Origin of the sequence: Butyrivibrio sp. WCD3002, assembly GCF_000424265.1 — a bacterium.
Taxonomy (GTDB): Bacteria; Bacillota; Clostridia; order Lachnospirales; family Lachnospiraceae; genus Butyrivibrio.
Map to the genome: position 1 here is coordinate 1 of NZ_AUJO01000014.1, position 115,343 is coordinate 115,343.

A 115,343-nucleotide genomic window follows, 5' to 3' on the forward strand; every position below is an offset into this window, starting at 1 on the left:
ACTGACGGACACTCTTAGTTCATATCCGCTTGCTAAATAATCCTCATGAGCCATATATCTGTCAAGGCCGTAGCCGCGCAGCGGTGCTTTGCAGCCTTGACAGATATATGGCTCATGATAAAAAGGTAATCAAGCGGATATGAACTTAGGCCTGGCATAGATGCCCGGCTACAACATAAATTCAGAGGCTTGCCGTAGGCAAGGCTTCCATTTCAGACAAGTTTACGCAGCATTACGCTTTTCACGAAATTAAAATAAAGCCGTAATCCTAGATGTATACTGGGATTGCGGCTTTTTAGGTGTCAAAGATGGAATTTTTACATATACCGCTTAACATTTCAACCTAAAACCGCAAAAAAAACGCCAAAGCTGATAACTTTTGTCAACTTTGGCAATTTTTTAACATAATTTATATTTTTCTTGTTAGTTTTTTTCGTTTGTTCTATTATTCTTTAATTTGCGCCGAGAATCCTCTTGGCGTTTTCAATTCTCTCCGCAGAAGGCGCCTCAACTCCCTGAAGCTGATAGGGGATCCCAAGTTCTTCCCACTTAAACTGTCCAAGAGAATGATAAGGAAGGACATCTATCCTTTTTACATTGCTGAGTGTATCCAAGAATTCTCTTGTCTTCTTTAGATATTCATCATTATCCGTGATTCCCGGAACAAGCACATGTCTTATCCAAACAGGCTTATCTATTTCCGATAAATATCTAAGGCAGTCCTTGATATTCTCATTTGGCTTACCTGTAAGCTTAATATGCTCATCATTATCGATATGCTTGATATCCACCAGCAAGAGATCCGTATCTTTCATAAGCGCATTGAACTCTGAAAAGAAAGGTTCTTCTCTGGTAAAGGGCTCAGCTGCAGTGTCGATGCAGGTATTTATTCCGCGCTCCTTTGCCTTTGAAAAAAGCTCCCTGAGGAAATCCATCTGAAGAAGCGGCTCTCCGCCGCTGACTGTTATGCCGCCCTCATCACCCCAGTAGCTCTTATACCTCTCAGCCTTATCAAGAAGCTCATCAGCTGTCCTAAGATCATTTGACTCAGGATTCCAGGTGTCGGCATTATGGCAATACTTACATCTAAGGTTACAGCCCTTTAAAAATATGATAAAACGGACCCCCGGTCCGTCTACCGAACCGAAGGTCTCTATTGAATGAATTCTTCCCTGAAGCATTATTTTTTCCAATCTTCAATCTGATCACTGAGCCACTTGGCAAACTTATCAACTCCCTCGCCTGTCTTAGCACAGATAGGGATGATCTCAGCCTTGGGATTTCTCATGTGGATATACTCCTTGCACTTCTCAAGATCAAAGTCAAAATAAGGAGCAACATCAATCTTATTGATAAGAACAACGTCGCAGATGCTGAACATAAGTGGATACTTAAGGGGCTTATCATGTCCCTCCGGAACGGAAAGGATCATTGCATTCTTTGAAGCACCTGTATCAAATTCAGCAGGGCAAACAAGGTTTCCTACGTTCTCAAGAATTGCAAGCTCAACGTCACCCTCTACAAGTGCATCAAGACCCTGTCTTGTCATATCAGCATCAAGGTGGCACATTCCGCCTGTGTGGAGCTGAATAGCCTTAACACCGGTCTCAGCAATCTTCTGTGCATCAACATCTGAATCGATATCTGCTTCCATTACGCCTATCTTGTATTTATCCTTAAGCTCTGCGATAGTAGCCTTAAGTGTTGTTGTTTTTCCTGATCCGGGAGATGACATAAGGTTCAGAAGGAAAATCCCCTTATCCTTAAGCTCGCCTCTAAGAAGCTCTGCTCTCTCATCATTACTCTCAAATACACTTCTTTTTAATTCAATAACTCTGGTACTCATAAATTTCCTTTCTTAACTAAAACAAAAACTAAAGCACAAAAACATTACTTATCTTTTTTCTTCTTGCTCTTTTCCTTTACCTTTTCCTTTGACTTGTCTTTTACCTTTTCCTTTACTGCATCCTTTGCCTTATCAACAAACTTTTCTTTCTTCTTTTCGGCAGCTGAAACAGCTTCATCGATTATCTCCTGATCATCAGCTCTCATGATATTTACAATAGTCTCATGATCCTCTATGAAGGAAGGACTGATATCATCCTCATCGTCAAAGCCCCTCTTAACAGCAGGAAGTCTGTATTTTCTCTCATACAGATCTACAGCGATCTCAAATTCCTTGTTCTTTTCAGCCTTAAGGTGTTCAAGATACTCGTGAGTATCAAACATTCCTTCGCTTACTTCAAGGATGCATACTGCGATATTGCTACAGTGGTCTGCTATACGCTCAAAATCGGTACCGAGATCCGAGAGGATAAAGCCCATATCTATGGTGCACTTTCCCTTGCGAAGTCTTCTGACATGGCGTCTCTTGACCTCCATGTTGATTCCGTCTATTACTTCTTCAAGAGGCTCTACAGACTGTGCCAGCTTAAGATCCTGATTCGCAAAGGACTGGAATGAAAGCTCTACTATTTCTCTTACCGCACTTGAGAAGGTCTTAAGCTCTTCCTTAGCTTTACTTGAGAACTTCTCGTTCTTCTCGTTCATTACGCGGGCTGTCTGTGCAATATTCAATGCATGATCACTGATACGCTCAAAATCCGTGATGCAGTGAAGGATGATTGAAAGGGTTCTTGAATCCTTCTCCGCAAGATGGTGGTTGTTGATCTGCATAAGGTAGGTACCCAGCTGATCCTCATATCTGTCAACCTTCTCCTCGATACGTCTTACTTCATCAGCAACCTCTGGATTATACTCATCAATCAGAGATGTGGCCTTTTCAAGACCTTCCCTTGAGAATTCAGCCATATCCATAGCAACCTGTCTTGACTGCTCAAGAGCAAAGGGCGGGTTTGTAAGGAAACGCTCGTCCAGCTTGGTGATATTCTGCATATCCTGCTGCTCTTCACGCTCTTTTTCATCAATAGGAATAGTCCTTAATGCCATCTGAACAAGGAGTCCCGAGAAAGGAAGCATAAGAGGCGTAGCCACAAGGTTAATAAGTGTATGAATAGAAGCTATGCCTACCATTCCTGCCTGACTGCTCATAAATGCAAAATTCACAAAGGAATGTATTGTGTAGAAAATGATCATAAAGGAAACAGCTTTTATTACGTTGAAATAAAGGTGCATAAGAGCTGTTCTCTTACCGTTTTTATTTGCTCCAAGTGATGAAAGAATTGCTGTTATACAGGTTCCAACCTCGGCACCAACTACTACGGGAAGTGCAACACTGTAGGTGATGCTTACCGACGCAGACAAAGCCTGCATTACACCGATGGTTCCTGCAGAGCTCTGAATTACCATTGTAAAGAGCACACCTACCAGGAAGCCGATAACAGGATTGCTGAAGGTCATGATGATTGTCTGGAAGCTTTCGCTGCTGCGGAGAGGATATACAGCCTCAGACATCATACTCATTCCAAACATCAATACTGAAAATCCGATAAGTATAAGACCGATGTTGTTCTTTTTATCATTCTTGGAAAACATGTAAAGAACAATACCGATAAGTGCAAGAAATGGTGTAAATGACGTGGGTTTTAATAAATTGATTATGAAATTGTCACTGCTGATAGCATTTAATGAAAGCAGCCATGCAGTAAAGGTGGTACCAAGGTTAGCACCAAGAATAACATTTACCGCTTCCTTTAAAGTCATGATTCCTGAATTAACAAGACCGACAACCATTACGGTTGACGCAGATGATGACTGTACAAGAGCAGTTACTCCAACGCCGAAAAGATAAGCTATGATCGGGTGACTGGTTACTTTACTGAGAACCGTCTCCAGCTTACCGCCGGCAGTCTTGGTAAGACCACCGCTCATTACATTCATTCCATACAGAAATAGCGCAAGTCCTCCGATAAGGCCTGCAATTAACGAAAAGATTTCTTTTGAATCCATCCATACCTCCTAATGTCTCAGGTACTACGTAATAATTTATCCCTCTCTATCATAAGTATCGTAACTGAAATAAACCTAAATATCAACTGCAAGATATAGACAAGATATAACTTCTTGTGGACAAACTCAGAAATAATCCGCAAAAAATCTTAATTTTTTAGAATTCTATCGCCATCTTTACATACTTTCCAAAGTGCATTTCCTGCGCAGGTATGCGCGTTCCGTCGTGATATTCATCACCATAAATATTCTCTTCAATATCAGCCTCTCCGGCTTTTACCATGCCCAGTTTCTCGCAAAGATGGATTGAGACTGTATTCTCGGCTTTTACAAAGGCAAGGACTCTTTCAAACTGAAGGATATCTCTTCCATAATCCAAAATCGCCTTACAAACCTCGTAGGCGTACCCCTTTCTCTGATAAGCAGTTCCTATTAAAAATCCGATCTCTATATCATCGAAGCCGTTTCTGACGCTGTATCCGGCACGTCCAATGATCTCCCCGGTCTCCTTAAGAACCACGGTCCAGGTTCCAAACCCCATAAGACCATAAACCTTTTCTATGTAATCTCTTTGATATTTTTTCTCATCTTCGGGATCTGCAAACAACCCTTCCATGTATCTGGTCATCTCGGGATCTGCATACAGCTCATAAAAAACATCCACATCTTCAACAGTGGTTTCCCTGATAAGGCATCTGTCTGTTGTAAGGATATCCCACGGTAGATGTGCATAGCGCTGATAGGCCTTTATAAAGGAATCCATCCCCACTTCCTCTATTTCCGTAAAAACGTACTTAATACCTTCAAAGCGCTCATCGGTATTGCCCTCATAGCTAATACCTACAACATATCCTCCGCCTGATATCAGGTCCACTGCAAACTCTGATGAATCGGTAAGAAAAAGCACATCTTCCGGCTTTTCTTCTGCAGTATCACTCAATAGAGAAATCACAAGATTCTCCTTACTGCAGGCCATATTATTCGGGTATACAGCTCTGCTGCCGATTCCTTCAGTCTTTATATATGAAGCGGTCTCAAGAATCCTTGAAACAAACCCTTCATCCTTATCGTTCTTTATGCAAAAAATGATTTCTTTAAGCATTGTAACGCCTTTTTATCTGTATTTTTATTCTACTAATTATTGTATAATTAATCCCGGGTTTGTTCCATGAAAACCCTATATCATTTACATTAAAAAATCGTTTTCATTAAGGAGAAAAATATGTCTGAAAACAAAAATCCTATCGTTACAATTACAATGAAGGGCGGCGATGTAATCAAGGCTGAGCTTTATCCCGAAATCGCACCTAACACTGTAAACAACTTCATTTCACTTATCAATCACAATTTCTATGACGGTGTTATTTTCCACCGTGTTATCAAGGGCTTCATGCTTCAGGGCGGCGATCCCGAAGGCACAGGAATGGGTGGCCCGGGCTACGAGATAAAGGGCGAGTTCTCACAGAACGGCTTTAAGAATGATCTTCTTCACACAGAGGGCGTACTTTCAATGGCACGCACACAGATTCCTGATTCCGCAGGTTCACAGTTCTTTATCATGCATAAAAATGCACCTCACCTTGATGGCGCTTATGCTGCTTTCGGTAAGGTCATCGAAGGTATGGACGTTGTTAATAAGATTGCTGAGACAAAAACAGACTGGAATGATCGTCCCTTAGAGGATCAGGTTATGGAAAAGGTTACTGTTGAAACATTTGGCGTAGATTATCCGGAACCGGAGACAGTGTAATATCAAAAAGTCCTATAAAAGGGAGGAAGCCAAGGAAACTCGTGTTTCCTTGGCTTATTATGAAAAAGTTATTATAATTGGTATTGCCTTTCTTCATCTGACATCTTTAGTATAGCGAAAATAAATGTCTAAGATATGATTTGAAGTAAATAGTCTTTAAACGTTTTATGAACAAAAAATGAACGTATGTATTAGGGAATCATTATATTAATGACCTTGTTCTCATTCCTGATATCCACATGAGTATGGTTACCGCCAAACTCTCCATCCCTTGTCCAGGAAATGCTTTCCTTAGAATCAAACTCAATATGCTTCGTCTTAAAGCAATACATAAGCTCTGTATTAATATCCCTGTTAATAAATGCTGCAAGAAGATTACTCATATCCAGCATATTATCAGGAAGCTTTACCAGAGTGACCTCAAAAACTCCGTCATCCATGGTAACATTCTTACCGGTTATATCCTTAAATCCTCCCACAGATCTGGAATTTGTTACCATTCCAAATACAAAATCGTCCTCAATAACTCCTTCATCGGTAGTAACCTTCATATGGTAAGAACTTATCTCAGAAAGCCTTTTTGCGCCTTCAAGAATATATGCCATGTGTCCTAAAATATTCTTAACATCCTGCCTTGTCTGGTATGAAACATCCGTAAAAAGTCCAAAAGCTGCTATGTAAACGAAGGTTTCATCATTCATGATTCCTATATCGCAGGCATATTCGTTACCGTTTACGATTGTTTTTGCCGCTTCATGCATCTGGGACGGAATTCCAAGGCTTACCGCAAAATCATTTGTGGAGCCTGCAGGAACATAGCCTATGGGAGTCTTTCTTTTTGACTTCCACATTCCGCTCACAATCTCATCAAGGGTACCGTCACCGCCACTGCACGCTATGATATCATAGCTGTCATCATATTCCATGACTGCTGTCGTTCCATCTCCCCGCTCCTTAGTGGGATAAACCGTAATATCATATCCGCCTCTGGCAAAAACATCAATTATATCAATAAGATTGCTTCGAATACGCTCCTTACCAGCCTTCGGATTGTAAATGAAAAGCATTTTTTTCTTATTCATACCGTACCTCATTAAAAAAATGACCCATCTAATCTCATTATATGAAATCAGATGGGTTAATTCCATTATAAAAACAAAATCCGTTATGAAAGCTGAAGCTCTCCCAAAAGAAAGCTCTCCATTCCCTTAACAGCGTCCTCTTCATCCTGTCCGTCAGCTATTACAGTAACCTCTTCACCACTGTTAAGACTAAGAGTCATCATGCCCATAATACTCTTGGCATTAACCTTCTTAGACTGAGCCTCGATATGAACAGTACTGTCATAACGGCTTGCAAGCTGAACCAGCTCTGCAACCGGACGAGCTTCAAGGCCACCCGGAAGCTTGATTTCGATAGATTTTGATATCATAATTTTCCTCCTCAAACTTAGTAAATTAACCTCTTAGCTTCTCTGCCAATTCGCTAAGCTTTCTCAACCTGTGATTTACTCCTGATTTTCCAACAGGTGGATCAAGGTACTTCCCAAGTTCCAATAATGTTGCATCGGGATACTGAAGCCTGGCCTCTGCCATATCCCTTAAGCTCTCCGGAAGATTTTCAAATCCGTAATGATCCCGGAGATATAAAATATCTGTCGTCTGTCTTGATGCAGCGTTAACCGTCTTGGTAATGTTAGCTGTCTCACAGTTAACTCTTCTGTTAATGGCGCCTCGCATTTCCTTGACGATGCGCTCATTCTCCATATTCATCAGACTGACAGGTGCTTCCATAACATTAAGAAGATCTACAATTGATGTACTCTCCTTGATGTACACAACGTAATACTTCTTGCGCTGTATAATCTTTGCCTCGATATCGAAGCTTTCTATCATCTCCCTGATCTCCTCAGCAAGCTTCATGCTGCCACAGGAAAACTCCAGATGATAAGATTTGCTGGGATCGCTTATAGAGCCTATACACAAAAAGGAATCACGTAAAAACGCTCTTTTACAGCAGGCTTTCATTATAAGCTGGTGACTTACGCCAGAATTCTCATCTCTGAGACTGCCATCATCGTTATAGTAGTGTATTCCCTTAAGTAGCGCTATTGGTTTCTCGGAACCATTGAGAACAAGCCGATAAACCTTGCCTCCGATTATTTCCTTACTCCCATCTACAAGCGTACCAGTGTCTATATTAAATGCTTTTTTTAATAATGTAAAGAACTTTCTAATCGCCCTCTCGGAGTCATCAGCCAGAAAAACCCTGTATTCATCGTTGGTTTTTCGTTCAACATACCCTGCATTAATTAGTATTGCAGCTATCTCTGCCAGCTGACAATGACGCCCCGGAGCAACCTGTTTTTCAAGTTCATTTTTCACATCACCGGAAAATGACATATATATTACCTTGCGTGCTTAAGATCCCTGTGATATTTCTTAATACCAAACTCATTTCTGTCCTTAAGCTTTTCATAAATCTCATTCGCTATTGTTACTGATCTGTGCTGGCCACCGGTACAACCGATTGCCACTACGAGCTGGTACTTACCCTCATTAATATAGCCCGGAACCAAAAATTCAAGCATGTCCGTCAGCTTATCCAGAAACTGTCCGCACTCCGGAAAGCTCTTCACATAATCCTGAACCTCTTTATCATTGCCGGTAAGATGCTTTAATTCTTCTATATAAAACGGATTTGGCAAAAATCTCACGTCAAAAACAAGATCCGCATCCGAAGGAATACCATGCTTAAAACCAAAGGAAAGAATTGTAACCATAAGATTATTGTGCTTCTCGTTAGCCACAAAAATCTTATCCATCTCTACCTTAAATTCGCGGGTAAGAAGCTGCGAGGTATCAATGATATAATCCGCCAGTGAACGAATCTTTGACAACAGCTCTCTTTCCTTTGTAATACCGTCCTCAATTCTTCCATCAGGTGAAAGGGGATGACGTCTTCTGGATTCCTTATATCTCTTTACAAGGACAGCATCCGAACATTCAAGGAAAAGAATCTCGACATTAAGGCCTCTTTTTCTGGCCTCCTCAATGATCCTTGGTGCATCCTCAAAGCGCTGTCCGGAGCGCACATCAAAGCCAAGGGCAACCTTGGTTATTTCACTGTCAGGTACAGATATAAGCTCTATAAATTTCTCAAACAGACTCGGCGGAAGATTATCAACGCAATAAAATCCATCATCTTCAAGCATATGAATTGCAGTAGATTTTCCACCACCGCTCATACCGGTCACGATTACGATTCTCATCCTTAAAACTCTCCCAGTCTGATAACCTCCGGATCAAGCATCACTCCGGAATTTTCAAATACCTTTTTCTGTACATCTTTAATAAGTTTATCGACATCCTCTGACGTCGCTTTACCTTTATTTACAACAAAACCGCAATGCTTTTCGGAAACCTGCGCATCTCCAACACTGTACCCCCGAAGACCGGCTTCCTCAATAAGCTTACCTGCAAAATTTCCCTCAGGCCTTTTAAAGGTAGATCCTGCACTTGGAAACTCCAGCGGCTGCTTATCACGCCTTCTGCCCATCAGCTCGTTCATGGTGCTCTCTATCTGATCCTTATTGCCCTTTGACAGCTCTATCTCAGCACCAAGAATTACGCAGGGTCTGTTCTTGAATGCACTGCTTCGATAGCCAAATTCCGCCTCTTCACCTGTAAATACCCTGACGGTCCCGTCAGGCTCCATAATGGAGACTTTTTGTACAACCTGCTTCATTTCTCCGCCATAAGCACCTGCATTCATTATCAGTGCTCCGCCGATAGTTCCGGGGATTCCATGAGCAAACTCAAAGCCTGTAAGGCAATTATCCTTTGCCATATTGGCAACAGCTGAATTAAAAGCTGCTGAACCAGCAGACACATGTGTATCATCAAGAAGTCTGATCTCTGAAAACTCACCGCCAAGAGAAACTATAACGCCTCTAAAGCCTTTGTCAGAAACAAGGAGATTACTTCCGTTTCCAATCACATAGAAGTCCTTGAAAAACTCCATATTATGCTCTGAAAACAGCTTAAGAAGCGAAGACAGCTCACCTTGACTATTAATTCTCACAAAATAATCGGCAGGCCCACCGATCCTGAAGGTGGTGTGCCTGCTCAAATCTTCATTTTCTATTATGCATTTATCCGAAATTATTCGGGATAATTCTTCTGATAATTCTGATCTCATTTTACTGTATTGAATCCAAAACCAGCTTAGCTGCTCCAAATAATCCTGCATCATTTCCAAGCTTTGCAAGAGCAAACTTTGTTCTCTTTGCGCCGTGGAAAACATACTTCTCAAAGGAAGGACGAACCAGATCAAAGAGGATATCTCCTGCCTTGGATACTCCACCGCCAAATACGATGATCTCAGGGTTAATGGTTGAAGCGATCATGGCAAGACCCTTTCCAAGATAATCACCATAGCGTGTAATTGCTACGTTAGCAAGCTTATCTCCGTTCTTGGCAGCATCGAAAATGTCCTTACATACGAAGTCCTTACCGCGAAGAACACATTCTTCATCACTCTCTTCAAGAACTCTGTTCATGAGAAGAACTGCTCCGGTAGCACTTGCATACTGCTCAAGGCATCCGTGATTACCGCAGCCACACCGTAAAGGCTCATCATCCTCAATATGAATATGTCCGATCTCACCGCCAGCACCTGTAGCACCGTTGAAAATCTTACCGTTGTGAATGATTCCGCCGCCTACGCCGGTACCAAGGGTAACCATGAGCATATCCTTGTAGCCCTGGCCACCGCCCATCCAGTACTCACCAAGAGCTGCAACGTTGGCGTCATTACCGCACTTAACAGGCATCTTTACAAGGTTATGAAGCTCATCCTTCATATTGAACTCGCTCCAGCCAAGGTTAACTGCCTTGAAAATTGTTCCATCATCACTGAAGGGACCGGGTGCGCCTGCACCGACACCTACTACCTGTGAATCCTTTATACCTCTGTCTTCCATCTTCTTGCGGATAGCTTCTGCAATATCTGGAAGAACGTATTCACCGTTGTTCTCTGTTCTTGTAGGAATCTCCCAAACCTCTATCTTGTGGCCGTCCATATCAAGAAGACCGATCTTAACGGTTGTTCCGCCTATATCTACTCCAAATACATATTTTTCTACAAGACTTGATGTGTTGTTTTCCATTTTGTTTTCCTCTGCTTTATTTAGTCGTCGTCTTCCTGCCCACGGGCAAGTGAATTCTGAACTCTGTTATAGAGCTCCTGTGCGGCATTGTAACCCATCATCTTCTGTCTGTGGTTAACTGCTGCCGATTCACAGATGATAGCCAGATTACGTCCGGGACGAATCGGGATTCTGTGGCAAACGATCTTGTTGCCAAGATACTCTGTGTATTCCTCTTCAAGACCGAGTCTGTCGTATTCCTTATCCTTATCCCAGTCTTCGAGTTTAATTACCAGATCGATATTCTGAGTATCGCGGACACTTGATACACCAAAAAGTGTCTTAACATCCACAATACCAATACCTCTAAGCTCAATGAAATGTCTCGTAATATCAGGTGCTGTACCGATAAGTGTTACATCACTGACCTTGCGGATCTCAACAACGTCATCCGAAACAAGTCTGTGTCCTCTCTTTATAAGCTCGAGAGCTGCCTCTGATTTACCGATTCCGCTCTCACCTGTAATAAGAAGACCCACACCATATACATCAACAAGAACGCCGTGGATTGAGATGCAGGGTGCAAGCTCTACATTAAGCCATCTGATAATCTCTGCCATAAATGATGAGGTGGATTTCTGGGTTACCATTATCGGTACCTGCTCCTCTATGGCTATTCTCACAAATAACGGATCCGGAACAAGACTTCTGCAGAAAACTACTGCCGGTATATCAAATGAAAGAAACTCTCTGTATACCCTCTCCTTGTCTGCATCCGGAATTGATTCCATATATGTGTATTCAACGAAACCGATAACCTGCAATCTTGTTGCTTCAAAATGCTCAAAGTATCCTGCGAGCTGAAGAGCAGGTCTGTTAATATCCGGCTGATGAATTCTGATTCTGGAGATATCTATCTCTTTTGTGAGATTTTCAAGCTCCATTTTCTTTACAACTGTTTTAAGCTTTACTGTTGCCATGTGTTACCCCCCTTGTTAAACAAAGACAGTTTACCATATTATCCCTGTTTGTGAAAGTAATTATAAATGTCGTTTGCGGCGTTTTCCGGTATCTCCGGAATGGATTTAAGCTCCTCTACCTCCGCATTTCTGATCTCGTCAATTGACTTAAAGTGTCTCATCAGAGCCTTGCGTCTTGCAGGTCCAACACCGGGAATATCATCAAGGGAGCTCTTTACCTGAGCCTTGGATCTTAAGGACCTGTGATATTCTATGGCAAATCTGTGGGCCTCATCCTGAATTCTGGTGATCAGCTTAAAGCCTTCAGAATGTCTGTCTATGGGAAGCTCTGTATTGTTGAAATAAAGGCCTCTTGTTCTATGATTATCGTCCTTTACCATTCCGCACACGGGAATGTTTATCCCAAGCTCATCAAGAACCCTGAGACATATATTTACCTGTCCGCGTCCGCCATCCATCAGAATCAGATCCGGAAATTTGGTAAAGCTTCCGTACTGCGCATCTATTTCCCTAAGCTCAAGTTCATGTCGTTCCTCAAGGCCGTGCATAAGTCTTCTTGTAAGGACCTCCTTCATGCAGGCATAATCATCGGGGCCTGTGACTGATTTTATTCTGAACTTACGATAGTCACTTCTCTTTGGCTTTCCCTTTTCATATACAACCATGGAACCTACGTTGGCAAAGCCACTGATATTGGAAATATCATAGGCCTCCATTCTTGTCAGTCCCTTGATTCCAAGAATACTCTCGATCTCCTTAACCGCTCCGATGGTTCTGCCCTCTTCACGCTTTAATCTCTCTTTATCCTTGGATAAAACCAGCTCCGCGTTCTGGGCAGCAAGTTCCATCAACTTTTCCTTCTGTCCGCGCTCCGGAACACTGATATAGACTCTGCTGCCCTTGCGGTCAGTGAGCCACTTCTCGATTATCTCCATGTCCTCTATGGGCTCCGGAAGCATTAGCTCTCTTGGAATAAACGGCGTTCCTGCATAGAACTGCTTCACAAAGTTAAGAAGAATCTCATCTCTGGGATTGCCTGAAATATGCGTCATATAAAAATGCTCGCGGCCTATAAGTCTTCCGTCGCGGACAAAGAATACCTGCACAACAGCATCATTTTCATCTGCTGCAATGGCAAGAATATCCTTATCTTCCATGGCTGCATCCGTCATCTTCTGCTTCTGGGCAACCTGCCTTACGCTGGCAAGAAGATCTCTGTAATAAGCGGCTCTTTCAAAATTCAGTTCCTCCGAAGCAGCCTCCATCTTATCGGATAAATCCTTCATGATAGGAGCATAATTACCGTCAAGGAAATTCAAGGCGCCAGCTATTCTCTGTCCATATTCTTCCTTGGATATTTTCCCGTCACAAGGGGCTGAGCACCTTCCCATATGATAATTAAGGCAGGGTCTGTCTACACCTATATCCCTTGGAAGAACCCTGTTGCAGGTCCTAAGACCATATATCTTGTTTATCAGCTCGATAGTATCCTTTACTGCCGCAGCACTGGTAAATGGTCCATAGTATCTGGACTTGTCCTTTTTCATTATTCTGGAAAAAAGAATTCTTGGGAAATCCTCGGATACCGTTACCTTTATATAAGGATATGTCTTATCATCCTTAAGCATGGTGTTATATCTGGGGCTGTTCTCCTTGATAAGATTGTTCTCAAGTACAAGGGCCTCAAGCTCAGAGTCTGTAACTATGTACTCAAACCTGGCTATCTGCGAAACCATTCTGTCTATCTGAGGTCCTCGACCCACAATCTTACGAAAATAAGACCTCACACGATTGTGGAGGTTAATAGCCTTACCGACATACATGATGGTATCATTCTCATCACGCATTATATAAACGCCCGGCTGATTAGGCAGCTTTTTTAATTCTTCCTGTACGTTAAATTTCTCTTCCATATAAAAATAATAGCATTAAGGCTGCCGCAATGCGACAGCCCTATATATAAGTTTACTTATTATCAAAATTGTCAGGCACATGTGAAAAACGTCCACCGCTTGGAGTAGCACTGTTCTCTGTAGGTGCGGAAGGGTTCTCCTGATAAGGATTCTGAAATGCAGTCTGCGGAACATCGGGTGTCCAATCAATCAGTGGTTCATCCTCTTTAGCATCCGAAGAATTATCACTCTGATCCTCATTATCTCCGACAGTCACCTCAAAGGTTGGAGCTGTTGTCTGAGTGCTTACTGCCTCAGCTGCTTTTCTCTCCTCCTTTGTGGGAATATTCTCGCCAACTGCTGCAGACTCAGGTCTTGTAGCATATATTCTTCCACGTTTTGCAGCCTCTGCTTCCTCATCGGTAGGTTCGGGAATATTCTCAACCTCCCTGTAAATCTTCATGAATTCCTTACCGGTGATAGTCTCCTTCTCAATAAGGAACTGAGCAATCTTATCCATGGAATCAAGGTGATCACGGATTATCTGCTTAGCCTTTTCATAGCATCCTGCAAGGAGCTCCTTAACCTCTTCATCAACAAGATATTCTGTCTGCTGGCTGCAGTTAAGAACTCTGTTTCCGTCAAGGTATCTGTTCTGAACAGATTCAAGCTGCATAAGTCCGAATCTTTCGCTCATACCAAACATTGTGATCATGCTGCGGGCCATTGAAGTTGCCTTCTCGATATCATTCTCCGCACCGGTTGTAACAGTATTGAAAATAACCTCCTCTGCAGCACGTCCGCCAAGGGTAACAATAATATCATCCAAAAGCTCGTCCTTAGTCTGAAGATATTTCTCATCCTCTGGCACCTGCATTACATAGCCAAGAGCTCCCATTGTTCTGGGAACAATAGTAATCTTCTGAACAGGCTCTGTATTCTTCTGAACCGCGCTGATAAGTGCATGTCCAACCTCGTGATAGGATACGATCTTTCTCTCCTCTTTACTGAGGATACGATCCTTCTTCTCTTTACCCACAAGCACCTGCTCAACAGCTTCCATAAGATCCTGCTGGCATACATATTCTCTGTGAGCCTTAACAGCATTGATAGCTGCTTCGTTTATCATATTGGCAAGGTCTGAACCAACCGCACCGCTTGTTGCAAGGGCGATTCCCTTAAGATCAACGGTCTCATCCATTTTTACATCCTTGGAATGAACCTTAAGAATCTCTTCACGTCCTTTGAGATCGGGCTTATCAACGATGATTCGTCTGTCAAAACGTCCGGGACGAAGCAGAGCCTTATCAAGTATCTCAGGTCTGTTGGTTGCGCCAAGAACCAGAACACCCTTGGATGAATCAAAACCGTCCATCTCTGAAAGAAGCTGGTTAAGAGTCTGCTCACGTTCTTCATTGCCACCGTACTTATTATCACGGCTTCTACCGATAGCATCTATCTCGTCTATGAAAATAATGCAGGGAGCATTTTTACTTGCCTCAGCAAAAAGCTCACGAACGCGGCTTGCTCCAACACCTACATACAGCTCTATGAAATCAGAACCAGCAAGAGAATAGAAAGGAACATGTGCTTCACCCGCTACTGCTTTTGCAAGAAGTGTTTTACCTGTTCCGGGAGGTCCCACAAGAAGGGCTCCTTTAGGAAGCTTAGCACCTATCTTTACATATCGTCCGGGGTTATGGAGAAAATCTACTACCTCAACCAGGGACTCCTTTGCTTCATCCTCGCCTGCTACATCCTTGAAGGTAACTCCCGTTTCACGCTGCATGTATACCTTTGCATTGTTCTTACCTATGCCAAGCGGTCCACCGCCCTTGGACATACGTCTGAACACAAAGGAAATGATCAGCCACATGAGAAGAATCGGAAGGATGTAATACATTACAAATGAAAGTATTGCTCCTGATGAATCCGGAACCTCGCTGCTGACTTCAATACCTGCATTTAAAAGTCTCTTTGTCAGAGTAGCATCATCCTCGGCCTTACCTGTGTAATATGTAAGAACTGTGGCAGACCCGTAAAAAGGATTAAACTTCAGCTCATTCTTTCCCACTTTGGGAATAATATTAATCCTGTCATTCTCGATTACAACACTCTCAACCTGTTCTTCCTTGATCATGTTGATGAATTCCGAGTAGGATATCTCCTTATTGCTGGTGGATGTCATAGCTCGCATGAAATATGTCATAAAGAGCATCGTCACAAGCGCTGCCACAACCAGAAGCAATATATTTTGTTTCCTGGGGCTGTTATCACCGCCGGAATTATTTTTGTTGTTTAAGTTATTATCCATCTACATTCCCCTTACTTTCAGAGTCGTTCTGTTCTATTATATTTATAACACGTATATAAATCAATTGTGCACATGCGAAATTCCTGTGTCCAAATCATAAAAAAAGTATAAACTTTTCTCTGAAAATTACCACTGTTTCATCTTTGTCGGACAACATTTTTTAATTATCACATTATTTTGTGAAATAATCACCCTTAATCTGCTGAATTTAACTACTAATTTGCGAATTAATCCTTCATATATATGCTATAATCTTTGTAAAGTTTTTTCAAAGAAAAAGATATATTTAAGGAGGATATGTTATATGGGTATTTTAAAAGCTGGTATAGGTGCCGCTGCAGGGGTTCTTGCAGATTCCTGGAGAGACTATTTCTATTGTGATGCGCTTCCCGCAGATACACTTGCTGTTAAGGGTCAGCGCCGCACAGGAAAGTCAAGCTCCAATAAAGGAAATGAAAACATCATTTCAAACGGTTCAATCATCGCTGTTGCTGATGGTCAGTGCATGATCCTTGTTGATCAGGGAAAGGTTACTGAAATCTGCGCTGAGCCCGGTGAATTCGTTTATGACACAAGCACAGAGCCTTCTCTTTTCTATGGAAGCCTCTCATCAAACATTGCAGAGACCTTTAAAAAGTTTGGTAAGCGCGTTGGCTTTGGCGGCGATACTGCTAATGATCAGAGAATCTACTATATAAATACAAAGGATATCATCGGCAACAAATACGGCACAGCTAATCCTGTTCCTTTCCGTGTTGTTGACAAGAACATCGGTCTTGATGTAGATATCGCTATCCGCTGCCACGGTGAGTACAGCTACAAGATAGTTGATCCTATTCTTTTCTACACAAATCTTTGCGGCAACTTCCAGGGTGAATACAAGCGTGATAACCTTGATTCACAGCTTAAGAGTGAGCTTCTTACAGCTCTTCAGCCCGCTTTTGCCAAGATCTCAGAGACAGGTGTACGCTACAGCGCACTTCCCGGACACACCACAGAGATCGCTGATGCCCTCAATGAAGTTCTTTCCTCAAAGTGGGGTGAGACCTATGGTATCAAGATTTCTACCTTTGGTATCAATTCCGTAAATGCTTCTGAAGAAGATGAAAAGATGATCAAGGAACTGCAGAAGAATGCAGTTTATACAAATCCCAACATGGCAGCCGCTACTCTTGTTGGTGCACAGGCACAGGCTATGCAGGATGCTGCTAAGAACACAGCAACAGGCCCTATGATGGCATTTGCAGGTATGAACATGGCTCAGCAGGCAGGCGGCGCTAATGCAGCCAATCTCTTCGCAATGGGTCAGCAGGCAGCTCCCGCTGCAGCTCCGGCTCCTCAGGCTGCTCCCGCTGCAGGATGGACCTGCTCCTGCGGAACTGTAAACACCGGTAACTTCTGCAGCAACTGCGGTTCACCCAAGCCCTCAACTGACTGGACCTGCTCCTGCGGAACAGTTAACAGCGGCAATTTCTGCTCAAACTGTGGATCACCCAGACCCCAGTAATTTATTACTCTGATTATTTAAGGATTTATTTATGGGATTAACCGAATATGAATGCCCCGCCTGTGGCGGGGCAATGGAATTTGATGCAAAAAGTCAGATGCTCTCCTGCCCTTTCTGTGACACAAGGATAAAGGTTGGCGATTACAAAGCACCTAGACAGGAAGAGCAGGACAAGGATGCCAAGGCTGACAGCAATGAATGGAACAAGGAAGAATTAAACGGAATGGTAGTATACTCATGCCAGTCCTGTGGTGGTGAGATCATTGCTTCTGAAACTGAAGGCTCCTTAACCTGTCCTTTTTGCAGTAATAATGTTGTAGTAAAAGAGAAGTTTTCCGGAGATCTTAGACCAAATTATGTAATTCCTTTTAAGACCACCAAAGAAGATGCAATGAAAGCTTATTCAGGCTATGTAAAGCATAAGCTTTTATTACCTAAAGCCTTTTTTGAGCAGAACCATATAGATAAGGTCAGAGGAATCTATATCCCTTACTGGATTTATAGCGGTAAGATAAAGGGAACCTATGACTTCACTGCAACAAATGTACGCTCATGGAGTGACGGAGATTACGAATATACCGAAACCTCATACTTCGATGTCCACAGAGAAGGTGATGAGAGCTTCAAAAACGTGCCTCACGATGCCTCAAAGGAAATGCCGGATGATCTTATGGAATCCATCGAACCCTTCGACTTTAATCAGGCGGTGGATTTTAACAGTGGTTATCTGGCCGGATTTTTGGCTAACAGATATGATATAGATGCCAAGGATACTGAAGCACACATACTTGAACGCATGGAAGATTCTGTGGAAAGTGATATTAAAGACACGGTTTCCGATTACAGCACAGCCACGGTAAAGGCCAAAACCAACAAGGTTGTGTCCATGTCTCACAAATACGCCCTGTATCCGGTATGGCTTCTTAACACAACCTGGAATAATAAGAATTTCCTTTTTGCCATGAATGGTCAGAGTGGAAAATTTGTCGGAGACTTGCCTGTAAGCAAAATAAAGGCTCTGATTCTTTTCCTATGCACATCTACCTGTGCCACTCTGCTTAACATAGCAATCTGGTTCCTTTTTTTCAGCAAATAATTAGTAGGACGTATAATAATGAAATATATTCGTAAACATAAGAAAAAATACATAATGCAGGCACTGCCTGTGCTGCTTGCCGCAATGGTACTATCATTATTCATTCCTGCCGTTGCAAAAGCTGATGCAAGCGGACTGGTGGAGCCTATCTACGCTACTGACGGTTCACTGTATCCTGTAGTAGATTACGCAGATCTTCTTACAGATGATGAGGAGCAGGCCCTGGCAGAAAGAATATATGGCATTCAGTCTACATATGAATCAGCTATTGTGCTTCTTACTGTCCCCTCCACAGACTACAGATCGCCAATGGAATATGCCGATGATTTCTATGACTACAATGGCTATGGAATCGGCGAAAGACATAATGGAATCATTTTTCTTCTGTCAATGGAGGACAGAAGCTGGCGATTTGAAACGACCGGCACAGCTATAGATGTATATACTGACTCTGATCAGGAATACATATTTGATGAGATAAAGGGCTATCTCTCTGAAAACAGGTATTATGAAGCCTATGATAAATTCATATCTCTCTGTGATGACGAGCTGCGATATGATTATGAATCAGGTATATTTACCCCCGGCAAATTCTTTATCTGCCTTGCAATTGCCATAGTATTTTCACTTCTTGTACTATTTTTCTTTGTGGGTCAGCTGATGACCGTTCAACCTGCAAAGGGTGCATCCAACTATGCAGACGGAGGGCTTCATCTCACAAGCAAACACGACAGATTTGTTCGTAAAACTCTTCACAAGACTAAGATTCAAAAAGACAGCGGCGGTTCATCCACTCATACCGGATCGTCGGGAACATCGCACGGAGGCAGCGGAGGTCATTTTTAATGGCCTCCTTTTTTCATAAAAACATAACCCTTTTTTAATAAATAGCCATCATAAAGTTGCTATACTTATTGTCAGGAGAGTAGGCCATGAGATTACGTGATTATTTGCACATAAACGTGTGGCTGCTGCCTATTATTTTAATACTCCTCCCCATAGCACTTACTTTTTTTGGCAGCTCATATCTGTCCACACCAAATGAGTATTACAATATCCAGCTTGATAGCGGCTGGTCTGTTAGTCATGGTGATTATCATTATGAGGACGTGCATCTTAAAAACTTTAATCTTGGTCAGACAAAAAAGGGCGATATTGTTACAATGACCAATGTTCTGCCGGATACGTCTGTTCCAGCAGCCGCCATAATGTTCAGAAGTATTTTATCCGCAGTCTCTGTAAGTATTAATGGAGAAAAAGTCTACGAATACGGTCAGGACTACGCCGATAGAAATCTTATACTTCCCAAGCACTACAATTACATTTCAATACCTGATAATGCTATAGGTAAAACAGTGGAAATATCTTTTTTTGTTACTGAAGACAACGCCTTTTCCGGCATCTCCCCTGTTTACTATGGAAATCTCTTTGAAATCGAGCGCAGCTATTTACAGAGTAAGCGCCTTGATCTCTTTATTGGGGTCTTTCTGTGCCTGTTCGGCTTTATGCTGCTTACTCTTTCATCCTATCTTTTCATGTATCACGGGCAGGATCTGTCTCTTATCTTCAGCTCTGTGATCTCATTAAATCTGGGATCTTATATCCTGTGCTATAATGACCTGTTTAATTTTATCGGTGATAATGATTTCTATTTCTGCGTAATGGAATATGTAACACTGTATTCCATTCCATTTTCAATCATCGTATTCCTTGTATCCACCCACCCCGAACTAAATACCAGACTGGCTAAGATTTTCATTTCCATAAATATACTGTTTCCTCTGATAACCCTGATTCTTCAGCTAATAAACGTGGTGCATATTAATTACTTTGTATCCATCTTGCATATTCTTGCAATTTTGGAGGCTGCGATTCTTCTTCCAAGGCTGGTAATGAATATCTTCAGACAGTATAGGACAAGAAAGGATTCTCCTGAGTACGCTGGAATGACATCTGATTCAATCCTTATTCTTGGTCTTGTAGTTTTCATCTTCTGCTGTGTAATAGATATAGCAAAATACAATTTTTTCAACGAATTTGGCGGAGGCGGAGTTGCATATACAAACATTACCTTTATGAACCTTGGAGCGCTGTGCTTTGTTATGAGCCTTTTCGTATTCTATTTCTATCACGGAATAGAACATATAAATGCTGCGTATGTAAAAGAGCATCTTGAGGGTCTTGCCTATACGGATCCTCTTACCGGTCTCATGAACCGCGCAAAATGTATGCAATATATGGCTACTGTTCGAGGAAACTATGCTCTTATCAGCATTGATATGGATAACTTAAAGCCCGTCAATGATACACTGGGCCATCTTGAGGGTGACAGAATGATCCGCTGCTTCGCGGATATATTAAAGCAGGCCTTTTACGGCTCAGCCCTTATTGGAAGAACCGGCGGCGACGAGTTCCTTGTTGCCATAGAGAATCCGGAGCCCGAAATCTGTGAAAAACTTATTGATAAGATGGAAACACTTATGGCTGTTTTCAACGATACCGATAAAAAAATAAAACTATCTGCATCCTGCGGATTTGCCTATAGCACGGAGCCTAAGCTCACAGATGCAAATTCTGTATTTATTTTGGCGGATACCCGCATGTACAGAATTAAAGAACAGCACCACGAAGACAAGCTTTCAAAATTCCTTGATGATATCATCTCCGGAAAGATCAGCCAGAAAGGAGGTGAAAGCAGCTTATGAGAAAACGTCTGCATTTCCTCATGATCGCCTTTTTCACATTCATTGTTCTGGTTGTAATCTGCTACTGTACCTTCAAGCCTAACAGCTCCAGGAAAATATATACTCTTGATGATGGATGGGATATTCAGCTGGGCACAAGCTACTATGAAAATGTGAATTTAAAGGATTTTATAAAAAATCCCGGTCGCCCCATTGGAAAAGGCGATCTGATCATAATGTCCAGAACTATTGATATAACAGAACCTATTGCTTTTCCCACCATACAATTTATGTCAAAATACAGTGCCTGGCGCTTAACCTGCAACAACGTACTGGTTCAGGGAGAATACACAAATTACATAGCTGCAGATAAATTTATCGGTATAAAATACAATAACGTAACTCTCCCAAAATTGAATGGTCCATATACGCTCAGCATCGAATTTTACGTTAACGAAGATGCCTCCTACAGTTATTTTGACATTCCAAAATATGGGGATTATGTATCAATAATGATTCATTACGTATTCGGTAATCTTCTGGGTCTTGGAACCGGAATTTTCCTCATTATATTTGGGCTTTCCTTTGGCGTGATAACACTGATTTTTTACAGGAGATTACCCGGAATCCTGTCACAGCTTTTTTCATCTCTGCTATTCATCGATGTTGGAGTGTGGATACTTTGCTATTTCAGGCTCACGGACCTCTTAGTCTCAACAAGTGGACATTCAACGGAGGTCGAGTTCTTTGCTTTGTATCTGCTTGTTCCTCTTATCTACATGATAATCGGATGCACCCAGCAGCACTACAAGAATTGGATTTTCATGGTAACCGCTGCCACAAGCACCATGATATGCCTGTTCTTTATGCTTATGCATTCGACAGGTATAGCCCATATAAACAGAACCTTCTCCTACTTCCAGGGCATATCTATGATATGTTTTCTTTTCCTGTGTGTAACCATAAGAAGGGATATAGCCCAAAAGAAGCTTGAGCCATCTGATAAAATACAGCTTTTAGGACTGGCAACCCTTGCTATTTCATTCCTGCTAAGTATGGTGCTCCATATAATCGAAATGGCCGGCATAATATATGGAAATGAACTCATTAAGGTGTTCATTCCCTTGGGCTGTCTTGCCTTTGTATTTGCAACACTTATCAACTATTTCATATATATATCAGAATCCTATGCAAGAAGGAAAGAGTACGAATCTCTTACTCATCTTGCCTATGCCGATGGCCTGACCGATCTTCCCAACAGATCACGCTTTGAAAAGTATATGGCAGACCTTGATAAAGGGAATGAGACCTACTGCATCATAAGTCTTGACCTGAACGGATTAAAAGAAATTAACGACAACGACGGACATGCCGCAGGCGATAAATACCTTAAGGAATTTGCAGACATCTTGCAGCAGTGCTTCGCTGACAAGGGCTTCATATCCCGCATCGGAGGCGACGAATTTGCTGCCATACTTACCAAAAACAATATTTACGACGTGGACACCATGATCACCAGACTAAAGGATGCTCTTGAGGTTAAGAATGTGTTATATCCGGAATATAGAAGAAGTGTTGCGACAGGATATGCATACAGCACGGAAATCCCTGACGGGGACTCCCATGCTGTTTATCTGCTTGCCGACAAGCGCATGTATAAGAATAAAAAGAAAATGCACGAAAAGCTTGGCATTAAAGCCAGAATCTAAATAAATCAAATATATAAAAGTTAATTGAGCAGGGCTTCGAGGTTGTTTTGAGCATCCTGGAGCCCTTCATCTATGGTCTTATTTCCTTTGATGATGTTCTCCATTTCAGTACCCAAAATCTTGTAAAAATCAGGCCACTCTTCCATAACCGGTCTGTAAACACCATTCTCAAGAGCCTCAAATACAGCCTCAAATGTAGGGTTTTCCTTTAATATCTTTTCATCCGTAAGGCAGGAATACCTGCATGGAACGCCGCCACTATCTATAGTTTGCATCTGAACATGCGGATCCATCAGATATTTAAGGAGCTCCAGTGATAGCTCTTTATTCGGTGCATTCTCGGGGATTCCAATGGTCCAGATACCGTATACATTGGCGTTGTATGCAACTGCGCTATCTGTAGTTTTACCTGTAAGCGCAATATAATCGGATGATGATCTGGCGGTTGGAGTATACCATCCGGGCCATCCTATAGCCATGGCCGCAGCACCGTTTGCAATAGCCATTATAAGATTATCTCTGCTCTCGGCCTTTCCGCTCTCTATCAGCTCCATATAGAATCTGAGAGCTTCTTTAAAGGTTTTCGTATTAACTGTAGGATTATTGTTTTCATCAACAACCCATCCACCATAGGACAAAAGAATCGGAAGGAAATCTACTACATAGTTGTTTGGTGAGTCGCCTCTGTACATAAAGCCCAGATTTCCGTACTGCTTTGCCTTGTCGCATACTTCCTTAATGGTCTTAAGAGAGGTCAGCTGGCTTCCATCGTAGCCTGCTTTTTGAACAACTCTCTTGTTATACAAAAGAACTGTTACATTTCCATAATAAGGAGCAAGATAAACATCGCCGTCGTGGTAACAGATTTCTTTAGTAGCTTCAATAATATCTGAGTCTAGCTCATATCCCTGCTCGCTAAGATTCGACAAAACTCCCTTTGATGTAAATTCTGCCATCCATGAGCCGTCTACCATGCACAGATCGTAGGCACCGGTCCCATTTGCAGCATCGTTTATCAATCCGGAGTGAAGCTCCTCCTCACCCAGCTCAACTATGTCACAGATAATTCTGTTTTCCTCCTCAAAGGGAATCAGACAGGATTCTATGGCATCAACATATATACCTGATCTGAGTGCCAGCGTTATATGGGTGGCTGTATCAGGATCTACTGTCAGGACTTGTTCCGGATTCTTTTGTATGCCGCAGGATACCAGCGACACAGTCATTATTAAGATCAGTATGACGGATGTAAACCTCTTTAGCTGTGATCTCATTCTCAGTCCTTTCCTTCATAAGAAAATCTATCCATCTTTCTTCTGACATCTTCCAAACATTCATCAATCTTATTCATAGGAATGTTACAAAAAACCTTGACCAGATATTCATCGAGCTGCTTTCCCGCTGCCAGTTTAAGCTCTGAAACCGCTGCAGCATAGGGAAGGGTTGCTCTGTATGAACGATTCATCGTTATTGCAGAATATGTATCCGCAACTGCTATGATCTTTGCACCAAGGGGTATCTGATTTCCTGTAAGCTGGTGATAACCCTTGCCGTCTATGCGCTCATGATGATAAAGAATATACTCCTTTACCTTGGGAAACCCCTCTATATCATCAAGTATCCCAACTCCTAGGTCGGGATGCTTTTTCATTATTTCCCACTGAGACTGACCAAGCTTACCTGAGTGTCCTACGATTTCCCTTGGAATCGCAAGTTTACCAATATCAAGAAGGAGTGATGCATAGTGAAGATCCCGCTGTCTAACCTTTAATCTGTAGCTGTAGGGCAAAAACTCATATATGGCCATACAAAGGTTATGTACATGTAGTGAATGTCCGTCAAGGTTCGGATCATCTGCTTCCAGTATTCCTATCAGTATTTCCATCAGCTGCAGGGAACGCTTCTTTTCAACAAATGCATTGTATGTTGAAACAATAGCGATCAGAAATGCAGCAAACATACAAAGAACCAGAAGATCAAAAACATTAGATTCCATTGAAATCATAGTCCGCCTCCCTGTCCTTCTACATTACTGAATCTGATCTGATTTTTACCTGCACGTTTTGACTCATAAAGAGCTTCGTCTGCCCTCTTATAAGCCTTATCTATATCGCGGTCTCCCGGCAAAATTTCTGCCACCCCAAAGGATGCATGTATGCCGTGAAGCTCGCCGATTTCCACGTGATTAAGAGAATCCAGCATACGCTGAAGCAGTTTTGTAACCTCTTCTCTGTTCGATGCACCGCGAATCATGACTATAAATTCATCGCCGCCAAGCCTTCCGGGAAAGCTCTGCTTTTCCTCAAGGACTTTTTCCTGAAATCTCCATTTTTCAGACATATCAATATCCAAAGTTTCTATAATAGTTGTTCCCGCCACCTGTATGGCTTTATCTCCCATCTGATGTCCAAGCTTATCATTTATCTGCTTGAACTCATCAAGGTCAAGGAGGCATATTGCAAGATATTCATCATGGGGATTATTAAGTACATTGCCTGCAAGGGAGAAAAATCTGCCTCTGTTAAGAAGAGATGTCAGGGCATCAAAGCTTGACTGTATCTCAAGTTCTCTTTGAATCTGGGTATTCTTCTGATAGGTTACAAACTGCTGCATCCTTGTTCTCTGGAATGCAAAGTGCAGGATAACGGCAAGTCCGGTGAAGGTTACCGCGTTGTAGATATCTTGCATTACTATTGATGCAGGCTTAACCATGTATGATGAATAGACAAAAACTGAAACCAGCACAGTTATTATCAGCAGCATATTAAGCATATTTGTAATAAAAGAAAATGAAACTACTACCAGCATGATCATAAACATGGTGGCTGCCATGTATGGCTGGCTGACGGAAAGCTGTATACTGTATACCATCCACAAAAGGATGCCTAAAAGAAGTTGCAGTTTTACAAACTTATGAGGATACTTTTTCTGAAACCATCTTGAAAAAGCAGATGTACAGATAGAAATAACACCATAGGTGATATAAAACTTAATTTCAACCTGGTTTACACTAAAAAGGTCAAGCAGCGAAAAACCGACGCATAACAAATTAACGATGATGAACCATAGACTGAGAATATTAATATGATTCCAGTTGGTATCATCGATCAGCTGCCTGCAATCTTCGAATGTAGCTTTATCGTATCCATAGTATTTCGTACTCTGTGCTGTCATTAAAAACCCTCATAAAAACAAACAGTACATCATACTAATACTCTATCAAACAAATCTATTAATTCTCTAAACAATAAAATAATTTTTTAGGAAAACTACAGCTATTTACTGGATTTGGACCACTTTTCCAACATCATAAATATCCGTTTTCTGATCGGGATATTTAATCTCAACATATTCTTTGAATTCTTTCGGGTCAGCACTGTTAAAAAGGAACATGTCATAGTGACCGGGAACTGCGAGACCTGGCTTAAGTGTTCCCACAAGGTCTGCTGCCTCCTGATAGGTCATATTTCCGATGCAGTCTTCCTTAAGTCTTCTTGCATCTCTTCCGTTTATGGGCACAAACATTGCATCAAAGGGGCCCTTTTCCCTGAGCTTTCCGTAAATACCTTCATAGAGGCAGGTATCTCCCAGATGGCAGAGCTTTTTCCCATTAAAGCTAACAATATAAATAAGATAAGGGTGCGTTCCATCCTCCCTGGTATCAAGGAACTCGTGGGCTGCAGGAATCGCTTCGATATGAACAGGTCCTTCATCCGCGCTAATGTTTTCATCCACGAAAATAAATCTGTCGGCGCTGATACCAAGGTCTCCCGGCAGATTATCCTTAAAGGCTATAGGTGCTACAAACTTAATTGAAGGATAAAGCTTTCCTATCTTTTTCCATGCCTCTCTGTCGATGTGATCCACATGATCATGGGTACCGAATATCAGACTCACATCTGACAGATCCTCTGCGTTTACGATATTCTCTACCTGTCTTCCATCCATATCTGAAAGAAACAGATCTATACCAAACTTATATCCTGTCTCTGTATCCCATACAAGAATTCCCTGCTGTCCTGTTCTCATGAAATTTACTGCCATAACCCTTACCTCCTGATGTTTACCCTTTAATTATTTGTGCTCCGAGGTTATTTTTTCTTTTTGTGACTCTTTTTATTACCCTGCTTATTTCCGGATTTTTTTGATGCCTTATTAGCCGGTTTCTTGGCTACACTATAGCCAAACTTACCAAGCTTTTTGCCGAGTTTAAAATATTCTCCGTGGGAGTATGCAACAAGATCTGCAGCTACCAGATCAAAGCGGCCCTTCTCGTCCAGATATTTTTCGTCCACTGTTACAGCCACAACCTCTGCCACAAACATGTCATGGCTTCCAAGCTCAAGAATCTGCTTTACTTTACATTCAATATTTACAGGGCTCTCTTCTATTCCGGGAGCACTTATCTTCTGTGACTTCTGAGGAGTAAGCTTCATCTCCTTAAATTTGTCGTAATCTCTTCCGGATCTTACGCCACACCAGTCAGTGGCTCTTGTAAGCTCAGTATTTGTCAGGTTTACAACAAACTCCCCTGTCTCTTTTATGATGTCGTAGGAATATCTTTCTTTTCTTACGGATATGGAGAGCATAGCCGGAGAACTGCATATATTTCCTGCCCATGCAACTGTTATGATGTTTGGTTTTTCACCCTCTCTGCCACAGCTAACCATAACTGCGGGAATGGGATAAAGCATATTTCCGGGCTGCCATACTTCTTTAGCCATTATTTCTGCTCCTTACTTTTTTATCTAATTTTATACAATATATAAGCCCCGGTAAAGGATTTATCAAAATCAATTACCGGGGCGGTCAGTTCATTTAAAGCTTGGTGGTCCACTTGGTGCAGTCGATTATCCGGGTAGCAAGATCCTCATAAAAATCAGGCTCGTGGCATACCATAAGTACTGTACCCTTGTATTCCTTAAGTGCTCTGTGGAGCTCCTCCTTCGCATCAACATCAAGATGGTTTGTAGGCTCGTCCAGTACCAGTATGTTGGACTCTCTGTTCATGAGCTTACAGAGTCTTACCTTTGCCTGCTCACCACCTGATAAAACCTTGCACTTACTCTCAATGTGTTTGGTGGTTAGACCGCACTTGGCAAGAGCTGAGCGGACCTCATACTGGGTAAAGGAAGGGAACTCATTCCATATTTCTTCAAGACATGTAGTCGTGGTATCAGGAGACATCTCCTGCTCGAAATAACCTATCTCTACATGCTCTCCCCTCTGTACCCAACCTGACAGAGAAGGGATCAAACCAAGAAGACTCTTTAAAAGTGTGGTTTTACCGATACCGTTGGCTCCTGTCAGTACAACAAAGGTATTTCTCTCAATCATCAGGTTAAGAGGGCTTGATAAAGGCTCCTCATATCCGATAACCAGATCCTTGGTCTCAAAAAGAACCTTACCGGGAGTTCTTGCTGTCTTAAAATAAAACTCCGGCTTTGGCTTTTCCTGTACCTTCTCGATAAGCTCCATGTTATCAAGCTTTTTCTGTCTTGCCATAGCCATGTTTCTTGTGGCAACTCGTGCCTTATTTCTCGCAACAAAGTCCTTAAGATCAGCAATCTCCTGCTGCTGTCTGTTATAAGCAGCCTCTCTTTGTGCTTTTTTCATCTCATAGACTTCCATGAACTTATCGTAGTCGCCCACATATCTCTCAAGGCTGTGGGTTGTACCATCCATGTGATAAATGATGTTCACTACGCTGTTGAGGAACGGAATGTCATGGGATATCAGAATAAAAGCATTCTCGTATTCCTGAAGGTATCTTGTAAGCCATACTATATGCTCAGCATCGAGGTAGTTGGTAGGCTCGTCCAAAAGAAGGATGTCAGGCTTTTCCAAAAGAAGCTTTGCAAGAAGTATCTTTGTACGCTGTCCTCCGGAAAGCTCCGTTACGTCCCTGTCAAGTCCAAGCTCAAGGAAACCAAGGGCTCTTGATACCTCATCAATCTTTGAATCTATAAGATAAAAATCGTGATTGGTCAAAAGATCCTGTATTGTGCCAAGCTCTTCCATCAGTGCTTCCAGCTGCTTCTCATCAGCTTCGCCCATGGCATCGCAGATCTCATTCATCCTGCGCTCCATCTCATAAAGGGGCTCATAGGCAGATGCAAGCACGTCCCTTATTGTCATGCCTTCCTTAAGAACTGCATGCTGATCAAGATAGCCTGCCTTCACATTTTTTGCCCACTCAATATTACCGGCATCAGGCATAAGCTTGCCTGTAATTATATTCATAAATGTGGACTTGCCTTCACCGTTTGCTCCAACAAGTCCAATGTGCTCTCCCTTAAGAAGTCTGAATGATACATCATCAAAAATAGCTCTGTCACCAAAACCATGGGTGAGATGCTCAACGTTCAAAATACTCATTATTATTCCTTCCAAAAATATCCCGGGTTAATAAGTTCTCTATATTCTAAATGATTTAATATCTTATGCAAAGTAGCTCCAAAGTCCGTAAACAGTAAGGAATACCAAAATCACAGGCAGTACCAGCTTAAAGTACCACTTAAGTGCAAGGCTCATCTTTATTCCAACGCCGCTGTTGACCTCTTCAATATAATTATCAAAGCCCCAGCCGTACTTACTGGTACAGAACAGGCAGCATATAAGTGATCCTATGGGCAACACCAGATTACTTACAAAGAAGTCCTCAAGATCCATTATGCAATTACCTGCCTTAAGAGGCTGGAAGTCGCTCCATAAGTTAAATCCAAGGGCACAGGGAATTGATCCCAAAGTAATAACAAGACCTGCAAAAGCTGCCGCCCTTCTTCTGTCATATCCAAAAAGATCGATGGAAAAGCTTACATCATTTTCAAATACACCAACCATAGTGGACAGTGCTGCAAAGTACATGAAAAGGAAAAACAGACTTCCGATTATTCTGCCGCCCTTCATTGATGCAAACACATTGGGAAGGGTAAGGAAAATAAGGCTTGGTCCCTTATCCGGTGCTACTCCGTATGCAAAGCATGCAGGAATAGTGATAAGGCCTGCCACAATTGCAACAAAGGTATCAAGACCTGCTACCAGCATAGCTTCGCCTACAAGACTTCGCTCCTTTTTAATATAGCTTCCGAAGATCTCCATGCCACCCATTCCAAGGCTCAGTGTGAAAAAGCTCTGGTTCAGGGCACCGTAAAGCACATTTCCGATGCCTACCTTTCTGACATTGTCCATGTTGGGCATCAGATAAAACTTAACTCCCTCTATGGAGCCGGGAAGCATCAGTGAATAGATGCCAAGTCCGATCATGATAAGGATCAGCATGATCATCATTATCTTTGTTATCTTTTCAACGCCCTTTTCAAGACCCATGGAAGTGATGAACACAGTTATCAGCATTGTGATTCCCATAAAGAAAATAAGTATTCTTGGGCTGCTCATCATCCTGCCATAGAGCTCTTCTATTTTTTCAGGACTCTGACCCTGGAAAGCTCCCATCAAAGCCAGCACAAAATATCTGAGTATCCATCCGGATACCACAGAATAAAACATAAGAAGAATATAATTTCCCGCGATGGCAAAGTATCCGTAAATATGCCACTTACTGCCTTTAGGCTCAAGCTTTTTAAATGCTGAAAGTACGCTGAGACGACTTGATCTTCCTATGGCGTACTCCATGGTCATTATCGGCACTCCAAGAATAAGTAAAAACAATACATAGACAAGTACAAACAGACCGCCGCCATTTTCTCCAACCATGTATGGGAATCGCCACACATTACCGATTCCTATTGCACATCCCGCGGAGAGCAGAATAAATCCCAATCTGCTTCCAATTGATTCTCTTTCTTTCATTGCTACACCCCAATTTGATACGCAAAAAAACACCGGCGGCTGAGATATTTCTTTCAGCACACCAGTGCAGTAATCCAACTGTATTATGGTACTTCATAAATCATGATTTATCAACAACCAAAGCACATTTTTATCACTTGGAACGTTCCTGTAATTCTCTGATAATATCTGCCTTTTTCCTGGTATCTGCGAACACGCTGTAGTAGTAGACTCCCGCAAGGATTATATAGGGAATGGTAAATGACCTGTAAAACTCAAACCAGCCCCTTGGAGTTACCTCATCGAATCTGCTTACTATCAAAATAAAAACTGCGACCAGCACACATGCCACAAGATACTGAATAACCATCATCGCAAGTGGACTTATATTATCAAAAAGTCCGTGCAGCGATAAGACAACAGAAGCTATGATGCAGGTAATAAACATTATCATCTCATTCCGGTTATTAGTCTGGCCTCCCGTCAATGAATTGATAATTGCTGCTGTCACTGAAACCATCGTATATGAAATGCAAATCATTAAAGCTAAATTAACAAGATACTTTTTCATTATGCCATTTTCCTCATTCTCTGAAGATACTCATCAAATCCCTTTTTATAACTCCTGTTAACACAGATTCTCTCACCGTTATCAAAGTAGGCGTAAACCTTCATGTTTAGATCAGGCTTTAGCTGTTTAATTTTATAAATATTTATAAGATTAGACTTTGATACCCTGACAAAGCCGTAGTTCCAAAGAAGTTCTTCACACTCGGCAAGAGTCTTCATAATGCGATAGACTCCGCTTCCTGTGTAAATAAATAGCTTTCTGTCCACATAGTCCAGATAATAGACCTCCTTTGGATCAATCAATATCTCCTCACCTTCGTCAAGATCATCATCCGCCGGTCTTCCTGAAAGAGAAAGTCTTTCTGAATTTACAATATCAATTATCTGCTTTATCTGCGGACGCATATTTGAGTAATACACGTCCACATGTTCATTTATTGTATTCTTATCTTCGAAAAGGTTAAGCTTCATACCATTTTTTATAATCCGGCATTTGCAAGGAAGGTATCAACATATTCCATGTATCCTGCAGGATCATCAATTACTCCTTCAATATGCTTGCTGTTTACATATGCAATACTCTTTACCTGGCTTCCTACATTTTCATATACTTCTTCAACCTTCTCTGGAAGGCATACTGTATCTTTTTCAGAAACAAAGACGAGTGTGGGAAGCTGATCATTAGCTACAACTATTATAGTATCGCCCTCATCCCAGTTAACACCATAGAAAAGTCTTGAGTAAAGCTTGCTTGTATCTGTGAGAAAAGATGTAACAAAGGATTCCATCTCCTTCGGGTCATCATCTGCAATTACGCTTCTTACCATGTATTCCATACCGGGAACGGGGCTGTCACAGATTACTGCATCTGCAGCTTCTTCTGTGCCGGGAGTTACATTTGATGCATAAATCGCGCTCACCTGAGCGCCCATTGTTGTTACTGCAATCTCTTTTCCTGAATATTCAGCATTAAAACCGTCAAGATCGTAGCCATAGGTTGCAAGCTGCTTAACTGAATTGCCCTGAGTATCATTACCTTTATTCTGGTAAAGCACGCTGTCAGAAACCAGCTTTGCCATTCCTATAGTTCCTACAACAATCAGTGCTACAACTGCTCCTAATGTGATTTTTCCCACCTTAACGATTATGTTCTTTTTCATTTGTATTTGCTCCTTTTCTTAAGATGTTTTTACCTTATCAGAAAAGGATCTCGCCTGTATTCAAATTTGCACAAGTTACATTTTGGGATGCATAAGTTGCAATTGACTTTAGTCATCCATAAAAAATACTAAATTAAAACGGACCTCGTGGCGCTCAATGTCCCTGTTGGTGTAACAGCACCTGTCAAAACCCATAAGCTTAAAGCCCTGCTTCCTGTAAAAGGTGATGGCTCTAACGTTACAGGACTGGGTCTCAAGCATGATGGCACGCCTTCCCTGCGCCTTTGCCTTTTCCTTTGCAAGATTCATAAGCTTTGTTCCAATGCCCTTACGATGCAGCTCATCTGCTACCCAGAGCTCCGTGATCAAAAGTCTGTTACTCCACTCCTCAGGACAAAACTCAATGCAGGCAAGGAGCTTCTTCTCGCCGTTTTCTTCTGCGACTATTCCAAAGGCCTCAGCCCCTTCCCAAAATTCCTGATAGAGTTTGTCAGGAAAATCATACTCCTCAGGTGTATGGGTAACCGGTGTATCAAACTTCTTTTTTACCATCTTGGCTGAGAATTCGTCGTCACTTTCCTCTATTTCCAGGTCATAATACTCCTCACTGGTATTTCTCATCATGATGGGAGTGCCCTGCCACTCTTCCTTTGGGAGACTTACTATTTCATATTCCATACTGTTTAAACCTCGTTGTCTTATATTTTTAATTATTTCTAAATTCTGCTGTTTATCTTAAGTGAAATCGAACAGACTCAGCTGTTTATATTTTTCCGGAAACTCATTCATATATGAAAAGCACTCATCCGGCTTGTACATCATATTGTTCCCTTCACAAACCCTTCTAAGGAGTGCGAATAATGCCTTTGAATTCGGACTTGGAACCTCATAGGCATTACCATAGGTACTGATGTATTTTTGCTTTAATCCCGGAAAATGCTTATCAAGAGCAGCATAATAATACTCTCTGTCACCCTCTCTTAGAGTTACTCCCATACCAAAATTGATGATGCCCTTAACCCCGGTCTGCGCGCAGGCATCAAGTATCTGTCCCACGTTTTCCTCCGTATCATTTATAAAAGGAAGAATGGGAGACAGCCATACTACTGTGGGAATCCCTCTTTTTTGCATCTCGGATAAAACTTCTATCCTTCTTTTGGTATTACATACATTGGGCTCAAGAATGCTGCAAAGCTCATCGTCATAAGTTGTAAGTGTTATCTGGACAACACACTTTGTTTTCCTGTTTATCTCATCAAGAAGATCGATATCTCTGAGAATTCTGTCTGACTTTGTCTGAATGGCAAGGCCAAATCCATATTGATGAATTATCTCCAGACACCTTCTTGTCAGTCCGAGCTCTTCCTCACAGTGCATATATGGATCAGACATTGAACCTGTTCCTATCATGCACTTTTTTCTCTTCGATTTAAGGGCAGCCTCCAGAAGCTGCGGTGCATTCTGTTTTGCCTCAATATCCTCAAAGGGATGCATAAACTGATAACACTTGCTTCTGCTGTCACAGTAAATGCATCCGTGAGTGCACCCTCTGTAGATATTCATTCCGCAACGACCGTCGCTTGTTATGAGTATTCCTTTTGCATCGACAAAATGCATACCATCACTCTTTCCTTATATACCAGCTGTAGCCGTAGAAAATCAGCTTCCTTTCCTGATCGCCAAAAACGGGCCTTAGAGACTCCAGCATCCAGCTTCTGGCCTCGTCTTCAGCTATCTCTCCGCCTTCAATTCTGGCATTAACATTGGACTGAATAAGCATGAAATTCACAAAGTCTTCAAGAGTAAACCCGTACTCCATCTCATACTCTGTCTGCTTTTCCATAATAAATCCGTCAATCAGATCCTGCTGACTCCACTTATTTTCTTTTCTTGGTGGTTTGGGAAACTTTTTTAGATACTCATCCTGATACCATGTTGTGTAATCACTGTTTCCTGCCATTTTGTCAGTGATACCAAAATCATAGATAACTATCAGAGCTTTATCGGAAACTACCTCTTTCATATTCTCCATGAACCGCTTTTCATCCACCCAGTTTATGCAGCCTGCTGCCGTAACGATGTCGTATTTTTCATCCGGCACCCTGGTCTCCTCAGCCTTTGCAACATAAAAGGAAAAAGCCTTATCACTGTAAATCTCTCTGCACACCTCTACCATCGAGTCAGCGATATCTGTACCGGTGACCTTGTTGCAAATAAGCTTAAGAGCTTTTGTGGAAAGCCCTGCGCCACAGCCCACATCAAGACCGTTTTCGAAATGATACGCTTCAGGAAGCTCTAAGTCCTCCAGCAATCTGCCCATTACGCTTTTGTGGAGCCAGGGCCTCTTCAAATACCCTTCCGCGATTCTTTTGGAATCAAAAGATTTGTTATTCATTTGTATTACCCCTTAACTTTTCTCTTTACCCCTACAAGAAAAATTACCCAGAACTTCATTATATTTGATTATTTCCTGCTCTGCAAAGCATATAGTAGGCAAAATATATTTGCATTTTAAAAAACCTTGCAAATTATTCAGGAATTCGGTATATTATTCACTAATAAAGACATAGGCGTCTGCTAGAATTAGTGGGCGCCTTTTTTAGATTTATTGGCTTTATTGTCTTTATTGGGAGGAGGGGTATCTTGAGACCTGTTATCGGTTTGATTCCGCTTTATGATGATGATAAAGAAAGCTACTGGATGCTTCCCGGCTATATGAAAGCTATAGAGGAAACCGGCGGCCTGCCAATCATGCTGCCACTTACCTCTGACGAGGATGAGCTTGATGAAGCATATAGTCTCTGTGATGGTCTGCTCTTTACAGGCGGTCACGATGTATCTCCCGATATATACGGCGAGATTCCGAAAAAGACCTGCGGCAAGCCCTGTATCACAAGGGACCGGATGGAGTGCTATCTTATAGATAAATGTCTTCGTGATGATAAACCGCTCCTTGGTATCTGCCGCGGAATTCAGCTCTTAAATGCACATCTTGGAGGTACTCTGTATCAGGATCTTCCTACTGAATATCAGTGCAAGGCAGAGCACCACATGACACCTCCCTATGACAGAAAAGCCCATGACGTAGAAGTTTTTGACAACACGCTTTTAGCAAAAATCATTGGCAGTGGAATCCACGAGGTAAACAGCTACCATCATCAGGCTATCAAAGAGCTGTCCCCGGAAGTCACTAAAATGGCCGTTTCAGAAGACGGACTTATTGAGGCAATCGCTGTGAATAACCACAGATTTGCAATAGGTGTGCAATGGCACCCGGAGTTTTCCTATTATAATAATGAGGAAAGCATGAAAATAGTAACAGCATTCGTTAATGAATGCAGAAAAGGAAGGAGTATATAGTTATGAAAAAAAGAATGTTGGCACTGGTAATGAGTTGTTTTATGGTAGCTGTTGCAGGCTGCGGTGGTTCAGGAGCCGGAACAGCAACTGATGGTGCTGCTCAGGATGATGCTGCTCAGGCAACCGAAGCAGAAGCTACAGGAACCACAGAGACTGCTGAAGCTTCATCCGACGCTTCAGGCAAGGTTTGGAAGATTGCTACAGATACTGCTTTCAAACCCTTTGAGTACACAGATGACAGCGGTAACTTCGTAGGAATCGATATGGATATTCTCGATGCCGTAGCTAAGGACCAGGGCTTTGAATACGAAGTACAGGTTCTCGGATGGGACGCATCAATCGCTGCATGTCAGGCAGGACAGGCTGATGGTATGATCGCAGGCGCATCTATCACAGATGAGAGAAAGGAATCAGGCTGGATCTTCTCAGACGGCTACTATGATGCAAACCAGAGCATGGCTGTAGAAGCATCTTCTGATATCACAGGCTTTGACGGTCTTGACGGAAAAGCTGTTGCTGTAAAGACTGGTTCCATGAGTGCTACATACGCAGAGAGCCTTGCTGATCAGTATGGCTTCACAATCACTTACTTTGAGGATTCACCCACCATGTATCAGGCTGTTGTAGGCGGACAGGTTGCAGCTGTATTTGATGATACACCGATCATGGCTGCTAACATCAAGGATACAGGCATCTCCATGAAGCTCGTTGATGGTACAGGTAACGATCCTGCAGCTTACGGTTTTGCAATCTTCAATGCAGACAACCAGGAGCTTGTTGATATGTTCAATAAGGGTCTTGCAAACATCAAGGCAAACGGTACCTATGACGAAATCCTTGCAAAATATCTCGGTGAATAAAAGGTTTGCTGTTTCAACAAATCATCCGGGCAGGTTCTCCTGCCCGGTTTTATGAGGAATTTATTCTATGGTTAAAATTATTTCAGTTTATGGAGGAATGCTTCTTGTAGCCCTCGGAAGAACTCTCCTGCTTGCTCTTTTAGGACTGTTCTTTGCATGTATAATCGGTATGATCTTCGGAATCATGGGTGTACTGAAAAACAGAGTCTGCAATGTAATCTCCCAGATTTTCGTCGACGTTATCCGCGGCGTACCGATGATCGTTCTTGCATTCTTTGTCTATTTTGGAATCCCGTATTTCTTTAATACGATAATCGGTGGTTTTTCCATAAGTCTTACTGCACTTCAGGCAGGTACCATCTGTCTTGCCCTTAACTGTGGTGCTTATATGGCAGAAATTGTCCGTGCAGGTATTCAGTCAGTTGATAAGGGTCAGATGGAAGCAGCCCGCTCCCTTGGCCTTACCTATGGAATGGCCATGAGAAAGGTCGTACTGCCTCAGGCTATCCGCACCATGATTCCTACATTCATCAATCAGTTTATTATCACCCTGAAGGATACATCCATCCTGTCCGTTATCGGTTTCCCGGAACTTGTTAACACAGCTAAAAATGTTCAGGCTAACACATTCATGTCCTTCCAGACATGGGCTATCGTTGGAATAATGTATCTGATTGTTATCACTATCCTTTCACGCAGTGCGAAGGTAGTTGAAAGGAGGCTTAGCGTTGGCAGATAAAGGCGAAATCAAAATTAAAGTAGAACATTTAAAGAAAAGCTTTGGTAATCTTGAGGTCCTTAAGGACATTTCAACAGAGATCACAAAGGGCGAAGTGGTATGCGTAATCGGACCCTCCGGTTCAGGTAAGTCCACCTTCCTTCGCTGCCTCAACAAGCTTGAAAAGGTCACTTCCGGCACAATTGTGATAGATGGAAATGACATTACTCAGAAGCAGGTGAACATTAACCGTGTCCGTGAAAACATCGGAATGGTGTTCCAGCACTTTAATCTTTTTAATAATCTGAACATAATGGACAACCTTACTCTTGCTCCCGTGCAGCTGAAAAAATGCTCAAAGGAGGAAGCAACAACAAGGGCTAAAAACATGCTCAAAAAGGTTGGACTTGAAGATAAATCCGAGAGCTATCCAAGCCAGCTCTCCGGCGGTCAGAAGCAGCGTGTTGCAATAGCAAGAGCACTTTGCATGCAGCCCGATATAATGCTTTTCGACGAGCCCACATCAGCTCTTGATCCTGAGATGGTCGGAGAAGTTCTGCAGGTTATGAAGGACCTTGCAGCAGACGGAATGACCATGGTTATCGTTACTCACGAGATGGGCTTTGCCAGAGAAGTCGCAGACAGAGTCATATTCATGGATGGAGGCTTCATCGTAGAAGAAGGCACTCCCCAGGAAGTTTTATTAAATCCAAAGGAGGAAAGAACCATCGATTTCCTGAACAAGGTTCTTTAAGATTGATCTATGAAAAATATTATTACAATCAGCAGACAATTTGGAGCAGGCGGAAGCACAATAGGTCAGGCAGTTGCCGACAGACTTGGCTACTATTACTGCGACAAGGATATGATTTTAAAGGCTGCTATGGAAAGCGGTTCTCTTTCACCTGACGAGGTTCGCTACTACGATGAGCGCGTTCCCAGAGAATGGGGCTTTGGACAGAGTCTTTTTGATTTCTATAACAAGCCTCTTGATGAAAGACTTTTTGTAGCACAAAGAGAAGCAATAAAAAAGGTTGCCGAAAAAGGCAACTGCGTAATTGTAGGACGTAATGCCAATATTATCCTTAAGGAGTTCGACAAGACTCTCCATGTATTTATCGCTGCTTCAGAGCGCTTCAGGCTTGAGCGCATGCAGAAAAAAATGCCCGATCTTTCTGAGGATAAGGTTCTTGAACACCTTCACTCAGTAGATAAGGCACGAAAAAAATACTGCAAGTACTACACTCATACCGAATTCGGTAATGCAGCTTATTATGATCTTTGCGTAAAAAGCTCATCACTCGGAATCGAAACAAGTGTAGACCTGATTTGCGATGCAGCTAATCGCTGATATTACTTTTAAATAAAATGCTTCATATAGCATCCTTACGGGGAACCCTGTAGTCCGGAATCCCAAGAATATTTGCAGCCTTTGTAAAGTATTCTTCTTCGATATATGGCCAGTCTACAGGGTTTCCTGTCTCTTTTTCCTGAAGAAGCATAGCTTTATTAATAAGCTCAGGGGTTACATCCTCCCCTGTTTTTAATATATGCTCATTATTGACTACAAACCATTTTCCTTTATCCATGAGCCCTTTTTCATAAAGGGCATCTATTACATAATCCACATCATAGGGCAAATTTAAAAACTCCGCTTCCCATGAGGGACCTTCCGGCTCATTCTCATCAAAACCATGTAATATGAGGCACTGCGCCATTCCGGCCGCACTTATAGCTATTCCTGTAGATCCGGTATTGAAATAGTGCTTTCCATTATGATGACATTCGCCCTGAATGTGCGTATGTCCTCCTACCATGTAATCTGCATCTATTCTTTCAAGCCACCTCTTAGCGGTGTCGTCGTGAAACAGAAGAAGCTCGCGATTGTTTTCCGGGGATCCGTGACAGCAGATAATATCAGGATATCCATCACATTTGTATCTGTAGCTGATTGGAAGTGACTCAAAGAAATCCAAATCCTCGTCTGTCAAAAGCTCATAGGTATAAAGAAGATTCCCGCTGGCAGAATTGTAAAGCCATAAGGGTGCATCCGACTCGCCGCGAAGAACCCTTCTCTGACCTAAAAGGTAGTCCTCGCGATTTCCGCGAATGGCTGTCACCTTGTATTTTTTCATAAGCTCGTATATATACTGCATGGTTTCAACAGTATCCGTGGTATCGGAAACATAGTCTCCCAACAGAATAAACTCTGTTATGCCTCTTTCTGTCATGTACTGTACTGCTGTTTTGAAAGCAGTATAGTTACTGTGTATATCTCCAATTACGCCAATCTGTTTTGTCATTTTGTCATCCTCAGGTCTAATATCATTTTATTGATTGCATAGCGATATTTTAACCTTATTCTGATTTTGCGGCAACAAGCAGCACCGTATCCTTCGTAAGCTCTAAATCCCGACTGCCTTGCGCCGTTCTAAATCTCTGCTTCTTTACGCTGCATATTTCTTCGATATTCTCCGGGGGATACTCCAAACTCTCCCTTGAAGGTTTTAAGGAAATGCTTTTCATTTTCATATCCAACCCTATGGGCAACATCGATTATCTTTTCATCTGTCTTTTCAAGTAGGTCTCTGGCTGCCTTTAGACGGATTTCTTTAAGGAACGTGACAAAATTCTGCCCCGTATACTGTTTAAAGGAGTATGAAAACAGCGTGTAGTTCATTGAAATGTAGTTCGACACAGTGGCCATATTCATATCTTCGCTATAGTGTTCCTTTATATAAGATATGGCCTGATTAATCTTGCGCTGCATAGGCTCTTCATCTTCTACCTGAAGAAGGCGCTTACTAAGCTCAATTAAAAATGTGATCACCTCATCCTCGTAATCAGAAATAGTGGCAAAGGCAAGTGGTAGCTCAAGAGCCCTGCTCTTTTCAATATCATCCTCTGACATAACCTGCTGATACACATCTCTGAGCTCCTGCATATCCTTTTTCATCTCTTCTATAAAAAGTTCCGGAGCAATACGTCCACGCCTTGTTTCATCAAACAGTGCTCCCCAGTTTTTTATAAGCTCCAAATGGTTTTCCGTTGAAAGCATCTGAATGCGCCTGGTTCTCTTGTTTTCCGATAAAAGCTCCTTGGAAAGCTCCTGGAGCTTTTCTGAAACAGAAGGCTTTGGTTCATCAACAGATATGGATTTTTCAATGCAAAAGGCTCTGCTTCTTGCTTCTACTGCCTCTGCAACGGCAAACTTCAATTCCTCGTCGCCCTGATGCAAGCGGCTTAAGCCGGCGCCAATGCTCTCGTATTCTTCAGGAAAAATCTTCGCCTGCTCTCCGGTAAGAAGGACGCCTGCAGCATTTGTCATTCCGGGAATCCTAATTAAGTCATTCTCGATCTGATCCAGTGATTCCTCTGCGAAAAAAGCGACTCCGTAGGCTTCCTCTCTAAGGAGCTTATCGTAGGAACCGCTGCCCTTTGCCTTTTCCTTCTCATTTATCTTCTCGTTAAGAGTTGTCAGTATCTCCTTAATTTTTTCTCTCTCGATGGGCTTTAACAGGTACTCAGTTGCACCGTTTCGCAGCATTTCAACTGCATAGGAAAAATCATCAAAGCCACTTATGGCAACTACGTAGGGCATGTATCCGAGACTCTTCAGATTGTGAACAAGCTCGACGCCATCCATTCTTGGCATACGGATATCGGTAAACATCACTTCTATGCGATGTGATCGCAGAATCTCAAGAGCAGCTTCCCCGTTGTTGGCTTCATATATTTCATTTATTTTTACGCCGCTTCTCTCCGCCATTGTCCTTATTCCCTGACGGATCAGCTTTTCATCCTCAACGATTAGTAATGATCTCATTTCTCTTTTCCTTTCTCTTTGGAAGGTGCATGATAGTCTTTGTGAACTTACCTTCCTCGGAGGCCACTGTAAGTCCGTACTCCCGGCCAAATTCCAGCATTATGCAATCAGCCACATTTTTTATTCCAACACCATGTCCCTTATGAGAAATCTCTTCTGTTTCAACTTCGCCCTTTAATCTCATCTGAAGACGTTCAAGGGCTTCCTTTGACATTCCCTGACCATTGTCCGAAAGCTCTATCCACACGTCGTTTTCATCCTCTACACCCTTGATGTATATGGTTGCATCCTCACCAAGATCTGAGATACCGTGAATAACTGAGTTTTCAACTATAGGCTGCAGTGACATCTTGGGAATCTTCTGACGGTACATATCATCAGGAAGATTTATTGCAAGGTTTATAGTAAAATCATTTCTGAAATTCATAAGCGCCAGATAATTTTCAATATATTCAAGCTCCTCACGCAAAGTAACAGTGCCGGATTCCCAGCGCATTGAATAGCGAAGCAGCTTTCCAAGAGATGTTATGGCATCTGAAATAGCATATTCCTCATTCATCTCTGCCAGCATCTTTATGGATTCAAGAACGTTGTAAATAAAGTGGGCGTTTATCTGGTTCTGAAGTGAACGTATTCCGGCATTTTTAGCCAGTATTTCACGCTGGACATTTTCCTCTGTCAGCTGTTCTATTCTGTCCAGCATTCGGTTGAACTGATGCGCCAGCTCGCCTACTTCATCAGTCCCCTCCACATCAGACCTGACAGAAAGATCGCCGTGACGAATCGCCCTCATATTTTCCACAACAGTGTACAATCTTCCAAGCATTCCTCTGACCATACCACTTACGGCAAAGGTCATGAATATTCCGATAATAACCAGCACTGCAAAAAATGCGTTACGCTGCATGCGAACTTCACTTACGATATCTGTAATATCCGTTACGCCCACGTAGGTTCCGCCCATTTTGGAAATCGGGATAGCGAAAAATACAATCTCCCTTCCTGCTATACTCTCTCGTTTAACACTGGGTTCCTTTTTTATAGCTCTGTTTAGCAAAAGGGATTCTGCTATGATCTCACTGTATGGTGAAGTATGGGTTCCAAAATAGATTTCTCCTCCATCTACCACAAAGAAGCTCCAGTCCCCGGAATCACTTTTGTCATCGTACATGGCAGGAAACATGGTACGCATTTCCGTAGCTGCTTCCACGTAGCCTATTGTGCCGTATGTAAAATCATTAATCGGTGTAACAAGTCCTAAAAGCGGAACATCGCCATTTTCCGTAAGACTTCCAAAGCTTGTATCGTAATATGAATAGTGCCAGCCGGTCACCGGATTCTCTTTACTCCAGGACATATTTTCCATTCGGGAGGCCTTATAAACTATAGGCATTATCTCCTGGATATAGTCATCCCTCGAATATACCCTGACCGTATACAGCACCGGATTATTTTCCACTGTCTGCGTAAGAAACGATCCTATTCCCTGTGAAAACTCCAAAAGCTCTCTCGTAGATAAAGTTTCGCCTGCCGCTGATGCTTCAAGCATGCCAAGTAATGCATCGTTATTTGAAAAAGAACGCTGCATCATATCTATCGCTTCAAGTCTTATGGAAATCGCCGAATCCAGCTCCCGCTGACGATAATACATGTCACTTTCTATCTGCTGCACAGAGCTTTGCTCTATCTGGTAAAACAGAACAAGCGAAAGTACCACCAAGGGAAAGAATACAAGAAGCAGTATTAAGATGGTAAATTTGGTATTTAGCCGAAGAGAATGAATCTTCTGCCAAAATTGTGCCTTCTTTTTTTCCATCACTCCACTCCCATGGTTACTTTGTTTTCGATCATCTTTTTGGTCTTTTCCTCCATGAGACGTTCATATCCATTGAGTAATCGTTCTTCTTTATAGTCCGCCAAAATACTGTCAAACTCCTTTTCACTTTCTGCAAGAAGAAGCTCCTTCAGGGTCTTTCCCCATAAGATATTCTGATGCCTCTCGATTCTGGAAAGGTCTGAGTTTTCCGGCATAGTCACATCATACTGACTTGTATATGTTGAGTAGGGATAGGTCCACTCCGTTGTCTGCTTCACAGGCTCTTCCAAAGGATAGGCCCATTTTTGCTGCACTACATTATCCATAAGCATCCAGAAGGTATCATCTCCGCCATAAACGGCATTGTATTTTCTTTTCTGGAATCTTCGCAATTCATCGGCTTCCTCATTCATGATGATGTGGCCGCTTTCATCCATTTCGTAGGCTTTTCCTTCCACGCCAAGGTAGATCAGCTTCTGTCCTTCCTCAGACAAAAGATAGGAAAAAAGCGAAATCGCAAGATCCGGATGTGAACAGCTTTTTGGTATCATGGAAATCATCCATCCCTTTAATCCCGCAAGGGGCAGTTGCGGATCGTCACCACTGCTGTTCCTTGGTCCATCCACAGCTATATAAACAGAATCGGGATCCTGAGAGTAGCGAAGTGCCTGCTGCTCTGCTATATCGGTCCTTTGGTAGATCATGCAAAAATAGCGCCCCTGCGCAACCTTCTCAGTGGTCTGAATTCTCTGATCAAGAAATACGTCAGAGGGCATGTATCCATCCTGACCCAGCTGTCTGAAAACCTTAAGCCATCTGATATATTCAGGATCCGTATTCCTGTCGTGATATTCACCGTCGACCTCATAGGGTATTGCAAGGAGACTCTGGAGATATTCATCAAAGGAATAACATCCACTCTCTGTAAAGGGAGTCCCGTCTATGGGTATAAGGGGGCCGTATTCTGTCGTTCCATAGGATCTCATTGCTCTTTCAACAGCGTCCCTAAAGCCTTCCGGCGTAGTCATATCAGGACATCCAAGCGCCTCATAGATATCTTTTCTAACCAGGAAGGTCAGATTGGCTGCCAGATTATCATGCTCCTTTGCTTCCTTTGCAGTTACTGTTGCATTGGGATAAGCATAAAGATCTCCATCCGTTGCTTCGTAGAATCTGCGGACCTCAGCCTTGGAATTCCGGAAAAAATCTGGCGCATATAATCTTGCCAGCTGATTTAAGGAATATACCTTTTGCTGATTTACAAGGCTTGCATAGTTACCGGAGGATGGCTCAACAGTAATAATATCCGGCAGATCATCCCCAAGAATAAGTGATTCAAGCATTTCCGAATTGCTTCCGACGGGAGTAATAAAGTGTATTGATATACCTGTATCCTCGGTAATCTTTTGCGATACCTGATCCGCTCCCCAGGTTTCTACAAACCAGGGAGAATCAATGTACCAGTTAAGTGTTACCACCTCCGTTACATTTTCACTTTTATATTCACGCCGAAAATGCCCCGCGGAAAATACCACGAGGCAAATCAGTGTCAGTAATGCTATGGCTAAAAATATATTTCGTTTTGCAAAATTTGATTTCATGTCACTCATTTTACTCATTCCGAGTTATTTGCACAAGCATTTTTATTCTTTTACTGCTCCGGCCGAAATACTACTGATGATATACCTTGAGAAGAAGGTAAATACCAGCATGATTGGTATAACGGATATAGCTACGGCCAGATAGGTTGCACCCTGATTCTGCTGAAGGTCTGTAGCGGAACGCAGAGTAGAAACCATTACAGGAAGCGTGAACTTCTCTGTTTTATTAAGGATGATCATCGGAAGAAGGTAACTGTTCCAGTTTCCGATGAAGGTCATAATACCCATTGTTGCAATACCGGGTGAGAGAATCGGGATTATGATCCTGTGGAATGTATAAAGCTCATTTGCACCATCAAGTCGTGCTGCTTCGATCAGTGTCTCGGGTACAGCTGACAAAGCATACTGTCTTAAGAAAAACACCGTTCCGGGAGATGCAATAGCTGGAAGTATAAGGGGCAAATAGGAATTTACCAGATGCAGCTTAGTACAAAGCTGGTAAAAACCAATGAGGGAAAGTTGTCCCGGAATCATCATAAAGATAAGAATCGCAGCAAACACGATCTTGTTGGTTTTAAATTTATAAAATGCAAGGCCATATGCAGCAAGTGCTGAAAAGTATGCGGTAAACAGCGTTGCAGGTACGGATACCAGAATACTGTTGAGAATACCTCTTGGGATATTAACAAACTTTATAAGCTGCACATAGTTTTCTACAAGATGTGAGCTGGGAATAAGTGAGAAAGCTCTCGAAATTTCCACACCGCTTCTTGTAGCATTTATGATCATCGCATAAAAGGGGAAGAAGCTTACTACCGCCAATAATCCGATGGCAAGATATAAGATGCATTTCATGATCTTGTCGTGAATAACATTGTTTTTGTACGTTCTCATTACTTTCTTCCTCCCTTCTTAGTATTTGTCTTATCCTTATCACGGAACAGATAAAGCTGAATCAGTGATACTGCAAGAATGATAAGGAACAGCATGTAAGCTACTGCAGATGCGTAACCTGTATTGATTGAACCTGCGGTAAATCCGAAACGATAGAGGTACATCATAACTGTCTGCACATTTCCGTAAGCACTTGATGAAGGCTGGATCATCAGGAACGGAAGGTCGAACATCTGAAGACCACCGATAAGTGATGTGATAGCCACGTACATCATAATGGGGCGAAGCAGAGGAAGTGTAATCTTAAAGAACACTGTCCAGCGTCCCGCACCGTCAATGGCTGCTGCCTCGAAGTAATCCTTAGGTATACCCTGAACACCAGCCATAAGCATGATGAAGGAGTTACCAAACCACATCCATGACTGAATTACTGCGATAACATAAGGAACCACGTGTCCGTTACCAATCCAGTCCACTGGGTTATAGGATGTACCAAAGAATCTTGCAATGTTACTGATAATTATGTTAAAGGATCCATAACGCCAATCCAGAAGTGTCTGAAACAAAAATGCTACGGATGTTGCCGCAATAAGGTTTGGCAGATAATACACGATTCTGAAGAATCCAAGACCCTTCATCTTGTACTTTACATCCGAGAAAACCATCATTAATAAAAATGCCAGTCCAAGCTGTAATACGATATTTACGCCCCAAATACGCACTGTATTAAGAAGGGCTTTCCAGAAAAATTTATCCTGAATAACACGAATATAGTTATTAAAACCGATAAAGTGAGCATCCCCCATTACCTTTAAATCCGTGAAGCTAAGATGCAGCGTTCTAAGTACGGGATAAACGCTGAAAATCAGGAAGATCACTGAAAAAGGCAATACAAAAAGATATCCCCAATTGTTATAGGAGCCAAGCCGTTTGTGCTTACGCATATTTACCTCCGAAAATCATTTCTTTGAAAAAGGGGCAGACATAATCTGCCCCGGGTAATTCACTAAAAGCTTATCTGTTGATGATCAGATCAGGATAGGTTGACTGTACTGTGTCATAGAAGTTGCTGATCGCATCTTCCTTATTCATCTCACCGGTCTTAATTGAACCGATTGCAGCACCCCATGCATCACCGATTACCTTGTCATACTGTGTAACCTTTGAGTAATCAATACCCTTTGCCTGGTCAAGCCAGAAAGAGTAAAGTGTCTGTCCGCCATAAACGTCATTAGCATCCTCTGCGTGCTTCTCAAGAGCTGAGATAAGTGATACTGTGTCGCCTTCAGATGTCTCAATCCACCAGTCAGCTGTCTCCTCGTTGAAGCATACAAACTTGATGAAGTCCCAAGCCTGCTCCTGACGCTTTGAAAGTGAAGAGATACCGATGAAGGTACCGCCGCCAAAGCCGTAAGAAGGTCCTGCGCAAACGCCCCACTTACCGGAGAGATCGCCTACGTTATCACGCATTGTGAGAACTCCCCATGAAGGAAGACCAAATGCAAATACAGAAGTCTTTTCAAGATCTGCTGTCTGCTCTGCGAATGCCTCTGCATCCCATACGTTTACAGAATCATCTGCATAGTTCTGAATATCTGCTGTAAGGATCGGAACCTCACCTGCCATTGCCTGATACCAGGGTGTAGACCACTGATTGCAATATGCTGTAAGGTCATTCTTGTAAAGGTCTACAACAAGATCCATATAATCAAGACGTCCCTGATCTACGTTCAGAGCACCGTCAACAACCCACGCTGAGTCACCGGAGAAATAGTTGATCTCTGAATCAGAAGCGAAGATTCTGTAGCCTGCATCCTTAAGTGTCTGTGCTGTCTCACGAATTGTGTCATAGTCTGCAAACTTTGCTCCGATTGTCTCAGGATCATCTGTTCCGAATACTTCCTGAGCGATATCACGACGATAGTAGATACCTGCAGGAGTGATCTGGTAAGAAACTGCTCTCTGAACGCCTTCCTTATCCTGTCCTACCTGCCATACATAATCTACGATCTGATCTGCATAATCCTGTGCTCCAAGATCATCAAGATTAGCGAAGAATCCATTATCATACATATCTCCAAGCATCTGAGGCTCACCTACGATGATGTCAGGCTCTGTCTCACCACCCATGATTGCTGTCTGAACCTTTGTGGGATAATCTTCAGGAGCATACACAACAACCTCTACGTCATTGCCTGTCTGCTGCTCATAGTACTCGCCAAAGGTTTCAAGATCCTTTGCAAGTGTCCAGATAACAAGCGCATCTCCGCTTGATGCTGCGCTTCCATCCTCTGCTGCTGCGCCGTCTGCCTGAGCTGCACTGCCGCTATCTGCGCTGTCACTGCTGCCGCAAGCTACAAGGCCAAGAGCCATTGTTCCTGCAAGAATACCTGCTAAAAGTTTTTTGCGTTTCATAAAAAAACATCCTCCCTTTAAATATGTTCTTTCACCTAGAAGCACCTGGCTTCATAACCGATGAAAAAACTATATTAAAAAAGAGGATGTGAAAAAATGGTGCAGTTTTCACTTTGGTGTCATTTTTTATATTCTTTCTTTATGCTTTTCTGGCTATAGCGGTAAACTCGCCCGGAAGCTTATCGTCCTCCCATGCGGGATGCTCATAAAAGCGCTCCAGTGTGAATCCGGCGTCAATTATGCCGTTAATAATCTCGCTTATCGTATACTTCCTGTACTTACACTTAGGAATCTGCCTGCGAATCTCCTCATCATAGAATCTGGCATGGGCCATCTCGCCTTCAAATACCTCCGAATAGAAATACCCGGGTGTGGGCTGACCGAATTTCAAAATATCAGCTATCTTGGTAAAGGGATGAAAATCACTACAAATGAGTTTTCCGCCAGGCTTAAGGAGGCCATGCATGATACTCATGAACTCATTAATATCATGAAAATAGTGAAGAATACCGCCTTCCATAAATACCACGTCAAAGTACCCTGCATACTTTTCCATATCTATCTTAAGGATGTCACACACCTCAAAATTTATTGAGACGCCTGCCTCATCTGCAGTTTCCATGGCATATTTTTTGTTATCCTCGGAAATATCGAATATGGTAACTTCGGATCCAAGAAGCGCCATCGGTATTGCTTTCTTTCCGCAGGAGCCGCAGATATTTGCTACTTTTACTCCATCAAAAGAATCAAAATAAGCGGCATGCTGCTTTAGCATTTTTCTTGGATCAGCCTTATCCTTTTCTGCTCTCTCAGCAGGCGTTCCTGCTGTTCTGACCCAGAAGTTATAGGCGTCAAACTCCCATGCTTTTTTGTGCTGCGTGCTGTAATCCTCAAGTGGTTCTTTGTCTGTCTGCATTCTTTTTCCCCTTTATCTTTTTTGTGATTTCAGATTTTCATACCGTTATTCCAGGCCCCATAAGCTTCACTAGTCAAATAAAAGGAGTCATGTATTTCTGCATAACTCCTTTTACCCTTAATTACAAAATCTTTTTACAAATTCCATCCAAAGCAGTTTTCTACCAGCTTTACCGTATCATCTACAGCCCTGCTATTATCCCGCTCTATCCAATTGAATTCACTCTTCTTAATGGAATTGTAAACATTCCTGTTAAGATTACATAAAGTTTCATTACAGTTTGCCTTGGCAGCTTCCGGATTTGTAACACTTTCTATATATTCCTTGAAATCCTGATGGTCCGGCCTGTTGCAATACTCATCAATCAGATTGACAGGTTCCCGAATCATGAACACTATCCTTGACGGATCAGTCAATTTTTTCGCCTGCTCCAATGTCAGATGACAATCGCAGATAATACGTCCATTTTGAGCTAACCTCATAAGATCCAAAATCACAAAATCCAGCTGCTCTCTTGTGTTATCAAGAAGCCATTTTTTGTACTCCTCAACACTTCTTCCGAAGAACTCATCTGCATCTCTGAAAACTTTGTTCATGTTGGGCTGATGCTCTTTATCTGAAATAGCCTGATGCTCAGGAAAACGCTCATCAATGTCATACACCGGTATGCCATATTTCTTTCCAAGTGCTCTTGAAGCAGTAGTTTTTCCTCCGCAAGGTGTACCTGTAATAAAATAAACGTTTCGTAAATACTCTTTTATTATATTGTCTTGAAATTCCATTTGTAATCTCCTTAAATTAAATAGTTTATTGTTCCTGATTACTAGGCACGAAACTATTTATTAAGGTTTCATGCCTATTAGAAATTTCGAAGCTTTAAAAACATAACCATATCGATATCCTCCAAAATAATTTACTTATTATCGACAGCAACATTGCAATTATAGCACTGTATTTTCTGAAATAATACCCACAAATCACATATTTACAGGTTTTTCCTATAAACATTTTGTATTAGGCATAATTTAATCCATCCAAAGCTTACTGCGCAGCTCCGTAAGTGTCGGTGCTTTTGAATCCTTCTCCGAGATTTGGTTTAAGTCATTTGTATCAATATCAATGGGCCAATTAATACCAAGCTCAGGAGCTAACGGACAAAGTGCAGTTCCCGGCATTCCGGGTGCCCATTCATTATCAAAGAAGTATAGGTATTCACTATCTTCCAAGGCCTGGAATCCGTTACATACACCCTGTGGTACAAATACCTGAACCCCGGGAGTGATATAAACAGTCTGAACTGCACCAAAGGTCTTACTGCCGGGTCTTGTGTCCACATATGCACCAAAAACAGAGCCATAAGCCACGGTAACAAGCTTGTTCATCGCTTCACCGTGAAGACCGCGAACAGCTCCCTTTTTTGTTCTTGTAAGGTTAATCTGCTTCCATCCGGTCACTGTTCTGGGAAGGACTTCCGAATGAATGCTGCTGCGAAACAGTTCGCGCACAGTACCGCGATCATCCGTAGCGCTTTTTACATTTATTATTTTCAATCCCTCTATACTGGAATCCATTGCCTCAAATGGCTCTATATGTGTACTCATAATCTTTTCGCTCCAATCTATAATATTTGAAATCGCCTTCCTCTTTGATAAACTCAAATCCCAGTTTATCAAGTATATGCTGACTTCTTACATTCTTTACTACAGTATCTGCGTTTACAGCCATCATGCCAAGCTCTTCAAATGCATACTTAATCGCCAGGCATTCGGCCTGAGTTCCATATCCCTTACCCTTAACTGCATCATTTTGCATATGAATGCTAAGAGTGCATTCCTTTTTATCCTGATCGATCTGCTTAAGCTGAACCTCGCCTATAGGCTTATCTTCAAGCATTATAGCAAACAATCTGCGAGACGGTTCCTGTTTGGAATCATAGTATCTGTCAACCGCTTCCTCCCTATAATTATACGGTTTAAACAGCGACATATCCATATATATGGAATCATCGTTTTCCCAGGATTTATATAGCTCATGACACAGTTCTTTTGTCATGATAGTTAAGCGTACTTTATCCAAATTATCTACTCCTGAAATATCCTTATACAATAGCCAAAATATGTCGCAGGAATCAGGCTCCATATCCTTATTCATAGCGCAGGGATCTGTGGCGCAATCCTTAATCTTAGTATTGAAGCCAAGACGCCTATAAAGCTGTACATTAAGTTCTTCTGTTTCGTCTACACCTATGGTTACTCCGGTGAAGCCTCTATCTGCCAGTTCTTTTACCGCCGTCTCAATCAGTGATGTTCCTATGCCCTGTCTGCGATAATTCTCCTGCACACGGAATGCACATAAGTAAGCTGTTTTACTGCCATCTGCAAAGTCCTTATCATCCAGATTCAGAAAGGCATACAGCTCACCAATTAGCTTTCCCTCATCCTCTGCTGTCCAAAAAATCGCATTTCCGGAATTTAAATTTTTATAGAAAAACCCAGCTGTTGGCGATGCCGAATTTACATCCTGATATCCCCATAAATCAAGCATTTCTGTGCCTGACGCTTTTCTGATTTTCATTCTCTGCCATCATTCTCCTGTAAATATTTTTTGCACATATCAAAATGCATTCCGGAGCAATTATTTTCCCTGGCAATAACCGCTTCAACTTCATGAACTTTGTACCACTTGAGATCATCAACCTCATCAGAATCAGCAAAGTCACTCTTATTTACATATGCAATAAAGCCTATCATGATAAGCTGCTTCGGCTCAAAATAATAGCTGGATACATATTGGCACTTTGTAACTGTCTGGCCTGTCTCCTCTTTTACCTCTCTGGACACTGCCTCCTCTATTGTCTCACCATTTACCATATATCCCGATACAACAGTCCACTTGTCCTTTGAAATATAATCCTGCTTAAGAAGAAGGATTTCATTAAGCTCATTCACCACCAGTACTTCAACTACAGGCAGTGGGTTGTTGCCATATATTCTCTTACAGGAGGGGCAAATTTTGCAGTCGTCATCCCCTAGTCTTATTTCATCAAGTTTATGTCCACATTCAGCACAATATTTATAAACCATATCTGATTCCCCATTTATTACTTCTAATCATACCCGATACCCTAAGGGCAAGGTCAACACAATATGCCCTAAGCCATACCTGTATACCCTAGTGAACAATATCAGCATAATATGCTTAAAGCTTTCTCCACATCCTCCTCGGAAAGACCATGCTCAGGATCAGTCATTACCTGATTTTTCGCGATTTTATCATTATGAAGTTCAAGGTCATCTATAACTAGCCATTTTTCTGTTTCAGGATGTTCTTTAAGCCACATCAAGATTTCATCCGCCTTAACCTTGCTGAATTTCTTAGTTCTTCTGATTTCTTCAGTAGTAAGATCCGGCGTCATTCCAGCAACTACCATTCCCTCTTTTTCCAAAAGCTCTGCAAGATAACCTGCCTCTGAACGCAGAGGTTTTAAATCTGTGTCAAACCAGAATCTCCATCCTGAATGCAGAATAATCTCTGCCTCAGCTTTTTTCACAAGCTTCGACAACAGCCTAACCTTTTCGGTATCTATGTATTTTCCGTCACTTATTTCTCTTTGATGATCAGCATTCCAGAAATTGGAATTAAGAACCCCATCAATATCTAAGAATATTACTTTCCCCATAGTACCCCCAACAAACTCCTTATTCCGCCCTACTCATAAAAGCCAGGATGTAATCATACTCTTTATTATATTAGAATTTATGGGGTGTTGAGAAGTTTCAAAGGTCATAATCATATTTTTTCCTAACTGATAACCACTTTCTTCATAAGAATTGATTTTAGCAACATTCTTATTCGCGTAATTCTCATCGTCCATCATCCCAAAGTGTTCCCAGATATACTCTTTTCGTGTCCTAATATTAAGGCATGTGAAATCAGGCCTCACTATACCTCTTTTCCCCAATTTGAGTGGAGATTCATATTTATATGGCACTCCATATTTCTCCAACATATTTGCGATAATTATTTCTGACTTTGATCTGACTCTTATCCCGCTATCTGAAAAGTATTCTGCCGAGCTATCATCAAATCCCATAGGTTCATATGGTTTTTCTTTCCATCGTTTTATATATTCCTCATCCGATGTTATAAGCGGCTTTACAAGCAGTTTTCTCTTATCACTTAAACCTTCATATATTGAACTGATATCATTTTCCTTAATACACTCAAGATACTTAGTTATCTCCTTGAGTTCTTTTTTTATCACTCTAGCCAGCTTTTTATCATAGTCTTTTTGAGCCAGCTTCCTCGCAATATCTCTATTTTTCTTAGGTATAAGCTCTCCGTTTGTATCCCCCGTCTTTTTTATCCAATAATACAAGGCATAGCTGTTTCTATCCTGCACTCTTAAATGGCCTTCCGGTGAACTGTTTATTGATGCTTCTCTATCCATAATCAGCTTTTCCAGCACTGCTTTCCTTCTACTGACTTTGCTTATCCATTCACTGTCATATTCAGTTCTCTGTTCTGTTTTATTATTTACTTCCTCCATTTTGTTTTGGTATCTCCTATTTCTAATACTAATTCATTCCTCACAATAATCCTTATTACAAGCGTTAACTATATTCCAATCTCAAGAAGTCCACTTGCCGGTTTCATCCTTTCTACACAACATATATAAGAGAACTCCTTAAGCAATATTTATATACCTATTTCTTCACACTCTTCGATGCCAGGTATATAAATTAAATATTTAGATATAACTTATATACTTTTCTATCTGCTTTTTCTAACTTTCTACTTCAAGTAATTCTTTGAGCACAGAAAAAAGTATATAAGAAATCAGTATATTTCTATCTTATATACCCGCTCTACTCCACCGCCTTGCAAATAGGTATATAAACCCTATAAGTATTTTTGTCTTATATACCAGCTTCACCCCACTATACCAGCTGTACCCCACCGCTTACAAAAAGGTATATAAATATATATGTTTGGAATATCTTAGCCACTTTATGATTAAAGCAACCATTCAAAAGAATTATTGAAAAGAAAACTCTCCTAAATCCATCGACTACTATACAGAATGATCAATAGATTGTAAAGAGCAAATCTACGTAAAAACGACGTCAAGGGCAAAGCAAAAAGCCCGCAAAGCCCGATAAACACAGGCCTTGCAGGCGATTACACATTATTCCATCTCAATTGTTCCCGGTGGCTTGGAGGTGAGATCGTACATTACTCTGTTGACTCCCTTAACCTCGTTAATGATTCTGTTCATTACTGTCTGCAGAATCTCCCATGGAATATTTGTAGCATCTGCTGTCATGAAGTCAGATGTGTTTACTGCACGGAGCGCTACTGCATAATCATAGGTTCTGAAATCTCCCATAACTCCAACGGAGCGCATATTTGTCAGTGCTGCAAAATACTGAGCAGGAAGCCATTCGGGATTCTTGCCGTTCTCTTCCTTGTAAGCAGCAGCTGCCTTGCCAATCTCCTCGCGGTAGATTGCATCTGCATCCTGAACGATGCGAACCTTCTCGGCTGTAACTTCGCCAATGATACGGATTCCAAGTCCCGGTCCGGGGAATGGCTGTCTGAATACCAGGTGCTCAGGAATACCAAGCTCAAGTCCTGATGCTCTTACCTCATCCTTAAACAGCATACGAAGAGGCTCAATGATCTCTTTAAAATCAACATAATCCGGAAGGCCGCCTACATTGTGGTGAGACTTGATAACTGCTCCTTCTCCGATTCCGCTCTCTACAACATCGGGGTAGATAGTACCCTGTACAAGGAAATCAACGGCTCCGATCTTCTTTGCCTCTTCCTCAAATACGCGGATAAACATCTCTCCGATGATCTTTCTCTTCTTCTCAGGCTCTTCAACACCCTTAAGTGCCTCATAGAATCTATCCTGAGCATTTACTCTTATAAAGTTAAGGTCGTATGCGCCGTTTGGTCCAAATACTGCCTCAACCTCGTCGCCTTCGTTCTTTCTAAGAAGACCGTGATCTACAAATACGCATGTAAGCTGCTTACCAATAGCCTTACTCATAAGTACGGCTGCAACTGATGAATCAACGCCACCTGAAAGAGCGCAAAGAGCGCGGCCGTCTCCAACCTTCTCTCTGATCTCGGCAATACTTCTCTCAACGAAATCTGACATCTTCCAGTCGCCTGTGCAGCCACAAACCTTATATACAAAGTTGCGGAGCATCTTTGTTCCTCTCTGAGAATGCATAACCTCAGGATGGAACTGGACTGCATATATCTTTCTGTCAGCGTTCTCCATAGCTGCCACAGGGCAGTTGGCTGTATAAGCTGATATCGCAAAGCCCTCGGGCGCTTTAGCTATATAATCTGTATGGCTCATCCAGGTTGAAACCACGAATTCACCCTTATCATTCTTCAAAACAGGAGCATCTGTGTCGACCATTCCATATCCATCAAGCAGAGTGGTCTCTCCGGCATCCTTCGTATCTATATCTGCAAAGAGAACTGAATCTGTCTTAAGGAAAGTCTCTGTCTTACCGTACTCACTTAAAGGCGCTGTCTTAACTTCGCCTCCGTTCAAAAATGCAGTAAGCTGTGCGCCGTAGCAGATTCCAAGAACCGGAATTCCCAGCTCATAAAGCTCCTTCTCACACAATACTGCCTGATCGCCGTACACGCTGTTGGGGCCACCTGTTAAAATGATGCCCTTGGGATTCATCTCTTTAAGCTTATCAAGCCCGATGTTATAGGGATGAATCTCGCAGTAAACGTTGCACTCACGAACACGTCTGGCTATCAGCTGCTTATACTGTCCGCCAAAGTCAAGAACTACAACCATTTCTCTTGCCATATTTTCTCTCTTTCTGATCTTTTTTCTGATGAATCATGTTCATGCTAAGTAAAGTCCACATCACACGCACAATATTTTCATCACACCACTAAACTAACATATATGTTGACCTTAAAAATTGCAAGTAAAACCATTATAAAATATACATTAACTAACCCATAAGCGATCAATTAACAGATTAGAAAATCAATTCAAATCAATCCGTTAAGCTCCTGATAAAGTCTCTTAGCGTAGCTGTCTGTCATACCACATACATAATCCGTAACCAGAAGAAGCCTTAGATAAAGCTTTTCTTCCTCAGATTTTCCTTCAGAGTAAATCTGATAAATCTTCTTATAGTTGTTAGAGATAAAAGAAATCATTCTCGAATCTATGGGGCTAAGCTTTGAATCTGTGTCAAAATGAATTGCCGCAGGAACCAGTCTGTCCAAAAGATACGTCAGTATCTGATCTGCACTTACCTCTATCTTCAAAATTGGCTCTGAATTAAAGGCATACTTAACAGCTATATCGCCAAGGGCATCAACAATATGCTTTCCTTCGGCAATATGCTCTTTATTATCCGGTCTATCTCCCGAATTATCTCCGCCGTCATTGCTGTTACCAGCATCTTCTTGTGTCTTACTTCCATAGACTTTACCGCATCCTTCCAGCAGTTCGCTTCCAAAGGAACCATCCATAATACTCTTATAGTTTGCAGCAAAACCATCTGTAGCAAGATAAATGAGTTTACCCTGAACAGCAACTACCCAGTTTGAAACAGCGTACTCGCCGGGATCACTTACGCCAAGCTCGATACCTTTTCCATATCTGTATTTAAGTGAATCAAGGAGCTGTCTGTAAATTTTATCGGACTGATCCTCAAAGCATCTGCTCTCAAGCTCACGTACCAGCAGGTCAAAGCTAATGAGTCCCTTCTTATATGCATCCTCTATGTCGGCAGTTCTGTATGCAATATCATCTGCCGCCTCAAGAATAAATGTAAGGGGATGTCTTCGCCCGTTCAATCCGCAGGATTCCTGAATATCCTTAAAAAGCTCCCTGTCTGCATAGTAATATCCCATCTTGTGACAGCATATATCGGGACTCTTCTTATTAACCTCAAGGGATGATACAGGATATTTAATGATTGTAGCAAGCAGTGCCTTTGTCAGGTTCATGCCATGCTCATCCACAAGATAATGAAGCTTTGATACCACGCGAAGAGCCTGGGTATTACCTTCAAAATTGTAAAAATCGCCCTTCATCTGCGGGTTCAATATCTCTGTTACCGGCTTACCGGAAAACTGTTGCTCCGCCAGATTGTTCTTAAACCATTCTCTGATAACGGTCTCACCAAAATGTCCAAAGGGCGGATTACCTATATCATGAAGTAATCCTGCGCACTGCAAAATATCACAGATATCCTGCTGATATGAGGGCAGAAAGCTCTCATCCTTAATATCTGTCAGAATCCTTCTTGCAATATTTTGTCCAAGGGACTTGCAAAAGGAGGAAACCTCCAAAGAATGAGTCAGTCTGGTCCTTACAAAGTCGGACTGATCAAGCGGAAAAACCTGTGTCTTATCCTGAAGGCGTCTAAAGGACGCACTGCCGATTATTCTGTGATAATCCTTTTCAAATTCACTGCGAAGATCATTGGAGCCTTCTCTTTTTTTGATAGTTCTCACTCTGTCTTCGCAAAGCAATTTACTCCATTCCAAATCTCTATCCCCTTAAATGAATCTTCTGATGGTAAGAATTGTTCTGTAGGTTGCGTTTTCATATTTTATTCCGGTACGGGCGGTACTTGCATGTACGATACGTCCACCGCCCAGGTAAATAGCCACATGACCGCCATAGTAGATAACATCTCCGGGCTGTGCATTCTCATAGGACACGGCCTTTCCATAGGCTGCCTGAGCATAGGATGATCTGGGCACACTTATTCCGAAGGCCTGGTAAACTGCATATACAAACCCCGAACAATCCGCACCGTTGGTAAGACTTGTTCCACCAGCCACATAAGGATTGCCTACAAACTTACAAGCATAGTTTGCTATACTCTGTCCGGTTGCAGAGCCTGTAGGCGCTGTAGCCTCCGCACTCTTTGATGAACTGTTATCTGATGCATTTCCTGCAGATGCAGAATCTGTATCTGTATCATCGTCATCTTCATCATCCTCATCTGTATTTGCCTGGGCAAGAGCCTCTTCCGCTGCCTTTTTGCTGGCTTCCTCAGCAGCCTTCTTCTTTGCTGCCTCCTCAGCCTCCTTAGATGCCGCTTCTTCTGCGGCCTTCTTGGTCTTCTTTACTTCGGCTTCCTTTGAGTCAATCTTTGCCTGCAATTCCTTTATCTCAGATGTCTGTTTCTGAAGCTGCGCTGAATATACAGCCGCATCCTGCTTTGCCTTAGCAAGCTGCACGTCAAAGTTGGCATATTTTTTCTTGTAATTTGCTATAACTGTCTCTGTGTATTTCTGTTCTTCTTCTAACTCATACTTGGAGGTTTCAAGCTCGGATTTAGCCTCTGCCAGCTGATCCCCATATTCCTCGGCAGCATTTTTGGCAGCCACGTATTCACCAAGCTTTGTTCTGTCATACTCATACAAAGACTCAACATACTCTGCTTTATTCAGGAGATCATCAAAGCTCTGGGCCTGTAAAAGAAGTTCTGCGTAGGTAAGCTCACCCTTCTCATACATGTAGCGTATGCGCTTTTTCATAACTTCATACAGTTCTTCCTCAAGAGCCTTGGCTTCATCATACTCAGCCTGAGTCTGAACTATTTTCTCTTCTGTATCCGCAATATCAGCCTGAATAAGATCAATACTTGTAAGAAGTCCTACAAGCTCTTCATTGGCAGCGTCAAGCTCTGCCTGAATTTCTGCCTGTTCGCCCTCTATTGCACTAATATTCTGATTTGCGCTGTTAAGACCGCTCTGGCTGGTCCTTTTTTCTGATTCCAGCGCATCCTGCTTTTTCTCCAGCTCCTTCTGCTGCGCCTCAAGTTCCTTTTGCTGCTTTTTAAGCTCTTCACTGGAAGTAGCAAAAGCCGGCGCACCTGAATTTAAAAGCATTGCCGCAGCAAGTACAGTACATATATATCTGTTAAAAGATTTCACTTTAAATCTTCGCATATTTCCCCATTATTTAAAGCGGACAAATAATCCGCAAAATATCCAACAAAATTTTCTATTTAATTATAACATGATTAAGCTGTCAGCTTTTATCCTTATACATATTTCAAAAAAAATTCACATGAATACAAAAAGAAAAACTGTTGTCTCCTGTCAAGGAAGCAACAGTCATAAGATTCTTAAAAATTATAACTCGCAGTTACCAACTGTACGAGGGAAGGACTCAACATCACGGATGTTGCCCATACCTGTAAGGTACATTACGCAGCGCTCAAAGCCAAGACCGAAGCCTGCGTGACGAACTGAACCGTAGCGACGAAGATCAAGATAGAACTGATAATCTTCCTTTTTAAGTCCAAGCTCATCCATTCTCTTCTCAAGAGTCTCAAGATCATCCTCTCTCTGGCTACCACCAACGATCTCACCGATACCGGGTACAAGACAATCAGCTGCTGCAACAGTCTTGCCGTCCTCATTCAGCTTCATGTAGAAGGCTTTGATTTCCTTCGGATAGTCAGTTACGAATACAGGCTTTTTAAATACCTTCTCTGTGAGGAATCTCTCATGCTCAGTCTGAAGATCTGAGCCCCACTCAACCTTATAATCAAACTCATCGTTATGCTCTTTAAGAATCTCAATAGCCTCTGTATATGTGATACGACCAAACTCGCTGTTTGCAACGTTCTTAAGACGCTCGATAAGCCCCTTATCAACGAAGGAGTTAAAGAACTCCATCTCGGCAGGTGCGTTCTCAAGTACATAGTTTATAACGTACTTAAGCATTGCCTCAGCGCAATCACAGTCATCCTTAAGATCTGCGAAGCACATTTCAGGCTCGATCATCCAGAACTCAGCTGCATGACGGGTTGTGTTTGAATTCTCAGCACGGAATGTAGGTCCGAATGTATAAACATTCTTAAATGCAAAAGCATAGGTCTCAACATTGAGCTGACCAGAAACTGTAAGGTTAACAGGCTTACCAAAGAAATCCTTTGTATAATCTACTTCGCCTTCCTCATTCTTGGGAACATTGTTAAGATCCAGTGTTGTTACCTGGAACATCTCGCCTGCGCCTTCACAGTCACTTCCTGTAATAAGGGGAGTGTGAACATATACAAAACCTCTCTCCTGGAAGAATGAGTGAATCGCATAAGCAGCCAGTGATCTTACTCTGAAAACAGCCTCAAATGTGTTTGTTCTTGCACGGAGATGAGGAAGTGTTCTCAAATACTCAAGTGAGTGACGCTTAGGCTGAAGGGGATAATCGGGAGTTGAAGGTCCCTCAATCTCTATTCCTGTAGCCTGCATCTCGAATGGCTGCTTGGCATCTGGAGTCATTACAATCTTACCTGTAGCAATGATTGCGGCACCAACATTAAGCTTACTAACCTCTGCGAAATTATTAAGCTCATCAGAATATACCACCTGAAGAGGTGAAAAATATGTACCGTCATTCAAAACAATAAAGCCAATTGTCTTAGAATCACGAATGTTGCGGATCCATCCGCCTACTGTTACTTCTTTGTCTGCGTACTTATCCGGCTCTCTAAAAAGCTCTCTGATATCTGTCAGTTCCATAATATGCCTCCATATTTAAACATTAGTTGTTCAAAAATTATTCTCCATCCTCGGAAGCATCTGTAGCTTCCTCAGTGCTCTCCTCTGCTGCTGTCTCCTCTGTAGCCTCTGCATTGTCATCATCAGAAGGCTCAACAACATTTGCATTTGCAGCAAGGAACTCAATAACCTTCTTACTGAGAAGACTTTCTCTTATATTCTCTACATCAATGGTCTCTTTGTATGCATCAAGACTATCAACCTTATCAGAATCAGCAGCGCTTGCATTTGCATTTTCCATATCAGATGTAAGCTTCTCATTAAGCTCTTCCTCTGTAACCTCAATGCCTTCCTGAGCTGCTATAGCACCAAGCATGATGTACTGCTTTGCAAGCTTAAGTGCCTGCTCTGCTTTATAATCCTCAGCCTCTCCTGTATAGCCTTCCTGTGACATAAGCACCTGAAGTACTGAATCAGCTGTCATTGACTGTCCGTAGCTTGCAGCATAGTACTGAGCAACCTGCTCCATCTGATCTGAATAAAGACCTGTAAATCTGTCGAGCATAGCCTGGGGCGGATTCTCAAACATGCATCCGTTAGTAGCTGCCTCAAGTGCCTCATTCTGAACTGAGGTCTCATAGGATGATTGCTTATCCTCCATGAGCTTTTCCTTTATATAATTACTAAGCTCATCAACTGTAGATACGCCTTCGATTCCAAGAGTTGCTACATAAGCATCATCGAAATCAGGCTTAATGAGAATCTTGTTAACTGTTACTGTGAAAATAACGTCCTTGCCTGCAAGATCAGCATTACTGTATGAATCGGGGAACTTAAGGTTAAGGTCCAGTGTCTGACCAAGCTCTGCACCGATAAGTCCATCTTCAAAGCCATCGATAAATGTGTGAGAACCGATGGGAAGATCATATCCCTGAGCGGTACCGCCATCGAATGCCTCACCTGAATCGGCATATTTTCCGGCATAATCAATATTTACTGTATCTCCTGACTGAACAGCTCTGTCGGTTACTTCTACTGTAGCTGCCATAGAATTCTGTACATACTGGATATAGCTTGCAACCTCATCATCGGTAACCTCAGGTGAAGCAACCTCAACAGTAAGGTTCTTGTAATCACCAAGTGTTACATATTTTGATACATCTGTGTCTTTTAAATATGCTGCGTTAGTGTCATTACCGGCTTTAGAACATCCTGTAAGGGATGAAACGGTAAGGAGTGCCGCAAGCATCGCTACTGCCATCTTTTTCATGAAAAAATACTCCTCTATTACTTCTTATAAAATAAAACTTTTTTAATACTATCACAGAATTGACTTTGATTAAAGTATTTTGTTGCCTGCCAGATAAAAGAATGATAGAATACAATTTGCTAGTTAAATCAGTTTGAAGTAATTGGAGGTTAGTTTTGAGTACCGCAGCTATAGTAATGATAGTAATCTTAGTAATTTTGATCATAGCTCTTGTAACCCTTACAATCCTTGGCAAAAGAGCACAGAAGCGTCAGGAAGAGCAACAGGCTCAGATGGAAGCTGTTAAGCAGAGTATTTCCATGCTGATAATCGACAAAAAGAGAATGCGTATTAACGAAGCAGGACTTCCTGCAGCCGTTATGGAGAACACACCAAAGCTTCTTAGACGTTCAAAGCTTCCGATCCTTAAGGTTAAGGTTGGTCCCCAGATCATGAATCTCGTATGTGATGAGAAGATTTTTGATTCTGTTCCTGTAAAAAAGGAAGTAAAGGCTGAAGTAAGTGGAATCTACGTACTTTCTGTTAAGGGCATTCGCGGAAGTAACGTTGCTCCCGAAGAAAAGAAAGGCTTCTGGAAAAACCTTGTTGCTAAGGCAAAGGAGAAGGCAGGAGCAAAGCCTTTATAATTCAAATGTAAATCTGCTGCGAGGGAAATCCTTCGCAGCTTTTTTTATGTTCACCTAAGGGATTTCACAAACAGAATCCTTTCTGGCACACGTATTCAAATTCATTGTGTTAATAAGCGTTTTTATTATATATTTATAGTAAGGATTAAACATATTCTTATCCGAAAGGAAAAATAAATGATAACAAGAAAAGCATACGCAAAAATTAACCTGGGTCTTGATGTCCTGGGAAGACGAGAGGATGGCTATCATATCGTAAAAATGATCATGCAGAGCATTGACCTCCATGACGAACTGTCCTTTGAAAATCGCGACGACGGACAGATAATCATTATGACTGCCAATCCCAGAATCCCCACAGATAAATCCAATCTAATATGGAAGGTTGCCGCTCAGCTAAAAGAAAAATACGGCATTGAAAAAGGTGTAACCGTAAGCCTTAAAAAACACATTCCTATGGCTGCCGGCCTGGCAGGCGGAAGCACAGATGGAGCTGCAACTTATCATGCCCTTAACGAACTTTGGAACCTTGGTCTTAGCCAGGAAGAATTATGCGAGCTGGCAACACCTTTAGGTGCTGACATACCTTACTGCATCTGCGGTGGCACTGCTCTCTCAGAGGGAATAGGCGAAAAACTGACATTTCTAAGGGATATGCCTTCATGCCATATAGTCATCGCAAAGCCTTCCATCGATGTTTCAACGGCATGGGCCTATACAACTCTTGATTCCAAGCCTATAGAAAATCATCCCGACATAGATGGCATAATGGGCGCTATCGAGAAGCGCGACCTTGCCGGTATAACAGACAGACTTGGAAATGTATTAGAACCTGTAACTGCTTCAAAATACACTGTTATCGAAGATATAAGACAAATTCTTCTTGCCAACGGCGCCATGGGTGCAAGAATGAGCGGAAGCGGTCCAACAGTATTTGGAATTTTTGAAAACAAGAATCTGGTCTATGCAGAACATGCCATAAACGAGCTTAGAAGCAGAGGAATCGCTCCGGAGCTTTATATCACAAAGCCTGTATAAAGGTAAAAAATATGAATGGAAAAATTAAGATAATCGGCGCACACGATCATGGTGACGGCAAGCCCGAAATAGTAAAAACCGAATGTACTGCTTCCTGCATCACCGACGGAAACAGTACCTTAATCCAATACTATGACCCTGCTGATGATGATAAGCTGCATATAAGAACACATCACACCCTTATAATCGGGAATGGAAAATTCTCCATGTCACAAACGGGCTCTGTAAATTCCGAGCTTCATTTTGGGCTTGGAGAAACCTGTGAGACCGACTATCAGACCCAGTACGGCATCATGAAGCTTACAGCCATTACAAGGCACCTGATGATCGAAGAAACACCAAAAAAAATCTCCGTCCACCTCCAGTACGAACTACAGGCTGACGGAGAAAAAATCTCTGATTCAAAGGTCAGGGTATCCTTCACTTTTACAGAATAATACAAAATTATTTTATCGGAGCTTATTCAACGGCTCCGATAATTTCATTTATGTCCTCAATTCCCTGCTCAGACATATAACGCTCTATTCCTTCGATTACCTCTATTGTTGCATAGGGGTTATGGAAGTTCATTGCACCAACTGCAACTCCTGTTGCTCCTGCAAGCATGAATTCAATGGCATCCTCTGCTGTTGCGATTCCTCCCATGCCGATGACCGGAATCTTTACCGCATGTGATGCTTCATATACCATGCGTACAGCTACCGGCTTAATGGCAGGACCGGAAAGTCCTCCTGTCTTATTAGCGATAGCGAAGGTCTTTTTGTAAATATCAATCTTCATTCCCGTAATTGTATTAATAAGTGATATTGCATCGCTGCCTGCTGCCTCTGCTGCCCTTGCCATCTCTGCAATGCTTGTGACATTGGGACTAAGCTTCATTATGATGGGCTGCTTTGCATGCTTTTTTATCTCTTTTGTAATTTCAAAAAGAGCATCCGGGTTCTGACCAAAAGCGATGCCTCCCTCCTTTACATTGGGACATGAAACATTGATTTCAAGCATGTGAACGCTGTCCTGATCAGAAAGTCTTTCTACCACATCCACATAATCCTGTGTGCTTTTTCCGCAAACATTGACGATAACCTTTGTATCAAAGTCCTTAAGAAAAGGAAGGTCTCTCTCAATCATTACATCCACTCCGGGATTCTGAAGGCCTATAGCATTAAGCATTCCTCCATAAACCTCGGCGACTCTTGGTGTGGGGTTTCCGGGCCATGGCACATTTGCAACACCCTTGGTCACAACTGCCCCAAGTCTGTTGAGATCAACAAATTCCGCATATTCCATTCCGGATCCGAATGTACCGGAAGCTGTCATTACAGGATTTTTAAAGGTTACTCCCGCTATATTAACTGATGTATTCATATATTCTCACCTCTCCAAGTAACTGATTATCAAAGCTCAAGCTCATCTGCGTCAAAAACAGGGCCATCTGTACAGATGCGTGCATTCTTTACATGAGAATGTTCATCCACATCCTTGGTTTTACATATACATCCAAGACACGCACCAACACCGCAGGCCATGCGCTCCTCAAGGCTTATATATGCCTTTGCACCTGTCTCTTTAGCATAAGCAGCCACACCGCGAAGCATCGGCATGGGGCCGCAGGCATAGATAACATCAGCCTCTACACCGTTTTCCTTGCAGGCATCAATTACATTTCCTTTAATGCCTATACTTCCATCCTCTGTAGCAATCAGAAGCTTTCCAAAATTTTCAAATTCGTCAGTAAGAAAAGTATCAGCATTTCTATAACCCATAACCATGGTCACTGATTCAGGACGTACATCCGGATTTTCCGAAAGCTCCTTTGCAAGTCCAAGAAGCGGCGGTACACCTATGCCTCCTCCGATAATAAGTACTCTCTTACCAGCTGCCTTATCAAGCGGAAAGCCGTTACCCAAAACTCCCAGTATATCTACGTTATCACCCTTTTGATAGAGAGCAAATTCCGCAGTTCCGCTGCCGGCTATCCTGTAAACAATACGCAGTTCCTGATTCTCTCTGTCAGATCCGCAGATGCTGATAGGCCTTGGAAGAAGTGTAGACTTATTTTGGGGATATACTCCAATAAACTGTCCGGGATTGGCATCCTCTGCAAGACTTGTTCTAAGCCTTAAATCCATAATTCCTTCCGCAAGTAAGCTTTGCGAAATAACCTCTGCTCTGATTTTCTTCTTTTTTGACATAGCTTTTATCTCCTACCTTAAGTTTATATCATCATGCCCTATAGACTGTTTTTCCGCTGCAAATTGTATAGTGAATTTTGCCGGGAAGCTCTTCTCCAATAAAGGGAGTATTACATGCTTTTGAAGCAAATTTCTCAGCTACTGTATAGGTCTCATTCTCTCCAAAAATTACAAAATCCGCGGGGCCACCCTCAAAGCATCTTCCGACAGGAAGCTCGTCATATACGTTTTCTCCTGCGCTCTCATCTCTGATCAGGGTCCTGATTCCGTATACCTCCGCAGGCTGACAGGTCATTCTTGAAATAAGTGTCATAAGATCCATATATCCCTTGTGTACCAGCTCTCTTATGCCTAGTCCAAGAGAGGTTTCAAGTCCTATTATGCCGCTTGGCGCTTTAGTTAATTCTCCTGCCTTCTCTGCTGCTGTATGAGGTGCATGGTCAGTTGCAATGGTCTCTATTGTGCCATCGGCAATGCCTTGAATTATGGCTAACCTGTCCTCTTCTTTTCTAAGGGGCGGATTCATCTTTGCCATTGTACCATGCTTAAGTACAGCGCTGTCCGTAAGCGTAAAGTGATGAGGCGTCGCTTCTGCATGTATCTTGGGATTAGTTTTTCTTGCCTCTCTAATAAGCTCCACCGCTTCCTTTGTACTGATGTGCTGAACGGTTATCTCTGCTCCTGTCCTTCCGGCTATTTCAATGTCGCGCTTTACCATTGATATTTCTGCATCCCTTGGTGATCCCTTAATGCCCAGACTCTCTGCAACATCACCTGCATTTATTCCATTTTCTGTTATATATGAAGGATCCTCTTCGTGAAGGCTTAGCACCTTGCCAAGTCTTGCTGCTTCTCTGCAGGCGCTCTCCATAATCTCCGGATTTGTTATCGGCTTTCCATCATCGGTAAAAAGAACAATCCCTTCCTTAAGGAGGCCTTCCATGTCCGTTAGTTCGCTTCCTGCCATATCCTTTGTGATATTGGCGCAGGTAAAAACCCGTATTCCTGTGGATGCTCCCTTTTCAAGGGCATACCTTATGGTCTCCAGATTATCCATGTGGGGATTGGTATTACCCATCATGACTACCGATGTAAAACCGCCTGCCTTCGCTGCTTCTGCTCCTGATAAAATATCCTCTTTTTCCGTAAAACCGGGATCTCTGAAATGAACGTGGGCATCCACAAGCCCCGAAGCCACAACAAGGCCTGCAGCGTCTATCTCTTCAAGATTTTCACTTTTCACGGATGCTGCTTCAACAGCCAAATCATGTAAGGTTCCGCAAAAACCGATCTTTACGATTCTCTCTCCGTCTACCAAAATATCCCTGAAATCATTTGTTCCGGACCATGGGTCTATCAGTCTACCGTTTTTTATAAGCAGCATTTATCAGTCTCCTTTGTTTGTGTTATACTATCGTGGTATAGCTGATACGTCAGCATATATATAATACATAATTGGAGTGAAATAGTAAGTATGTTAAGGCTAATTTTTGTAGGTTTATTTTTATTAGTATTTTTTCTTTTGAGCCTGGTAATGCAGTTAATACTTTGGATTGTCGGTAAGTTCAATCCCATGGCACAAAAGACAATTTCTCTTGCCATTGTAAGCAGGGCCTTCAAAATCGTAGCATTTCTCTCAGGAGTTAAGCTTACGGTTATCGGTGAAGAGAACGTTCCAAAGGATACACCGGTTCTCTATGTAGGCAATCACCGAAGCTACTTCGACATCGTTCTCAGCTATGCAAGAGTACCAAGAATCACCGGTTATATTGCCAAGAAGGAAATCAAAAAGGTTCCGATCCTGTCAACCTGGATGGTCTTCATGGACTGCCTTTTCCTTGACAGAGACGATATCAGACAGGGCCTTCAGGTCATCCTCACAGCCATCGACAATATAAAAAACGGCATTTCAATGACCATCTATCCTGAAGGAACAAGGAACGCCTCAGACGAAATGCTCCCCTTCCATAAAGGAAGCTTCAAAATTGCTCAGAAAACCGGTTGTCCCATTGTACCGATGACCATCAACAACTCAAATGCGATATTCGAAGATCATGCTCCTTTCATCAAGAAAGCTCATGTAATCCTTGAGTACGGAAAGCCAATCTATATGGATCAGCTTGATCCCGAGGATAAAAAGAATATCGAAACCTATTGCTACAACATAATTAAAGAAACTTATGAAAAAAACAAGGTGGATGAGTAATCATTCACCTTGTTTTATATTACAATTTCGCTGTTTTCGCGCCGCCAAGGTTAACACCTTCAAGCACGTTTGTATCAAATGAGAATACGATCTTGTTATTCTCTCTGTCCTGTTTAATAGCGATATCGATCATATCGTCAAGAAGCTGGGTATATTTCTTACCGAGTGGCTCCCACAGATAGAATGAAAGTGATCCGGGAATAGTATTGATCTCATTGAGATAGATCTTTCCTGTTTCCTCATCAAGCATGAAATCAATTCTGGAAACACCACTACAGCCAAGACACTTAAATGCATCTACAGCCATTTTACGGATCTCACTTCTCTGCTCATCAGTAATCTCTGCCGGAATCTTTCTCTTAAGAGATGCCATTCCCTTGGAGCCGCCGGTCTTTGCACCGCCTTTAGCACCGCCCTTTGAGCCGCCTCCGATATATTTATCCTCGAAGGAAAGAATCTCGTCTGAGTTAATAGGCTCCTCACACTCTGAAGCCTCGGCATTCTCATAATCACCGAGAACTGAACAGTTAATCTCCTTAAGCTTCACAATTGCAGGCTCAACAAGAATCTTTTTGGAGAACTCAAAGGCAAGCTCAAGGGCTTCCTTAAGCTCCTGTGTATTACTTGCCTTGGATATACCGATACTTGAACCAAGGTTGATGGGCTTAACAATAACAGGATATTTGAAAGCATCCTCTATCTTCTTAACAAGCGCCTCTGCGTCCTCATAATCAATCCATGTATAGCACTTGCAGTCAAGGACAGAAATACCATTGTCCTTAAGAACTGTCTTCATAACATATTTATTCATGCCAACTGCAGATGAAAGTACATCACAGCCAACAACAGGAAGTCCAAGAGTCTGAAGGTATCCGGTAAGTACTCCGTCCTCCACGTTTGTACCGTGTACGATGGGGAATGCAATATCCACAGATGTAAGAATATTGTTACCAAATTTCTTCATGGGATAACGAACAAGATTTACCTTATTGCCATCCTTAATAAAGATTACTCTTGTGCTCTTTTTAAGGAGCTCCGGAATATGTGTATATTCCTTAATCTTATCTATGTCTTCACCAATATAAAAATCATTATCCTTAGTTATATAAACCGGGATAACCTCATACTTATCTCTGTTGATATATCCGATAGCCTGGATAGCGGAGATAATTGAAATCTCATGCTCTGTACTTTTACCACCAAATAAAACTGCTAATTTAAGTTTCAAAAAAACACTTCCTTTCAAAAATTAACTAGGGTTCCCTAAAAGTATAGCCTCATCAGAAAAAATTTCAACCTCATTTATTTTTTTCAGGCATAAGCATGCACAGGCAAACAGGAGACGAAAATATAAGAGGTAGCGCATATCTGCTGTAGTTAACAGGACTTACAACCAACATAAGAATAAATATGAAAATTGGTACAAGGATACCATTTACAGGCTTTCTTTCTCCGCTCTTTTTATACCCTCTCTTTATGACATTGTAATATAGCAGATATGCAGGAATCCAAAAGCTGTAAAGCACCACCTGAAACAGTATGCTTATGCCGGGCATATCTCTTAGTCCGTAGTACCAGTCATTTAGTCCCATCCATAGCTTAGCCGGATTCACCTGTTTTACATTTTCTAAAATTCCCTCTGATGTCGGTATTTTGTCAAAGACCTGAATAGAAGAAACAGGAGCAAAGAAGTTACCGCATATCGGAAGTATTGCCCTTAGGTAAATAATTGGATGTTGAAAGCCCTTTCTTATCCAGAATTTATAATATGCAGTCATATCTTCATTTGTTGCATGAATATTGAAGGTAGCCTTTACAGGGTCCGTTGCATCAAAGGCATAGTCACTTTTTATTTTTTCATAGTCCAGAATCTTACCGATGATCTGTTTCTCCTCATCTGTAAGTTCATCCTCCCTATCCCTTACAAGCCTTGCTGTCTGCTGGAAGCATGTCCCGAGCATCTCCTGCTTTCCACCGGGATAGATGTTAGCTGCCGGATAAATAACCTTTGGAACAATAATGAACCAAACGACAATGCACAGGCAGGTGTTTATAAGAAAAATCTTTCTGTTCTTTTTTCTGAAAATCAGATGTAAAAGACTTGATAAAACCACCACATAGGCACCGGTATTCTGAGAAAAGCACATAAGAAGAGATGTTACGATCATGAAAACATTACCTTTTACGGAGGATATCTCTCCGGCTTCAAGATACCTGTAATAACCATATAAAAGAATTAAAAACAGCAGACTGTGTATTGTATTTTTCAGCATGCAGATTGTGTAATAAGGAACAAATGGTGAAAATGTAAAAAACAGCCTTACCGCTTTTACCACAAACAGTTTACCTGAATCCTTTGTATTATTCTCAATATCTGTAAGAATTCCCGAGAAAACAAAGCATGCTACGAGAGACTGAATAAGGCAATAGATAAACAGTCCCTTTCCGGGATCGCCAAGCAAAACTCCCAGCTTTATAAATGCTGCAAATAAAAACGCAATAACAACAGGATGATGCGCATTCATAAAGACGTTAACCGTCTCCTGTCCCTCCACAAATCCAAAAGGCACCGGAGATACTCCGTCAAAAACATCTCTAATCTGATTTATGGTATCGTAGTTTAAAACTCCCGGTGCAAGAATAAGAAGATATGGCAGATGAGCACACCACATTAAAACAGCAGGCAGGACCATCTTTTTCTTAGCTGCTTTTTCCAAGGGCTTTGGATCATATTTTGAACCAATATATTTTAAAGCCATTGTGGATGCAAAGAACAAAGAAAAAAATACCGCAAAAACCAACATATCTTTGACAAGGACATAGCCTGTCAAAAAGAAGTGGTCTTCTACGGCATTTAAATTTATAACGGTTATCAAAGACATACAAAGAGAGAAGCATATATCCATGAAGTCTATTCTTTTTTTATCCCTTTGCATATCCCCAACCTCTTTTTTCAAGTGTAATTATCCGGAAGATCATTCTCCAAAAGAATGACCTTCTGCCTCCCCGCATCGATCTCATACATAAGATCGGTGGCTTCCTTCAGTGTCTCTTTTGAAAACAGCCTGTCCTCCGAAAATCCTGCTTCAAGAGCACCTTCCTTGATGGGTCTTGTATGATCGATACCCACCAAAATGATATAATCTGCTGCCTTTGCTGCCTGTCTTCCAAACTCGCGGTTATATTCCGCTTCCTTATCGCCAAGCTCCACCATTCCGGGGGTTACAAGGATTCTGGTATAATCCTCAAATTTAGACAGTGTATTAAGTGCCATTTTAGCACCCATTGGATTGGAATTATAGGCATCGTCGATTATTGATACATTACCGTGCTTAATGAGTTCCTGTCTGTGAGGTGCCGGTGTTATCCTTCGAACTCCCATCTTAAGCTTGGAGAAGGGAATACCCAGGGTATGTGCCATTGCAATAGCGCCCACCACATTTGTTACATTGTGCTCACCAAGAAGCTTCATACTAAATTCAGCGCTATCCCCATTTGGTGCTGTAACTGTGAATGTCGCACCATCAGCACTGTACTTAATATCTGTAGCTCTGTAATCGCAGCCCTCCGATACACCATAGGTAATGACATTTTCATGCCTCATATTGGCAGTTATGATCTCATTATCACCATTTGCAAACTTAAGTCCCTTGCTGCTCTTTTCCTGAACAGCATCAAATAGCTCGTACTTGGTATCTATGATATTTTCGATGGAATGGAAGGTCTCAAGGTGCTGAGGTCCTATGGAGGTAAGTATTCCATCATCCGGATGAACAATATCTGTTATTTCCTTTATATCATGTACATGCCTTGCTCCCATCTCGCATATAAAAATCTCATGCATGGGCGTAAGGTTTTCTCTGATGGTTCTTACAACACCCATTGGAGTATTGAAGCTCTCAGGTGTCATCAGTACACGGAATCCCTCAGAAAGCAGGGTCCACAGGTAATACTTTACGCTGGTCTTACCATAGCTTCCCGTTATGCCTATGATCCTAAGCCCCGGATGTTCAGCAAGAATCCTTTGTGCATCGTGAATGAACCAGTCATTTACTTTTTTCTCGATTGGCTTATTTATTAGATTGCAAAGGGCTGTTACAAGCGGAAGCAGTCCCATATAAACAGCAACGATGCAGTAAGCACCCGCCCTGTTTCCTGCTTTATAAAGTATCGCAGCTATCACCGCAAATATAAGGAAAACAACCGCGTATGTGGCAAAAAGTCTTTGAACCCTCTTAGTTACTACAAATTTCTTTTTGGCGGGCTTCGGAAGGTATTGGAAAACCATGAAAACCAGGAACAGCAAAGAAAGAATTCTAAGCACATTCCCCGCTTTCGCATCCGCAATTCCTGCCAGGATAGTCACCACTAAAAATCCTACATGCAGGCCATATCTTTGCGGTTTTGATCTAAGAAATCTGAAATATCCCTGAAACTGATATGAAGAAAGCTGCAGCATATGGGAATAATATCTTAGCCCAAGCACGGTTACAGCTATATATGCAATAATAAATACTACAAAAATAAATGTATTCATTCTATTTTCCTTTTAAAAATCCACATTTAAAAAGCTTCCGAGTATCTTGTTAAAAAGGTACTGATTATCAAGGAAAGAATAATGTCCTGCACCCTGAATAACCGCAAGCCCTGCTTCAGGCATAAGCTTTTCCATCTGCTGTCCATCCGACAAAGGTGTTGCAGTATCCTGATCACCCCAGATAAGAAGAACAGGCATTTTAAGAGCAGGCATATACTCCTGCAGATCCTCATTAACAACCTTTACAAGACTTGCTCGCATAACGGGCGATGCCGCTGCATAATCTGCAGAACCAAATTTTTTCTGGAGACTCTCAAGGGTGCCCGGAAAAGCCTTCGCAATGCCGGTATTAACAAGAATGCTCTTATAAAATTTATAGCGCTTTGTCTTACTGCTCTGTTTCCCCGAAGGAATAGGCTTAATTCCCGCACTGTCCGTTAGAATTACTTTGGGAATCCTAAAGCCCAGTTCATCCTCCGATTTTGTTCCGATCATTTTGATGATAACTCTTCCACCCATTGAATGGCCAAGGAAAATTACTTCCTTCTCATCAGGATAGAGTTTTTTTACAAAGGCTATTACAAAATCTACGAAATCTGATACTTCCCAGGGTTCTGCAGGTTCATCACTTTTTCCAAACCCCGGCATATCCATTCCAACTACATGATATTTCTTGGCGGCAAATTTGATCACACCATCAAAAAGATCCACGTTGGAGCCCCAGCCATGAAGCATCACAAGGAGCGGTCCCTGTCCCTCATCGCGATAATTTATTTTTAGTCCGTTTATCTCAGTATTCATAAATCTTATTCCTTAATAACGCTAAGCATGAATATAAATTTGGCATTGAGAAGAGGCTGATTCATAATACCCATTCCTGCATCTGTATCAAGGTAGGTTCTCTCCGTATCGTCAGTTATATAATTAACCGCTTCAGGATTTCTTCCCATCAGATAATGGGCATGATTCTCAATGATTGTCGTATATTCATAATTATAAATGATATGGTCCGTAATTGTTATGGTTCTCATATCATCCAAAAGCGCTGAGTGTTCTTCGTCCGATACAAGATATGCGCTGTTCTTTGAAGCACTTGCTATTGCCGATGCTTTTTTCATAAGAAGCTTCATTATCCTGTCGCACACATCCACATTTACCTTCTGGCTTGTGGAAATATAGGTCACTCCGCCAAGGAAAACCTCTTCATCCTCTTTGAAAAGACTGTCAAAATCGCTTCTTCCGAAATAGGAGGTCAGCACCTGCTCATAGCTTGATGCGCCTGTGGCTCTGTAAAGCTGCGCTGCCGCATGAAATCCTGCGGAACTTTCCTTAACATTTTCATTACTTACAAAAACGCTATAGGCTTTGTCTGCACACTTAAGGCAGGCTGTAGCAAAATCCGAATCAAAGCTTTGGTACTGGTAACTAAAATCTGCAAGAAGCGTGGCGAAACAGATGGTAGCCTCCATGGTAATAGGTGTAACCTCCACCTCAGCCTGCATAAGATCCTTACTCTCGTCTCTCACGGTAAGGGCAGAGCCATAAACACCGCCTGTTCTCTCATCCTGCATCTTCATAAGCCATTCTATTTCATATTTTACCTCATCAAGAAGATCAGGAATGCCATTTCCACTTTCAGGAATACCTGTATCATCAGTAACAGCCTTGGGATTCATCTCGTAGGCAAGAAGAAGATTCTGGGCAATTTTGCAGCCCTGAACCACATCTCTGTCAGCCTGAGAATTAAGATGCCATCCGCCGGAAACATCCATAGCTTTTGATGGATCCTCCTGCAGATGAGCCTCTGCTGTATGACAGGCCAAATGTGCATCACTTCCCGCAAACTCCTCGGAAAGATTTGTGCCGCATCTGTTCATATAATAGGTCTTGCAGGCTTTATTCCAAATATCATCATACAGGTCATTCTGAATTCTGAAGCTGAAGGAGCTTCCTATGATATCTGTGTAGATATAATAATTCCCGTCTGTTATAAGATCAGAGAAATATCCGATCTTTACATTTTCCTCACTGGAGCTTCCTGATCCCCGCATCTGACCTGTGTATTCAAGATCATCCGTATCAAGATTATAGATATAAAAAACATCCGGAAGATTCTCGCCTTTAAATACAACGGCTTTTTCCGCACCTGTTCTGTACCCGTTCTGATCAACAAGTGCGCTGGGAATCTCTGCAGGTACATCATAAACAATATTTGGAGCAGGTGTGCTTTGTATGTCAACCTGCTCTGTCTTTACTACATTTTCTATTGCAGGTGCCTTTTGCCCGCATCCGCAGGCAAATGCACCCATAATCAGCGCCATAAAAAGCGCAATTTGTTTCTTCATACTATTTCACATCCTGCGCGAATTATTTTTTTCCTGCGCGATTGTAATTTATCAGACATCCATCAAGGATAATCTCTCTCTCATTATCAGTAAGATCGCCAAGAGTCATGGTGAACTCTGTAAGCTTTCCATCTGAAACAGCCACTGCCTTAATGGTATCAGCCTTGTCCTCAACAGCCTTTCTGATTCCGGGAAGGAATACATAATCAAGGTTCTTGAAGGGAAGGTCGCCCTCTTTAATGAGAAGCGGCAGCATACCCCAGTTGATAAGGTTTGAACGATAACGCTTTGTAGCATACTCGTTAGCAATGTTAGCCCATCCGCCAAGTACCTTCTGACATGAAGCAGCCTGCTCTCTGGCAGATCCATCTCCGGGCTTAACAGCAAAAATAGTTGAGCCGATTCCGGTATTTGCTGCAGAAACATCAGGATATTTTTCCAATACAGCCTTAATTACAGCGGCAGTCTCAGGAGTCATTGCGTCAAAGGAAGCGTCCTCACGTCTCTTTAATTCCTCGGCATATACAGCCTTTGCCCTTCCAACGTATTCAGGATCCTTTCTTGAAAGAGTGAACTCAGCCAGGCCCTGAGGGTTAGATCTGTAGGAGCTGGTCTCACCTGAAGGAATAAGCTCATCAGTTGTGGTAACAGGATCATGAATCTCTGAAACGACACGGAGAAGCACATTCTCTGTAAGCTCTGTCATCTTGGGCCAATCCTTTATGTTGGGACCAAACTGAAGCTCTACGCTGTCATCTGCTTTTCCCTTTGAATCAAATACGCGGTTTGCATATATTTCCTTATCAAAATGATATGTGTATTTATTGAATTTACCGTCAAAAGCAGTAGCAGGTGTAAGAACACCCTGATTAGCTGCTGTTGCAGCGATTGACCTTGCATCCATAAGTGCAACTGATGCGATCTGTCCGCTCTGAACCTTGGAACCCTCTCTGTTGGGAAAGTTTCTGGTTGAATGGCGGATACTGAATGCATTATTTGCAGGTGTATCTCCTGCACCAAAGCAGGGACCGCAGAATGCTGTCTTAAGGATCGCCCCTGTCTCAAGGATCTTGGCAGCAACACCGTTTTTAACTATCTCCATGAAAATAGGTGTTGAGGCAGGATATACGCTCAAGGTAAATCTGTCATTACCTGTAAATCTGCCCTCAAGAATGTCTGCAGCAGCGCAGATGTTCTCGAAGCCACCGCCGGCACAGCCTGCTATCACACCCTGATCTACCATGAATTTGCCGTCTTTTATCTTTTCCTTAAGAGAATATTCAATCTTATCGCCAAAGCTTACCTTTGCACGCTTTTCTACATCTGCAATGATATCTGAAAGATTTGCATTGACCTCATCAATCTCATAGGTATTGCTGGGATGGAAGGGCATTGCGATCATGGGCTTGATCGTACTTAAGTCAACCTCAACAACGCCGTCATAATATGCCACATCTCCCGGCTTTAATTCTTTATACTCACCGACTCTGCCATGAGTATCATAGAAGTTCTTAACCTCATCATCTGTCTGCCAGATTGAAGAAAGGCATGTGGTTTCTGTGGTCATTACGTCGATTCCGATACGGAAATCTGCCGAAAGAGACGCAACACCCGGACCTACGAACTCCATTACCTTATTTTTTACATAGCCGTCACCAAATACCTTACCAATGATGGCCAGCGCAACGTCCTGAGGACCAACACCGTGCATAGGCTCGCCCTTAAGATATATTGCCACTACGCCGGGCATTTTTATATCATAGGTCTGATTAAGGAGCTGCTTAACAAGCTCAGGTCCGCCCTCACCCATAGCCATGGTACCAAGGGCACCGTATCTGGTGTGAGAATCCGAACCAAGGATCATGCCACCACAGGTAGCAAGCATTTCTCGTGCAAACTGGTGAATAACTGCCTGATGAGGAGGCACATATATTCCGCCGTATTTCTGAGCAGCGGTAAGACCATACATGTGGTCATCTTCATTTATTGTTCCGCCTACTGCACAAAGTGAGTTGTGGCAATTGGTAAGAACATAAGGAATCGGGAATTTCTCAAGCCCTGAAGCCCTGGCTGTCTGAATAATACCAACATAAGTAATATCATGGCTGGTAAGCTTGTCAAACTTTATCTCAAGCTTGTCCATACTGCCTGATGTGTTATGCTTCTCAAGAATTCCATAAGCTATAGTGTTCTTTTTTGCTGTAGCTTTATCTGTTTCTTTGCCTGTTTTTGCTGCAATCGCCGCGGCTGCATCTGCATTGTCAGGGATAAGCTCTGCTCCGCCGATCAAATATGCACCGCTGTCATAAGTCTTAATCATTCCCGTCCCACCTTTCTCTAGTAACTTTTCTCTATTATTATTCACTTTCTCCAAGGTATTATACTTTAATCTTGCATATTTGTGTATAAAAAAAGGAAGCTGTACACCGAAAACCATCGGTGCACAGCCTTGTGTATCAGATTTTTTTCAGACTTTACTCATATCCAGTTTGTCGATGTGCCAGATCTCATCCACATACTCCTGTATTGTTCTGTCTGATGAGAACTTTCCGCAGGATGCAGTGTTAAGAATTGCCATCTTAGCCCACTTTTTCGTATCTCTGTAGGTCTCTGAAATATTTCTCTGAGCCTCTATATAGGATTCGAAATCCTTCAATATGAAGTACTGGTCAGCCTTGTTTGAATTAATAGTATTAAGAAGAGAATTAAACAGTGGTCTGAACAGTTCTCTGTCGTTTGAGAAGGTTCCATCCACAAGTCGATCCAGAGTTCTCTTTACATTAGGATCCTTGTTGTAGATATCTCCGGGATTATATCCACCGTTCTTCTCATAGGCGATTACTTCATCAGAAGTCAATCCAAAGATAAACATGTTATCTTTTCCTACTTCCTCAAGCATTTCAACGTTTGCCCCATCAAGAGTTCCAAGAGTGATGGCTCCGTTTAACATCATCTTCATATTACCGGTTCCGGATGCTTCCTTACTTGCTGTGGAAATCTGCTCTGAGATATCAGCTGCAGCAAATATAAGCTCAGCATTTGAAACCTTGTAATCCTCTATGAAAACAACCTTGATCTTGCCATTTATTGAAGGGTCGTTATTTACAACATCAGCTACAGAATTGATAAGCTTGATTGTAAGCTTCGCTGTCTGGTAGCCGGCTGCTGCCTTCGCTCCAAAGATATAGGTCTTTGGCGTATACTCCATATCGGGATGAGCCTTTAAAAGATCATACATATAAATAACATGCAGGATATTGAGGAACTGTCTCTTGTACTCATGAAGTCTCTTAACCTGACAGTCGAAAATTGACTTGGGATCAACATCAATTCCGTTGTGCTCCTTGATGTAAGCCGCAAGACGCTTCTTGTTAGCCAGCTTAATATCCATGAACTCCTTTTGAGCCTTCTTATCTCCTGCAATATCCTTAAGACCGGAAATCACAGAAAGATCTGTAATCCAGCTGTCACCTACATGAGCTGTTACCCAATCTGCCAGAAGCGGATTTGCATGCATAAGGAAACGTCTCTGGGTAATGCCGTTTGTCTTGTTATTAAACTTCTCAGGATACATCTCATAGAAATCCTTAAGCTCTCTCTTCTTAAGAATTTCAGTATGCAGTCTTGCAACACCGTTAACAGAATGACCGCCAACGATGGCAAGATGAGCCATTTTAACCTGATTGTCATAAAGGATCGCCATGCTGCGAATCTTATCCTGCACATCAATGCTTGGAAGGTTCGAGTACTGACGCATGATCTGATCAACGAATCTTCTGTTGATCTCATCAACGATCTGATAAATTCTGGGAAGCAGTCTCTGGAAAAGATCGATGGGCCACTTCTCAAGAGCCTCTGCCATAATTGTGTGGTTAGTGTAGCAGCAGGTTTTCATGGTTACATCCCACGCAGTATCCCATGGCAGATAATACTCATCCATAAGAAGTCTCATAAGCTCTGCAACCGCAACTGTGGGGTGTGTATCATTAAGCTGGAAAACAGCCTTTTCATAAAATCTGCTGATATCCTCGTGGTGACGAAGATATCTCTTGAGAGCCGTCTGAACAGAAGCAGAGATGAAGAAATACTGCTGCTTAAGTCTGAGCTCTTTTCCTGCAATGTGATTATCGTTAGGGTAAAGTACTTCGCAAAGCTGACTGGCAAGATTTTCCTGTTCAACAGCCTTCTGATAATCACCCTTATCAAAAGAATCAAGCTCAAAGCAGGTGACGGGCTCTGCATCCCATATTCTAAGGGTATCAACTACTCCGTTACCATAGCCTACAACCGGAAGGTCATAGGGAATTGCACGAACTGACTGATAACCCTCCTGGCGGAACATCGTACGTCCTCTGTCATCAACAAAGGCATTAACATAACCGCCAAATTTTACTTCCTTGGCATACTCAGGACGTCTAAGCTCGAAAGGATTGCCGTTTTCAAGCCAGTTATCCGGTACTTCTACCTGATAACCATCCTTAATTTTCTGCTTAAACATTCCATATTTATAACGAATTCCACAACCGTAAGCCATATATCCAAGGGATGCCAGAGAATCAAGGAAGCATGCTGCAAGTCTTCCAAGACCTCCGTTACCGAGCGCCGGATCCGGTTCCTGATCCTCAATCACATTGATATCAACACCAAGCTCATCAAGGGCTTCCTTAACGGGCTTATATGCCTGCAAATTGATCAGATTGTTTCCAAGTGCACGGCCCATCAAAAACTCCATGGACATGTAATAAACAATCTTGGGATCCTGCTCATTTGCTGCCTTCTGTGTGGACATCCAGTGATCCACTATCGCATCCTTTATGGCGTAAGCGGATGCCTGGAAAATCTCCTGTGATGTGGCTTCTTCGATTGTTTTTCTGTAAAGAGTCTTTACATTATATAAGACACTTCGCTTGAATAGTTCCTTATCAAAAGATAGCTGTTTTTTCTTCATAAACTTCCTCCTCATATTAGAAGTATGTATAGACCTTATAATTGTATCACAATTCGTCCACATTTAGACGACATTTTATGAATAATAGTTTTGGCTTGTTAAAATGTGATAAAACCATTATAATGAAATGGATTGCGTGAAAAGTTACGCAATAGACCAAGTAATAGCTTTATAGAAAGGGAGAAAAGCATTATGAAAAAGTTACTTGCTATGATGCTTACAGCATCACTCACATTCAGCCTTGTTGCTTGTGGTGGTTCATCATCAGACAACACAGCTGAGACAGCTGCTTCAGAAGCAGCAAGCGAAGTAGTTGAAGAGGCTACAACAGAAGAGGCAACTGAGGAAGTTGCTGCAGAAGAGACAACAGAAGAGACAGCAGAGGAGACAGAGGAAGCTGCAGAGGCTACAGATGATGCAGCAGCTCTTGACGGAACAGGCTACAAGATCGGTCTTGTAACAGACGTTGGTGGTGTTAACGACCAGTCATTCAACCAGTCAGCATGGGAAGGTCTTCAGCAGGCTCAGAAGGAGTTTGGTGTAGAGGTTAGCTACCTTGAGTCAAGCACAGACTCTGATTACGCCAGCAACATTGAGACTTTCATCGATGAAGATTACAACCTTATTATCTGCGTAGGTTACATGCTTGCAGATGCAACAAGAGAAGCTGCTACAGCTAATCCTGATGTTAAGTTCGCAATCATTGATGATTCTTCAAACGCTGATCTTGACAACGTTACATGCCTTACCTTCAAGCAGGAGCAGGCTTCTTACCTTGTAGGTTATGTTGCAGGTCTTACAACAAAGTCAAACAACGTTGGTTTCGTTCTTGGTATGTCATCTGAGACAATGCACCTCTTTGGTTATGGTTACGCAGCAGGTGTTCTCGATGCTAACCCGGATTGCACAATCCAGCAGATGAACGCAAACAGCTTTGCTGATTCAGCTATTGGTAAGACAGATGCTACACAGATGATCACAAACGGCGCAGACGTTATCTTCCACGCAGCAGGAAGCACAGGTCTTGGTGTTATCGAGGCTTGTCAGGAAGCTGGCGACGGCATCTATGCTATCGGTGTTGACTCTGACCAGAACTACCTTGCACCTGATACAGTTATCACTTCAGCTATGAAGAGAGTTGACGTATCTGTTTATGATTCAGTTAAGGGTCTCCTTGAGGGTACAATCAAGGGTGGCGAAGTTGTTTACGACCTTTCAGTTGGTGGTGTAGACATCGCTCCTACAACAACTCTTCTTTCAGATGATGTTATCTCAAAGGTAGAAGACGTTAAGGCTAAGATCATCAGCGGTGAGATCAAGGTTCCTTCATCTCAGTCTGAGTTCGAGGCTACTTACGGCGACGTTTACGAGTTAGACTAATAACTATCGAATCGTTGCCTATGGCACGTAAAGTGATATAATAATTATGAGGATACCGAACCGGGGGATTATGCCTTGGTTCGGTATTTTTGAGAATTTGTAATTATTCAGAATCAGGTTGATTTTTGAAATTCATTTACCCGGTCCTGAATAGCTATAAATTTGTATTTTTAAGGAAATAAAGGAGGCAACATGAGACCTATTTCCATGGAACGCGTTGAACAAACAAGAGGAGAAATCCTTGATATTATTAAGAGTGCAGAACTTACTCACGAGCAGAAAGTTACCTGTCTTGCCAACAAGGCAGATTCTCTTTTGGAAGTACTGGATTTACCCGAGGGACTTGATGAATTATTAAATGTTCCCGGCGATGAGAAATGTATATGTGATCTTTCAGAAGGTCATGCACCGCTTCGCCCCCGCTATATCACACCTGATTATTCAAAGCTTATGAAAGAGGGCTGCAAATATCTTAACCTTGATGCACCCAAGGATCTTTTCGAGGCACTTAATACTCTACTTATCTTTTACAAACATGTGCCCAGCGTAACAAATTATCCCGTATATCTCGGTCAGCTCGATGATCTTCTCGAGCCCTTTATTGATACAGTTCCCGAAGAAACAGCTGCCAAGCTTATAAAGATGTTTCTTCTTAATGTGGACAGAACAGTTCTTGATTCCTTTGCTCATGCAGACATTGGACCCAAGCCTTCAAGGACAGCACATTATATCTTTGAAGCTGAGAAGGTTTTAGAGGACGCTGTTCCCAATCTTTCACTTAAATATGACGCAGCAGTAAGTACCGATGAATATCTCAAGGAGGCTGTTGAGTGTGCGCTTACCTGCGCTAAGCCAAGCTTTGCAAATCACAAGATGTTTACAAGCGAGCTTTCAGAGAATTACGTAATCGCAAGCTGCTACAACGGACTTTTACTTGGCGGCGGATCATACACCCTTTGCCGTCTTGTACTTGGAAATATAGCCAAGAAAGCATCTTCTATCGAAGACTTTAAGACCAATAAGCTTCCCTATGTAATGGACGTCATGGCAAAATACATGGATGCCAGAATAAAGTTTGAGGTGGAGGAAAGCGGATTCTTCGAGAATAATTTCCTTGCTCAGGAAGGATTTATCAGCAGGGATAAGTTCACTGCAATGTTTGGTCTTGTTGGTCTTGCAGATGCTGTTAATCTCCTCCTTGAAAAAGAAGGCAAAACAGGAAGATATGGCCATGATGACGCAGCAAATCAGCTTGGCGTAGAGATCATGGAGATCATAAATGATTTTAACAACAATCACACTAACCCTTATTGTGAAGCCACAGACGGACATTTCCTTCTCCATGCACAGGTAGGACTTGCCGAGGATGTGAATATCACACCGGGTACACGTATTCCGATAGGTGAAGAGCCTGAAGAACTTATTGATCAGCTTAACGTTCTCTCTAAGTTCCACAAGTACTTCCCTTCAGGAACAGGTGACATATTCCCGATAGATCTTACAGTACATCGCAACCCTGAGTACGTAATGGATATCATCAAGGGTGCTTTTGCCAAGGATCTTCGCTATATGTCATTCTATTCAAGCGACAGCGATGTAATCAGAGTAACAGGCTATCTTGTTAAGCGCTCTGAGATGATCAAGCTCGACAATGGGCATGCCGTTATTCAGGACACAACCGCTCTTGGACTTGGCGCTTCTAAAAATGGCCACATTTTAGAGCGAAAGGTCAGATAATAATGGAAGCTCTTGTTACAAAAATAATACCTTTCAGCAGTGTTGACGGCCCGGGTAACCGCACTGCCGTATTTCTCCAGGGTTGCAATATTAACTGCAAATATTGTCACAACCCTGAAACCAGAAAGGTATGTATATCTTGCGGAGCATGCGTATCAAAATGTCCTGCAGGTGCACTTACCATGGATTCAGGGAAGGTCATATTTGATGCATCAAAATGCGTATCCTGTGATACCTGCATCAAAACATGTCCCCACGATAGCACCCCAAAGGCTGTCAGTATGACTCCGGATTCTGTATTTGAAGTTGTAAGAAAACAACTTCCTTTTATCAGAGGTATAACTGTTTCAGGCGGTGAGTGTATGCTTCAGCCCGAATTTATCAGGGAATTATTTACTCTTGCCAAAAAGGAAGGCCTCGGAACTCTTATTGACAGCAATGGGACCATACCCTTTTCAGAGTATCCTGAACTTATGGAGGTTGCAGATGGCGTAATGCTCGATATCAAGGCATTTTCATCTGATGAGCATCTGTATGTTACCGGCTTCCCTAACGATATGGTTCTTGAAAATGCCCGGTTCCTTGGGGAAACCGGCAAGCTTTTCGAGGTAAGATGTGTTATTGCGCCTGATTTATACAACTGTGAAGAGAGTGTCAGAAAAACAGGGGAATTTCTTTATCCCCTCTATAATCTCCACAAATTCAGGATAAAGATAATTGCTTACAGACCTATGGGAGTAAGAAAAGAATATTCAGACATGCGAGTTCCTACGCAGGACGAGCTGTCAAAATATAAAAACATGCTGTCCGGCATGGGTTATGAAGACATAATAATCATTTAAGAAGGAGGTACTAGGATTGGAAAAGGCAAGCCATATGGACCCAAATACTGTAGTCATCGAAATGAAGGATATTGTCAAAAAGTTCGGTGATTTTACAGCTAACGATCACATCAATCTTAAGGTACACAAGGGGGAAGTTCACGCTATTCTGGGGGAAAACGGAGCCGGAAAAAGTACGCTTATGAATGTCCTTTACGGACTCTATAAGCCCACAAGCGGTTCAATTTATGTTAACGGAAAGGAAACAGAAATTTCCAGCCCCCGTCATGCCATCGATCTTGGTATCGGTATGGTGCATCAGCACTTCATGCTGGTTCAGCCCTTCACCGTTACTGAAAATATCATTCTTGGCGTTGAGCCCCAAAAAGGTATCGTCATCGATAAGAAGCTTGCAAACCAGAAAGTTGTGGAGATATCTGAACGCTACGGCATGAAGGTTGATCCTAATGCCAAGATTGAAGATATTTCTGTTGGTATGCAGCAGAGAGTAGAAATTCTTAAGGTTCTTTACAGAGGTGCGGATACACTTATTCTTGATGAGCCTACAGCATCTCTTACTCCTCAGGAAATTGATGAGCTTATGGAGATCATTCAAAACCTTACTGCTGATGGCAAGAGTGTCATCCTGATCACCCACAAGCTCAAAGAGATAAAGGCCTGCTCAGATAATTGTACTATTATCAGACAGGGAAAATACATTGATACCGTTAAAGTCGGTGATGTAAGTGAGAATGACCTTGCAGCCATGATGGTTGGTCGTGAAGTTAATTTCCGCGTTGAGAAAAAGGAACAGGAACCCGGTGCTGTTGCTCTTGAAGTAAAAGACCTCCATGCCAAAGATTACAGAGGCGTTGAGATCCTTAAGGGACTTTCAATCAATGTAAAAGAAGGTGAGATTGTCGGTCTTGCCGGTGTCGACGGTAATGGTCAGACTGAGCTTGTTGAGATCCTTACAGGTCTTAAAAAGGCTGAATCAGGACAGATCACAATGCTTGGAAAGGATGCTTACAACAGATCACCCAAGGAAGTATTCGATATGGGTATTTCCAGTATACCGGCTGACAGACAAAAGCATGGTCTTGTGCTTGATTTCTCCATTGAGGACAACATGATCCTTCAGCATTTTGAAGAAGAGCCTTATTCCAGCAAGGGTATCCTGAACAGAAAAGCTATTCGCGAACAGGCTACCAGACTTATGGATAAGTTTGATATCAGACCCCGCGGTTCCGAAGAGAAGCCCGCAGGTACACTCTCCGGTGGTAACCAGCAGAAGGTTATCATTGCAAGAGAGGTTACAAATGATAAGGAGCTGCTGATCGCGGTAAATCCTACAAGAGGACTTGATGTCGGCGCTATAGAGTTTGTACACAAATACATCGTAGAGCAGAGAAATAAGGGACGCGCAATCTTACTTGTTTCATTCGAGCTTGATGAAATTATGAGTCTTTCTGACAGAATCGAAGTTATCTTTGACGGCAAGATCACAGGTAGCGTCGATGGTAAGGAAGCAGACGAGAAGGAACTTGGATTCTTGATGGCAGGAGGAAAAAAGCATGAATAAGAAAAAAGGTATATTACAAAGCAATGTACTTTACACTATCATTGCCATCATAATCGGTTTTATTATCGGAGCAATCTTCCTTGCAATCGCACACATAAGCCCCATTGAAGCATATTCAAAGCTTCTCTCAAGCGTTGTTAGTAAGCCCAAGTACTGGTTCTGGACACTGACCTATGCAAGCCCCATCATCCTTACAGGATTGTCAGTTGCTTTCTCATTCCGTACTGGTGTATTTAACATCGGTGCCGAAGGTCAGTTCGTTGTTGGATCTCTTGCAGCAACAGTAATAGGAATACTCCTTGATCTTCCTGCTGTAATTCACATTCCGCTCTGCCTTATAGCTGCAGCTGCAGCAGGTTGTCTCTGGTCACTGATCTGCGGAATCATGAAGGTTAAAAAGGGGATCCACGAAGTACTTTCCTTCATCATGTTTAACTGGATCGCATACTACCTTTCAAACTACGCAGTTAACACAGAAATACTGCACAAGGTAGGCGGCGGTGAAGCAACCAAGGATCTGCATGAATCTGCAAGACTCCTTTTCCCTAAGAGCATAATCGCTCTTACAGGATGCTCCGCAGCAAATGCAGGTATCATCATTGCTATCGTTCTCGCAGTTGTCGTTTGGATAATCATTGAAAAGACAACTCTTGGTTACAAGCTTAAAGCCGTTGGTTTCAACAAGTTCGCAGCTCAGTATGCAGGAATTGATTCTGATAAATCAATCCTTACAGCACTTGGTATCTCCGGTGCTCTTGCAGGTCTTGGCGGTGCCGTTCAGACCATGGGTATGGGCGGACGTCTCGCACAGTTTGCCAGCCAGGAAGGCTACGGATTTGAAGGTATCACTGTTGCCCTTATCGGTGGTTCAAACCCCATCGGAGTTATCTTCTCAGGTATCTTCTACGGCGCAATGAAGTACGGCGGATCAAAGCTTACACTTATAAATGCTCCTTCAGAAATCATCAATATCATAATGGGTTGTGTAGTTATTTTCATAGCTATTGCTCATGTATTTAAGGCATTGCTCTTAAATCTTTCTAAGAAGAAGGAGGCAAAATAATGAATATACTTATTCAAAATCTCGGATTATTAATAAATGCAACACTTATAGCTACACCTCCGCTTCTTTTTGCAGCACTTGGATCATGCTTCTCAGAGCGATGCGGCGTTGTAAACATCGGTATTGAAGGAATGATGACAGTAGGTGCTGTTGTAGGCGCCATCACTGCTCTTACAACACATAACGGCATCATAGCCTTCCTTGTAGGCGGACTTGCCGGTGCGCTGTTTGGACTCATCCATGCAATAGTATGTATCTCCTATCACGCAGATCAGACTATCGCAGGTACAGCCATTAACTTCATAGGCCCCGGTCTTGCTGTATTTACCTGCAAGATACTGTACAACTCATCTGATACACCGGCTATCGATTCAGCATCAAAGCTGCCTAAGATGTTCAACAACATGTTTGCAGCAGGAAGCTTTGGAAGTAACGTACTTAACGTTTACTCAATGGCTTATCTCGTATTTGTAGTTGCAGGAATCTGCTGGTTCGTATTCTATAAGACAAGATTCGGCGCACACCTTCGTGCCTGCGGAGAACATCCTGAAGCCTGCGAATCCCTTGGTATCAACGTATATCTTGTAAGATATATCTGTGTTATCCTTTCAGGATTCCTTGCAGGTCTTGGCGGAGCTTTCGTAACACTGGCTACAGTATCACAGTTTAGACCTACAGTTATCGTAGGACAGGGCTTTATTGCTATCGCTGCTGTTATCTTCGGTAAGTTCTCTCCTGAGGGTGCTCTCAAGGGATGCCTTATATTTGGTGTATGTAACGGAATTAAGGCTCTTGCCAGCCAGGGTAACGTGGTTTCACCCAACCTGATCTCAATGATCCCTTATGTGGTAACCATTATCGCTCTTATCCTCTTTGTAGGAAGAGCAAATGCACCTGCTGCAAATGGTAAGCCTTACATCAAATCACGCTAAATATTCAGTCTGATTTTATCCGTGCCACAAGCCCCTCAGGCTTCTGGCACGGTAATTATTCTAATCAAATAAGGAAATGATCATATGACGTATAATGAATTAGTCGAAAAGGCGCTGGAGGCAAGAAAATTCGCCTACACTCCCTACTCACACCACGCAGTAGGTGCTGCTCTTTTGACAGAAGATGATAAAGTATACACCGGCTGCAATATAGAGAATGCAGCCTACACTCCCAGCAACTGTGCTGAGAGAACAGCTATTTTTAAGGCTGTAAGCGAAGGGGTCAGAAAATTCAAAGCAATTGCCATCGTCGGCGGCCCCGACAATGCAGAACACCTTCCAATCTGTGCTCCCTGCGGAGTTTGCAGACAGGTAATAAACGAATTTGTTGATGCAAATACCTTTGATGTTGTACTTGGAACAGATAACCCCGAAGAGACTGAGGTCCACAAGCTTGCAGAGCTTCTTCCTCTCGGCTTTGGTCCCAGGAATATGAGTTTTCTCGAAAACTACTAATGCAGAAATACTGTGAGGTAAAAATGGATTTTAAATCATTACCAAAAATCGAATTACATTGTCATCTGGATGGTTCTCTTGATCTTCAGACTACAAGGATACTCCTTGCAGAGCGAGGTGAAAGCTATGAATCAGACGAACTTGCCGATCTTATGCAGGTACCGGATTCCTGTGAGAGCCTTACAGAATACCTTAAAAGATTCGATCTTCCAAATCATTGTCTTCAGGATGCCGAGGGTATAGAAGAGTCATCCTATGCTCTTGCAAAAAATGCTGCAGCAGAAAACGTTAAATATCTGGAGGTTCGCTTTGCTCCTGCTTTCTCTACATCTAAGGGCATGTCCTTCAGAGACATTATTGAGTCTGTAGAAAAGGGTCTTAGCCGTGCAAGAAGTGATTTTGATATCGAGACAGGTATTATTCTCTGCACCATGCGAGGCCTTGATGAAGATGTTAATAAGAGCGTCGTTAAGATCGGAAGAGAAATGCTTGGTAGCGGCGTTGTAGCCTGCGATATAGCAGGTGATGAGGCAGCCTATCCAATCTCTATGTATGCTGATCTCTTCAAATATGCAAAAGAGATAGGTCTTCCTTACACAATACATGGCGGCGAAACAGGTATCGTTTCAAATATTACAGGAGCCATCGATCTTGGCGCAAAACGTATCGGTCATGGAATAGCCATGATCAAGGACCCTGACCTTATGAAGTTTTGCGGAAGCAATAAGATTGGTACTGAAATCTGCCCTACCAGCAATATTCAGACAAAGGCATATCAACGTATAGAGGACTGTCCTATCCTTAAATTCATGGAGCATGGCATTCCGGTATCTTTAAATACAGATAACAGAACCGTAAGTAACATCACCTGTACTGAGGAGTATAAAAAGCTTGATAAGGCCTTTGGATTAAACGAAGATGTTGTTCGAAGAATCTATGAAGATTCAGTAGATATGACATTTACTTCGGATGATGTGAAGGATAAGCTCCTTAAAAAATGGACTGTATAATCCGTAAAAGATATTTTTCCATATTGGTGCACATATAAAATCAATTAATGAAAGGATCAGAAAATGGATATTAAGACAATTTTGAATCACTGCGACCACACACTTTTAAAGCAGGAAGCTACATGGGATCAGATCAAGGAGATCGCTGATGATGCTATCAAATACAACACAGCATCTATCTGCATTCCTCCCTGCTACATCGCTCGTGCAAAAGAGTACGTTGGTGATAAGGTACAGCTTTGCACAGTTATCGGTTTCCCTAACGGAAACATGACAACTGCTACAAAGGTATTTGAGACCAAGGATGCCCTTGCAAACGGCGCTGATGAAATCGATATGGTAATCAATATCGGCGAGCTCAGAGCTAAGAACTATGACTATGTTCTAAACGAGATCAAAGAGATCAAGGCTGCTTGCGGAAACAACATTCTCAAGGTTATCATCGAGACCTGCCTCCTTACAGATGAGGAGAAGATCAAGATGTGCGAGCTTGTTACAGAAGCTAAGGCTGACTATATCAAGACTTCCACAGGCTTCTCCACAGCAGGTGCTACCTTTGCTGATATCGAGCTCTTCGCAAAGCACATCGGTCCTGATGTAAAGATGAAGGCTGCAGGCGGAATCGGAAGCATTGCTGATGCTGAGAAATTCATGGAGCTTGGCGCTGACAGACTTGGAACAAGCCGTGTTGTAAAGATCGTTAAGGATGAGAATCTCCTTTAATTACTAAAGGCAGAATACAGCTATATAGAATATTTAAAGCCATACCTCTTAGCTCATAATGAACTGAGGTATGGCTTTTTATTTATGTTCCGATATTATTTACTTTTCCAAAGGCGATCATGTTATCAAGGACTGCGCCGTAGTCTGTACCTTCCTCGGGATGAGCGTGGTAGATTCCATCTACCATATATCTTTTGCCGCCGTTTTCAAGCTCCTCTATGACCTTGTATCTGTCTATATAAAAAGCTCTGCGGGATACTTTAACACCCTTTGCTACGCCCTTGAATTCCGATAATGGACAATCTGGAAAATTGATATTCAGGATTTCTCCAAAATCAAGATCCACCTCAAGGGCATCCATAAGCATATCCCTTAAATAGTGGTCTGTGACCTCGTGAGTCCCATTAAAACCTTCTGATAATGCGATTGCATGATAGCCCTGGAAAGCAGCCTCAAATGCGGCTCCTGCGGTGGCAGAATACTGGATATCAGATGCCACATTGTAGCCAAAATTGATTCCTGAAAGGACCACATCCGGTCTTTCATCCATTACACTAAGGCTTCCTGCTCTTACGCAGTCTCCGGGAGTTCCGCTGCAGGAAAATGCTTTTACACCTTCAACAGGAAAATCATGGGGATAGATATCTATACCATGTCTTAAGGTAATGCTGTGGGAAGCGGCGCTCCTCTGAGAATCAGGTGCAACCACCCATACCTCTCCAAACTCAAGGGCAGCCCTGGCAAGCCTGATGATACCCTCAGAATCTATTCCGTCATCATTTGTAATAAGTATTTTTCTCATCCGCTTCCTCCATATTTTAAAAGCGCGTGGCAGCATTCGCTACCACGCGCCCCTAATATTACTTTAACTTATTTTTCAAACCTTTTCCACACCAATAGTAACTGTCTCACCATTGATATCCCACTCCTTGGAATTTGCCACATTGCTGTCATAAACGATCTCTGTAGCAAGAACCTTGGTTGAAATGGAATCAGCATTGTCTTTAACGATCTGAGATATTTTCTCGTTACCATTTATAGACAGCTTGATGTGATCCATAACTTCGAAGCCGGAATCCTTACGCATTGTCTGAACCTTACTGATAACCTCATACATGAAGCCTTCATTAAGGAGCTCCTGTGAAAGGTTAGTATCAAGAACAACAGTGATTCCGTGATCCTCTGTGCTCTCAAAGCCTTCCTTCTGAGCCATGTCGATAAGAAGGTCTTCCTCAGCAAGCTCAACAGCTGTGCCGTTTACCTCAAACTTAAGTGCTCCATTAGCCTTAAGCTCATCCATAGCGTTGTTTCCATCAAGTGAAGCAAGATGCTCTTTGATACCGCCAAGAACCTTACCATACTTAGGTCCAACTGTCTTAAGCTGGGGCTTGAAGGTGTAGGTTGTGAAGTCTCTTACATCATCTGCAAAGACAACCTTCTTAACATTAAGCTCGTCCTCAATGATCTCCTGATAGAACTCAGATACAGACTTCTCAGCCTTAACATACATCTGTCCGATAGGCTGACGGTTCTTGATTGCAGCTGCGTTACGGCAAGCACGGCCAAGAACTACGATCTGAAGAACTTCATCCATGTTCTCCTCAAGATCCTTGTCGATAAAGCTCTCATCTACTGCAGGGAAATCGCAGAGATGGATTGACTCGGGTGCAGTGCTGTCACTTGTTCTTACAAGGTTCTGATAGATCTCCTCTGTCATGAAAGGAACCATGGGAGCTGCTGCCTTACATACGTTTACAAGAGCTGTGTAAAGAGTCATGTATGCAGAGATCTTATCCTGCTCCATTCCCTTAGCCCAGAAACGCTCACGGCATCTTCTTACATACCAGTTGGAAAGATCATCAACAAATGCATCAAGTGCCTTTCCAGCCTCAGGTATTCTGTAATTCTCAAGGTTCTTATCAACTTCACCGATCATGGTGTTCATCTTGGAGAGGATCCACTTATCCATAACCGTAAGCTTATCCTTCTCAAGACTGTATTTTGAAGCATCAAAGCCGTCGATATTTGCATAAAGTACGAAGAATGCGTATGTGTTCCAAAGTGTTCCGAGGAACTTTCTCTGTCCTTCCTGAACAGTTTTTCCTGCAAATCTTGAAGGAAGCCATGGAGCAGAGTTTGTATAGAAATACCATCTGATAGCATCTGCACCGTACTTCTCAAGTGCTTCGAAAGGATCAACCGCATTACCCTTGGACTTACTCATCTTCTGTCCGTTCTCATCCTGTACAAGACCAAGAACGATAACATTCTTGAATGCAGGCTTGTTGAAAAGAAGAGTAGCCTCAGCGTGAAGTGAGTAGAACCATCCTCTTGTCTGGTCTACAGCCTCAGAGATGAACTGAGCAGGGAACTGCTTCTCGAAGAGCTCCTTGTTCTCAAAAGGATAGTGGAGCTGTGCGAAAGGCATTGCTCCTGAATCGAACCAGCAGTCGATAACTTCCTTGACTCTGTGCATCTTCTTGCCGCACTTAGGACATGTGATCTCAAACTTATCGATATAAGGTCTGTGAAGCTCTGTTGTCTCAGCAGAAGGATCTCCTGAAAGCTCAGCAAGCTCTTTCCTTGATCCTACTGAAAGCTGATGGCCGCAGTCATCGCACTCCCAGATATTAAGAGGTGTTCCCCAATATCTGTCACGGGAGATACCCCAGTCCTGAATGTTCTCAAGCCAGTCACCGAAACGTCCCTTACCGATTGACTCAGGAATCCAGTTGATCTCCTGGTTATTTCTGATAAGGTCATCCTTAACTGCTGTAACCTTGATGAACCATGAAGAACGTGCATAGTACAAAAGAGGTGTACCGCATCTCCAGCAGTGAGGATAATCATGCTCCATCTTAGGTGCTGAGAAAAGAAGGCTTCTCTTATCAAGATCCTTAAGTACCTCGGGATCCGCACTGATAGCACCCTCATCCATTTCCTTCTGAGTAGGCTTACATCTGTAGCCTGCAAAAGGTGTCTCAGGCTTAAGTTTTCCTTCGCCGTCAACCATCTGTACAAGAGGAGCATCATATTTTCTACCAACACGGGCGTCATCTTCACCGAATGCAGGAGCAATATGTACGATACCTGTACCATCTGACATGGTTACGTAGTTATCGCAATAGATGAAGAATGCCTTCTTGTGCTGTCTCTCTGTCTCGTCAGCAGCGCACTGATAAAGAGGCTCATATTCTTTATATTCAAGGTCTGTACCTACATAAGTCTCAAGAACTTCGTAGGCCTTCTCACCCTCTTCCTTCGCTAAACTGCCGAGTACTGTATCTGCAAGAGCTTCTGCAAGATAATATGTATAGCCGTCTGCTGCCTTAACCTTGATGTACTTCTCATCAGGGTTCACGCAGAGTCCGATATTTGAAGGAAGTGTCCAGGGTGTTGTTGTCCATGCAAGGAAGTATGCATCCTCATCCTTAACCTTGAATCGAACAACAGCGGTGCGCTCTTTAAGTGTCTTATAGCCCTGAGCAACCTCGTGTGAAGAAAGAGGTGTGCCACAGCGAGGGCAATAAGGAACTACCTTGAAGCCCTTGTAAAGAAGACCCTTTTTCCAGATCTCGTTAAGAGCCCACCACTCGGACTCGATAAAGTTATCATCATAGGTGATGTAGGGGTGATCCATATCAGCCCAGAAACCAACTGTGCCGGAGAAATCTTCCCACATTCCCTTATATTTCCATACGGATTCCTTACACTTTTTAATGAAAGGCTCCATACCGTATTCTTCAATCTGCTCTTTTCCGTCAAGACCAAGGAGCTTTTCTACCTCGAGCTCTACAGGAAGACCATGTGTATCCCAGCCTGCTTTACGGGGAACAGTGTAACCCTTCATTGTGCGGTATCTCGGGATCATATCCTTGATCGCACGTGTAAGTACGTGTCCGATGTGGGGCTTGCCGTTTGCGGTCGGCGGACCATCATAGAACATATACATCTCGCCCTGGCTGCGTGTATCTACGCTCTTCTGGAAGATATCCTGATCTTTCCAGAACTGCTCGATCTTCTTCTCGCGGGCGACAAAATTCATATCAGTGTCAACCTTCTTATACATCTGAAACTCCTTTCAAAACTATAAAACCCCCGTCCTGTAAAAAGGACGAGGGTCAAACTCGCTATACCACCTGTTTACGCATACTCCCCGAATTTACGGTTTTATATGATTCTCCATAACGGGGAGATTCCGTCGTAACTTACTGATTCAAATAGTTCGGTTACGCAGCTCGGAAGTGATTTTCCATAGTTCATACTCGCACCTGCTCGCACCACCCGCAGGCTCTCTGAAGCTTTCAAAACAATGTACTGTCTTCGTCACAGCTTTTCTATTCAGTTATCCATAATTTTATTCATGACATTAAAAAAAGTCAAGATATTATTTTCGTTGGCGTTATTATTCTTGCGCCTTGAATCAAGCTCAGCCTTAATCAATAAATGCACCAGTAAGCCGTATTGCCATCGATTATCAGCTGTTCGTAAACATTGAAGCTGTCCCATTCCTTTTCGGCAAAGTAAGCTTCCCTGACTTTATTTCCGTTTACCTTGCTTTTTCTGAATCTGAGCTCTGTGGTTCCGGTATCCAGCTTATTCACATATTCAAGAAGGCTGTAGGGAACGTTGTGCATTACCCTCTCGTTAATCTGGCCCACTGTGTAATAGACATCATCAAAATAATTAAGAGATACGCTGTCCTCACAAACCGCTATTTCTTCCACAGTGATGCCTGTTTCATTTTCATACTTATCAATTGCAACAAGTACGGCTCTTGCACAGGAAATATCCTTGTCATTGGAAATGTAATGATTTACGGCTATCTGCTGGTTTGAAAAAATCTGCAAAAGCACAATACACAGTATTACTCCCTGCATGATCGTCAAAGTTTTCCCATCAAGCTGCACAAAGGAAAGGAAAACAAAGCATCCCAAAGCCCCATAAAGCACAAAGATAACTCTTGGCGCATCTGCCTGCATAAGCGGAATTACTATAGCCAGGCAAAACATTATAAATCCTGCAAATATATGGGTTACAACCTCCGGCTTTTCGTATCTGTGACAAATTATCATAAGCACTATTGCCGCAATTATTGCCATAAGATTTGCATATCGGATTGGTAAAAGCCCGTTTCCGCTAACCAAAAAGGCCTTTAATAGATTTAAAATATGTGCGAATTTGTCGAGTACGGATTCCTGCCTAAGTGCTTTTGGACTGTCTGTAACTATACCTAAAAGAAATACCACCTTTGAGGTAATGACATTGATAACGCCTGCCGCGATGCAACATAAAGATGTCAAAAGACCTCTTTTAAACATTCTTAAGGTAAGTGCATAGCCCTCATCAATGACTACAAACAGTATGGCATATACCGCGCTGAGCATAACCGTCGCCTGATAAGTAAACACAGCCATTAACAGGAAAAGTATTGCCCCTATATATCTTTTTCCGGAATACATATAAACCGCAATGGCAGAAAACAGAAAACCTATACTAAATGCAAAGCACTCCGGGAACATAAAATATTCCGAGTATAAGGTGCTTATAAGCGGAAGCGAAAGAATAAATCTTCCCATGTATTCCTGAACAGGATCCATCTCAATCCGCTTTTCTCTAAGCTTACCGATTATAGTCTCCTGATAAACAAAGGCTGTAGATGCTGTGAAAATTAAAAAGAACATGTAAGAGAGTCTGTAGTGCTCAGGTAAAATGTATCCGATTTTATATAATGAAATTTCCACCAGATACGAAATATATCTGGTATATGCCAGCTTTGATTCGATATTTATAAGCGGATTAAGATAATGGGTCATGGTATCCGACTCAAATCCAAATCGATAAAAGCCCTGATAAGCAATGACCACAAGTATCAGTGTAATAAGATATGCATATATTTTGTTTGCCCATTCGTTTTTTCTGTTATTCATCTATGCAAAATCCTTCTCACCCATAATTTTACTTTTCTTTCCCCATAAACAAAAAAACATAAGGATAAATACCGATCAAAATTGTAAGCACAATGAAATAACGAGCCGATCTTACAAGATAGGCCGGTGTTGTTCCCGATGCCAAAAACTCCGCAGAAAACGGCATTTTCAGAAGCTTGTTAAGGACAAAATACAATGCCCCGCCTCCCAATAATCTGACAATGCAAATGGCAGGCTTTGTGGTGCTTTTGAAATCCACAAATCTTTTTTCAATCTCTATTCCAAGGAAAAAGCCTCCCATGATTCCAAGCCCGGAGAAGTAGTCCTCTGTCTTGCAATAGAATATTCCAATACTGGCTATAAGAAATACAACCAGATTAACCTTCCATCTGTTCTCTTCGCCAAATTTATCCATGATGAATGGTACAGCGAAAATGACCAGTGCTCCGCATAACCAGCCCGTAAGCACGTCCGTTGGATAATGCACACCTACAGAAACTCTTGAAATACCCACAAGAAGCGGAAGTACAAAGGCGAGAACTTCAAAAAGTCTCTTTTTAGTATATCTTCCTAGAGAACCATATGCTATGGCTGAATTCATAGAGTGACCACTGGGAAAAGAGTAACCCTGCGCGGCAACATCATATAAATCCGCATCCGGTTCCACTGGCCTAAAACACTTAATTTCAGGATGCGCCATATAAGGTCTTATTCTCAAAAAGATATTTTTAATCAGCGGATTGAGAGTAATACCCACCGCTACGTTTGTTCCAATATAAATGCCAAACTTTTTGTCATAGCACCAATACAAAAAGCCAAGTATAAGTATTAGGGCATATTCCTCGCCAAGTGCAGAAAATTGCGAAACGATTTTTGCTCCTGTCTCTCCCAGAACACCCTGAAGCCATGTCATTAGAGCGGGTTCAAAAGCAAAATAGAATGTATTACCCATAAAAAATACCCCTTTCGAAAAAGCTATAAGTATATTGTATCATACTCATGTTATACTTTTCGTGTACTATTCCCGAATGGAGAAAAATATGAAAACACTGATAAATATAGAGGATTATGAAGCACCTGAACTTTATGTTTACAAGGAGCAATCTGAAGTTCAGTTATATCACATAAACGAACCGGAGCCAGGTATTTTCATAGCAGAAAGTCCAAAGGTCATAGAGAGAGCTCTGGCTGCGGGCTATGAGCCAATATCACTTCTTATAGAAGATAAGCAGCTCCGTCAGGATAATGGTGAAGCAGCTTTACTTTTGGATAAGATATCTGCTCTTTCCTTTGAAGTTCCTGTTTACACCGCATCTGATGAGGTACTGACAGGTATTACCGGCTTCCACCTTACAAGAGGTGTCCTTTGTGCCATGAAAAGAAAAGAGCTCCCTTCAGTAGAGAGCATCTGCAATGACGCAAAGAAAATTGCTGTTCTTGAAAATGTGACAAATCCCACAAATGCAGGGGCAATCATACGAAGCGCCGCTGCACTCAATATCGATGCAGTACTTTTTTCGCATGGGTGCACAGATCCGCTATACAGACGTGCAATCCGGGTAAGCATGGGCAATATTTTCCTTATGCCCTGGACCTTTTTACCTGAGGGCGATACCGTGGAACTTCTTAAATCCCTTGGCTTTTCCACTGTTGCCATGGCACTCAGGGATAATTCCTATTCTATCGATGATCCGAAGATCAGATCCAGTGAAAAGCTTGCCATTTACCTAGGCGCCGAGGGCGATGGTCTGATGCAGGAGACAATAGATGCCTGCGACTTTTGCGTAAAGATTCCCATGTCCCATGATGTGGATTCATTAAACGTTGCAGCAGCCAGCGCGGTGGCTTTCTGGGCTATATCTCACTGATGTTTTAGAGTTTAGAATTTCACAGTCCTGTTTATTGTATTTAAAACATTTTTCTTATCAAGGCTCCACAGCGGTTCAACAAGGAGTGCTCTTGGCCCATCTCCTGTCATTCTGTGGACAACGGTTTTCTTGGGAAGCATATTTATGCTCTCTGCTAAAAGCTCCACGTGCTCTTCCAAAGATAAAATATGGAAGGGCTCTTTTTTATATTCCTCATACATCTGAGTTCCTTTAAGAATCTGGAGATTCTGAAGCTTTATCCCGTTAAGCTCAGGAGAAAGGTTAGATAGATAGCGGACAGTTTCGAGCATATCCGCTTTTGTCTCTCCCGGAAGACCGAAAATCACATGTACTATAACCTCTATTCCGATAGCCTTCAGATTCCTGTAGGCCTCTTCAAACACAGATAAATCATAGCCTCTGTGGAAATGTCTGGCGCTGTCTTCATGAATTGTCTGAAGTCCAAGCTCTATCCATACAGGCTTAACTTTTCTAAGCTCCTTAAGCATTGAAAGGACATCTTCGCCTATGCAGTCAGGTCTTGTACCTATTGCAAGGATCACCACGTCATCTCTTTCTATGGTCTCTTTATATAAAGACTTAAGTCTTTTAAGGTCCCCGTAGGTGTTGGTATAGGACTGAAAATATGCGATAAATCTTTGGGCGTCTGTCTTACTTCTGATACGCTTTTTGGCTTCCTCAATCTGAACGTCCACAGGGGCAACCTCTGCAGCAAACTCGCCGGAACCGCCTTCAGAGCAAAAGGTGCAGCCACCTGTAAGAGGCGTGCCGTCAGGAAGAATAATGCTGCCATCTCTGTTTGGGCAGGTGCAGCCTGATGAAAGAGAGAGTCTGTATATTTTTTCTCCATATTCTTTTTTCAGATAATCAGAAAGTCTCTGGGGCATGGTGGTACGTCCTTTTAATAAGAAATTTCACTTCATAATAATATCAAATTTCCTGTTGACAATATATATATGCTTCGTGTAATATATGTTTTGCGTTGTTAATTATATAAATCGTTTGCGATAGTAGCTTAGTTGGTAAAGCGCCACCTTGCCAAGGTGGAGACCGCGGGTTCGAGCCCCGTCTATCGCTTGAATAAAAAGAGAACCGGTTCGATTGAACCGGTTCTTTTTTATTCGAGCGAAGCTGAGACCCTCACCCGCGGTGCGGGATTCGTGTCTCCGCTTCGCTCCGGTCGTTGCTAAACGCTCGTCCCCCGGACGAGCAGCAACCCGTCTATCGCTTGCATTGAAATGGTTCACTTATCCGCGGTGCGGGATTCGTGTCTCCGCTCCGCTTCTACGTTCCACTTCGGTCGTTGCTGAACGCTCGGTCTTCGTTCCACTTCGGTCGTCGCTGAGCGCACATCCCCCGGATGTGCAGCGACCCCCGGACTCGTGCGACCCGTCTATCGCATATATTGAAAGGACAACCAACTTCTCTCTTCTATAATCACAACAAAGGAGCAAGAACGCGCAGACAGCAATCAATAAATCTGTAAAAAATACCATTATTAATGTACTCAAGAGTTCTCTGGGTACAGCTTTCAAGACTTGTCTCATAGTCTTTTTTCAGCGATTCAATTATATCTGCTTTGTAGAACAATGAATTACACTCAAAATGCAGGAACAGGCTGCGATAATCAAGATTTACCGTGCCGATGGTTGCAACCTTGCCATCAGCTATCATAGCCTTTGCATGGACGAAGCCCGGTGTGTATTCGTATATCTTAACCCCAGCCTTTAACAGGTCTCTGTAATAACTTCTGGACAAGCGATAAACTGCCTTCTTATCAGGGATTCCCGGCATGATGATCCTGACGTCGATGCCTCTTTCGGCAGCTCTTATGAATGCATCAAAAAGCGCATCGCCCAGCATCAGATATGGCGTGTATAACCATACATATTCCGTAGCAAGTGATAATACTTCTGTATAAAAGACGTTACTGGTATGCTCTTCCCTCATAGGCGAATCATAATAAGGAAGAATGAATCCGTTATCATCCTTCACAGATTCAGAAGCGGCAAAGGGTTCGATTTCCTCTTTGTTTATCAGGTCTTTTGAAAATGAGTTCCAAAATTCCACAAACATGAAGGTATAGCTCTTTACCCCGGCACCGGTAATTCTAAAACCGATATCCTTCCATTTTCCAAACAATTCCTTCTCGTTAACATACTCATCTGCCAGATTGACGCCGCCGCTGTATGCTACTTTGCCATCAATTACCATGATTTTTCTGTGATCACGGTTATTTAGCTGTGTTGTTACAAAGAAAAGCGGATTGAAGGGTATGCACTTAATTCCCTTTTGCTGTAAATCACGTATGTCTACTAAAGAATAGGTTGCAATACTTCCAAGATCGTCATACATGACTCTGACATCAACTCCTGCTGCCACCCTGTCAGCCAGAATGTCAGTAAGCGTATCCCAGAAAACTCCGCGCTGTATGATGAAATACTCAATAAAGATGTATTTTTCTGCCTTTTTAAGGTCCTCGCACATATCAGCGAACATGTCCTCGCCGAAGGGATAGTACTTGGATGTATCGTTTTTCAAAAGCGGAAAGCCTGTTGTCTCATAGATTCTCTTAACGGACTGACCCAGTCTTAGATCATCTCTCTTCAGCTCATCCGATAAATCCTTTTCATCAACAAATTCCTGTACCGTCACTTTATTTGGAGCCTTCTCCATTTTTCTCTTAAGGCTTCTCCCTGTGCTCTTGTTTCCAAGGAAGGCATATAATATGGCTCCAAGAATGGGGAAGCCCAGTATGACCACAATCCAGAGTATCTTATATGAACTCTCATCCCGCCTCGAAATCAGAACCAGCACAAATATGACTGCCAAAACAGTAAACAGGATCTGTATGACATTGCCAAGATGCCCACCTACAACGGTATCCAGTCCGCCAAAAAGAAGTACATACCAAAATACCTGCAGTGCTATGGCAGGAACAACAAGAAGAATTCGTCCTAATATTTTTTTCATCAGATTCTCCTTTCAGCAAAGTTGTCTATATTATATCATCATGATTTACTATTTTACGTTTTTTGTTTTTCTTGTAGATTGCGCCTTTTTCCTGCAGTTTCCATCAAGTATAATGTAAACATGCTGAAAAGAAGGGGACTTACATGAGTTTGAAAACCTAAAAATGTTGGGAGTGACGAAAAGTGGAATACACGCATTTTGTTTCAGTTGCAGGTCTTGTTGTAAATGATAAGGATGAAATCCTTTTATTGGAAAGTCCCAAGAGAGGATGGGAATATCCAGGAGGAATGGTTGAACCTGGTGAAACACTTCAAGCTGCACTTATCAGAGAGATCAAAGAAGAAACCGGTATAGATGCTGAGATCACAGGATTTATTGGAATTTGTAAAAACGTCCAGAAAGATGTGGTAAACATAGACTTTTCCTGCAAATACATCGGAGGAGAACTGGCTACAAGTGACGAAAGCTTGCATGTTAAATGGGTCAATAAGTCCGAGGCATTGGATATGGTGACATTTCCATTGACCAAAAAGAGACTTGAAAACATGTTGGCTGCGGATAATTGTGTAAGGTGCTTCAATTTCAAGAGAGAACCTTTTGAGATAGTTAATGAAGAAAAATATATGGTTAAGTGATATGCAAAAGCCTTTTTATTACCCCTATTGATGGAGAATAAAATAGAAAATGGAAACAATATTTGAACAAATTGAGAAGAACATAGATAATCTGGTAACAAACAACGCGGACTGGACAGCAAGTGCAACCAGAGAAGAATTGGACGCTGCAAGGAGTGGTGATCTGGTGCTTCATTTCTGGGAAAAAGAAGTTCCTAAGGAGTGGCTGGCGAACATTAAAGGCAATAATGTGCTGTGCCTTGCAGGTGCAGGCGGTTTGCAGGCTCCGCTCCTTGCCTGTGCCGGGGCCAATGTAACGGTCATCGACATTTCCGATAAGATGCTGGACAAAGACCGAGAGATAGCAAACGCAGAAAACTTGTCAATCGAGATAGTTAAAGGAAATATGTGTGATCTTTCCTGTTTCTCTGATGATACCTTTGATCTTGTGATAAATCCGCCCTCTCTAATGTACATCCCGGACCTTAAGGTTGTCTTTGATGAAGTTCGCAGAGTTACAAAGGAAGGCGGCGAGTTTATCATTATGGCTCCAAACCCTATCAACTACGTCTGCGACTGGGTTGATGACGAAAATGGCGGATACTACAAGGCTGTCCACAAGATGCCCTGGTGCTCAAAGGATTTTGATGATTCCGATTGGATTGAATATGGTCACACCATGGAAGAATATCTTGGCGGCCTTATAAAAAGCGGTTTTATAATCGATGGATACATGGAATGTCAGAGAGAAGACATCACAGAGCTGATGTTCATGGTAAAAGCAAGGAGATTTTAAAATGACAAGAGTATATTTTGTACGACACGCTGAGCCAAACTATGATAATCACGATGACTACAATAGAGAATTAACACCAAAAGGAATGGAAGACAGGAAGCTTGTTACTACATTTTTGTCCGATAAAAATATAGATGTTGTACTGTCCAGCCCCTTTAAACGTGCAGTAGATACAGTTGCTGATTTTGCAGAGAAAAAAGGCCTTTCCATCGAGACGATAGATGCTTTCAGGGAAAGAAGGGTTGATAGCTGTTGGATTGAGGATTTTGCAGAATTTACCAAAAGGCAATGGAGTGATTTTGATTATAAACTCTCAGACGGGGAATGCCTTAGGGAAGTACAGGATAGAAATATTGCTGCTTTAGATACCGTGCTTGAGAAATATAAAGGTAAGAATATCGTGGTGGGCAGCCACGGAACTGCCCTCAGTACGATCATCAACTATTACGACAATTCATTTGGACATGAGGATTTTGAAAAGATAAGATTAGTCATGCCCTGGATTGTGGAATTTGTATTTAATGATAAAAAGTGTATCACCATAAACAAATACAATCTGATGTGATCGATCAACCTTCAATTTGAAATCTGACCAATCATGTATTTAGCGTACTCTTTTGCAAGACTCAGATCATAAGAAACATCCGTGCCATCCAAGTATTCACGCAGAGCATCACTTATCAGCTGCTTATATTCCTGAGGAAGGTTCTTTATTGCCCATTCTCCGCCTTCCTTTTTGGACAAAACAAGCTGCTCTTTCTTATACGCCAATACTCTTGCCAGATTCAATGTGATGTACATGGTATTGGTCTCAATATCCTCAGGGGCTTCAGCGATGTCATCCCATATAGCATCCATATAATCCTTTTGGGGAACCTCTCCAAATACTTCATCAATGGGCTCTCCGTATAGACATTTTCCTCTTTTTCCAATGATGGTAAAATGCGCAGCCAGGTCTACATCAGTACCATTCATTTTCTGGATATAATCCTCCGGATTGTCTCTGTACCATCCAAGATGCATTACAGAAAAATGAAGTTCAAAGGGCGTAGGATATACAAATGGCTTGCATACATCTTTAGTCACTACGCTCATTTCTATGCCTTTTGCAGGTCCTTTTTCATTTAGAGAAACTACCATATCCATGATCCCGCGCTTTGAAGCATCATCCATTTTTTTATTAACAACAATGATAAGATCGAGGTCACTCTTTTGGGGATTAAAGCATCCCATAACGTAGGAGCCATGCAGGTATATGCCTACAAGATTATCCCCCAAAATCTCTTTTGTCTGTTCAACAAATTCATTTAAAACTTTTTCCATAACAACCTATTCCATAGCATAAAGTATTTTTCGATGCTTGGACCGCTTCTCCATTATGCATATCAAATACAAAGCTTTTCTTTTATTCTATTCTGTATATCAGCACTGACGCCTATGGATTCGAAGTATTTCTCCGGCGTGCCGTACCTGTCTTCAAGCATTTCAAAAAGCCTGATCATGTTATTTTCATTGGGAATAACAATGTTCATATCAAGCTCAGGAAAATTTTTATGGATCAGCTCAAAACGCGGTATATTGTTTTCCTTTGTCCTCATGTAATCATAAATAATATCGCTTTTTCTGATTCCGCAAAGCCACAGTATCATCGCTGATACTACGCCCGTTCTGTCTTTTCCGGCGGTGCAGTTAAACATTACTCCATACTTTGCAGCAGCTATTGTTTTGAATACCTCTGCGATTTTTGCAGAGTGGGCAATCTTGTAATAACTGTCAGGCACTGCCTCAACACTCTCCGGTATTCCGCTGCCCTCAGGAATGGGAATGTCATAATAATCAAAACCATCTAATCCCGTGAGACCATGGGGCTTCTTTTCCTTTTCACCCGAAGACCTGGTGTCAATTATCGTAGTTATACCATTACTTTTCAAAAACTCGATATCTTTTTCAGACGGATAATTGGCTACGTCGCTCCTAATAAGACGGCCGTACTTTGTATAGTTTTCTGTTCCGTCTATCCGGTATCCACCAAGATCTCTTGTGTTTAAAGTAGTCTCCAAAAGAGAATATACCCTGTTGTCCCAGGCATTATCGTAACTCTCGATCAGCTTACCGCCGTTTCTAAGGGCGTCCAGCTCCTTTGCGCAGATATCCACCGCCTCTGCAATAAACTCATCAGCCATTTCTCTTGTAAAAAAGAAAATGTCTTCATCTTCTACCTTCTCAAAATACCCCGCCATTGACTTAACAAGCCAGTCGACATCATAGGTGCAAACACTGTTTATCTCTTCGTTCTCAAATCCGGCAGGGGTTGCGATATCGTTTTTTATGTTGTATTTTTCTGCGACATAATAATTTATTATGGAGTAGTCCTTATGAAGTCTCTCAACATTCCCCGGAATCATGGGATTCCATTTATATTTATCGTAGACAAAATGTCTGTAACAGATATCCTGCACCAAGTGTAGGTAATACCCAAGGTACAGGTCATCGGTTTTCATCAATTCTCCAAACCTACTTCTGAAAAATTCAAAATCGTAAGACTTCTTATTTCGGCCCCAAATGAATTTGTTTAAATGTCCTGCTTTTCCCTGACCTGCATTAGGTAAAATAGCTCCAAATTTTAGTCTGTCTGTATCCGAAAAATCGAAACGCTTTATCAGTTCGTATGTAACTGCCAGGTGCATAATACTTGATGCCATTTTTGTAATTCCTTCCGGGTTAGTATAGTAAAAGCGGATATGCGTAGTATTTCTCCTCTTATTCGCACTTATAAAGATAAAATTCGCCGGGATTTAGTATCACGTCCACGATCTTTTCATGAATAGTTCCAAAGTCATGCTGTACTTCATTAGGAGACAATGGAAGCTTATAGTTTTCACCCAGGTATTTCGGTGCTGATAACCACGTAAGCTCCGCATCCTCTTTTTGGATATGAATAGTGGCATGAATAGGATGTGCTTTTCCTGTAACATGCGCATAAAGAATAAATGTCCCGTTATCATAATGGAAAATAGAAACATTTGGAGCACTTACATATATTCCGCCCAGATTAAATACCGGCTTTATGGCATCCATTGCCCACTCAGGGATCCTTGCAAGGTCTGATGGATTCTCCGGAGTATTGATAAGATACAGCTGCCCTTTTCCGTATGTATCTCTTAGGAAAAGAGTTGTGTGATACTCTCCTGCACCTCCGTTTAATATGGACCAGGAGAGATTATTTGAGTGCTGCACATCGGCATATAGTATAGGACTTACATCCTCAAGATAACCCGCAGGATCATCGGTTTTGTAATATCTTGAAACAGCAAGCTTTCTGCCGGTAAGATATGAGCTGCTCAAATCCTTCCACTCATTTTCCGGCGCCTTCATAGCGAAGCCTGTGGTTACAAAAACCTTTCCTCCGTTTATGAGCAGCTTCTTCATTTTTTCAAAAACATTCTCATCATAAAGTGAGCTCTGGGTCACTAAAACACTGCCACTTTCAGGGAATATGGGCGTAGGATGAAGTGCAAATCCCTGCATGCCAAGAAAATCTTCAATGTGGTTTTCACCCTCTGAAGCGTATGGAATATAGGCAGGAATTCCTATAGGCTTGCCGGTCTTTTCAAGCATTCTGTCTATTCTTGTAAACTGGAGTCCCAAGGGAGTAACCAGTTTATTCTCGAAAAGGTCAGACCACTGGAAAAGTGTGATCTCCTTTGGTTTAGCAAAGGCAGACAGATATCCCTGCTCAAGATAATCATCAATTGGCCAGCACTGATACGTATCAAACCAGGTTCCGTTATTTCTTCCCTCTGAAGCTGCATCCATCCAGTGAACCAGGCTGTAGCTGAGATATGTGGGAAGATGCTGATCCTGATATGCACTGGCTCTGGTTTCTGTTCCGGTATAAACCATGTCAAAAATATCCTTTTCAACATCAGGTCTGTATCCTGTTGCATGATAGGATTCTTTCCAGTTAGGGAACTTTATAACCATTTTCACATTAGGATTTATTTTTTTAGCAGGACCGACAACCAGATTTTCAGAAACATCCTTCATTAACTCTTTTCTGAATTCAACCCAGGTTTTGTCACCCTTTGCCTTTATGCAATCTTCGCAGGTGCAGTTAGTAAAATAAAAATCATCAAGAATTACTTCATCAAATTGCTCTGCGCAGTATTCGGATACCTTTTTGATATGATCACGCATCTTGGGATTTGTATAGCAAAAGGTTCCAAAAAGACGCTGTCTCTTGGCATCCTCTTCATCAAGATCCGGCACAACCGCTGTGAAACCTCCTGCTACTTCTACATTTTTCCCCTTAAAGAAATCAATAAATTCACGCATTTTATCTTTGTCCACCCAGTGTCCTTCACGGAAGGGCTCAAGATAAACCTTGTCAATTCCTACATATTTCTCAATGAAATCATACTGCTTCTTAAGGGTGTCTAAATCCATCCTCTCCAGTACCTGAGTTACACAATAAACCGTCAATTTGAAATTCTTGAAATGTGTCATGGTTACCTCCTACTGTCAGTAATGTTTTTGAGTTTTAGAGCATTTATGAGTATCAATTACATAATTATTCCAAGTTTAAGTATCCCGGTACCTTTGTCAAAGCTCAGTTTACCGGCCTAATAGCAGAGCTGATTTACTCAGGAACAGAATGCTTTAAGATAAAAGAACCATCAACTTCCTTAAATGTCAGTTCTCTTGGAACACCCATTGCTCCTGTTGTCTGATTTGCAACGCATTTTGTCCTAATCCATGGAATCTGTATAACTCTGTTTTTCGGATCTCCGGACCAGGTCTGTACTTCTGGCATGTCCCCAGGTCATATCGTCCCATTCAACTCCATTAGGATTAGTCTGGTAAAAAAGCTCATATATTCCATCATGGTAAACCAGGCCGTTGGGGTCATTTAACCATCCGTATGTCGGTGCGAAGTGCATGATTGGATAATTAAGATTATTTTCTCTGCTCATTATGTTTGGTCTCCTTGTAAGTAATAAATGCAGATTTATTCTTAGGAATACTATAGTATAGAACGAAAGAATTACAACCAAAAAGATTGAGTTATTGAGTATTTTTTATTGTTTTTTCGTTTTGAGAAAAAATTGAAAAAAAGTATTGACAGATAAAAGTTCATACTGTATTATTTATTTTGCTGTCGCGAAAGCGACTTTACATATATGCGATAGTAGCTTAGTTGGTAAAGCGCCACCTTGCCAAGGTGGAGACCGCGGGTTCGAGCCCCGTCTATCGCTCTAAAAAAGGAAGATCGAGAGATCTTCCTTTTTTCGCGCATATTACTCGAACCCGCTCCGCGTGTTCGCATCTCCGCTTCGCTCCGGTCGTTGCTAAACGCTCGTCCCCCGGACGAGCAGCAACCCGTCTATCGCTTGCATTGAAATGATTCACTTATCCGCGGTGCGGGATTCGTGTCTCCGCTTCTAGTCTCTTACTAACTAAAGCATATTTATTATGCTTCCTTATTCGATGGATTTTCCGTCACCTTATCATATATCGCCATAGCTATTATAGGCGTTATAACTCCTGTGTAGAGTGAGTTAAGTTCATGTCCCGCTTTATTGCATAAGATATTTACAATTATCAATACAACAAGGATTCCTAATGTTATCACAGTTCCCTTAATCACATTTTTCATACAGCGTTTCCTCTCTTTCCGAATAGTTTTTCTACTACGAAAAATTATATAGAAAAAAATGCAGTATTCTCATTTATGCAGTAAACTGCTGTTTTAATGTCTTTTTCGTCATACTCAAAGAAAACATTTTACGTTTACGACTCCGAAATATCAGATCATCGCTACTTATTTTTCTTGAGTTTCAGCCTGTCTTTTAGTCCCTTGACCTGCCTGAAGGACAATAGACATTCATCTCCGTTCACCATACGTATAATGCTATTGGCCGTGTCCACTTCCAGTATGTTATCAGTATTTACTAAAAAGGATCTGTGACATCGATAAAATCTGTCATCCAGCTCACGTTCAATCTCTTTTATCTTACCCGTAAATTCCAATTGTCTGGTCTTACAATTCAGAATTACCTTATGAGCATTGGCAGATGTCTCAAAGAATAGTATTTCATCATAATCCACTGTAAAAATCTTATCGCCGACTGCCAAGGAATAGTTTGCCTGAGTTTTATTTTTGGCAGAAGAAAATCTTTCATTGGCTTTTAGGATACATTCACGTACTCGCCTGGTCATTTCCTCCACGTCATCTTTCAGTATGAAGTCCAGTGCTTCGAGTTTATACATAAATGTCATGTAGCTCATTTCCGAATGAGTTGTGACAAAAACAATAAATCCCATGGGATCATATTTCCGTATTTCTTTTGCAAGGGTAAGCCCCGTCATATCCGTCTTTAAATCTATATCCAGAAAATATAGACCGACACAATCATCAGAAGCTACCTTTTCAAGCAGCGTGTACGGATTGTCTGTAACGCAGGAAAACTCCATATCAAGGTTCTCTATAAGCGCCACGTTGTCCATTGTCTTCTTTAGATGTTCTCTTTGCTGTGCATCGTCTTCACATAGATAAAGCTTCATCATATGAGCATTTCCCCTAACAATAAAGAAATAATATAGTCTATAATAGTCTGTAAATGCCAGGCTTTACAAGGAGTATATATGTTGGAATATGCTTTGTTAAATTCATTAAGTAATGCCATTCTTTTCACTATCGGACTAATAGCGTTTTATTCTCGTTCCTTAAAGATTAGAGATTATTGCTTATTCTTTACCATGCTTTCCTCATTGATGTTCGTTATTACTTTATCCGGTTTAAGGCCATTGATAATCACATGGTTTATCATACCCTCCATATTTCTGGGCCATCTTACGGGTAGAAAGAAATCCGCGATTGTGTATTTTATTCTTTACATAATTATCGGACTGGCAGTACTTCCGATGTCTGCGCTCGTCAACTTCCTTGCTCATCATCCCATAACTAATACAGATCAAAGCCCTATAGAAATGATAATAATCGTTGTTTTATCGACCGCCATCTATTTTCCGGTCATTCTCGGTTGCAAAAGACTGTACCGAAAGCATCTGGCTAAAATTGTCGAAAGAATAGATGATAAGCTTTTTCTATATATTACCTTCCTAATGGCATTCAGCGCCTTTTTCATTTTTGGAATAATGACTCTATCGACGAACATCGCCGAGGATCGCTATTATCCGCTGATCATTTTGGTAACCCTTTATACATTTCTGACAGTTGCTTCAGTGGTGGTAATACTTATTACAACCCGGAAAAACTATGAACAGCAGCAAAGGATCAGGGATCTTAACACTCTCCGGGAATACACAGATAATCTGGAAGCCACGTACAATAACCTTCGCTCCTTTAAACATGATTACGTTAACATTCTCTCTACGTTGGCTATTTTTATTGATGAAAAAAGATATGATGAACTTGATGTTTTCTTTCATGATCACATTATGCCTCTGACAAAAGAGCTGACTCAAAAGAACGCTTCTCTTGCCAATCTTTCCAGAATCAAAAATCTGGAAATAAAAAGTATTTTCTATTCCAAGCTCTTATTGGCAATCAACAAAAACATCGAAGTTACTGTTGATATTCCTGATGAGACAGGTGAGCCCGGTATCGATTCAATAGATATAACACGAATACTTGGTATCTACCTTGACAATGCTATTGAAGCTGCGGTAGAGACCGACCATCCTTCTCTTAATATCCATTCAGGGACACTGGACAATGGAATTGTTTTCATAATCGCGAATTCATATATTGATCATGGGCTGTCTGTTTCTCAGATGTGCAAAAAAGGGGTATCTTCAAAGGGAAACGATCGCGGCATTGGTCTATACAATGTGTCAGTGATTCTAAATAAATACGATAACATATTTACTGAGACCTCTATAGAAGATGGATCATTTATACAGAAAATCCATATTTGTGGAATGCATCAGTAATCTATTTGTGGAGTTCTTGAATTTTTTTACTGAGAAATAATAGGTACCTTAGGTCAGGTTTTGATTGAATCCAAATAAAAAAGAGGATCAGATTACTCCGACCCTCTCAAGTATGTGTCCGCAAACACATACCCCAATTCGTATTATAAGTATACATCAACAAAAAGTTTTATTCAATGGGTTAGAACATAATTCCTTAGCATAGAAATCCTGCTACCAAGATCAGGGTGAATTACCATAGCAGAAACATTTGTATTTACAGAATTCCTATATTTGTCTGTAATATTCTCAAATTCTCTAAGAAAAGCTTTGATTTCTGTCCTAGGCACGTTCAATAAAACCATGTAATAAGCCATAAGAATAATATAGTCACCAATAGTTTTAAAATTCATGTAAGACAATCCCATCTCTTGCATAAGACATTGTTTCATTGCCTTGGTTGGTTCAATATTCCTAAAACGAGTATCAAAAACCACAGCATTATGGGCAATAGCATTTCTTAAGTCTTTTAATGTATATATATATTTATATATAAGTTGCCTATTGGTATCTGCAGCAACATTGAGTCCCAACCTCTTTGAAATATCATCTCTTACATCGTATACCAGACAAGAAAGCAAATATCCTAAATCGCCCATAGTCATAATTTCAAACAATGACCATATTGGCACATCAGAATATCCCACGTTGTTGTAAAAGTGAGTGATCTTAGGATTGTTCTTTTTGTATGCATTAGCCAGATTTGCCTGTATAGAATTCTGAAGATTCAACTTATTCTGTTGTAGCTTCTTCTTTTCTTCTGGAGTGGCATTGGCGGGGGCATTATTATAACTACTTACCACTTTATCATACATATCCTGAATGGATTCTGAATTAGCCTTAATCAAGATGCTTTCCAATGCTATGTTCTTTACTGCTGTTTCTATGTACATCATCTTCGGATAAAGAAGGGCCTTCAACTCAGAATCATATTGAATTGTTGCATAAACTTCATCATATGATACAAAAGGAAGTCTTTTAGAGGAATTCTCAAAGAATCTGTATCCTTTATATCCGTGATAGTATCCGGTGTTTATAAGTTGCCGTTTCTGTTTTGTACCACCGATTGCTACTCCATTATTCCTTAGATGCTTCATCAAAGCATCTGTTGTCTTATAACTCATACGCACCACCAAATTTTAATTATAATGTTATTATAAGCATCCACAATTCATATGACAACCCAAATATGAATTGTGGAAATGAATGTTTAGCAACCAGAAATAGCAATGTATAATTTCAGCATGCATAAAGTACTATAAGAAAATTACAATTCATTATTCACTATAGGAAAACACTTTGGGTTGGCACCTCTGGCGAAGGAACGTATAATTGTGGATGAGGAACAGGAGGGATTCATGAAGAATAAAGCTGTTAAGATATTACTTGGAATTACAATAGCGATAGTTATATGCGGTGTTGGTTATTACAAGTTTCATCCACATATCTTCAAGCAGATAGAATTTCAAGAACCCACATTCACAGAGCAAGGTATTGAAAAATACAAATGTTGGTGTGGTTCCGAAAAAACGGAAATGCTTGATGCGATTGGACATGATTATCAAACAGAAACCATAGATGCTACTTTCTTTCCCATTTTACATTTGTGTTGTTGTAAAAAGAAATCTCGAACTTTGAACTACTACCTATACAAAGGACACGTATGATTCATGTTTTTATACGTGCTTTGTGAGACAGGTATATAAGATGTAAAAACACATAGAATTTATATACCTTTTTTTTAAACCACTGAGTAAGGCAGGTATATAAGATAGAAATATTATGGTCTTTTATATACTTTTTCTGTGCTTAATAAAGTACATGTGAGTGAATGCTACTGGAAATTAATATAAAAAAGTATATAAATTAAATTATTATATTCAATTTATATACCTTGCGGAGAAGTTACATGAGAAATAGGTATATAAATTTGGCTTAAGAGTTTTTCTTATATATGTTGTGTAAAAAGGAGCGTAATACATATATTAGGAACACTTTTGTAAAAAGGAAGTTATAGTTTCGAGCCCTGTCTAACGCTTAAATATAAAAGAAACCGGTTAACTTAAACCGGTTCTTTTTATTTAAGCGAAGCGGATCTACCCCCCCTCCATTACTATTAGTCATTTGGGTCATAGATAATTACTTTATCCGTAAGTTTTCGGCTCATTTCGTGTCTTGCCTTTCGGTTCTGCACTGTATCAAAGACGATTGAAAAATCGTAGTTCTCCGGGTACAGCTTGTCTGCTTTTACATGGAGCTTTACTCTCTTGTGGTTTATGTAGATTTTCTTGTTTGGCAGCTGAACTCGTAAGATTCCCTTTTTATCTATGGGCTCGCATACAATTCCTATCTTCTTTTCAGGATAGACCATTACACTGTCACCGATGCTGAATTTCTGCTCCAGCTCTGCTGTGGAATGTATCTGTTTTGCCTTGACGATCTTACTTCCGGTGCTTCTCTTTCGTGTTTCCTTTTTATCTGAAAAGCTATAATCGTTAGCGGCTGCATCGCCGTAGGCAGCCTTTGCTGCAACGGAGAGCATTTCAGCAGGCATTCCAAGTCTTTCGGCAATGTAAAAAGCACAGCTGTCCCCGGCTTCTCCGATTACCATCTCATAGGTGGGACGCAGAGTTTCCCTATCAAAAGCCATCCTTGCATTCATGATATGCTCTGTTTTGGCGGCATAATCCTTAATTTCCGGATAGTGGGTTGTTACAAGGAAATTCGCATTACTCTTTCTTAGCTCTTCAAGTATAGCTACTGCAATTCCCATGCCCTCTGCAGGATCTGTGCCGGATCCCAGCTCGTCCATGATAACAAGACTTTCATGGTTCACCTTTCCAAGGATATCAAGAACGTTCTTGATATGAGCGGAGAAGGTCGACAGGTTCTCAGAAAGATTCTGTCCATCGCCAATATCTGAGAGGTAATTACTGTTCATGCAGATATCCGCTTCCTTGCATGCTACGTGCAATCCGCACTGAGCCATATAACAGCTTAGCATAACGGTCTTGATGGAAACTGTTTTTCCGCCGGTGTTGGGGCCTGTGATCACTATTCCTCTTATGTCACCATCTCCAAGTGTAAAATCAAGAGGCACGTTTACCTCTTTATCCATAAGTGGATGTCTCGCCTTCACGAGCTTGATTCGCCTATCCAAATTTATTTCAGGTTCTATGCAGTCAAGATCAATACTGAGTTTTCCCTTCGAGAAGACATAATCCAACTTTTCAATCATCTGAACGTTTTCTTCCATAATCGAGGCATAGTCCGATACCATAGCGGTAAGAGTATAAAGTATTCTGTATACTTCATTCTCTTCGTCTATGCGAAGGAGCTCAAGTTCTTCATAGCACCTTGAAAGGCCCTCCGGCTCTACAAAAAGCGTACTTCCCGTTGAAGATTTTCCTATAACGCTACCTGGAATCTTGGATTTATATTCCTTCTTTACCGGAACGCATACTCTTCCATTCCTAACGGTATGGAAGGAATCAGTCATGTAGGCTGCGTTTTTCCTGATTATCTGGTCAGCCTTTTGCTTCATGGATTCTTCCATGGAAACTATGCGGTTTCTGAGTTCGTAAAGCTCCTTTGATGCTCTGTCATCCACCTCTTCATTTCTGATCTGCGTTACTATCTCTTCCTTAAGCTCGGACAGAGGATTTAGGTTTTCATCATAGTAAGCAAGTGAATTGTCATACTGCCTTCCGCGGCTAAGGTAATCCATCATTCTCTCTACAGCCACCAGCGCCGTTTCAACTCTCTCAAGCTGATAGGGTGTAAGGCATTTTCCTTTATCAGCTATCGTCAAAATATCTCTTATCTCTGTAACATTCTGAAGAGGCGGATTCCCCAACTTTTCAATCATCACGCGGCTCTCTGTGGTATCCTTGATTGCTTTTCTAAGCTCACGTTCATTTAAGATGATTTCCGTCTTATTTATCTGTTCCTTTGCATAGTCAGTGCATGCCAGCTCTGACCATATATTTTTAATTTTATCGAATTCAATTTGCTTTTCTGTGTTCATTTTCCCTCTCAATCTTCAAGCAGATTTTTGAACACCTTTGTGATCTTTGATTCACCTTTATGATTCCAGATAAACTGCACATCACTTCCTACTTCCGGCTTTTTATCCAGGCCATCTGAAAGCTTTGTAGGGATTACAAGCTCCCAGTAGCGAACCATATATGTGTCATCCTCTATCTTCTCAACCACTCCAAGGTGCTGTTCAAATATCTGCATAAAATCTTCCTGTACTTTAACTACGCGATATTTGGGAAACTCTTCATTGATCTTTGCAAGTCTTTCCTTGTCCTCAAGCTTTTCAAAGTCCCTGCTCTCAATGAGTTTTCCCTTGATCTTTGAAAAATCTGCATTTAACGGAAGAACCATTAATTCATCAAAGCTGTTACCCTGTTCATCAGTGATTCCATACTTTGAACCCCGCTCAAATCCAAAACGCGGATAATAATTGGGCTCTCCTATCAAAGCGATTCCTCCATAACCTGCCTCTTTGGCAAGCTTTATGGTTTCACGCATAAGCGCTCCGCCAATGTCGTTTCCCTCCAGGGTGGGCTCCACTGCCAGCGGGCCAAAGGTGACTATCTCATGTGTCACATCACCATCCACTATCCATGCCTTTGTGTAGTAAACAGCTCCAACAATTTGGCCGTTCCATTCAGCAATCCTGCTTATTTCCGGAATATAATCTTCGGATTCTCTGATTATCCTCACAAGAAAATGCTCATCTGCTGCCGGCCTGTATTTATTGAAAAAGCTGCGCATGGTCATCAGTTCTGTATTTTTGTAATCAGCAGGTTCTTCTGCTCTTATAATTAAGTTTTCTAACATTCTTATTCCCCCTTTCGTCATAAAAAGGATTTCATCTTCGTAATTCTGCGCTAGTGTTGTTTTTTGGCAAAAGAAAAACCATGACATCTTACGCAAAGATATCATGGTTCTAAATTTACACATATCAAAAAACAACCTCATAAAATGCGGCTTCTTTACCATAATATTATTAAGCGTAATCTAATAAGCCAGTGGTACACACCACTAACCCACAAATATTGATTCATTGAATCCTGTGCTCATTGCAATATCATGTAGCCGTATTGCAATGAAATTAATTCACCACGCTTAACATAAAGCTCCTCTTTTTGTAATATTATGGATAAGCACATTTTATGCTCTAACTTGAATATATTACCTGTATTTTTATCTGTCAACCTTTTCGAGGGTACATGGCCGCGTAAATTTACCTACGGAAATAAAAGGTTAGAATCCACCAAAGAAGCTCTGATAAAAAATCAGGCTTTTGAAATATTGGTTTTATATTACGCTTTTGATTTCCTTATGGCAACCCTACGCTTAGTCCTCTTGTATGTTTTTGAGCTGAGGAAAATATGTATGTCAAGGGCATGCCTCTTAGAGGTGCTTTGCACCCTTGACATACATATTTCCTCTGCTTTCCGGTTGATCAAGAGGACTAAGCTCAATAATGCATCTCCAATGCCTTATAATCCAGCGATGTGATGATTGATGCATAGTTTTTTCTTTATCTCTGATGGAAGCGTTCCCTGTATAGCAGCCATATACTTCCCAAGCTCATAGTGTCTGTTCTTTTCAGATTTCATTACCTCTGTAGGTGAGAAATATGACATCTCATAACCTGCAGCATCTTTTAATTCTTCTCTTTGGAACTTAGCTAGTTCAAGCATATCTCCACCGTTGTAGAAGTATGCTCTGAGCCTTCCCATTTTTCCTGCTCCACACTTGCT

Annotated in this window: 102 protein-coding genes, 2 tRNA genes and 1 other annotated feature (1 of these 105 running past the window's edge); of the genes, 32 read left to right on the top strand and 72 right to left on the bottom strand. The window is 41.8% G+C overall.

The window, feature by feature from the left end; translation table 11 throughout:
- Positions 1 to 452 precede the first annotated feature (452 nt).
- From pflA to G608_RS22525, 4 genes are all read right to left on the bottom strand, one after another.
- Positions 453 to 1,181, bottom strand: a complete 729-nt coding sequence (pflA, locus tag G608_RS0112290) for a pyruvate formate-lyase-activating protein (protein ID WP_081677417.1) — start codon at positions 1,179 to 1,181, stop codon at positions 453 to 455.
- Positions 1,181 to 1,846 carry a hydrogenase nickel incorporation protein HypB gene (gene hypB / locus G608_RS0112295; RefSeq protein ID WP_026496282.1) on the bottom strand — a complete coding sequence of 222 codons (666 nt, stop codon included), beginning with the start codon at positions 1,844 to 1,846 and terminating at the stop codon, positions 1,181 to 1,183. Before hypB ends, pflA begins: the two co-directional genes overlap by 1 nt.
- A 44-nt stretch (positions 1,847 to 1,890) precedes the next feature.
- Positions 1,891 to 3,909, bottom strand: a complete 2,019-nt coding sequence (locus tag G608_RS21065; protein WP_081677418.1) for a Na/Pi cotransporter family protein — start codon at positions 3,907 to 3,909, stop codon at positions 1,891 to 1,893.
- Positions 3,910 to 4,066: 157 nt separating this feature from the next.
- Positions 4,067 to 5,011 carry a GNAT family N-acetyltransferase gene (locus G608_RS22525; RefSeq protein ID WP_051209286.1) on the bottom strand — a complete coding sequence of 315 codons (945 nt, stop codon included), beginning with the start codon at positions 5,009 to 5,011 and terminating at the stop codon, positions 4,067 to 4,069.
- Positions 5,012 to 5,131: 120 nt separating this feature from the next.
- Between G608_RS22525 and G608_RS0112310 the strand changes: the two genes are divergently transcribed.
- On the top strand, positions 5,132 to 5,659 hold the full coding sequence (locus tag G608_RS0112310; RefSeq protein WP_035795537.1) for a peptidylprolyl isomerase: 528 nt from the start codon (positions 5,132 to 5,134) through the stop codon (positions 5,657 to 5,659).
- Positions 5,660 to 5,850: 191 nt separating this feature from the next.
- On the opposite strand, the gene G608_RS0112315 is transcribed toward G608_RS0112310, so the two are convergent.
- From G608_RS0112315 to ftsH, 9 genes are all read right to left on the bottom strand, one after another.
- Positions 5,851 to 6,741, bottom strand: coding sequence for a diacylglycerol/lipid kinase family protein (locus G608_RS0112315; protein ID WP_026496284.1), 891 nt, complete (start codon positions 6,739 to 6,741; stop codon positions 5,851 to 5,853).
- 83 nt (positions 6,742 to 6,824) lie between these two features.
- Entirely contained in the window at positions 6,825 to 7,091 is a 267-nt protein-coding gene (locus G608_RS0112320) for an HPr family phosphocarrier protein (protein WP_026496285.1), read from the bottom strand.
- Between the two features lie 25 nt (positions 7,092 to 7,116).
- Positions 7,117 to 8,061 carry a DNA-binding protein WhiA gene (gene whiA, locus G608_RS0112325; RefSeq protein ID WP_026496286.1) on the bottom strand — a complete coding sequence of 315 codons (945 nt, stop codon included), beginning with the start codon at positions 8,059 to 8,061 and terminating at the stop codon, positions 7,117 to 7,119.
- Positions 8,062 to 8,066: 5 nt separating this feature from the next.
- Positions 8,067 to 8,930 carry an RNase adapter RapZ gene (gene rapZ / locus G608_RS0112330; protein ID WP_026496287.1) on the bottom strand — a complete coding sequence of 288 codons (864 nt, stop codon included), beginning with the start codon at positions 8,928 to 8,930 and terminating at the stop codon, positions 8,067 to 8,069.
- A gap of 2 nt (positions 8,931 to 8,932) precedes the next feature.
- A complete protein-coding gene (murB, locus tag G608_RS0112335) occupies positions 8,933 to 9,859 on the bottom strand; it encodes a UDP-N-acetylmuramate dehydrogenase (protein ID WP_051209289.1) in 927 nt (308 codons plus the stop codon).
- 1 nt (position 9,860) lies between these two features.
- Positions 9,861 to 10,829 (bottom strand): ROK family glucokinase, encoded by a 969-nt coding sequence (locus tag G608_RS0112340; RefSeq protein WP_026496289.1) that lies wholly within the window; start codon positions 10,827 to 10,829, stop codon positions 9,861 to 9,863.
- Between the two features lie 20 nt (positions 10,830 to 10,849).
- A complete protein-coding gene (gene hprK / locus G608_RS0112345) occupies positions 10,850 to 11,788 on the bottom strand; it encodes an HPr(Ser) kinase/phosphatase (protein WP_026496290.1) in 939 nt (312 codons plus the stop codon).
- 38 nt (positions 11,789 to 11,826) lie between these two features.
- Complete coding sequence (gene uvrC, locus G608_RS0112350) at positions 11,827 to 13,701, bottom strand: excinuclease ABC subunit UvrC (protein WP_026496291.1); 1,875 nt, start codon at positions 13,699 to 13,701, stop codon at positions 11,827 to 11,829.
- Between the two features lie 52 nt (positions 13,702 to 13,753).
- Positions 13,754 to 15,994 (bottom strand): ATP-dependent zinc metalloprotease FtsH, encoded by a 2,241-nt coding sequence (gene ftsH, locus G608_RS21075; protein ID WP_081677419.1) that lies wholly within the window; start codon positions 15,992 to 15,994, stop codon positions 13,754 to 13,756.
- Between the two features lie 304 nt (positions 15,995 to 16,298).
- On the opposite strand from ftsH, the gene G608_RS0112360 reads away from it, so the two are divergent.
- The 5 genes from G608_RS0112360 (at position 16,299) to G608_RS0112380 (ending at position 22,990) form a co-directional block, all read left to right on the top strand.
- Positions 16,299 to 17,501: an SPFH domain-containing protein gene (locus G608_RS0112360; RefSeq protein WP_026496292.1), complete on the top strand. Its 1,203-nt coding sequence runs from the start codon at positions 16,299 to 16,301 to the stop codon at positions 17,499 to 17,501.
- A 31-nt stretch (positions 17,502 to 17,532) separates the two neighbouring features.
- Positions 17,533 to 18,597 (top strand): hypothetical protein, encoded by a 1,065-nt coding sequence (locus G608_RS0112365; RefSeq protein WP_026496293.1) that lies wholly within the window; start codon positions 17,533 to 17,535, stop codon positions 18,595 to 18,597.
- 18 nt (positions 18,598 to 18,615) lie between these two features.
- Positions 18,616 to 19,443 carry a TPM domain-containing protein gene (locus G608_RS0112370; RefSeq protein WP_081677420.1) on the top strand — a complete coding sequence of 276 codons (828 nt, stop codon included), beginning with the start codon at positions 18,616 to 18,618 and terminating at the stop codon, positions 19,441 to 19,443.
- Between the two features lie 86 nt (positions 19,444 to 19,529).
- Positions 19,530 to 21,302 carry a GGDEF domain-containing protein gene (locus G608_RS0112375; RefSeq protein WP_026496295.1) on the top strand — a complete coding sequence of 591 codons (1,773 nt, stop codon included), beginning with the start codon at positions 19,530 to 19,532 and terminating at the stop codon, positions 21,300 to 21,302.
- Positions 21,299 to 22,990 (top strand): GGDEF domain-containing protein, encoded by a 1,692-nt coding sequence (locus G608_RS0112380; protein ID WP_026496296.1) that lies wholly within the window; start codon positions 21,299 to 21,301, stop codon positions 22,988 to 22,990. The genes G608_RS0112375 and G608_RS0112380 overlap by 4 nt, the downstream gene beginning before the upstream one ends.
- Positions 22,991 to 23,010: 20 nt before the next feature.
- On the opposite strand, the gene G608_RS0112385 is transcribed toward G608_RS0112380, so the two are convergent.
- The 13 genes from G608_RS0112385 to G608_RS0112445 form a co-directional block, all read right to left on the bottom strand.
- A complete protein-coding gene (locus G608_RS0112385; protein WP_035795540.1) occupies positions 23,011 to 24,264 on the bottom strand; it encodes an extracellular solute-binding protein in 1,254 nt (417 codons plus the stop codon).
- Between the two features lie 2 nt (positions 24,265 to 24,266).
- Positions 24,267 to 24,995 carry an HD-GYP domain-containing protein gene (locus G608_RS21080; RefSeq protein WP_051209292.1) on the bottom strand — a complete coding sequence of 243 codons (729 nt, stop codon included), beginning with the start codon at positions 24,993 to 24,995 and terminating at the stop codon, positions 24,267 to 24,269.
- Positions 24,992 to 26,164, bottom strand: coding sequence for a GGDEF domain-containing protein (locus G608_RS0112395; protein ID WP_026496298.1), 1,173 nt, complete (start codon positions 26,162 to 26,164; stop codon positions 24,992 to 24,994). The genes G608_RS21080 and G608_RS0112395 overlap by 4 nt, the downstream gene beginning before the upstream one ends.
- Before the next feature lie 105 nt (positions 26,165 to 26,269).
- Positions 26,270 to 27,034, bottom strand: coding sequence for an MBL fold metallo-hydrolase (locus tag G608_RS21085; protein WP_051209294.1), 765 nt, complete (start codon positions 27,032 to 27,034; stop codon positions 26,270 to 26,272).
- A gap of 47 nt (positions 27,035 to 27,081) precedes the next feature.
- On the bottom strand, positions 27,082 to 27,714 hold the full coding sequence (locus G608_RS21090; RefSeq protein WP_035795543.1) for a flavin reductase family protein: 633 nt from the start codon (positions 27,712 to 27,714) through the stop codon (positions 27,082 to 27,084).
- Positions 27,715 to 27,808: 94 nt separating this feature from the next.
- Positions 27,809 to 29,368, bottom strand: coding sequence for an ABC-F family ATP-binding cassette domain-containing protein (locus tag G608_RS0112410; protein WP_026496299.1), 1,560 nt, complete (start codon positions 29,366 to 29,368; stop codon positions 27,809 to 27,811).
- Positions 29,369 to 29,431: 63 nt separating this feature from the next.
- Positions 29,432 to 30,802, bottom strand: a complete 1,371-nt coding sequence (locus G608_RS0112415; RefSeq protein ID WP_026496300.1) for a sodium-dependent transporter — start codon at positions 30,800 to 30,802, stop codon at positions 29,432 to 29,434.
- Positions 30,803 to 30,935: 133 nt separating this feature from the next.
- Positions 30,936 to 31,352 carry a DUF6608 family protein gene (locus G608_RS0112420; protein ID WP_026496301.1) on the bottom strand — a complete coding sequence of 139 codons (417 nt, stop codon included), beginning with the start codon at positions 31,350 to 31,352 and terminating at the stop codon, positions 30,936 to 30,938.
- A complete protein-coding gene (locus G608_RS22530; RefSeq protein ID WP_051209296.1) occupies positions 31,352 to 31,822 on the bottom strand; it encodes a LytTR family DNA-binding domain-containing protein in 471 nt (156 codons plus the stop codon). Before G608_RS22530 ends, G608_RS0112420 begins: the two co-directional genes overlap by 1 nt.
- Positions 31,823 to 31,830: 8 nt before the next feature.
- On the bottom strand, positions 31,831 to 32,511 hold the full coding sequence (locus G608_RS0112430) for a hypothetical protein (RefSeq protein WP_026496302.1): 681 nt from the start codon (positions 32,509 to 32,511) through the stop codon (positions 31,831 to 31,833).
- A 108-nt stretch (positions 32,512 to 32,619) separates the two neighbouring features.
- The gene (locus tag G608_RS0112435) at positions 32,620 to 33,189 is read right to left on the bottom strand and encodes a GNAT family N-acetyltransferase (protein WP_035795546.1); all 570 of its coding nucleotides are present in this window, start codon (positions 33,187 to 33,189) and stop codon (positions 32,620 to 32,622) included.
- Positions 33,190 to 33,246: 57 nt separating this feature from the next.
- Positions 33,247 to 34,128 carry an SPL family radical SAM protein gene (locus G608_RS0112440; protein WP_026496304.1) on the bottom strand — a complete coding sequence of 294 codons (882 nt, stop codon included), beginning with the start codon at positions 34,126 to 34,128 and terminating at the stop codon, positions 33,247 to 33,249.
- Between the two features lie 4 nt (positions 34,129 to 34,132).
- On the bottom strand, positions 34,133 to 34,906 hold the full coding sequence (locus G608_RS0112445; RefSeq protein WP_026496305.1) for a class I SAM-dependent methyltransferase: 774 nt from the start codon (positions 34,904 to 34,906) through the stop codon (positions 34,133 to 34,135).
- Positions 34,907 to 35,154: 248 nt separating this feature from the next.
- On the opposite strand from G608_RS0112445, the gene G608_RS0112450 reads away from it, so the two are divergent.
- The 5 genes from G608_RS0112450 (at position 35,155) to G608_RS0112470 (ending at position 38,800) form a co-directional block, all read left to right on the top strand.
- Positions 35,155 to 35,871, top strand: coding sequence for a gamma-glutamyl-gamma-aminobutyrate hydrolase family protein (locus G608_RS0112450; RefSeq protein WP_330367005.1), 717 nt, complete (start codon positions 35,155 to 35,157; stop codon positions 35,869 to 35,871).
- Between the two features lie 2 nt (positions 35,872 to 35,873).
- Positions 35,874 to 36,731 (top strand): transporter substrate-binding domain-containing protein, encoded by an 858-nt coding sequence (locus tag G608_RS0112455; RefSeq protein WP_026496307.1) that lies wholly within the window; start codon positions 35,874 to 35,876, stop codon positions 36,729 to 36,731.
- A gap of 67 nt (positions 36,732 to 36,798) precedes the next feature.
- Positions 36,799 to 37,470, top strand: a complete 672-nt coding sequence (locus G608_RS0112460; RefSeq protein ID WP_026496308.1) for an amino acid ABC transporter permease — start codon at positions 36,799 to 36,801, stop codon at positions 37,468 to 37,470.
- A complete protein-coding gene (locus tag G608_RS0112465; protein ID WP_026496309.1) occupies positions 37,460 to 38,203 on the top strand; it encodes an amino acid ABC transporter ATP-binding protein in 744 nt (247 codons plus the stop codon). Before G608_RS0112460 ends, G608_RS0112465 begins: the two co-directional genes overlap by 11 nt.
- A gap of 9 nt (positions 38,204 to 38,212) precedes the next feature.
- Complete coding sequence (locus G608_RS0112470) at positions 38,213 to 38,800, top strand: AAA family ATPase (RefSeq protein ID WP_026496310.1); 588 nt, start codon at positions 38,213 to 38,215, stop codon at positions 38,798 to 38,800.
- 22 nt (positions 38,801 to 38,822) lie between these two features.
- On the opposite strand, the gene G608_RS21100 is transcribed toward G608_RS0112470, so the two are convergent.
- The 19 genes from G608_RS21100 to tig all read right to left on the bottom strand — a co-directional run bounded on the left by G608_RS21100 (position 38,823) and on the right by tig (position 61,710).
- Complete coding sequence (locus G608_RS21100; protein ID WP_051209298.1) at positions 38,823 to 39,752, bottom strand: metallophosphoesterase family protein; 930 nt, start codon at positions 39,750 to 39,752, stop codon at positions 38,823 to 38,825.
- Between the two features lie 128 nt (positions 39,753 to 39,880).
- The gene (locus G608_RS0112480) at positions 39,881 to 41,275 is read right to left on the bottom strand and encodes a response regulator transcription factor (protein WP_026496311.1); all 1,395 of its coding nucleotides are present in this window, start codon (positions 41,273 to 41,275) and stop codon (positions 39,881 to 39,883) included.
- A complete protein-coding gene (locus G608_RS0112485; RefSeq protein ID WP_026496312.1) occupies positions 41,253 to 43,091 on the bottom strand; it encodes a sensor histidine kinase in 1,839 nt (612 codons plus the stop codon). The genes G608_RS0112480 and G608_RS0112485 overlap by 23 nt, the downstream gene beginning before the upstream one ends.
- Positions 43,091 to 44,569, bottom strand: a complete 1,479-nt coding sequence (locus G608_RS21105; RefSeq protein ID WP_196810193.1) for an extracellular solute-binding protein — start codon at positions 44,567 to 44,569, stop codon at positions 43,091 to 43,093. The genes G608_RS0112485 and G608_RS21105 overlap by 1 nt, the downstream gene beginning before the upstream one ends.
- 165 nt (positions 44,570 to 44,734) lie before the next feature.
- The gene (locus G608_RS0112495; protein WP_196810194.1) at positions 44,735 to 45,586 is read right to left on the bottom strand and encodes a carbohydrate ABC transporter permease; all 852 of its coding nucleotides are present in this window, start codon (positions 45,584 to 45,586) and stop codon (positions 44,735 to 44,737) included.
- Entirely contained in the window at positions 45,586 to 46,530 is a 945-nt protein-coding gene (locus tag G608_RS0112500) for a carbohydrate ABC transporter permease (protein WP_026496314.1), read from the bottom strand. Before G608_RS0112500 ends, G608_RS0112495 begins: the two co-directional genes overlap by 1 nt.
- Positions 46,531 to 46,600: 70 nt before the next feature.
- Positions 46,601 to 48,001 (bottom strand): ABC transporter substrate-binding protein, encoded by a 1,401-nt coding sequence (locus G608_RS0112505; protein WP_026496315.1) that lies wholly within the window; start codon positions 47,999 to 48,001, stop codon positions 46,601 to 46,603.
- 139 nt (positions 48,002 to 48,140) lie between these two features.
- Positions 48,141 to 48,917, bottom strand: coding sequence for a class I SAM-dependent methyltransferase (locus G608_RS0112510; RefSeq protein WP_026496316.1), 777 nt, complete (start codon positions 48,915 to 48,917; stop codon positions 48,141 to 48,143).
- A gap of 134 nt (positions 48,918 to 49,051) precedes the next feature.
- The gene (locus tag G608_RS0112515) at positions 49,052 to 49,699 is read right to left on the bottom strand and encodes an AAA family ATPase (RefSeq protein ID WP_026496317.1); all 648 of its coding nucleotides are present in this window, start codon (positions 49,697 to 49,699) and stop codon (positions 49,052 to 49,054) included.
- Positions 49,700 to 49,942: 243 nt separating this feature from the next.
- Positions 49,943 to 50,518, bottom strand: a complete 576-nt coding sequence (locus G608_RS0112520; RefSeq protein WP_026496318.1) for a dTDP-4-dehydrorhamnose 3,5-epimerase family protein — start codon at positions 50,516 to 50,518, stop codon at positions 49,943 to 49,945.
- Entirely contained in the window at positions 50,493 to 51,491 is a 999-nt protein-coding gene (locus tag G608_RS22535) for a GNAT family N-acetyltransferase (RefSeq protein WP_051209302.1), read from the bottom strand. The genes G608_RS0112520 and G608_RS22535 overlap by 26 nt, the downstream gene beginning before the upstream one ends.
- Positions 51,488 to 52,000, bottom strand: a complete 513-nt coding sequence (locus G608_RS0112530; protein ID WP_026496319.1) for an NUDIX domain-containing protein — start codon at positions 51,998 to 52,000, stop codon at positions 51,488 to 51,490. Before G608_RS0112530 ends, G608_RS22535 begins: the two co-directional genes overlap by 4 nt.
- 101 nt (positions 52,001 to 52,101) lie before the next feature.
- Positions 52,102 to 52,596 (bottom strand): HAD domain-containing protein, encoded by a 495-nt coding sequence (locus G608_RS0112535; protein WP_026496320.1) that lies wholly within the window; start codon positions 52,594 to 52,596, stop codon positions 52,102 to 52,104.
- Positions 52,597 to 52,629: 33 nt separating this feature from the next.
- Entirely contained in the window at positions 52,630 to 53,466 is an 837-nt protein-coding gene (locus tag G608_RS21115) for a hypothetical protein (RefSeq protein WP_051209303.1), read from the bottom strand.
- 639 nt (positions 53,467 to 54,105) lie between these two features.
- Positions 54,106 to 55,764, bottom strand: coding sequence for a glutamine-hydrolyzing GMP synthase (gene guaA, locus G608_RS0112545; RefSeq protein ID WP_026496321.1), 1,659 nt, complete (start codon positions 55,762 to 55,764; stop codon positions 54,106 to 54,108).
- A 191-nt stretch (positions 55,765 to 55,955) separates the two neighbouring features.
- Complete coding sequence (dgt, locus tag G608_RS0112550; protein WP_026496322.1) at positions 55,956 to 57,467, bottom strand: dGTP triphosphohydrolase; 1,512 nt, start codon at positions 57,465 to 57,467, stop codon at positions 55,956 to 55,958.
- Positions 57,468 to 57,479: 12 nt separating this feature from the next.
- The gene (locus tag G608_RS0112555) at positions 57,480 to 58,883 is read right to left on the bottom strand and encodes a C40 family peptidase (protein WP_026496323.1); all 1,404 of its coding nucleotides are present in this window, start codon (positions 58,881 to 58,883) and stop codon (positions 57,480 to 57,482) included.
- Positions 58,884 to 59,069: 186 nt separating this feature from the next.
- A complete protein-coding gene (gene asnS / locus G608_RS0112560) occupies positions 59,070 to 60,461 on the bottom strand; it encodes an asparagine--tRNA ligase (RefSeq protein ID WP_026496324.1) in 1,392 nt (463 codons plus the stop codon).
- A gap of 37 nt (positions 60,462 to 60,498) precedes the next feature.
- Positions 60,499 to 61,710, bottom strand: a complete 1,212-nt coding sequence (gene tig, locus G608_RS22540) for a trigger factor (RefSeq protein ID WP_051209305.1) — start codon at positions 61,708 to 61,710, stop codon at positions 60,499 to 60,501.
- A 155-nt stretch (positions 61,711 to 61,865) separates the two neighbouring features.
- Between tig and G608_RS0112570 the strand changes: the two genes are divergently transcribed.
- From G608_RS0112570 to G608_RS0112580, 3 genes are all read left to right on the top strand, one after another.
- The gene (locus tag G608_RS0112570; protein ID WP_026496325.1) at positions 61,866 to 62,336 is read left to right on the top strand and encodes a hypothetical protein; all 471 of its coding nucleotides are present in this window, start codon (positions 61,866 to 61,868) and stop codon (positions 62,334 to 62,336) included.
- Positions 62,337 to 62,513: 177 nt separating this feature from the next.
- Positions 62,514 to 63,374 carry a 4-(cytidine 5'-diphospho)-2-C-methyl-D-erythritol kinase gene (gene ispE, locus G608_RS0112575; RefSeq protein ID WP_026496326.1) on the top strand — a complete coding sequence of 287 codons (861 nt, stop codon included), beginning with the start codon at positions 62,514 to 62,516 and terminating at the stop codon, positions 63,372 to 63,374.
- A gap of 11 nt (positions 63,375 to 63,385) precedes the next feature.
- Positions 63,386 to 63,811 carry a DUF1934 domain-containing protein gene (locus G608_RS0112580; protein WP_026496327.1) on the top strand — a complete coding sequence of 142 codons (426 nt, stop codon included), beginning with the start codon at positions 63,386 to 63,388 and terminating at the stop codon, positions 63,809 to 63,811.
- Positions 63,812 to 63,833: 22 nt separating this feature from the next.
- On the opposite strand, the gene G608_RS0112585 is transcribed toward G608_RS0112580, so the two are convergent.
- From G608_RS0112585 to G608_RS0112595, 3 genes are read right to left on the bottom strand one after another with little or no spacing between them, the layout of a single operon-like run.
- Complete coding sequence (locus G608_RS0112585; RefSeq protein ID WP_026496328.1) at positions 63,834 to 64,739, bottom strand: dihydroorotate dehydrogenase; 906 nt, start codon at positions 64,737 to 64,739, stop codon at positions 63,834 to 63,836.
- Between the two features lie 29 nt (positions 64,740 to 64,768).
- A complete protein-coding gene (locus G608_RS0112590) occupies positions 64,769 to 65,566 on the bottom strand; it encodes a dihydroorotate dehydrogenase electron transfer subunit (protein ID WP_026496329.1) in 798 nt (265 codons plus the stop codon).
- Between the two features lie 31 nt (positions 65,567 to 65,597).
- Positions 65,598 to 66,950: a dihydroorotase gene (locus G608_RS0112595; RefSeq protein WP_026496330.1), complete on the bottom strand. Its 1,353-nt coding sequence runs from the start codon at positions 66,948 to 66,950 to the stop codon at positions 65,598 to 65,600.
- Positions 66,951 to 67,040: 90 nt separating this feature from the next.
- Here G608_RS0112595 and G608_RS0112600 point away from each other — a divergent pair, with 90 nt between their 5' ends.
- On the top strand, positions 67,041 to 67,772 hold the full coding sequence (locus tag G608_RS0112600) for a lysophospholipid acyltransferase family protein (protein WP_026496331.1): 732 nt from the start codon (positions 67,041 to 67,043) through the stop codon (positions 67,770 to 67,772).
- 19 nt (positions 67,773 to 67,791) lie between these two features.
- Here G608_RS0112600 and G608_RS0112605 read toward each other — a convergent pair whose 3' ends face one another.
- The 7 genes from G608_RS0112605 to G608_RS0112635 form a co-directional block, all read right to left on the bottom strand.
- Positions 67,792 to 69,000, bottom strand: a complete 1,209-nt coding sequence (locus tag G608_RS0112605; RefSeq protein ID WP_026496332.1) for a D-alanine--D-alanine ligase family protein — start codon at positions 68,998 to 69,000, stop codon at positions 67,792 to 67,794.
- 70 nt (positions 69,001 to 69,070) lie between these two features.
- Positions 69,071 to 70,708: a DUF6020 family protein gene (locus G608_RS0112610; protein WP_026496333.1), complete on the bottom strand. Its 1,638-nt coding sequence runs from the start codon at positions 70,706 to 70,708 to the stop codon at positions 69,071 to 69,073.
- 17 nt (positions 70,709 to 70,725) lie between these two features.
- Positions 70,726 to 72,309: a UDP-N-acetylmuramoyl-tripeptide--D-alanyl-D-alanine ligase gene (locus G608_RS0112615; RefSeq protein WP_026496334.1), complete on the bottom strand. Its 1,584-nt coding sequence runs from the start codon at positions 72,307 to 72,309 to the stop codon at positions 70,726 to 70,728.
- Positions 72,310 to 72,321: 12 nt separating this feature from the next.
- Positions 72,322 to 73,110 (bottom strand): alpha/beta fold hydrolase, encoded by a 789-nt coding sequence (locus tag G608_RS0112620; protein WP_026496335.1) that lies wholly within the window; start codon positions 73,108 to 73,110, stop codon positions 72,322 to 72,324.
- A gap of 5 nt (positions 73,111 to 73,115) precedes the next feature.
- Entirely contained in the window at positions 73,116 to 74,654 is a 1,539-nt protein-coding gene (locus tag G608_RS0112625; protein ID WP_026496336.1) for a glycoside hydrolase family 9 protein, read from the bottom strand.
- A 22-nt stretch (positions 74,655 to 74,676) separates the two neighbouring features.
- A complete protein-coding gene (locus G608_RS0112630) occupies positions 74,677 to 76,974 on the bottom strand; it encodes a hydratase (protein ID WP_026496337.1) in 2,298 nt (765 codons plus the stop codon).
- Between the two features lie 147 nt (positions 76,975 to 77,121).
- A complete protein-coding gene (locus tag G608_RS0112635) occupies positions 77,122 to 79,602 on the bottom strand; it encodes a glycogen/starch/alpha-glucan phosphorylase (RefSeq protein ID WP_026496338.1) in 2,481 nt (826 codons plus the stop codon).
- Between the two features lie 192 nt (positions 79,603 to 79,794).
- Here G608_RS0112635 and G608_RS0112640 point away from each other — a divergent pair, with 192 nt between their 5' ends.
- The 9 genes from G608_RS0112640 (at position 79,795) to deoC (ending at position 89,366) form a co-directional block, all read left to right on the top strand.
- Positions 79,795 to 80,982 carry a BMP family lipoprotein gene (locus G608_RS0112640; RefSeq protein WP_081677422.1) on the top strand — a complete coding sequence of 396 codons (1,188 nt, stop codon included), beginning with the start codon at positions 79,795 to 79,797 and terminating at the stop codon, positions 80,980 to 80,982.
- A 192-nt stretch (positions 80,983 to 81,174) separates the two neighbouring features.
- Positions 81,175 to 82,719: a YjjI family glycine radical enzyme gene (locus G608_RS0112645; protein ID WP_035795550.1), complete on the top strand. Its 1,545-nt coding sequence runs from the start codon at positions 81,175 to 81,177 to the stop codon at positions 82,717 to 82,719.
- A 2-nt stretch (positions 82,720 to 82,721) separates the two neighbouring features.
- Positions 82,722 to 83,561, top strand: coding sequence for a YjjW family glycine radical enzyme activase (locus G608_RS0112650; RefSeq protein WP_026496341.1), 840 nt, complete (start codon positions 82,722 to 82,724; stop codon positions 83,559 to 83,561).
- A 34-nt stretch (positions 83,562 to 83,595) separates the two neighbouring features.
- On the top strand, positions 83,596 to 85,122 hold the full coding sequence (locus G608_RS0112655) for an ABC transporter ATP-binding protein (protein WP_035795590.1): 1,527 nt from the start codon (positions 83,596 to 83,598) through the stop codon (positions 85,120 to 85,122).
- Positions 85,115 to 86,185, top strand: a complete 1,071-nt coding sequence (locus tag G608_RS0112660) for an ABC transporter permease (protein ID WP_026496343.1) — start codon at positions 85,115 to 85,117, stop codon at positions 86,183 to 86,185. Before G608_RS0112655 ends, G608_RS0112660 begins: the two co-directional genes overlap by 8 nt.
- Positions 86,185 to 87,117: an ABC transporter permease gene (locus G608_RS0112665; protein ID WP_026496344.1), complete on the top strand. Its 933-nt coding sequence runs from the start codon at positions 86,185 to 86,187 to the stop codon at positions 87,115 to 87,117. Before G608_RS0112660 ends, G608_RS0112665 begins: the two co-directional genes overlap by 1 nt.
- Before the next feature lie 84 nt (positions 87,118 to 87,201).
- A complete protein-coding gene (locus G608_RS0112670) occupies positions 87,202 to 87,633 on the top strand; it encodes a cytidine deaminase (protein ID WP_026496345.1) in 432 nt (143 codons plus the stop codon).
- 23 nt (positions 87,634 to 87,656) lie between these two features.
- On the top strand, positions 87,657 to 88,643 hold the full coding sequence (add, locus tag G608_RS21125) for an adenosine deaminase (protein ID WP_035795552.1): 987 nt from the start codon (positions 87,657 to 87,659) through the stop codon (positions 88,641 to 88,643).
- 63 nt (positions 88,644 to 88,706) lie between these two features.
- Positions 88,707 to 89,366, top strand: coding sequence for a deoxyribose-phosphate aldolase (gene deoC / locus G608_RS0112680; RefSeq protein ID WP_026496346.1), 660 nt, complete (start codon positions 88,707 to 88,709; stop codon positions 89,364 to 89,366).
- Positions 89,367 to 89,448: 82 nt separating this feature from the next.
- On the opposite strand, the gene surE is transcribed toward deoC, so the two are convergent.
- The 4 genes from surE to G608_RS0112700 form a co-directional block, all read right to left on the bottom strand.
- On the bottom strand, positions 89,449 to 90,168 hold the full coding sequence (gene surE, locus G608_RS0112685; RefSeq protein ID WP_026496347.1) for a 5'/3'-nucleotidase SurE: 720 nt from the start codon (positions 90,166 to 90,168) through the stop codon (positions 89,449 to 89,451).
- Between the two features lie 75 nt (positions 90,169 to 90,243).
- The gene (gene ileS / locus G608_RS0112690; RefSeq protein ID WP_026496348.1) at positions 90,244 to 93,435 is read right to left on the bottom strand and encodes an isoleucine--tRNA ligase; all 3,192 of its coding nucleotides are present in this window, start codon (positions 93,433 to 93,435) and stop codon (positions 90,244 to 90,246) included.
- A gap of 38 nt (positions 93,436 to 93,473) precedes the next feature.
- Positions 93,474 to 93,705 (bottom strand) — a binding site (T-box leader).
- Positions 93,706 to 93,805: 100 nt separating this feature from the next.
- Positions 93,806 to 95,296 (bottom strand): glucosyltransferase domain-containing protein, encoded by a 1,491-nt coding sequence (locus G608_RS0112695; protein ID WP_026496349.1) that lies wholly within the window; start codon positions 95,294 to 95,296, stop codon positions 93,806 to 93,808.
- Between the two features lie 28 nt (positions 95,297 to 95,324).
- The gene (locus tag G608_RS0112700; protein ID WP_026496350.1) at positions 95,325 to 96,248 is read right to left on the bottom strand and encodes a phosphatase PAP2 family protein; all 924 of its coding nucleotides are present in this window, start codon (positions 96,246 to 96,248) and stop codon (positions 95,325 to 95,327) included.
- A gap of 88 nt (positions 96,249 to 96,336) precedes the next feature.
- Here G608_RS0112700 and G608_RS0112705 point away from each other — a divergent pair, with 88 nt between their 5' ends.
- On the top strand, positions 96,337 to 97,164 hold the full coding sequence (locus G608_RS0112705) for a TrmH family RNA methyltransferase (protein ID WP_026496351.1): 828 nt from the start codon (positions 96,337 to 96,339) through the stop codon (positions 97,162 to 97,164).
- Positions 97,165 to 97,175: 11 nt separating this feature from the next.
- On the opposite strand, the gene G608_RS0112710 is transcribed toward G608_RS0112705, so the two are convergent.
- Positions 97,176 to 98,072, bottom strand: coding sequence for a TIGR01212 family radical SAM protein (locus G608_RS0112710; protein WP_026496352.1), 897 nt, complete (start codon positions 98,070 to 98,072; stop codon positions 97,176 to 97,178).
- A 117-nt stretch (positions 98,073 to 98,189) separates the two neighbouring features.
- On the opposite strand from G608_RS0112710, the gene G608_RS0112715 reads away from it, so the two are divergent.
- Positions 98,190 to 98,262, top strand: a tRNA-Gly gene (locus G608_RS0112715).
- A 360-nt stretch (positions 98,263 to 98,622) separates the two neighbouring features.
- Here G608_RS0112715 and cls read toward each other — a convergent pair.
- Positions 98,623 to 100,158: a cardiolipin synthase gene (gene cls / locus G608_RS0112725; RefSeq protein ID WP_026496353.1), complete on the bottom strand. Its 1,536-nt coding sequence runs from the start codon at positions 100,156 to 100,158 to the stop codon at positions 98,623 to 98,625.
- A 182-nt stretch (positions 100,159 to 100,340) separates the two neighbouring features.
- Between cls and G608_RS0112730 the strand changes: the two genes are divergently transcribed.
- From G608_RS0112730 to G608_RS0112740, 3 genes are read left to right on the top strand one after another with little or no spacing between them, the layout of a single operon-like run.
- On the top strand, positions 100,341 to 100,793 hold the full coding sequence (locus G608_RS0112730) for an NUDIX hydrolase (RefSeq protein WP_026496354.1): 453 nt from the start codon (positions 100,341 to 100,343) through the stop codon (positions 100,791 to 100,793).
- Positions 100,794 to 100,842: 49 nt separating this feature from the next.
- Positions 100,843 to 101,568: a class I SAM-dependent methyltransferase gene (locus G608_RS21135; RefSeq protein ID WP_051209307.1), complete on the top strand. Its 726-nt coding sequence runs from the start codon at positions 100,843 to 100,845 to the stop codon at positions 101,566 to 101,568.
- A gap of 1 nt (position 101,569) precedes the next feature.
- Positions 101,570 to 102,133: a histidine phosphatase family protein gene (locus tag G608_RS0112740; RefSeq protein WP_026496355.1), complete on the top strand. Its 564-nt coding sequence runs from the start codon at positions 101,570 to 101,572 to the stop codon at positions 102,131 to 102,133.
- Positions 102,134 to 102,144: 11 nt separating this feature from the next.
- Here G608_RS0112740 and G608_RS0112745 read toward each other — a convergent pair whose 3' ends face one another.
- The 5 genes from G608_RS0112745 to G608_RS24425 form a co-directional block, all read right to left on the bottom strand.
- Entirely contained in the window at positions 102,145 to 102,891 is a 747-nt protein-coding gene (locus tag G608_RS0112745; RefSeq protein ID WP_026496356.1) for an aminoglycoside adenylyltransferase domain-containing protein, read from the bottom strand.
- A 62-nt stretch (positions 102,892 to 102,953) separates the two neighbouring features.
- Complete coding sequence (locus G608_RS23905) at positions 102,954 to 104,270, bottom strand: tyrosine-protein phosphatase (RefSeq protein WP_051209308.1); 1,317 nt, start codon at positions 104,268 to 104,270, stop codon at positions 102,954 to 102,956.
- Between the two features lie 58 nt (positions 104,271 to 104,328).
- Positions 104,329 to 106,074, bottom strand: a complete 1,746-nt coding sequence (locus tag G608_RS21140) for a hypothetical protein (RefSeq protein ID WP_051209310.1) — start codon at positions 106,072 to 106,074, stop codon at positions 104,329 to 104,331.
- Positions 106,075 to 106,207: 133 nt separating this feature from the next.
- A complete protein-coding gene (locus G608_RS23275; RefSeq protein ID WP_155833287.1) occupies positions 106,208 to 106,381 on the bottom strand; it encodes a hypothetical protein in 174 nt (57 codons plus the stop codon).
- Entirely contained in the window at positions 106,317 to 106,541 is a 225-nt protein-coding gene (locus G608_RS24425; protein ID WP_026496358.1) for a hypothetical protein, read from the bottom strand. Before G608_RS24425 ends, G608_RS23275 begins: the two co-directional genes overlap by 65 nt.
- Before the next feature lie 209 nt (positions 106,542 to 106,750).
- Here G608_RS24425 and G608_RS0112765 point away from each other — a divergent pair.
- A tRNA-Gly gene (locus G608_RS0112765) sits at positions 106,751 to 106,823 on the top strand.
- Positions 106,824 to 107,038: 215 nt separating this feature from the next.
- Here G608_RS0112765 and G608_RS0112770 read toward each other — a convergent pair.
- Together G608_RS0112770 and G608_RS0112775 are read right to left on the bottom strand one after the other, a co-directional pair.
- Positions 107,039 to 107,224 (bottom strand): hypothetical protein, encoded by a 186-nt coding sequence (locus G608_RS0112770; RefSeq protein WP_026496359.1) that lies wholly within the window; start codon positions 107,222 to 107,224, stop codon positions 107,039 to 107,041.
- Positions 107,225 to 107,385: 161 nt separating this feature from the next.
- Positions 107,386 to 108,135, bottom strand: coding sequence for a LytR/AlgR family response regulator transcription factor (locus G608_RS0112775; protein WP_026496360.1), 750 nt, complete (start codon positions 108,133 to 108,135; stop codon positions 107,386 to 107,388).
- Positions 108,136 to 108,447: 312 nt separating this feature from the next.
- Here G608_RS0112775 and G608_RS21145 point away from each other — a divergent pair, with 312 nt between their 5' ends.
- Positions 108,448 to 109,524, top strand: coding sequence for a sensor histidine kinase (locus G608_RS21145; protein WP_051209311.1), 1,077 nt, complete (start codon positions 108,448 to 108,450; stop codon positions 109,522 to 109,524).
- A 173-nt stretch (positions 109,525 to 109,697) separates the two neighbouring features.
- On the opposite strand, the gene G608_RS0112790 is transcribed toward G608_RS21145, so the two are convergent.
- A complete protein-coding gene (locus tag G608_RS0112790) occupies positions 109,698 to 110,687 on the bottom strand; it encodes an Abi family protein (RefSeq protein ID WP_026496361.1) in 990 nt (329 codons plus the stop codon).
- A gap of 210 nt (positions 110,688 to 110,897) precedes the next feature.
- On the opposite strand from G608_RS0112790, the gene G608_RS0112795 reads away from it, so the two are divergent.
- Positions 110,898 to 111,230 carry a hypothetical protein gene (locus G608_RS0112795; RefSeq protein ID WP_207637694.1) on the top strand — a complete coding sequence of 111 codons (333 nt, stop codon included), beginning with the start codon at positions 110,898 to 110,900 and terminating at the stop codon, positions 111,228 to 111,230.
- 449 nt (positions 111,231 to 111,679) lie between these two features.
- Here the strand turns inward: G608_RS0112795 and G608_RS0112800 are convergent, their stop codons facing one another.
- The 3 genes from G608_RS0112800 to G608_RS0112810 all read right to left on the bottom strand — a co-directional run.
- Positions 111,680 to 113,590, bottom strand: a complete 1,911-nt coding sequence (locus G608_RS0112800; RefSeq protein ID WP_026496363.1) for an endonuclease MutS2 — start codon at positions 113,588 to 113,590, stop codon at positions 111,680 to 111,682.
- An 8-nt stretch (positions 113,591 to 113,598) separates the two neighbouring features.
- Positions 113,599 to 114,414 carry a GNAT family N-acetyltransferase gene (locus tag G608_RS22550; RefSeq protein ID WP_051209313.1) on the bottom strand — a complete coding sequence of 272 codons (816 nt, stop codon included), beginning with the start codon at positions 114,412 to 114,414 and terminating at the stop codon, positions 113,599 to 113,601.
- A gap of 665 nt (positions 114,415 to 115,079) precedes the next feature.
- Positions 115,080 to 115,343, bottom strand: the 3' end of a protein-coding gene (locus tag G608_RS0112810) for an ISLre2 family transposase (protein WP_026496061.1). It continues 1,212 nt past the right edge of the window; only the last 264 of its 1,476 coding nucleotides appear in the window; the start codon falls outside the window, past its right edge; its stop codon occupies positions 115,080 to 115,082.

Excerpts from the sequence above, each read along its gene's own strand:
- pflA (WP_081677417.1), bottom strand. The coding sequence starts at position 1,181 with ATGCTTCAGGGAAGAATTCATTCAATAGAGACCTTCGGTTCGGTAGAC.
- hypB (WP_026496282.1), bottom strand. The coding sequence starts at position 1,846 with ATGAGTACCAGAGTTATTGAATTAAAAAGAAGTGTATTTGAGAGTAAT.
- G608_RS21065 (WP_081677418.1), bottom strand. The coding sequence starts at position 3,909 with ATGGATTCAAAAGAAATCTTTTCGTTAATTGCAGGCCTTATCGGAGGA.
- G608_RS22525 (WP_051209286.1), bottom strand. The coding sequence starts at position 5,011 with ATGCTTAAAGAAATCATTTTTTGCATAAAGAACGATAAGGATGAAGGG.
- G608_RS0112310 (WP_035795537.1), top strand. The coding sequence starts at position 5,132 with ATGTCTGAAAACAAAAATCCTATCGTTACAATTACAATGAAGGGCGGC.
- G608_RS0112315 (WP_026496284.1), bottom strand. The coding sequence starts at position 6,741 with ATGAATAAGAAAAAAATGCTTTTCATTTACAATCCGAAGGCTGGTAAG.
- G608_RS0112320 (WP_026496285.1), bottom strand. The coding sequence starts at position 7,091 with ATGATATCAAAATCTATCGAAATCAAGCTTCCGGGTGGCCTTGAAGCT.
- whiA (WP_026496286.1), bottom strand. The coding sequence starts at position 8,061 with ATGTCATTTTCCGGTGATGTGAAAAATGAACTTGAAAAACAGGTTGCT.
- rapZ (WP_026496287.1), bottom strand. The coding sequence starts at position 8,930 with ATGAGAATCGTAATCGTGACCGGTATGAGCGGTGGTGGAAAATCTACT.
- murB (WP_051209289.1), bottom strand. The coding sequence starts at position 9,859 with ATGAGATCAGAATTATCAGAAGAATTATCCCGAATAATTTCGGATAAA.
- G608_RS0112340 (WP_026496289.1), bottom strand. The coding sequence starts at position 10,829 with ATGGAAAACAACACATCAAGTCTTGTAGAAAAATATGTATTTGGAGTA.
- hprK (WP_026496290.1), bottom strand. The coding sequence starts at position 11,788 with ATGGCAACAGTAAAGCTTAAAACAGTTGTAAAGAAAATGGAGCTTGAA.
- uvrC (WP_026496291.1), bottom strand. The coding sequence starts at position 13,701 with ATGGAAGAGAAATTTAACGTACAGGAAGAATTAAAAAAGCTGCCTAAT.
- ftsH (WP_081677419.1), bottom strand. The coding sequence starts at position 15,994 with ATGGATAATAACTTAAACAACAAAAATAATTCCGGCGGTGATAACAGC.
- G608_RS0112360 (WP_026496292.1), top strand. The coding sequence starts at position 16,299 with ATGGGTATTTTAAAAGCTGGTATAGGTGCCGCTGCAGGGGTTCTTGCA.
- G608_RS0112365 (WP_026496293.1), top strand. The coding sequence starts at position 17,533 with ATGGGATTAACCGAATATGAATGCCCCGCCTGTGGCGGGGCAATGGAA.
- G608_RS0112370 (WP_081677420.1), top strand. The coding sequence starts at position 18,616 with ATGAAATATATTCGTAAACATAAGAAAAAATACATAATGCAGGCACTG.
- G608_RS0112375 (WP_026496295.1), top strand. The coding sequence starts at position 19,530 with ATGAGATTACGTGATTATTTGCACATAAACGTGTGGCTGCTGCCTATT.
- G608_RS0112380 (WP_026496296.1), top strand. The coding sequence starts at position 21,299 with ATGAGAAAACGTCTGCATTTCCTCATGATCGCCTTTTTCACATTCATT.
- G608_RS0112385 (WP_035795540.1), bottom strand. The coding sequence starts at position 24,264 with ATGAGATCACAGCTAAAGAGGTTTACATCCGTCATACTGATCTTAATA.
- G608_RS21080 (WP_051209292.1), bottom strand. The coding sequence starts at position 24,995 with ATGATTTCAATGGAATCTAATGTTTTTGATCTTCTGGTTCTTTGTATG.
- G608_RS0112395 (WP_026496298.1), bottom strand. The coding sequence starts at position 26,164 with ATGACAGCACAGAGTACGAAATACTATGGATACGATAAAGCTACATTC.
- G608_RS21085 (WP_051209294.1), bottom strand. The coding sequence starts at position 27,034 with ATGGCAGTAAATTTCATGAGAACAGGACAGCAGGGAATTCTTGTATGG.
- G608_RS21090 (WP_035795543.1), bottom strand. The coding sequence starts at position 27,714 with ATGGCTAAAGAAGTATGGCAGCCCGGAAATATGCTTTATCCCATTCCC.
- G608_RS0112410 (WP_026496299.1), bottom strand. The coding sequence starts at position 29,368 with ATGAGTATTTTGAACGTTGAGCATCTCACCCATGGTTTTGGTGACAGA.
- G608_RS0112415 (WP_026496300.1), bottom strand. The coding sequence starts at position 30,802 with ATGAAAGAAAGAGAATCAATTGGAAGCAGATTGGGATTTATTCTGCTC.
- G608_RS0112420 (WP_026496301.1), bottom strand. The coding sequence starts at position 31,352 with ATGAAAAAGTATCTTGTTAATTTAGCTTTAATGATTTGCATTTCATAT.
- G608_RS22530 (WP_051209296.1), bottom strand. The coding sequence starts at position 31,822 with ATGAAGCTTAACCTTTTCGAAGATAAGAATACAATAAATGAACATGTG.
- G608_RS0112430 (WP_026496302.1), bottom strand. The coding sequence starts at position 32,511 with ATGAAAAAGAACATAATCGTTAAGGTGGGAAAAATCACATTAGGAGCA.
- G608_RS0112435 (WP_035795546.1), bottom strand. The coding sequence starts at position 33,189 with ATGGAATATGAAATAGTAAGTCTCCCAAAGGAAGAGTGGCAGGGCACT.
- G608_RS0112440 (WP_026496304.1), bottom strand. The coding sequence starts at position 34,128 with ATGCATTTTGTCGATGCAAAAGGAATACTCATAACAAGCGACGGTCGT.
- G608_RS0112445 (WP_026496305.1), bottom strand. The coding sequence starts at position 34,906 with ATGAATAACAAATCTTTTGATTCCAAAAGAATCGCGGAAGGGTATTTG.
- G608_RS0112455 (WP_026496307.1), top strand. The coding sequence starts at position 35,874 with ATGAAAAAAAGAATGTTGGCACTGGTAATGAGTTGTTTTATGGTAGCT.
- G608_RS0112460 (WP_026496308.1), top strand. The coding sequence starts at position 36,799 with ATGGTTAAAATTATTTCAGTTTATGGAGGAATGCTTCTTGTAGCCCTC.
- G608_RS0112470 (WP_026496310.1), top strand. The coding sequence starts at position 38,213 with ATGAAAAATATTATTACAATCAGCAGACAATTTGGAGCAGGCGGAAGC.
- G608_RS21100 (WP_051209298.1), bottom strand. The coding sequence starts at position 39,752 with ATGACAAAACAGATTGGCGTAATTGGAGATATACACAGTAACTATACT.
- G608_RS0112480 (WP_026496311.1), bottom strand. The coding sequence starts at position 41,275 with ATGAGATCATTACTAATCGTTGAGGATGAAAAGCTGATCCGTCAGGGA.
- G608_RS0112485 (WP_026496312.1), bottom strand. The coding sequence starts at position 43,091 with ATGGAAAAAAAGAAGGCACAATTTTGGCAGAAGATTCATTCTCTTCGG.
- G608_RS0112495 (WP_196810194.1), bottom strand. The coding sequence starts at position 45,586 with ATGAGAACGTACAAAAACAATGTTATTCACGACAAGATCATGAAATGC.
- G608_RS0112500 (WP_026496314.1), bottom strand. The coding sequence starts at position 46,530 with ATGCGTAAGCACAAACGGCTTGGCTCCTATAACAATTGGGGATATCTT.
- G608_RS0112505 (WP_026496315.1), bottom strand. The coding sequence starts at position 48,001 with ATGAAACGCAAAAAACTTTTAGCAGGTATTCTTGCAGGAACAATGGCT.
- G608_RS0112510 (WP_026496316.1), bottom strand. The coding sequence starts at position 48,917 with ATGCAGACAGACAAAGAACCACTTGAGGATTACAGCACGCAGCACAAA.
- G608_RS0112515 (WP_026496317.1), bottom strand. The coding sequence starts at position 49,699 with ATGGAATTTCAAGACAATATAATAAAAGAGTATTTACGAAACGTTTAT.
- G608_RS0112520 (WP_026496318.1), bottom strand. The coding sequence starts at position 50,518 with ATGAGTACACATATAGAGCCATTTGAGGCAATGGATTCCAGTATAGAG.
- G608_RS22535 (WP_051209302.1), bottom strand. The coding sequence starts at position 51,491 with ATGAAAATCAGAAAAGCGTCAGGCACAGAAATGCTTGATTTATGGGGA.
- G608_RS0112530 (WP_026496319.1), bottom strand. The coding sequence starts at position 52,000 with ATGGTTTATAAATATTGTGCTGAATGTGGACATAAACTTGATGAAATA.
- G608_RS0112535 (WP_026496320.1), bottom strand. The coding sequence starts at position 52,596 with ATGGGGAAAGTAATATTCTTAGATATTGATGGGGTTCTTAATTCCAAT.
- G608_RS21115 (WP_051209303.1), bottom strand. The coding sequence starts at position 53,466 with ATGGAGGAAGTAAATAATAAAACAGAACAGAGAACTGAATATGACAGT.
- guaA (WP_026496321.1), bottom strand. The coding sequence starts at position 55,764 with ATGGCAAGAGAAATGGTTGTAGTTCTTGACTTTGGCGGACAGTATAAG.
- G608_RS0112555 (WP_026496323.1), bottom strand. The coding sequence starts at position 58,883 with ATGCGAAGATTTAAAGTGAAATCTTTTAACAGATATATATGTACTGTA.
- asnS (WP_026496324.1), bottom strand. The coding sequence starts at position 60,461 with ATGGAACTGACAGATATCAGAGAGCTTTTTAGAGAGCCGGATAAGTAC.
- tig (WP_051209305.1), bottom strand. The coding sequence starts at position 61,710 with ATGAAAAAGATGGCAGTAGCGATGCTTGCGGCACTCCTTACCGTTTCA.
- ispE (WP_026496326.1), top strand. The coding sequence starts at position 62,514 with ATGATAACAAGAAAAGCATACGCAAAAATTAACCTGGGTCTTGATGTC.
- G608_RS0112580 (WP_026496327.1), top strand. The coding sequence starts at position 63,386 with ATGAATGGAAAAATTAAGATAATCGGCGCACACGATCATGGTGACGGC.
- G608_RS0112585 (WP_026496328.1), bottom strand. The coding sequence starts at position 64,739 with ATGAATACATCAGTTAATATAGCGGGAGTAACCTTTAAAAATCCTGTA.
- G608_RS0112590 (WP_026496329.1), bottom strand. The coding sequence starts at position 65,566 with ATGTCAAAAAAGAAGAAAATCAGAGCAGAGGTTATTTCGCAAAGCTTA.
- G608_RS0112595 (WP_026496330.1), bottom strand. The coding sequence starts at position 66,950 with ATGCTGCTTATAAAAAACGGTAGACTGATAGACCCATGGTCCGGAACA.
- G608_RS0112600 (WP_026496331.1), top strand. The coding sequence starts at position 67,041 with ATGTTAAGGCTAATTTTTGTAGGTTTATTTTTATTAGTATTTTTTCTT.
- G608_RS0112610 (WP_026496333.1), bottom strand. The coding sequence starts at position 70,708 with ATGCAAAGGGATAAAAAAAGAATAGACTTCATGGATATATGCTTCTCT.
- G608_RS0112615 (WP_026496334.1), bottom strand. The coding sequence starts at position 72,309 with ATGAATACATTTATTTTTGTAGTATTTATTATTGCATATATAGCTGTA.
- G608_RS0112620 (WP_026496335.1), bottom strand. The coding sequence starts at position 73,110 with ATGAATACTGAGATAAACGGACTAAAAATAAATTATCGCGATGAGGGA.
- G608_RS0112625 (WP_026496336.1), bottom strand. The coding sequence starts at position 74,654 with ATGAAGAAACAAATTGCGCTTTTTATGGCGCTGATTATGGGTGCATTT.
- G608_RS0112630 (WP_026496337.1), bottom strand. The coding sequence starts at position 76,974 with ATGATTAAGACTTATGACAGCGGTGCATATTTGATCGGCGGAGCAGAG.
- G608_RS0112635 (WP_026496338.1), bottom strand. The coding sequence starts at position 79,602 with ATGAAGAAAAAACAGCTATCTTTTGATAAGGAACTATTCAAGCGAAGT.
- G608_RS0112640 (WP_081677422.1), top strand. The coding sequence starts at position 79,795 with ATGAAAAAGTTACTTGCTATGATGCTTACAGCATCACTCACATTCAGC.
- G608_RS0112645 (WP_035795550.1), top strand. The coding sequence starts at position 81,175 with ATGAGACCTATTTCCATGGAACGCGTTGAACAAACAAGAGGAGAAATC.
- G608_RS0112650 (WP_026496341.1), top strand. The coding sequence starts at position 82,722 with ATGGAAGCTCTTGTTACAAAAATAATACCTTTCAGCAGTGTTGACGGC.
- G608_RS0112655 (WP_035795590.1), top strand. The coding sequence starts at position 83,596 with ATGGACCCAAATACTGTAGTCATCGAAATGAAGGATATTGTCAAAAAG.
- G608_RS0112660 (WP_026496343.1), top strand. The coding sequence starts at position 85,115 with ATGAATAAGAAAAAAGGTATATTACAAAGCAATGTACTTTACACTATC.
- G608_RS0112665 (WP_026496344.1), top strand. The coding sequence starts at position 86,185 with ATGAATATACTTATTCAAAATCTCGGATTATTAATAAATGCAACACTT.
- G608_RS0112670 (WP_026496345.1), top strand. The coding sequence starts at position 87,202 with ATGACGTATAATGAATTAGTCGAAAAGGCGCTGGAGGCAAGAAAATTC.
- add (WP_035795552.1), top strand. The coding sequence starts at position 87,657 with ATGGATTTTAAATCATTACCAAAAATCGAATTACATTGTCATCTGGAT.
- deoC (WP_026496346.1), top strand. The coding sequence starts at position 88,707 with ATGGATATTAAGACAATTTTGAATCACTGCGACCACACACTTTTAAAG.
- surE (WP_026496347.1), bottom strand. The coding sequence starts at position 90,168 with ATGAGAAAAATACTTATTACAAATGATGACGGAATAGATTCTGAGGGT.
- ileS (WP_026496348.1), bottom strand. The coding sequence starts at position 93,435 with ATGTATAAGAAGGTTGACACTGATATGAATTTTGTCGCCCGCGAGAAG.
- G608_RS0112695 (WP_026496349.1), bottom strand. The coding sequence starts at position 95,296 with ATGAATAACAGAAAAAACGAATGGGCAAACAAAATATATGCATATCTT.
- G608_RS0112700 (WP_026496350.1), bottom strand. The coding sequence starts at position 96,248 with ATGGGTAATACATTCTATTTTGCTTTTGAACCCGCTCTAATGACATGG.
- G608_RS0112705 (WP_026496351.1), top strand. The coding sequence starts at position 96,337 with ATGAAAACACTGATAAATATAGAGGATTATGAAGCACCTGAACTTTAT.
- G608_RS0112710 (WP_026496352.1), bottom strand. The coding sequence starts at position 98,072 with ATGCCCCAGAGACTTTCTGATTATCTGAAAAAAGAATATGGAGAAAAA.
- cls (WP_026496353.1), bottom strand. The coding sequence starts at position 100,158 with ATGAAAAAAATATTAGGACGAATTCTTCTTGTTGTTCCTGCCATAGCA.
- G608_RS21135 (WP_051209307.1), top strand. The coding sequence starts at position 100,843 with ATGGAAACAATATTTGAACAAATTGAGAAGAACATAGATAATCTGGTA.
- G608_RS0112740 (WP_026496355.1), top strand. The coding sequence starts at position 101,570 with ATGACAAGAGTATATTTTGTACGACACGCTGAGCCAAACTATGATAAT.
- G608_RS0112745 (WP_026496356.1), bottom strand. The coding sequence starts at position 102,891 with ATGGAAAAAGTTTTAAATGAATTTGTTGAACAGACAAAAGAGATTTTG.
- G608_RS23905 (WP_051209308.1), bottom strand. The coding sequence starts at position 104,270 with ATGGCATCAAGTATTATGCACCTGGCAGTTACATACGAACTGATAAAG.
- G608_RS21140 (WP_051209310.1), bottom strand. The coding sequence starts at position 106,074 with ATGACACATTTCAAGAATTTCAAATTGACGGTTTATTGTGTAACTCAG.
- G608_RS23275 (WP_155833287.1), bottom strand. The coding sequence starts at position 106,381 with ATGCCAGAAGTACAGACCTGGTCCGGAGATCCGAAAAACAGAGTTATA.
- G608_RS24425 (WP_026496358.1), bottom strand. The coding sequence starts at position 106,541 with ATGAGCAGAGAAAATAATCTTAATTATCCAATCATGCACTTCGCACCG.
- G608_RS0112770 (WP_026496359.1), bottom strand. The coding sequence starts at position 107,224 with ATGAAAAATGTGATTAAGGGAACTGTGATAACATTAGGAATCCTTGTT.
- G608_RS0112775 (WP_026496360.1), bottom strand. The coding sequence starts at position 108,135 with ATGATGAAGCTTTATCTATGTGAAGACGATGCACAGCAAAGAGAACAT.
- G608_RS0112790 (WP_026496361.1), bottom strand. The coding sequence starts at position 110,687 with ATGAGTTATAAGACAACAGATGCTTTGATGAAGCATCTAAGGAATAAT.
- G608_RS0112800 (WP_026496363.1), bottom strand. The coding sequence starts at position 113,590 with ATGAACACAGAAAAGCAAATTGAATTCGATAAAATTAAAAATATATGG.
- G608_RS22550 (WP_051209313.1), bottom strand. The coding sequence starts at position 114,414 with ATGTTAGAAAACTTAATTATAAGAGCAGAAGAACCTGCTGATTACAAA.